General features: G+C 63.4%; 87 protein-coding genes, 3 tRNA genes and 2 pseudogenes. 43 read left to right on the top strand and 49 right to left on the bottom strand.

Translation table 11 applies throughout. The features are described from left to right. Positions 1 to 1,908, top strand: a 1,908-nt coding sequence (locus J4D28_RS19095) for an acetyl/propionyl/methylcrotonyl-CoA carboxylase subunit alpha (RefSeq protein ID WP_207246441.1), incomplete at its 5' end; no start/stop codon positions are given. A 56-nt stretch (positions 1,909 to 1,964) separates the two neighbouring features. Here J4D28_RS19095 and J4D28_RS19090 read toward each other — a convergent pair. Beyond that, complete coding sequence (locus J4D28_RS19090) at positions 1,965 to 2,630, bottom strand: LexA family transcriptional regulator (RefSeq protein WP_009049820.1); 666 nt, start codon at positions 2,628 to 2,630, stop codon at positions 1,965 to 1,967. A gap of 131 nt (positions 2,631 to 2,761) precedes the next feature. Between J4D28_RS19090 and J4D28_RS19085 the strand changes: the two genes are divergently transcribed. Further along, entirely contained in the window at positions 2,762 to 3,103 is a 342-nt protein-coding gene (locus J4D28_RS19085) for a DUF6124 family protein (protein ID WP_009049821.1), read from the top strand. A gap of 511 nt (positions 3,104 to 3,614) precedes the next feature. Next, positions 3,615 to 4,766: a M14-type cytosolic carboxypeptidase gene (locus tag J4D28_RS19080; protein WP_009049822.1), complete on the top strand. Its 1,152-nt coding sequence runs from the start codon at positions 3,615 to 3,617 to the stop codon at positions 4,764 to 4,766. Between the two features lie 39 nt (positions 4,767 to 4,805). Here J4D28_RS19080 and J4D28_RS19075 read toward each other — a convergent pair whose 3' ends face one another. Then, on the bottom strand, positions 4,806 to 5,252 hold the full coding sequence (locus J4D28_RS19075; protein WP_009049823.1) for a helix-turn-helix domain-containing protein: 447 nt from the start codon (positions 5,250 to 5,252) through the stop codon (positions 4,806 to 4,808). Positions 5,253 to 5,349: 97 nt separating this feature from the next. Between J4D28_RS19075 and J4D28_RS19070 the strand changes: the two genes are divergently transcribed. Then, a complete protein-coding gene (locus tag J4D28_RS19070; protein ID WP_009049824.1) occupies positions 5,350 to 6,561 on the top strand; it encodes an MFS transporter in 1,212 nt (403 codons plus the stop codon). Between the two features lie 38 nt (positions 6,562 to 6,599). Here the strand turns inward: J4D28_RS19070 and J4D28_RS19065 are convergent, their stop codons facing one another. Both J4D28_RS19065 and J4D28_RS19060 read right to left on the bottom strand, forming a co-directional pair. Continuing rightward, entirely contained in the window at positions 6,600 to 7,139 is a 540-nt protein-coding gene (locus J4D28_RS19065; RefSeq protein ID WP_041986288.1) for a cytochrome b, read from the bottom strand. Further along, entirely contained in the window at positions 7,136 to 8,221 is a 1,086-nt protein-coding gene (locus J4D28_RS19060) for a catalase family peroxidase (RefSeq protein ID WP_103331418.1), read from the bottom strand. Before J4D28_RS19060 ends, J4D28_RS19065 begins: the two co-directional genes overlap by 4 nt. Positions 8,222 to 8,402: 181 nt before the next feature. On the opposite strand from J4D28_RS19060, the gene J4D28_RS19055 reads away from it, so the two are divergent. Together J4D28_RS19055 and J4D28_RS19050 are read left to right on the top strand one after the other, a co-directional pair. Further along, complete coding sequence (locus J4D28_RS19055) at positions 8,403 to 8,909, top strand: RNA polymerase sigma factor (protein ID WP_009044629.1); 507 nt, start codon at positions 8,403 to 8,405, stop codon at positions 8,907 to 8,909. Next, a complete protein-coding gene (locus J4D28_RS19050) occupies positions 8,906 to 9,661 on the top strand; it encodes an anti-sigma factor (RefSeq protein WP_009049827.1) in 756 nt (251 codons plus the stop codon). Before J4D28_RS19055 ends, J4D28_RS19050 begins: the two co-directional genes overlap by 4 nt. Positions 9,662 to 9,876: 215 nt before the next feature. On the opposite strand, the gene J4D28_RS19045 is transcribed toward J4D28_RS19050, so the two are convergent. From J4D28_RS19045 to J4D28_RS19015, 7 genes are all read right to left on the bottom strand, one after another. Next, a complete protein-coding gene (locus J4D28_RS19045) occupies positions 9,877 to 10,866 on the bottom strand; it encodes a spore coat U domain-containing protein (protein WP_103331417.1) in 990 nt (329 codons plus the stop codon). Positions 10,867 to 10,898: 32 nt separating this feature from the next. Then, complete coding sequence (locus J4D28_RS19040; protein WP_103331416.1) at positions 10,899 to 13,256, bottom strand: fimbria/pilus outer membrane usher protein; 2,358 nt, start codon at positions 13,254 to 13,256, stop codon at positions 10,899 to 10,901. A gap of 115 nt (positions 13,257 to 13,371) precedes the next feature. Continuing rightward, positions 13,372 to 14,163, bottom strand: coding sequence for a molecular chaperone (locus tag J4D28_RS19035; RefSeq protein ID WP_103331415.1), 792 nt, complete (start codon positions 14,161 to 14,163; stop codon positions 13,372 to 13,374). A gap of 27 nt (positions 14,164 to 14,190) precedes the next feature. Next, complete coding sequence (locus J4D28_RS19030; RefSeq protein ID WP_103331414.1) at positions 14,191 to 14,691, bottom strand: spore coat U domain-containing protein; 501 nt, start codon at positions 14,689 to 14,691, stop codon at positions 14,191 to 14,193. Between the two features lie 4 nt (positions 14,692 to 14,695). Continuing rightward, complete coding sequence (locus J4D28_RS19025) at positions 14,696 to 15,229, bottom strand: spore coat U domain-containing protein (RefSeq protein WP_009049832.1); 534 nt, start codon at positions 15,227 to 15,229, stop codon at positions 14,696 to 14,698. A 20-nt stretch (positions 15,230 to 15,249) separates the two neighbouring features. After that, positions 15,250 to 15,789: a spore coat U domain-containing protein gene (locus tag J4D28_RS19020; RefSeq protein ID WP_009049833.1), complete on the bottom strand. Its 540-nt coding sequence runs from the start codon at positions 15,787 to 15,789 to the stop codon at positions 15,250 to 15,252. Positions 15,790 to 15,889: 100 nt separating this feature from the next. Then, positions 15,890 to 16,390, bottom strand: a complete 501-nt coding sequence (locus J4D28_RS19015; RefSeq protein WP_371920944.1) for a spore coat U domain-containing protein — start codon at positions 16,388 to 16,390, stop codon at positions 15,890 to 15,892. A gap of 310 nt (positions 16,391 to 16,700) precedes the next feature. On the opposite strand from J4D28_RS19015, the gene zapE reads away from it, so the two are divergent. Continuing rightward, positions 16,701 to 17,846, top strand: coding sequence for a cell division protein ZapE (gene zapE, locus J4D28_RS19010; protein ID WP_103331413.1), 1,146 nt, complete (start codon positions 16,701 to 16,703; stop codon positions 17,844 to 17,846). Between the two features lie 93 nt (positions 17,847 to 17,939). Next, positions 17,940 to 19,253 (top strand): leucine-rich repeat-containing protein kinase family protein, encoded by a 1,314-nt coding sequence (locus J4D28_RS19005; RefSeq protein ID WP_103331412.1) that lies wholly within the window; start codon positions 17,940 to 17,942, stop codon positions 19,251 to 19,253. A gap of 84 nt (positions 19,254 to 19,337) precedes the next feature. On the opposite strand, the gene J4D28_RS19000 is transcribed toward J4D28_RS19005, so the two are convergent. Further along, positions 19,338 to 20,042, bottom strand: coding sequence for a YebC/PmpR family DNA-binding transcriptional regulator (locus J4D28_RS19000; RefSeq protein ID WP_009049837.1), 705 nt, complete (start codon positions 20,040 to 20,042; stop codon positions 19,338 to 19,340). A 360-nt stretch (positions 20,043 to 20,402) separates the two neighbouring features. Next, positions 20,403 to 21,266, bottom strand: coding sequence for a LysR substrate-binding domain-containing protein (locus J4D28_RS18995; RefSeq protein WP_103331411.1), 864 nt, complete (start codon positions 21,264 to 21,266; stop codon positions 20,403 to 20,405). 128 nt (positions 21,267 to 21,394) lie between these two features. On the opposite strand from J4D28_RS18995, the gene J4D28_RS18990 reads away from it, so the two are divergent. From J4D28_RS18990 to J4D28_RS18980, 3 genes are all read left to right on the top strand, one after another. Then, the gene (locus tag J4D28_RS18990) at positions 21,395 to 22,504 is read left to right on the top strand and encodes a 2-aminoethylphosphonate--pyruvate transaminase (RefSeq protein ID WP_028682795.1); all 1,110 of its coding nucleotides are present in this window, start codon (positions 21,395 to 21,397) and stop codon (positions 22,502 to 22,504) included. 136 nt (positions 22,505 to 22,640) lie between these two features. Next, the gene (gene phnX, locus J4D28_RS18985; RefSeq protein ID WP_103331410.1) at positions 22,641 to 23,468 is read left to right on the top strand and encodes a phosphonoacetaldehyde hydrolase; all 828 of its coding nucleotides are present in this window, start codon (positions 22,641 to 22,643) and stop codon (positions 23,466 to 23,468) included. 171 nt (positions 23,469 to 23,639) lie between these two features. After that, positions 23,640 to 24,188 (top strand): cytochrome b, encoded by a 549-nt coding sequence (locus J4D28_RS18980; RefSeq protein WP_009049841.1) that lies wholly within the window; start codon positions 23,640 to 23,642, stop codon positions 24,186 to 24,188. Here the strand turns inward: J4D28_RS18980 and J4D28_RS18975 are convergent. After that, complete coding sequence (locus J4D28_RS18975) at positions 24,185 to 25,117, bottom strand: 1-aminocyclopropane-1-carboxylate deaminase/D-cysteine desulfhydrase (RefSeq protein WP_041986314.1); 933 nt, start codon at positions 25,115 to 25,117, stop codon at positions 24,185 to 24,187. The two genes, J4D28_RS18980 and J4D28_RS18975, sit on opposite strands and share 4 nt — an antisense overlap. A 230-nt stretch (positions 25,118 to 25,347) precedes the next feature. Then, on the bottom strand, positions 25,348 to 27,387 hold the full coding sequence (locus J4D28_RS18970) for an NADPH-dependent 2,4-dienoyl-CoA reductase (protein WP_103331409.1): 2,040 nt from the start codon (positions 27,385 to 27,387) through the stop codon (positions 25,348 to 25,350). Between the two features lie 211 nt (positions 27,388 to 27,598). Between J4D28_RS18970 and J4D28_RS18965 the strand changes: the two genes are divergently transcribed. Together J4D28_RS18965 and J4D28_RS18960 are read left to right on the top strand one after the other, a co-directional pair. Next, the gene (locus J4D28_RS18965) at positions 27,599 to 28,729 is read left to right on the top strand and encodes a carbon-nitrogen hydrolase family protein (RefSeq protein WP_028682792.1); all 1,131 of its coding nucleotides are present in this window, start codon (positions 27,599 to 27,601) and stop codon (positions 28,727 to 28,729) included. A 4-nt stretch (positions 28,730 to 28,733) separates the two neighbouring features. Further along, entirely contained in the window at positions 28,734 to 29,771 is a 1,038-nt protein-coding gene (locus J4D28_RS18960) for an AraC family transcriptional regulator (RefSeq protein WP_016701938.1), read from the top strand. A 355-nt stretch (positions 29,772 to 30,126) separates the two neighbouring features. Here J4D28_RS18960 and J4D28_RS18955 read toward each other — a convergent pair whose 3' ends face one another. Both J4D28_RS18955 and J4D28_RS18950 read right to left on the bottom strand, forming a co-directional pair. After that, a complete protein-coding gene (locus J4D28_RS18955; protein ID WP_016701940.1) occupies positions 30,127 to 30,996 on the bottom strand; it encodes a DUF2242 domain-containing protein in 870 nt (289 codons plus the stop codon). A 91-nt stretch (positions 30,997 to 31,087) separates the two neighbouring features. Continuing rightward, complete coding sequence (locus tag J4D28_RS18950; protein WP_016701941.1) at positions 31,088 to 31,987, bottom strand: LysR family transcriptional regulator; 900 nt, start codon at positions 31,985 to 31,987, stop codon at positions 31,088 to 31,090. 125 nt (positions 31,988 to 32,112) lie between these two features. On the opposite strand from J4D28_RS18950, the gene J4D28_RS18945 reads away from it, so the two are divergent. After that, positions 32,113 to 33,318 carry an MFS transporter gene (locus tag J4D28_RS18945; RefSeq protein ID WP_028682791.1) on the top strand — a complete coding sequence of 402 codons (1,206 nt, stop codon included), beginning with the start codon at positions 32,113 to 32,115 and terminating at the stop codon, positions 33,316 to 33,318. 55 nt (positions 33,319 to 33,373) lie between these two features. Here J4D28_RS18945 and J4D28_RS18940 read toward each other — a convergent pair whose 3' ends face one another. The 9 genes from J4D28_RS18940 to J4D28_RS18900 form a co-directional block, all read right to left on the bottom strand. Beyond that, positions 33,374 to 35,245, bottom strand: a complete 1,872-nt coding sequence (locus J4D28_RS18940) for a SurA N-terminal domain-containing protein (RefSeq protein ID WP_028682790.1) — start codon at positions 35,243 to 35,245, stop codon at positions 33,374 to 33,376. Positions 35,246 to 35,478: 233 nt separating this feature from the next. Continuing rightward, positions 35,479 to 35,808 carry an HU family DNA-binding protein gene (locus tag J4D28_RS18935; protein ID WP_020296819.1) on the bottom strand — a complete coding sequence of 110 codons (330 nt, stop codon included), beginning with the start codon at positions 35,806 to 35,808 and terminating at the stop codon, positions 35,479 to 35,481. Between the two features lie 93 nt (positions 35,809 to 35,901). Then, on the bottom strand, positions 35,902 to 38,298 hold the full coding sequence (gene lon / locus J4D28_RS18930; protein ID WP_016701944.1) for an endopeptidase La: 2,397 nt from the start codon (positions 38,296 to 38,298) through the stop codon (positions 35,902 to 35,904). 163 nt (positions 38,299 to 38,461) lie between these two features. Then, positions 38,462 to 39,745, bottom strand: coding sequence for an ATP-dependent Clp protease ATP-binding subunit ClpX (gene clpX / locus J4D28_RS18925; protein ID WP_007927204.1), 1,284 nt, complete (start codon positions 39,743 to 39,745; stop codon positions 38,462 to 38,464). Between the two features lie 106 nt (positions 39,746 to 39,851). Next, a complete protein-coding gene (gene clpP, locus J4D28_RS18920; protein WP_007927205.1) occupies positions 39,852 to 40,493 on the bottom strand; it encodes an ATP-dependent Clp endopeptidase proteolytic subunit ClpP in 642 nt (213 codons plus the stop codon). Between the two features lie 93 nt (positions 40,494 to 40,586). Next, positions 40,587 to 41,897: a trigger factor gene (gene tig, locus J4D28_RS18915; RefSeq protein ID WP_009049851.1), complete on the bottom strand. Its 1,311-nt coding sequence runs from the start codon at positions 41,895 to 41,897 to the stop codon at positions 40,587 to 40,589. Between the two features lie 423 nt (positions 41,898 to 42,320). Beyond that, positions 42,321 to 42,405 (bottom strand) — tRNA-Leu (locus J4D28_RS18910). 56 nt (positions 42,406 to 42,461) lie between these two features. Then, positions 42,462 to 42,537: transfer RNA gene (locus tag J4D28_RS18905), tRNA-His, on the bottom strand. 40 nt (positions 42,538 to 42,577) lie between these two features. Further along, a tRNA-Arg gene (locus J4D28_RS18900) sits at positions 42,578 to 42,654 on the bottom strand. Positions 42,655 to 42,934: 280 nt separating this feature from the next. Here J4D28_RS18900 and folD point away from each other — a divergent pair. Together folD and pbpG are read left to right on the top strand one after the other, a co-directional pair. Next, on the top strand, positions 42,935 to 43,789 hold the full coding sequence (folD, locus tag J4D28_RS18895; protein WP_009049852.1) for a bifunctional methylenetetrahydrofolate dehydrogenase/methenyltetrahydrofolate cyclohydrolase FolD: 855 nt from the start codon (positions 42,935 to 42,937) through the stop codon (positions 43,787 to 43,789). A 284-nt stretch (positions 43,790 to 44,073) separates the two neighbouring features. Further along, positions 44,074 to 45,012, top strand: coding sequence for a D-alanyl-D-alanine endopeptidase (pbpG, locus tag J4D28_RS18890; RefSeq protein ID WP_009049853.1), 939 nt, complete (start codon positions 44,074 to 44,076; stop codon positions 45,010 to 45,012). Between the two features lie 91 nt (positions 45,013 to 45,103). On the opposite strand, the gene J4D28_RS18885 is transcribed toward pbpG, so the two are convergent. Next, entirely contained in the window at positions 45,104 to 45,778 is a 675-nt protein-coding gene (locus J4D28_RS18885) for a PA2778 family cysteine peptidase (protein WP_039968091.1), read from the bottom strand. A 222-nt stretch (positions 45,779 to 46,000) separates the two neighbouring features. Between J4D28_RS18885 and J4D28_RS18880 the strand changes: the two genes are divergently transcribed. Next, positions 46,001 to 46,168, top strand: coding sequence for a hypothetical protein (locus J4D28_RS18880; RefSeq protein ID WP_009049855.1), 168 nt, complete (start codon positions 46,001 to 46,003; stop codon positions 46,166 to 46,168). Between the two features lie 79 nt (positions 46,169 to 46,247). Here the strand turns inward: J4D28_RS18880 and J4D28_RS18875 are convergent, their stop codons facing one another. Both J4D28_RS18875 and J4D28_RS18870 read right to left on the bottom strand, forming a co-directional pair. Further along, a complete protein-coding gene (locus J4D28_RS18875) occupies positions 46,248 to 47,009 on the bottom strand; it encodes a TerC family protein (RefSeq protein WP_009049856.1) in 762 nt (253 codons plus the stop codon). Between the two features lie 31 nt (positions 47,010 to 47,040). Then, entirely contained in the window at positions 47,041 to 47,289 is a 249-nt protein-coding gene (locus J4D28_RS18870) for a hypothetical protein (protein WP_103331408.1), read from the bottom strand. Between the two features lie 135 nt (positions 47,290 to 47,424). On the opposite strand from J4D28_RS18870, the gene nhaR reads away from it, so the two are divergent. After that, positions 47,425 to 48,330 (top strand): transcriptional activator NhaR, encoded by a 906-nt coding sequence (gene nhaR, locus J4D28_RS18865; RefSeq protein WP_009049858.1) that lies wholly within the window; start codon positions 47,425 to 47,427, stop codon positions 48,328 to 48,330. Between the two features lie 6 nt (positions 48,331 to 48,336). Here nhaR and J4D28_RS18860 read toward each other — a convergent pair whose 3' ends face one another. Further along, positions 48,337 to 49,491 carry an MFS transporter gene (locus J4D28_RS18860; protein ID WP_009049859.1) on the bottom strand — a complete coding sequence of 385 codons (1,155 nt, stop codon included), beginning with the start codon at positions 49,489 to 49,491 and terminating at the stop codon, positions 48,337 to 48,339. Between the two features lie 284 nt (positions 49,492 to 49,775). Here J4D28_RS18860 and sstT point away from each other — a divergent pair, with 284 nt between their 5' ends. After that, a complete protein-coding gene (gene sstT / locus J4D28_RS18855; protein WP_009049860.1) occupies positions 49,776 to 51,008 on the top strand; it encodes a serine/threonine transporter SstT in 1,233 nt (410 codons plus the stop codon). A gap of 98 nt (positions 51,009 to 51,106) precedes the next feature. Here the strand turns inward: sstT and J4D28_RS18850 are convergent, their stop codons facing one another. Next, the gene (locus J4D28_RS18850; RefSeq protein ID WP_009049861.1) at positions 51,107 to 51,616 is read right to left on the bottom strand and encodes a DUF1993 family protein; all 510 of its coding nucleotides are present in this window, start codon (positions 51,614 to 51,616) and stop codon (positions 51,107 to 51,109) included. Between the two features lie 137 nt (positions 51,617 to 51,753). Here J4D28_RS18850 and J4D28_RS18845 point away from each other — a divergent pair, with 137 nt between their 5' ends. Then, positions 51,754 to 52,404, top strand: a complete 651-nt coding sequence (locus tag J4D28_RS18845; RefSeq protein WP_009049862.1) for a YceH family protein — start codon at positions 51,754 to 51,756, stop codon at positions 52,402 to 52,404. Positions 52,405 to 52,480: 76 nt separating this feature from the next. On the opposite strand, the gene J4D28_RS18840 is transcribed toward J4D28_RS18845, so the two are convergent. After that, on the bottom strand, positions 52,481 to 52,999 hold the full coding sequence (locus tag J4D28_RS18840) for a cupin domain-containing protein (protein ID WP_009049863.1): 519 nt from the start codon (positions 52,997 to 52,999) through the stop codon (positions 52,481 to 52,483). 108 nt (positions 53,000 to 53,107) lie between these two features. Beyond that, a complete protein-coding gene (locus J4D28_RS18835) occupies positions 53,108 to 53,926 on the bottom strand; it encodes a shikimate 5-dehydrogenase (protein WP_009049864.1) in 819 nt (272 codons plus the stop codon). A gap of 253 nt (positions 53,927 to 54,179) precedes the next feature. Between J4D28_RS18835 and J4D28_RS18830 the strand changes: the two genes are divergently transcribed. The 3 genes from J4D28_RS18830 (at position 54,180) to J4D28_RS18820 (ending at position 55,271) form a co-directional block, all read left to right on the top strand. Then, positions 54,180 to 54,536 carry a hypothetical protein gene (locus tag J4D28_RS18830; protein ID WP_007927233.1) on the top strand — a complete coding sequence of 119 codons (357 nt, stop codon included), beginning with the start codon at positions 54,180 to 54,182 and terminating at the stop codon, positions 54,534 to 54,536. Between the two features lie 249 nt (positions 54,537 to 54,785). Beyond that, positions 54,786 to 54,980 carry a hypothetical protein gene (locus J4D28_RS18825; protein WP_007927235.1) on the top strand — a complete coding sequence of 65 codons (195 nt, stop codon included), beginning with the start codon at positions 54,786 to 54,788 and terminating at the stop codon, positions 54,978 to 54,980. 108 nt (positions 54,981 to 55,088) lie between these two features. After that, positions 55,089 to 55,271, top strand: coding sequence for a hypothetical protein (locus J4D28_RS18820; RefSeq protein ID WP_007927236.1), 183 nt, complete (start codon positions 55,089 to 55,091; stop codon positions 55,269 to 55,271). Here J4D28_RS18820 and J4D28_RS18815 read toward each other — a convergent pair. Then, positions 55,268 to 56,335, bottom strand: a complete 1,068-nt coding sequence (locus tag J4D28_RS18815) for an AI-2E family transporter (protein WP_009049865.1) — start codon at positions 56,333 to 56,335, stop codon at positions 55,268 to 55,270. The two genes, J4D28_RS18820 and J4D28_RS18815, sit on opposite strands and share 4 nt — an antisense overlap. 168 nt (positions 56,336 to 56,503) lie before the next feature. Here J4D28_RS18815 and yegQ point away from each other — a divergent pair, with 168 nt between their 5' ends. Further along, the gene (gene yegQ / locus J4D28_RS18810; protein ID WP_009049866.1) at positions 56,504 to 57,841 is read left to right on the top strand and encodes a tRNA 5-hydroxyuridine modification protein YegQ; all 1,338 of its coding nucleotides are present in this window, start codon (positions 56,504 to 56,506) and stop codon (positions 57,839 to 57,841) included. Between the two features lie 105 nt (positions 57,842 to 57,946). Here yegQ and J4D28_RS18805 read toward each other — a convergent pair whose 3' ends face one another. Together J4D28_RS18805 and J4D28_RS18800 are read right to left on the bottom strand one after the other, a co-directional pair. Continuing rightward, positions 57,947 to 59,626: a methyl-accepting chemotaxis protein gene (locus J4D28_RS18805; protein WP_009049867.1), complete on the bottom strand. Its 1,680-nt coding sequence runs from the start codon at positions 59,624 to 59,626 to the stop codon at positions 57,947 to 57,949. 213 nt (positions 59,627 to 59,839) lie between these two features. Beyond that, a complete protein-coding gene (locus J4D28_RS18800) occupies positions 59,840 to 61,156 on the bottom strand; it encodes a Na+/H+ antiporter family protein (protein ID WP_162473262.1) in 1,317 nt (438 codons plus the stop codon). A 424-nt stretch (positions 61,157 to 61,580) separates the two neighbouring features. Between J4D28_RS18800 and J4D28_RS30740 the strand changes: the two are divergent. Both J4D28_RS30740 and J4D28_RS30735 read left to right on the top strand, forming a co-directional pair. Continuing rightward, positions 61,581 to 62,870: pseudogene (locus J4D28_RS30740) on the top strand (HAMP domain-containing protein); the annotation flags it as partial. A 102-nt stretch (positions 62,871 to 62,972) separates the two neighbouring features. Further along, positions 62,973 to 63,728 (top strand): methyl-accepting chemotaxis protein, encoded by a 756-nt coding sequence (locus J4D28_RS30735; RefSeq protein ID WP_371920945.1) that lies wholly within the window; start codon positions 62,973 to 62,975, stop codon positions 63,726 to 63,728. A gap of 110 nt (positions 63,729 to 63,838) precedes the next feature. On the opposite strand, the gene J4D28_RS18790 is transcribed toward J4D28_RS30735, so the two are convergent. The 4 genes from J4D28_RS18790 to J4D28_RS18775 are packed head-to-tail and all read right to left on the bottom strand — an operon-like array spanning position 63,839 to position 66,442. Continuing rightward, a complete protein-coding gene (locus tag J4D28_RS18790; RefSeq protein ID WP_009049870.1) occupies positions 63,839 to 65,155 on the bottom strand; it encodes a sensor histidine kinase in 1,317 nt (438 codons plus the stop codon). Then, positions 65,152 to 65,820 (bottom strand): response regulator transcription factor, encoded by a 669-nt coding sequence (locus J4D28_RS18785; RefSeq protein ID WP_009049871.1) that lies wholly within the window; start codon positions 65,818 to 65,820, stop codon positions 65,152 to 65,154. Before J4D28_RS18785 ends, J4D28_RS18790 begins: the two co-directional genes overlap by 4 nt. After that, the gene (locus tag J4D28_RS18780) at positions 65,820 to 66,134 is read right to left on the bottom strand and encodes a PepSY domain-containing protein (protein ID WP_007930564.1); all 315 of its coding nucleotides are present in this window, start codon (positions 66,132 to 66,134) and stop codon (positions 65,820 to 65,822) included. The genes J4D28_RS18785 and J4D28_RS18780 overlap by 1 nt, the downstream gene beginning before the upstream one ends. Then, positions 66,134 to 66,442, bottom strand: a complete 309-nt coding sequence (locus J4D28_RS18775; protein WP_007930566.1) for a PepSY domain-containing protein — start codon at positions 66,440 to 66,442, stop codon at positions 66,134 to 66,136. Before J4D28_RS18775 ends, J4D28_RS18780 begins: the two co-directional genes overlap by 1 nt. A 160-nt stretch (positions 66,443 to 66,602) precedes the next feature. On the opposite strand from J4D28_RS18775, the gene J4D28_RS18770 reads away from it, so the two are divergent. The 11 genes from J4D28_RS18770 (at position 66,603) to codA (ending at position 74,051) form a co-directional block, all read left to right on the top strand. Continuing rightward, positions 66,603 to 67,682: a hypothetical protein gene (locus tag J4D28_RS18770; RefSeq protein ID WP_009049872.1), complete on the top strand. Its 1,080-nt coding sequence runs from the start codon at positions 66,603 to 66,605 to the stop codon at positions 67,680 to 67,682. A 97-nt stretch (positions 67,683 to 67,779) separates the two neighbouring features. After that, positions 67,780 to 68,136 carry a 6-carboxytetrahydropterin synthase QueD gene (queD, locus tag J4D28_RS18765; RefSeq protein WP_007930577.1) on the top strand — a complete coding sequence of 119 codons (357 nt, stop codon included), beginning with the start codon at positions 67,780 to 67,782 and terminating at the stop codon, positions 68,134 to 68,136. 98 nt (positions 68,137 to 68,234) lie between these two features. Then, positions 68,235 to 68,369: a hypothetical protein gene (locus J4D28_RS30455; RefSeq protein ID WP_256587654.1), complete on the top strand. Its 135-nt coding sequence runs from the start codon at positions 68,235 to 68,237 to the stop codon at positions 68,367 to 68,369. Continuing rightward, complete coding sequence (locus tag J4D28_RS30450) at positions 68,366 to 68,470, top strand: hypothetical protein (protein ID WP_039968093.1); 105 nt, start codon at positions 68,366 to 68,368, stop codon at positions 68,468 to 68,470. Before J4D28_RS30455 ends, J4D28_RS30450 begins: the two co-directional genes overlap by 4 nt. A 21-nt stretch (positions 68,471 to 68,491) precedes the next feature. Beyond that, entirely contained in the window at positions 68,492 to 69,328 is an 837-nt protein-coding gene (locus J4D28_RS18755) for an alpha/beta fold hydrolase (protein ID WP_009049874.1), read from the top strand. Next, positions 69,325 to 69,837, top strand: coding sequence for a nucleoside 2-deoxyribosyltransferase (locus J4D28_RS18750; RefSeq protein ID WP_009049875.1), 513 nt, complete (start codon positions 69,325 to 69,327; stop codon positions 69,835 to 69,837). The genes J4D28_RS18755 and J4D28_RS18750 overlap by 4 nt, the downstream gene beginning before the upstream one ends. Positions 69,838 to 69,956: 119 nt before the next feature. Next, positions 69,957 to 70,580, top strand: a complete 624-nt coding sequence (locus J4D28_RS18745; RefSeq protein WP_009049876.1) for an NUDIX hydrolase — start codon at positions 69,957 to 69,959, stop codon at positions 70,578 to 70,580. Positions 70,581 to 70,654: 74 nt separating this feature from the next. After that, positions 70,655 to 71,029: a hypothetical protein gene (locus J4D28_RS18740; protein ID WP_009049877.1), complete on the top strand. Its 375-nt coding sequence runs from the start codon at positions 70,655 to 70,657 to the stop codon at positions 71,027 to 71,029. Beyond that, positions 71,026 to 71,223 carry a helix-turn-helix transcriptional regulator gene (locus J4D28_RS18735; protein ID WP_009044678.1) on the top strand — a complete coding sequence of 66 codons (198 nt, stop codon included), beginning with the start codon at positions 71,026 to 71,028 and terminating at the stop codon, positions 71,221 to 71,223. The genes J4D28_RS18740 and J4D28_RS18735 overlap by 4 nt, the downstream gene beginning before the upstream one ends. 224 nt (positions 71,224 to 71,447) lie before the next feature. Then, a complete protein-coding gene (gene codB / locus J4D28_RS18730; RefSeq protein ID WP_009049878.1) occupies positions 71,448 to 72,719 on the top strand; it encodes a cytosine permease in 1,272 nt (423 codons plus the stop codon). 78 nt (positions 72,720 to 72,797) lie between these two features. After that, positions 72,798 to 74,051, top strand: coding sequence for a cytosine deaminase (codA, locus tag J4D28_RS18725; RefSeq protein WP_009049879.1), 1,254 nt, complete (start codon positions 72,798 to 72,800; stop codon positions 74,049 to 74,051). Between the two features lie 181 nt (positions 74,052 to 74,232). On the opposite strand, the gene J4D28_RS18720 is transcribed toward codA, so the two are convergent. The 3 genes from J4D28_RS18720 to J4D28_RS18710 form a co-directional block, all read right to left on the bottom strand. After that, positions 74,233 to 75,228 carry a diaminopimelate epimerase gene (locus J4D28_RS18720; protein WP_009049880.1) on the bottom strand — a complete coding sequence of 332 codons (996 nt, stop codon included), beginning with the start codon at positions 75,226 to 75,228 and terminating at the stop codon, positions 74,233 to 74,235. 98 nt (positions 75,229 to 75,326) lie between these two features. Beyond that, on the bottom strand, positions 75,327 to 76,682 hold the full coding sequence (gene gudD / locus J4D28_RS18715; protein WP_009049881.1) for a glucarate dehydratase: 1,356 nt from the start codon (positions 76,680 to 76,682) through the stop codon (positions 75,327 to 75,329). Positions 76,683 to 76,705: 23 nt separating this feature from the next. After that, positions 76,706 to 78,058 (bottom strand): MFS transporter, encoded by a 1,353-nt coding sequence (locus tag J4D28_RS18710; protein WP_009049882.1) that lies wholly within the window; start codon positions 78,056 to 78,058, stop codon positions 76,706 to 76,708. Positions 78,059 to 78,410: 352 nt separating this feature from the next. On the opposite strand from J4D28_RS18710, the gene J4D28_RS18705 reads away from it, so the two are divergent. Beyond that, positions 78,411 to 79,127, top strand: a complete 717-nt coding sequence (locus tag J4D28_RS18705) for a FadR/GntR family transcriptional regulator (RefSeq protein ID WP_009049883.1) — start codon at positions 78,411 to 78,413, stop codon at positions 79,125 to 79,127. A 46-nt stretch (positions 79,128 to 79,173) separates the two neighbouring features. Here J4D28_RS18705 and J4D28_RS18700 read toward each other — a convergent pair whose 3' ends face one another. Beyond that, complete coding sequence (locus tag J4D28_RS18700) at positions 79,174 to 79,959, bottom strand: helix-turn-helix domain-containing protein (RefSeq protein WP_103331407.1); 786 nt, start codon at positions 79,957 to 79,959, stop codon at positions 79,174 to 79,176. A gap of 92 nt (positions 79,960 to 80,051) precedes the next feature. On the opposite strand from J4D28_RS18700, the gene J4D28_RS18695 reads away from it, so the two are divergent. After that, on the top strand, positions 80,052 to 80,303 hold the full coding sequence (locus J4D28_RS18695) for a hypothetical protein (protein ID WP_009049885.1): 252 nt from the start codon (positions 80,052 to 80,054) through the stop codon (positions 80,301 to 80,303). 333 nt (positions 80,304 to 80,636) lie between these two features. Here the strand turns inward: J4D28_RS18695 and J4D28_RS18690 are convergent, their stop codons facing one another. Next, positions 80,637 to 81,641 carry a cyclase family protein gene (locus J4D28_RS18690; RefSeq protein ID WP_009049886.1) on the bottom strand — a complete coding sequence of 335 codons (1,005 nt, stop codon included), beginning with the start codon at positions 81,639 to 81,641 and terminating at the stop codon, positions 80,637 to 80,639. A gap of 98 nt (positions 81,642 to 81,739) precedes the next feature. On the opposite strand from J4D28_RS18690, the gene J4D28_RS18685 reads away from it, so the two are divergent. Continuing rightward, on the top strand, positions 81,740 to 82,666 hold the full coding sequence (locus tag J4D28_RS18685; RefSeq protein WP_009049887.1) for a LysR family transcriptional regulator: 927 nt from the start codon (positions 81,740 to 81,742) through the stop codon (positions 82,664 to 82,666). Here the strand turns inward: J4D28_RS18685 and J4D28_RS18680 are convergent. Then, positions 82,639 to 83,559, bottom strand: a complete 921-nt coding sequence (locus J4D28_RS18680) for a LysR family transcriptional regulator (RefSeq protein WP_009049888.1) — start codon at positions 83,557 to 83,559, stop codon at positions 82,639 to 82,641. The genes J4D28_RS18685 and J4D28_RS18680 overlap by 28 nt on opposite strands. 147 nt (positions 83,560 to 83,706) lie before the next feature. Between J4D28_RS18680 and J4D28_RS18675 the strand changes: the two genes are divergently transcribed. Then, positions 83,707 to 84,129: a DoxX family protein gene (locus tag J4D28_RS18675; RefSeq protein ID WP_009049889.1), complete on the top strand. Its 423-nt coding sequence runs from the start codon at positions 83,707 to 83,709 to the stop codon at positions 84,127 to 84,129. Between the two features lie 186 nt (positions 84,130 to 84,315). Here the strand turns inward: J4D28_RS18675 and J4D28_RS18670 are convergent. Continuing rightward, a pseudogene (locus tag J4D28_RS18670) lies at positions 84,316 to 84,786 on the bottom strand (Lrp/AsnC family transcriptional regulator). Positions 84,787 to 84,967: 181 nt separating this feature from the next. On the opposite strand from J4D28_RS18670, the gene J4D28_RS18665 reads away from it, so the two are divergent. Further along, positions 84,968 to 85,309 (top strand): hypothetical protein, encoded by a 342-nt coding sequence (locus J4D28_RS18665; RefSeq protein WP_101282865.1) that lies wholly within the window; start codon positions 84,968 to 84,970, stop codon positions 85,307 to 85,309. A gap of 31 nt (positions 85,310 to 85,340) precedes the next feature. Further along, complete coding sequence (locus tag J4D28_RS18660; protein ID WP_009049892.1) at positions 85,341 to 86,501, top strand: MFS transporter; 1,161 nt, start codon at positions 85,341 to 85,343, stop codon at positions 86,499 to 86,501. A gap of 674 nt (positions 86,502 to 87,175) precedes the next feature. Here the strand turns inward: J4D28_RS18660 and J4D28_RS18655 are convergent. After that, on the bottom strand, positions 87,176 to 87,505 hold the full coding sequence (locus J4D28_RS18655) for a hypothetical protein (protein WP_016701976.1): 330 nt from the start codon (positions 87,503 to 87,505) through the stop codon (positions 87,176 to 87,178). Further along, on the bottom strand, positions 87,502 to 100,977 hold a 13,476-nt coding region (locus tag J4D28_RS18650), incomplete at its 5' end, for a filamentous hemagglutinin N-terminal domain-containing protein (RefSeq protein WP_207246440.1). The genes J4D28_RS18650 and J4D28_RS18655, both read right to left, overlap by 4 nt.

Genomic DNA, 100,977 nt, shown 5'->3' with positions numbered 1-100,977 from the left:
AACCGCGGCGAGATCGCCTGCCGCGTGATGCGCACCGCCAAGGCCCTGGGCCTGACCACCGTGGCCGTGCACAGCGCCACCGACCGTGACGCCCGCCACAGCCGCGAAGCCGACCTGCGCATAGACCTGGGCGGTAGCAAGGCCGCCGACAGCTACCTGCAGATCGACAAACTGATCGCCGCCGCCAAGGCCAGCGGCGCCCAGGCGATTCACCCCGGCTACGGCTTTCTCTCGGAAAACGCCGGCTTCGCCCGCGCCATCGAAGCCGCCGGCCTGATCTTCCTCGGCCCGCCGGCGTCGGCCATCGACGCCATGGGCAGCAAGTCGGCGGCCAAGGCGCTGATGGAAACCGCCGGCGTGCCCCTGGTCCCCGGTTATCACGGCGAAGCCCAGGACCTGGAAACCTTCCGCGTCGCCGCCGAACGCATCGGCTACCCGGTGCTGCTCAAGGCCACCGCCGGCGGTGGCGGCAAGGGCATGAAAGTGGTGGAGGACGTCAGCCAACTGGCCGAAGCCCTGGCCTCGGCCCAGCGGGAAGCGCAGTCGTCCTTCGGCGACTCGCGGATGCTGGTGGAAAAGTACGTGCTCAAGCCGCGCCACGTGGAGATCCAGGTGTTCGCCGACCAGCACGGCAACTGCCTGTACCTCAACGAGCGCGATTGCTCGATCCAGCGGCGCCACCAGAAAGTCGTCGAAGAAGCCCCGGCCCCCGGCCTGAGCGCCGAACAGCGCAAGGCCATGGGCGAAGCCGCGGTGCGTGCGGCCCTGGCCATCGGTTACGTCGGCGCCGGCACCGTGGAGTTCCTGCTGGACGCCCGCGGCGAATTCTTCTTCATGGAAATGAACACCCGCCTGCAAGTGGAGCACCCGGTCACTGAAGCCATCACCGGGCTGGACCTGGTGGCCTGGCAAATCCGCGTGGCCCAGGGCGAAGCGCTGCCGATCACCCAGGACCAAGTGCCGCTGATCGGGCATGCGATCGAAGTGCGGCTGTACGCCGAGGACCCGGGCAACGACTTCCTCCCGGCCACCGGGCGCCTGGCGTTGTACCGCGAATCGGCGGCGGGCCCTGGACGGCGGGTGGACAGCGGCGTCGAGGAAGGCGACAGCGTGTCGCCGTTCTACGACCCGATGCTCGGCAAGCTGATCGCCTGGGGCGAGAACCGCGAGCAGGCGCGTTTGCGTCTGCTGGGGATGCTCGACGAGTTCGCCATCGGCGGGCTGAAGACCAACCTGGCGTTCCTGCGGCGCATCATCGCCCATCCGGCCTTCGCCGCCGCCGAGCTGGATACCGGCTTTATCCCGCGTTATCAGGATCAGTTGCTGCCACCGGCCACCGCCTTGAGCGACGAGTTCTGGCAAGCCGCCGCCCAGGCGTTCGCCCAGAGCCAGCCGGACCAGCTGCGCGCCGACGACCGTCATTCCCCCTGGGCCAAGGCCAATGGCCTGCGCATCGGCCTGCCGCGGGAAACCGTGCTGCACCTCGACTGCGAGGGCCAGGACCGGGCGATCAAGCTGGACACCAACGCGGCCATTGCCTTGCACGGCGAACAGCTGTCGATCGAACACAAGGGACTGCGCCAGCAGCACCGGGCGATTCGCCAGGGCGACAGCCTGTACCTGCAGTGGCAGGGCGAGATGCACCGGGTCACGGCCTATGACCCGATTGCCGCGGTGGAGGCCAGCCACAGTCATCATGGCGGCCTGACCGCGCCCATGAACGGCAGCATCGTGCGGGTCCTGGTGCAGGCCGGGCAGAGTGTCGAAGCCGGCGCGCAACTGGTGGTTCTGGAGGCGATGAAGATGGAACACAGCATCCGCGCACCGCAAGCCGGGGTGGTCAAGGCGCTGTATTGCCAAGAAGGCGAGATGGTCAGTGAGGGAAGTGCCCTGGTGGAGCTGGAATAAGCTCCTGAGGCAGAAGATCGTTCCCGCAGCTTTGCGGGAACGATCGTATTTTTACGTCAGAATTTAGCGGTAGCCTGCACTACCACACCAATAATCCGACACTCATCGCTGTAAAGCGTCTTCGGATAAGTCGGATTCAACGGCACCAGATAACGTTGCCCACCCTCTTCCACCAGCTTGCGGAAAATCGCTTCGGTACTGCCCGGGCATTGCACGATCACCAGCTTGCCGGGAACCGCTTCCACCGCCGGATCCACCAGGATCAACATGTCCTGGGCGATGCTCAGGCCACTGGGGGCAATCATCGCGTCGCCCACCACGACCAGCCAGAACGCCGAGCCTTCGGCCTGGTAGTCGGAGAGCTCGTAACGCTCGGCGGCGTAGCCCGCACCACCGGCCTCGCGCACCTCGCCAACGCCCCGCCAGTCGCTGACCGGGTAGCGAAAGTACGGGTTGTACTTCTGCACCAGTGACGGCCCTTCCAGCAGCAACTGGCCCTCGTCATCCACCTGTGGTTTTTCGCGGATCACCAGCGCGACTTCGAGAAAACCCAGGCCGATTTCTTCCAGCACCCGGTTCATGTCTTCGATCTTCGGCTGGCGCCGTTTGCTCAGCCAATGGCCGATGCCGCCCTGGGACATGCCCAGGCGCTCCGCGAGCTTTTCTTGTGTGACCTTGCGGTCCTTCATGTTGGATTTAACCAACTCGATCCATTTGTCCATGGACCGGAACAATACGTTGTGTATTTCCGCCCTCAACACACAAGTTGTAGTATTTGAAACCTAGTCACAAATACATTAAGTATTACCATTCCTCAGACCCTCTTATTCCACGTCAAAGGATGGAACCGCTCATGAGCACAACCAGCAAAGATGCACCGGAACTGGAAACCGATGTCGGCTTCAACGCCCTCAAGGACAGCGAGGCCGCCCGCCGGGCCATGGACTACTACTTGAAGCCGGCTATTGCAGAAGCGTCGATCGACGAGAAGTTCTTCGAAGTCAAAGACAGCATCAGCAGCGAGGAAGCGATGATCCACGCTTCCGACCTGCTGCGTTGTGCCGCGGCCAGCGCCTACGAGGCCGCCGACCACCTGCGGGGAACCCGGCGGGACCTGGCGTTTTCCGTGGTGCACATGATCGACATGGCCAAGGCGCTGGTGGATCGCTCGCTGGACAGCCAGCGCCAGGAATGAGATGCGCGGCAGAATTCGCCCACGGCCGATCCGGCCGATGAACAAGGCTGACAACAGGGACAGGAAATTATTTTCTAAACGGCGGGGAAAAACATTTGACTTGCAAATGATAATGATTATTATTGCAAGCAACTGGTCGCGAGATCAGTCGATAACCCAAGAGACCTTAGGTCGGACTCCTGGATTATCTCCTCATCAGGCTAATCACGGTTTTTGACCCGGCTTTTTGCCGGGTCTTTTTTTTCTGCCAGTTTTTCTGGCTTGGCTTCAGGCTAATGAAGACTGGGTCCCGCTAAATTGGCGGCGATGATAGCAAAAGAATGCCTCATTGCAAGCCGACGCCCGCCGCAACGGCTCGCAAATGCAAAAACAGCGCTTGAGAATCAATCGCATAGCTTCTAAGCTGCTTTCGCGTCAAGGACGACGCCCCCCTCTCCCGTGGAAATTACCCCGGTATTTTCCCTGCCTTGCTAAAGTAACGGCCATAAAAAATCCTGTTCAGGAATCGACCATGACCGTGGCTCAAAGCTCGTTTCAAATCTCTGCCAATTTCGACAGCGGCAATATCGAAGTACTGGATGCCAGCAACCCCTCGCAAGTCCTGCTGGCCATCAAGCCCGATACTCGCAGCGCGCATTTCCAGTGGTTCCACTTCAAGGCCAGCGGCCTGCGTGTCGGCCAGGAACACTGGTTCCGCCTGAGTAATGCCAGCAAGTCCTCGTACAACAAGGCCTGGAGCGGTTATCAGGCGGTGGCGTCCTACGACCACGTCAACTGGTTCCGCGTGCCGACGATTTTTGAAGGCGACACCCTGCGCTTCTGCCTTGAAGCCACCCAGACCCACGCCTGGTTCGCCTATTTCGAACCCTACAGCCGCGGCCGGCATGACTGGCTGATCGAGCAGGCGCTGACCAAGGCCGGCGCCGAACTGCTGGCCACCGGCAAAAGCGTCGAGGGTCGCGATATCCAGCTGCTGCGCAAAGGCAGCGGCGGCGAAGGCCGACGCAAGGTCTGGATCATCGCCCAGCAGCACCCTGGCGAGCACATGGCCGAATGGTTCATGGAGGGCGTGATCGAACGCCTGCAGCACCGTGACGATGCCGAGCTGAACAGGCTGCTGGCCAGCGCCGATCTGTACCTGGTGCCGAACATGAACCCCGACGGCGCCTTCCACGGCCACTTGCGCACCAACGCCATGGGCCAGGACCTGAACCGCGCCTGGCAGAGCGCCAGCCAGGAGCTCAGCCCGGAAGTGCTGTTCGTCCAGCAGCAGATGGAGCAGTACGGCGTCGACCTGTTCCTCGACGTGCACGGCGACGAAGAAATCCCCCATGTGTTCACCGCCGGCTGCGAAGGCAACCCGGGCTACACGCCGCGCCTGGCCAAGCTCGAGGAGCACTTCCGCAGCCACCTGAAACACAAGACCCGGGACTTCCAGACCACCCACGGCTACACCAGGGACAAGCCCGGCGAAGCCAATATGACCCTGGCCTGCAACAGCGTCGGCGAGAAGTTCGACTGCCTGTCGCTGACCCTGGAAATGCCGTTCAAGGACCACGACGATAACCCCAACCCGCTCACCGGCTGGTCGGGCAAACGCTCGATGCAACTGGGCAAGGACGTCCTCAGCACCGTGGCCGACATGGTCGGCATCCTGCGCTGATCCTGCTGCGCTGGCCGCGGCGCGAACCGCGGCCGGCGCCTATTGCACCGGCACCCGCCGGCAATCCTCGGGCCCGAGCAAGCGCCCATCCGCCGAGCGCAGCTCCAGCGGTCGCAGCGGCAGTCCCTGCTCGCGGTCGACCATCAGCGAATGCGCTTCCCCCTCCTCGTAGAAATACGCCTCGCCCCACTGCCGCAGACCGATGATCAGGTTGAACAGGCCGTTGCCCTTCTGCGTCAGCACGTACTCCTGATAGGCACTGCCGTCGGACGCCGGCAGCACCTCGAAGATGCCGTGGGCCACCAGGGTCCGCAGGCGGGCGGCGAGGATGTTCTTGGCCATCCCCAGATTGCGCTGGAACTCGCTGAAGCGGCGGATGCCGTCAAAGGCATCGCGAATGATCAGCAGCGACCACCAGTCACCGATAGCGTCCAGCGAACGGGCCACCGGGCACTCGGCGCCCTCCAGGCTTGTGCGTTTGACCATGATGCAGACTCGCGACAGGAAAGTGGTTGCAATATAAAACCAGCCTCTCTACCGTACAACTGGTTTCATAAAGCAACCAGAACTCACGGAGCCGAGCATGACAGCCGCAATCGCCCCTTTGCCATCCGCCACCATTCCGGCGTCGGTGGTGCTGCTCTTTGCCATTGCCTGCGGGCTGGCGGTGGGCAATGTCTATTACGCCCAACCCCTGCTCGATGCCATGGCCCACAGCCTGGACATGCCGCGAGCGACCATCGGCCTGGTCATCACCCTGACCCAGGTCGGCTACGGTCTCGGCCTGCTGTTCCTGGTGCCGCTGGGCGACCTGCTGAACCGCCGGCGCCTGATCGTCGGCCAGACGAGCTTGTCGGTCGTGGCCCTGTTGATGGTGGCGCTGGCGGCGGACAGCACTTGGCTGTTGCTGGGCATGGCCCTGACCGGGCTGCTCGCGGTGGTGACCCAGGTGCTGGTGGCCTATGCCGCCAACCTGGCCGCGCCAGGCGAACGTGGCCAGGTGGTGGGTAGCGTGACCAGCGGCATCGTGCTCGGGATCCTGTTGGCGCGCACGGTCTCGGGAACCATGGCCGACCTGGCCGGCTGGCGTTCGGTGTACCTGCTGTCGGCCGGGCTGACCCTGCTGATGGCGCTGCTGTTGTGGCGGGTGCTGCCCAAGGTCGAGCAACCGGCGGCAATGCACAGCTACGGCCAACTGATCCGTTCGCTGTTCGGTCTGTTCCGCGAAGAAAAGGTCCTGCGCGACCGAGCGGTGCTGGCGATGCTGATCTTCGGTGCCGGCACCGTGTTATGGACCCCGCTGGTGCTGCCCCTGAGCGCCCCGCCGCTGTCGCTGTCGCACACCGAGATCGGCCTGTTCGGCCTCGCCGGGGCGGCCGGAGCCCTGGGCGCCTCGCGTGCCGGACGCTTGGCCGACCGTGGCCTGGGACAATGGACCAGCGGCCTGGCGCTGAGCCTGATGCTGGCCTCCTGGTGGCCGATCGCCTACACCCAATCGTCGCTCTGGGCCCTGCTGCTGGGGGTGATCGTCTTCGACCTGGGTTTGCAGGCGGTGCATGTCACCAGCCAGAGCCTGATCTACAGCACCCGCCCCGAGGCCCAGAGCCGCCTGGCCGCGGGCTACATGCTGTTCTATTCGATCGGCAGCGCCAGCGGCTCGATCGGCGCCACCGCCCTGTACGCCTGGGCGGGCTGGACCGGGGTATGCCTGCTGGGCGCCGCGATCAATGGCGTGGCGCTGCTGTACTGGCGGTGGAGCCTGAACCCGCGCAAAGCCCCGGTGTGTGCCGGTTGAAACACATTGCCAGGGCTCTTGAGCGCACTGCCCTGCTCTCAGCCCTTGCCGCGCAGCATGCTTTCCAGCACCCCGTCGCGGCGCACCCAGCCATGGAACAGCGCCGCCGCCAGATGCAGCAGCACCGTCAGGAACAGCAGGTAGGCGAGAAAGCCGTGGGCCTTGCGCAACCAGGCGAACAGCGGGGCATTGGCAGGCAGGAGCGACGGCAGCTGCAGCGAACTGCCAAGCATCACCGGATCACCCGCCGCTGAAATCATCGCCCAGCCCAGCAGCGGCAGGATCAGCATCAGCGCGTACAGCAGCACATGGGAGGCCTTGGCCGCCAACGCCTGCCAGCCCGGCAGGTCCGCCGGCAGTGGCGGTTGCCGGGTGGAAAAGCGCACGACCAGGCGCACGATCACCAACAGCAGAATGGCAATGCCCAGCGGCTTGTGCAGGTGGATCAGCCACTCATGGCGCTCGGACACCGAGGTCACCATGCCGGCGCCGATAAACAGCATGCCGATGATCATCAGCGCCATCAGCCAGTGCAGCAGGCGCGCCAGTGGCGCGAAGTGGTTTGGTTGGGCGCTCATGGGCGGGACTCCTGGGCAGCGTGGGGCAATTGATCGACTTCACTGGTGCGGCGCAGATAGGAACTGGCGTAAGCCGCCGAACGGGCCGCCAGCAGCGGGTCGTCGGAGGCGGCAATGCCGCTCGGCAGCACCAGCGGGTCGTAGTTGATGTCGCGGCATTCGCCCTCGTTCTGCGGCTGGCTGCGCTCCAGCACCAGGGTCCCGGCATTCAGCACCTTGCGCTCGCTGGGCCAGGCCTTGCTGGCGTCGTCGGTCGGGTCGCCCGGGTTGGCCAGGGTGATGCTCAAGCGCCAGCGCAACGGCCCCGCAGCCAGGCGCTGCACCAGGTCTTTTTCCAGGAAGTCGTTACCCTCAGGCACCACCGCGTCGGGCGCGTCCTGGGTCAGCGGCACCACGCCCCAGCGCACCGCCTGGCGTTGCCCGGTGGCGCTCACCAGGTAAAACGCGTTGATGCCGTTGTAGGTTTCGGTGGCGTAGCTGGCCGAGGGCTTGGCGCTTTTGATCCATTGCAGGAACGGCATGGCTTCCGGGTGGGCGGCGAAAAACGCCGGCACGCTGGCCGGGTTCGGCTTGCCGGTCGCCGGGTCTGGCGCACTGGCCTGCTGCAACTGGTAAAACGCTTCGGGGGTGCCCACCGGGAACACCGGCATGCTGTTCATCCCGGTGCGCCATTGCTGGCCGTTGGCCTGAGTGAAACGCAGCGCCAGGCTGCGGATCGGCACACTGCCGTCAGGTGCATAGGGGTTGCCGGGGGGCAAGGCGAAACGCCCGACCACCGGGGTCCGCGCTTCGTTGAACACCTGGGCGCTGGAATAGCTGCGGGCTTCGCCGCTGCTCTCGAAATAACCGACCACGCACACACCCTTGGCGTGGTTGCGACGGAAGCCCGGATGTACGCCGTTGTTTTTCTCCAGCACATCCACCAGGGCCTTGGGGGTCAGGCGCTGCGGATCGAAAGTGCCGTTTACATAAGCCATGGCGCCGGCCAGGGCCGCGACCACCAGGGCGATCCCGCCCAGACGCAGGCTCAGGCTGGCCGCGCTCAAGGGCGGACGATCAGGGGGTGATGGACGATCTACCATGAATATCTCCAGGGCCGCGGGCCACAGGTGGAAAGGACAGGTCAGACGTACCCCGGCAAGCTTTATTCCCGTCGCCGATATTTATTTTCCGAGCACTGGAATAACCTGCACGACCAGGCGTCTGGCTGTTGCAAGCACGCTGTTGCAAGCGTAGCGACTGGCCAACGATCCGCAGGAACCCATGAACGATATCGACGAACAGCTGCGTGAAATCATCCCCCGGTTGCGGCGTTTCGCCCTGTCCCTGAGCCGTCAGCCCAGCAGCGCCGACGACCTGGTGCAAGCGAGCCTGGAACGGGCGCTGTCGAGCTGGGGCGAAAAACGCCCCGAGGGCGATCTGCGGGCCTGGCTGTTCGCCATTCTCTACCGCCAGTTTCTCGACGCGCACCGCCGCTCACGGCGTTATGCGCGCATGCTGGAATTCTTCACCGGGCGCGACGACGCCCAGCCTTCGGTGGAACGCAGCGTGGTCGCGCAATCGACCCTGGAAGCCTTCGACCGCCTGCCCGCCGAACAGCGCGCGCTGTTGCTCTGGGTCTCGGTGGAGGGCCTGAGCTACAAGGAAGTCGCCACTATCCTCGACGTGCCCACCGGCACCGTGATGTCCCGCCTGTCCCGGGCGCGCCAGGCCCTGCGCCAGCTCAGCGACGGCGAAATCAGCAGCCCTTCTTTGCGGATACTCAAATGATCAGCCTGCCCCCCAGCGAACGCGATCTGCACGCCTACGTCGACCATCAGCTCAGCGAGAGCGACCGGCGCCTGCTGGAGACCTACCTGAGCAGCCACCCGCAGCTCGCCGCCCAGGTCCAGGCCTGGCAGCAGGACGCCCAGCAGCTGCGCGCGGCCCTCGGCGGTGCCTTGCAGCAACCGGTCAACCCCAACCTCGACCCGGCGCTGATTCGCCAGCGCCTCAAGCGCCAGTCGCGCCGCCACCTGGCCAGCGCCGCGCTGCTGTTGATCGCCCTCGGCGTCGGCGGCCTGAGTGGCTGGCAGGCGCGGGAAATGACCCTGGCCAGTGCTCTGCCGCTGCCAATGACCGACGCCCTGCAGGCCTATCGCCTGTTCGCCCAGCAAGGCGTCCTCCCGGCCGACCTCGAAGTCCGGGGCAACGGCGCCATGCAGGCCTGGCTCGATCGCTATTTCACCCAGGCCGAGCGCCTGCCGGACCTGCGCGAGGCCGGGTTCCAGGCGGTCAGCGGGCGTTTGCTGAGCACCGATCAAGGACCGGCGGCGATGGTGCTGTACGAGGACCAGGGTGGGCACAGGATCAGTTTCTATATCCGCCCGCCGGGACCGAAGAACTACCTGCTGCCCCGGGGCAGCCGCAGCGATGGCGAACTGCAGGCCGACTACTGGTCCGACAGCGGCTACAACTACGCCATGGTCAGCCCCAGCGGTTCGGCGGTGGCGCAGCGGCTGCAGGATACCCAGAAGTTCTGACCCATGGCAGCCGCATCCCCGTGGGCCGGCCTTGAGACCGCCAGAGGTCCTTCGGACCTATCGCAGCCTGCGGCAGCGGCTACCTCGACCCCGTCATCTGGGCCATCACCTTCTCCTGTAGCCGCTGCCGCAGGCTGCGATCGGCAGCGAAGCAGCCGCAGGATCTGCGCCACACCACAAACACCTGCGACTAGCACAATAGGGGCACTCCCCCCTTAAAACCCCACATCCAGCACCACGTTGTCGATATAGGTCCCCGCCGGCGGCGTGGCCTGGTCGGTGTAGATCCGGGCGTTGTAGTTGAACACCTGGCTGCCGGTGCCCAGGCCGTTGCCGGGGTTCACCTCGGCGCCGGAACTGGCCCGCCGCGCCGCGCCCACGCTGCCCCAGCGGGTGGTGCCGGCGCTTTTGAAGATGTCGTAGGCCAGGTAGTTGCCCCCCGAGATCATCCGCCGCCGCCCGCCGACGCTGACGGGCTGCTGGCCATCGTCCAGGCCCACGGTGTAGGCACTGCCCTTGGTACAGGCGAGGTTGATGGTCTGCCCGCTGACAGTGGCGAAGGCGCTGATCACCGGCGCGCTGCCGAAGCTGATGTTGGGCGCGGTGATCACGCAGTCGTTGGCCACCGTCAGGTTGACCGTCAGGCTGGCGACGCCGCTGCCGATATCGCGCCCCAGGCATGCGCCCAGCGCACCGATCCCCGCGCAGTAGTTCCAGCTCCAGGCAATGCTCAGGGTCTCGGTGTAGATGCCGGCGGCGACGTTGCTGCCGGTGATGCTGCCCAGGTAGATCGGTATGGCCTTGGCCACGGTCGGGCTGCCCAGCAGCCCCAGGGCGTCGACGATGGAGTTGCGCGCGAAGTCGAACTGCACGCCGCGGGTGATGGGGTAATTGGTGCTGTTGTCGCCGTAGATCGTGTAGCCGATGACATCGCCGGTGGGGCCCAGCAGCCCGCTCTGCGAGGAGGTGATGGTGGCGTAGAAATGGTCGTTGCTGGCCATCAGGGTCGCCAACGAGCCGGTGCAGGCCAGGCCGGCGTTGGTGCTGGAAGCAGGTTGCGAGGTGGTGCGCACCAGGATCGAACTGAGGGTGCCGAAACTCGCCGGCGAGGTACTGACCACCGAGCACAGGGCCTGGGCCGCCCCTGGCAACAGCAGCGCCAGCAGCAACAACCCCCGCCCCCAAAAACGACGCAACCTGTCCATGTTCACTGACTCCCGATTCCGTTCATGCATCCTCACTGACACACCAGCGGCCCGATCAACGGCACCTGTTCCTGCTCCGGCTCCAGGGCAAAGCTCACCTGGCAGCTGCTGCCGTCGGCGAGGCTGACCCGCAGGTTGTTGTTCGGCGCCAGGTTTTCCAGGTACACCAGGCCGTCCCAGCCCACCACCGTCTGGGCGCCGCTCTGTTCGTGGGTCACCAGGCTGCCCAGGGGCAACTCATGGTGCCGAGCGTCCACCAGGACCAGGCTGGCGGCGAGGATGCGGGTCAAGGGGAACTCCACCAGATAGCCGCTGCCACGACGCACCGCGACCCGCTGTTCGACCAGCGGGCTCTGCACGTTGGCCGGCAGGTTCAGCGGGTCGATCTCGTATTTGCCGCGGTAATAGGCGCTGCTCCAGGGCACCAGCAGATGGCCGTTCTTATCGGTGCTTCCTACCAGCTGGTTTTCATAGCGCACCGGAATATCCCGGTAACCGTCGGTGCTGACCACCACGAAGGCGTCATCGATGCGATTGGCGGCGAACACCTGGTGGTCCATCCACACCAGCGAACCGCTGGCATCGGCCCAGCGGGTTTGCGCCTCGCTGGAACCATAGACCCCGGCCTGCAATTGCACCGACTGCAAACGCCAGGTCAGGTCGGCCTGGCGGTAGGCCGGCGCATCGCCCTGGGCATATCCGAGATTGAAGCCGAAGCCGCCCTCGCTGGGCACCGCCCGGCTGTAGTTGACCCGCTGCCGGTTCTGCCCGTCCTTGCTGCGTTCGCTGCTCAGGCTGAGGCTGCCGTGGAGGTCGAACGGAATCACCAGTTGGGCCTGGACCGCCCAGTTGCTGTCGCCGATCTCACGGTTGGCCGACAGGTAGAAACTGCTGCTGCGCCACAGCGGCTTGCTCCAGGTCAGGTTGAGCAGGCGAGTGCGCGAGTCGTCCGCGGCGCGCACATCGAAATAGCCGGCGCCGAGGCTGCCGTAGCGCTCGAGGTTGAGGCTCAGGGTCAGCTGTTCGCTGCGCTGGCTGAGGCTGGCGTAGGGGCTGTCCACCAGCGTCAGGTCGGCATAGCCGTCGCGGCGCTGCATGCGCTGGTAGGAGAGGCTGTAGCGTTGGCTGCTGTACTGGTAACCGAGGCTGATCTGCTGCCCGCCCTGGCCGTCGAAGCGGCTCTGGCTGATGGCGCTGTTGAGCACACCGAAGTTGCCCAGGCGCAGGTTGCCGCCGAAGCCGCCGAGGGTCAGGGACTCTGCAGCTTCGGCATGGCCTTCCAGGGTCAGGTTATTGCTCAGACCGTAGCGCAGGCTGCCGGAGGTGACGCCTGGGCCATAGCTGAAATCCTTTAGCGTGTAGTCGCGGCGCAGGGTCCCGGCGGCTACCGAGAAATCGCTCAGGCCTTGTTGCAGCAGGCTGCTGGTGACATAGAACGGCACGGTGGTGGACACCTGTCGCCCCAGGGCATCGGTGGTCACCACCACCGCTTCGCCGGCACCGTTGATGAACGGGATATTGGTCAGGGTGTAGGGCCCCGGCTGCAGGTCGGCGCTGCTGGACTTGTAGCCGTTGATAAACAGGTCCACCGAGGACGGCACCGCCGCCTCCCCGGCGAACTGCGGCAAGGGGTAGGTCACCAGATCCGGGCGCACGGCAAAGTCGCGGGACAGTTGCACGCCGCCCAGGCGCACCGCGTTGCTCCAGGGCAAGGCGCTGCTGACCAGGTCGCCGGCCTCGTAGGTCAGCAGGCGTTCGTCATCGGAGTAACGCCAGGTCGTGTCGTAGCGGCGGTAGCCGTTGTTCAGCGTGCCCTCGCCGAGGCCGGAAAAGGTCCGCCGGTACTGGCCGGTGTTGGACAGGGTGCCCCAGCTGTCGAACAGCCGCACCTCGTTCCAGGCGGCCAGGTAGGTGCCGGCATCGTCGGTGTCGTTGAGGTACAGATCGTAATTGAGCAAGGCGCCGAAACTGCTCAGCGCCGGGGTTCGTGGATAGGCCTGGCGGCTGCCGATCCGTTGCTCCGGCAGCCAGTCCGGCGGCACCTCCAGCAACAGGCGCTGGCCCTGGCTGTCGTAGTCGCTGTGCAGCCCTCGCAGGCTGTCGAGGGCGACCTGCGCATCGAGCCCCTCGGGCAATTTCATCCCGCTTTCCCGCAGGGCCTGGGCCGGCACGAACAGGCGTCCGGCACGTTGCTCGACAGCGATCACTCGCCCGGTATTCATCTGATTGACCACCAGTTCCAGGAACAGCTGGGCATCGCTGATCGCTTCCATGCCGCTGGGCGGCGGCGGCAGTTCGCCCCCCAGGCTGGCGGAGGCGAACACCCAGCAACACAGCCCGCTCGCCGCCCACCCCGGGCGCCAGAAACGACGAGCCGCGCCGAGGCTCATTGTGGCTTTTCGTCCATCGATGGAGACCTTTCTTCCATGGTCAGCCGTGGTTCCCGTTACCGGTCAGCCCGAGCGGCAGCTCTGCAACCCCGCCTGTCCGCGGCGGCAAGCGGCTTTAGCGGGCCGGCGCAACGCTCTGCACCTGCGGCGCGCCATTGACCCGCACCTGCAGCACCGCGTCCGTGGTCGGCGTAGCGGGCAACGGCCAGCGCATGATCGCCCCCGGCAGCACGTAGCCCAGCAGCCCTTCCACCAGCGGCCGGGTCTGCCCCGCCTGCTTGAACGCCACGTCGGTCAGGCGCGCATGCACCGCGCCCTGGTTGCGCACCTCCACGTAATTGCGCCCATCCACCGCCACCTTGCGCCAGCTCAGCTCGGGCACGCCGGCGCTTTTCGGGTCGCGCTGGCGGGTGCTGTCTTCCTTGCTCCAGAGCCCGGCCCCGTAGGCGAACAGCGGCACCGAATAGCGCATCTGGAACCGGATGGCCGCCGCCGTCTTGCCCTCGCCTTCGGCAATCGGCGGCTGCGCCGAGGGGATTTCATCGATGATGATGCGGTAGGCCAGTTCCTGGCCGGGCGGGACTTCGCGGGTCCGGGTCAGGCGCACCAGTTGCTTCTGCCCGGGTGCGATCTTCGCCACCGGCGGGCTGCCGATCACCTCCCGCTGGTTCTGGTACTGGTCCTCGAAGCCGCTCTGGCTCCAGGCAAAGACCCGGATCTGCAGGTTGGCGGTTTCCGTGCCGCGGTTTTCCAGCCACAAGGCGCTGGCTTGCTGGTCGGCCTCCAGCACCGGGTCGATCGGCCAGATCAGCACCGAGCTGGCGGCGCTTGCCTGGGCCGCCCCCAGCAACGCCATGGCCAGCACGGCACAACGAATGGCCTGCAAGCGCCGGGAAGTCGAATACATGCTGCTACTCCTTATGGTCTTGCTCCATCACCACGACAGCTGCACCTGCAGCACATCGCTGTACGTCCCCCCAGGCTGGTTACCCGGTAATTGCACCTGGCCGTAGATCGGCAGGCTGATGTCGTTCGCGTCGCTGTAGGCCACCGCCACGCTCTGGCCAATGCCCAGGCTCTGGCTGAACGCGGCGTCGCGAAACAGCTGATAAGCCACCCGCGCACTGCCGCCATCGAGCTGCATGTGCCGTCCGCTGCTGTTGTACTGGCCGCCGTCGACACTCATGTTCAGGGTCACCCCCGGTGTGCATTGCAGCTGCACGCTGCTCGCCAGGGCGACCTGCAACGTGCTGGTGGACAACGCCGACTGGCTGCCGAAGTTCAGGCTGCCGTAATTGCTCACCCCGCCCACCACCAGACACCCGGCGACCACCGTGGCGCTGACCTGGAAGCTCTGGCTGGTCACCGCTGCCAGGGGCAGCGGCAGGCTGCTGGCACCGAACAGCACCAGCGCCGCGCAGGCGTGACGGGCCATGGCGTCAGAAGGTCAGTTCGACGGCGACGGTATCGGTGTAGGTCCCCGCCGGCAGGCCGGCCTTGCCAAGCGCCTTGCCGTAGATATTGACGGTCTGCGCCACACCGGTGCTGGTGGCCAGGTTGATGACATCGTCGATGGCCAGGAGCTGCGAGTGGCCGGAGTCGGTGTACAAGTCGTAAGGCACGAAGTTGCCGCTGCCATCGGCCAGGGCCCGGGTACCACCGGCGGACTCACCGTCATGGGCGCCCGCGCGGACCTTCACCACCGGGCTGGTGCCGCTGGAGCAGAGGATCGACAAGGCCCCGCCGCCGCCACCGAGCACCTGGGCCGTGGCCTGGGTGAACAGGCTGTCGGTGGTGCCGAAGTTCAGGGCGCCGAAGTTCAGGCCGCTGCTGCCGCCTGCGCCGTTGACCTGGCAACTGCTGGTGAGAATCAGGCTGGACGTGATCTGGCCGGTGACCGTCGCGGCCTGGGCACTGGAGAAGATCGCGAGGCCAAGCAGGGCCAGGGCCATCCGGGATACAAACATATGCATGACATTCGTCCTCTTGGGGTTTACCAATCCAGCGTGACCGTCAGGGTGTCGGTGTAGACCCCTGCCGGCAGCGCGCGGGTATTCGCGACCACCGAGCCAAACACCGGGATCGGTACCTGGGCTCCACTGGTAACGGCGAAATTGTGTTGTTGACCGATGCTGTAGCTGTCGCTGCCGGACGCATCGAGGAACAGCCGATAGGCAATGGTCTGGCGGCCATTGCTCAGGCGCCGGGTGCTGCCGTCGCCGTTCAGGCCGCCGTCGATGGTCACGGTGAACCCGGTCACCGAAGGGTTGCAGGCGACTTCCAGGTGGCCATTGCCAGCGCCGCTGAGGCTGGCATTCAGGGGATTGGCCCAGGTCGGGCCGTGCTGGCCGAAATCCAGCAGGCCGAAGTCGCTGAGCGGGCTTTCGGGGGTGCTGGTGGCGCCATTGGTCACTTCACAGCCGGCGATGATGGTCAGCCGCGCATGGATCTGCCCGCTGATCGCCGCTTGCGCGTGCTCAGCCAGCAGTAGCAGGGAACCCAGGGCCGCCAGCGCCCAGCGTCTACTTGTCATACCGCATCCATCCCAGATCCATCAGGACTCTCCCTTGACCGCTCATGGCGAGCGACTTCCCTGTACCGCCCGGACCCACCGGACGGCTCCTTCACAGTCACTACCAGGTAACCGTCACTTTCAGCAGGTCGGAATAACGACTGACCCGCGGGATCTCGGCCAACGGTTCGATCCGCCCGTACAACGGCAGGTCCACCGACCCCGAGTCCGGCACCCGGCCGCTCACCGGCACGTTCACCGGCAGCGGAATGCGCCGGGCCGGGTCCTGGTACAGGCGATACGGAATGGGTTTGCTGTGTTCGGCACTGCCGGCCAGGTAGCGCACTTCGCCGACGCCTCCGTGTTGTCCGCCGTCGACGCGCAATTGATAAGGGGTGTCCGGGTTGCATTCGAGCCTGGGCAGGCGGGCGTCGAGCAACGCCGCGCTGAGGGGACCGGCGGGGTTGTCGAGGCGCGGGCTGCTGCCAAAATCCAGCACGCCCAGTTGCTCGATGCCGGCATCGCGCTGCTGCCCCACCAGCTGGCAGCCACGCTGCACGTTGACCCGGACCTCCACCTGGAGCTCCGCGGCCCATGCCGTCGCGCCAAGCAGCATGCTCATGACTGCGAAAACCAGCTTGCCATTCAACGCCTCAATCCTTTTGAGGAACGATAGGTACAGCTCAGGTTAGTCAGCGCTGGGGAAATCGCCAGCGTCGGGGGGGCAAGCCGCGTGCCAATAAAACAGCCCCCTGAGCGCCCGGTGCACCGTGGTCGAACACAGTGACACGGGCAAAAAGCTGTACCGACCCGAGCTTTTCGTAGAACCAATCGGTGCCTTCAGACAGCGCTGGATGCCGGGCCGGGGATTGGTTAAATTACCGCGCCGGTTCCAGGGGGGGAGCGGGCCTGGAACAATCGGGGTGACACCATTGGCCGCTTTACCGCCAAACCGCTCGCTACGCCCATCGCGCTGGCCCAGGCTGCGCGCGTTCTTCGGCAAGGCCTTCGCCCGGCCCGCCGCCAGTACCAGCCATGGCCGGGTGATTCACGAGTATTTCCGGCACAAGGCCCACGACCAGGGCTACACCCTGAGCCACAGCCAGCAGCGGGTGATCGACTACATGGCCCAGCAGGCCAACGCCCTGCTCCAGCCAGACGCCAGGCCACACGCCAGCCGCAGCCTGTATCTTTATGGCGCGGTGGGACGGGGCAAAAGCTGGCTGCTGGACGGCTTCTTCCGCGCCATCCCGCTGGCGGAAAAACAGCGCCTGCACTTCCACGATTTCTTCGCCCAGCTGCATCAGGGCATGTTCCGTCACCGTGAGCAGCCCGACGCCCTGGAGGCCACCCTCGACGAACTGCTCAGCCATTGCCGGGTGCTGTGCTTCGACGAGTTCCACGTCCACGACATCGGCGACGCGATGCTGATCACGCGGCTGTTCAAGGCCCTGTTCCAGCGCGGCATCCTGCTGCTGGTGACCTCCAACTACGCCCCCCAGGGCTTGCTGCCCAACCCGCTCTACCATGCGCGCTTCAAGCCGGTGATCGACCTGATCGCCAGCCGCATGCAGGTGATGGAGGTCGGCGGCCCACACGACTACCGCAGCCAGCCCCGCAGCCATTCGCAGCAGGTATTCACCCAGGGCCGTTACCTGTGGCCCGGCAGCGAGCAGCAGCGCCAGAGCCTGGGCCTGCCACCACGCAACAGCCCGACCTCGGCGCTGATGGTCGGCGCGCGCCAGCTCCAGGTGCGGTTGTGCGAACAACACCGCGTGGGTTTTGCCTTCAGTGACCTGTGCGAACAGCCGACCGCGGTCATGGACTACCTGGAGCTGAGCCGGCGTTTCGACCATTGGATCATCGACGAGCTGCCCGAGCTGGGCGAATGCCCGATTGCCGTGCAGCAGCGCTTTATCAACCTGATCGACGTGCTGTACGACCAGGACAAACACCTGACCCTGATCGGCGAACGCTCCCTGCGCGAGAGCTTGGGCGGCAACGCCATCGACCTGGCGCGCACCCGCAGCCGCCTGGGCCAGTTGCAGGAAATCGCCGCGGATACGCCACTACCCTGAACCGGCGGTCGCCACCCGCCGCCCCGCGCCGCTATCATGGCGGCCATTTCCAGGGCCACGCGCCCTCCTCCTGCCTGAGTGTCGAATCTGTTCATGGATACCCTTGCCCAACTGCGAGCCGGTCAATTGGCCGGGCTCAAGCGTCTGGACCTGTCTTGCGGGCTGACCGAATTCCCCCGGGAGATCTTCGACCTGGCGGACTCGCTGGAAGTGCTCAACCTCAGCGGCAACGCCCTGAGCAGCCTGCCGGACGACCTGCACCGCCTGACCCGCCTGCAGGTGCTGTTCTGCTCCGATAACCACTTCACGCAAATGCCGGCCTGCGTCGGCCAGTGCGCGCAACTGAGCATGGTCGGTTTCAAGGCCAACCGGATCGAACGGGTGCCCGCCGCCGCCCTGCCGCCCCTGTTGCGCTGGCTGATCCTCACCGACAACCGCATCGAGGAGCTGCCGGACGAGCTGGGCCAGCGCCCGCACCTGCAAAAGCTGATGCTCTCCGGCAACCGCCTGACCCGACTGCCCCAGAGCCTCGGCCAATGCCACCAGCTGGAGCTGATCCGCATCGCCGCCAACCGCCTCAGCGCATTGCCGGCCTTCCTGCTGGGCCTGCCATGCCTGACCTGGCTGGCCTATGCCGGCAACCCGCTGGAATCCGAGGCCGACGCGGCGGCGCTGGAGTCAGTGGCGCAGATTCCCTGGGCCGAGCTGGAGTTGCAGCAGCGCCTGGGCGAAGGCGCCTCCGGGGTGATTCACCAGGCCCGCTGGCAGCGCCCCGGACAAGCGTCAGTCGAGGTGGCGGTCAAGCTGTACAAGGGCAGCATGACCAGCGACGGCTCGCCGCTGCATGAAATGAACACCTGCATCAGCGCCGGCCGGCACCCGAACCTGATCCGGGTCGAAGGCCGGATCAGCGATCACCCCCAGGGGCAGAACGGCCTGGTGATGCAGTTGATCGAGCCGAGCTACCGCAACCTGGCGGCCTTGCCGAGCCTGGCCTCCTGCACTCGCGACATCTACGACGAGAGCAGCCGTTTCAGCGCCGACGCGGCCTTGCGCATGGCCCGCGGCATCGCTTCGGTCGGCGCGCACCTGCACCGCCAGGGCATCACCCACGGCGACCTGTACGGCCATAACATTCTGTGGAACCCGGAGGGCGAGTGCCTGCTGGGGGATTTTGGCGCGGCGTCCTTCCATGCGCTGGCCGACACCGAGGAAACCCGGGCGCTGCAACGCATCGAAGTACGGGCCTACGGCATTCTGCTGGAGGAGTTGCTGGCAAGGATCGAGTCGGGCCTGAGCCCGCGGCAGCACGAACGCCTGCAAGCGCTGGTCAGCGACTGCTGTCAGCCGCAGGTGCTGGCGCGGCCGGGGTTTGCTGAAGTCGGGGACGTGTTGCGGGGGATTTGAAGAGCATCGCCAGCCAGCTCGCTCCTGCTGGAGCTTGCCGGCTGGCGCAAGAATCGCTCAGGTAGCGCGATTCACCGGGCTGGATTAACCCGCCAGGCCGACGAACATGTCTTGCACGTCGTCATGGTTGTCCAGGCCTTCGAGGAAGGCTTCGACTTCCGCCATCTGCTCGTCGGACAGGCCGCTGACCGGGTTCTTCGGCTGGTAGCCTAGCTTGGCCGACAGCACGGTGAAGCCTTGCTCGGGCAGGGCTTTCTGCACTGCGTCGAGGTCCGCAGGCTCGGTCAGGAACAGGGTCGCGCCCTCTTCGCCCGGCTCGAAATCCTGGGCCCCGGCTTCGATGGCTGCCAGTTCCGGATCGGCGTCCGGGCTGTCCGGCATGGCTTCGATCATGCCGACATGGTTGAAGTCCCAGGACACCGAACCCGAAGCGCCCAGCTGGCCCTTGCGGAAAGCCACGCGGATTTCCGCGACGGTGCGGTTGATGTTGTCAGTCACGCACTCGACGATCAGCGGCACCTGGTGCGGCGCGAAACCTTCGTAGGTCACGCGGTGGTACTGCACGGTCTCGCCGAGCTGGCCCGAACCTTTCTTGATCGCACGCTCCAGGGTCTCGCGGGGCATCGAGGCCTTTTTCGCCTGCTCCACCACCAGACGCAGGTGTGCGTTGGTGGCGACGTCAGCGCCGTTGCGGGCAGCAATGGTGATCTCTTTGACCAGCTTGCCGAAGATCTTGCCCTTGGCGTTGGCTGCTGCTTCTTTGTGTTTAACCTTCCACTGTGCGCCCATTACTCACTCTCTTTGATCTGTGGCGTCGAGTTGGATTTGGCCGACGCGATGGGCAAGTTTATACGGCCTGAAGGCACCAATCGACCAAAAAGTCAGATCCGCGACCACCTGTCCCGCCCCTCAGCCCTTGTCGGCCTTGCCCGTCACGGCGGCGAGCCGGGCCAGGCGCACGTTGCATCGACTGCGCACAGGAGCCGTGTTGGCACGAGGTGACGACCTTTCTCGATAGGCTGCGCGACCGCCCGGCTCGCTCCCTGTAGCCGCTGCCGCAGGCTGCGTTCGGCCCGGAACGGCACGCGCCCTTGAGGCCCCAGGAAGGCCCTGCGGGCCTTATCGCAGCCTGCGGCAGCGGCTACAGGTTCAATGCGTGGGCGCCAGCGCCAGGAAGGCCTGGATCAGGCGCAACTCCCGACGCCGCTCCAGGCAGCCGAGCATGTGCCGGTTCAACAGCCCCTCGCCGATGATCGGCAGCGCCCGCACCCGCGGGTCGGGGCTGAGTTCCAGCGACGACACCACGCCCACGCCCAACTGCGCCGCCACCGCCTCGGTCACTGCCTCGCGGCTGTCGAGCTCCAGCAGCACCTTGGGGTTGATTCCGGCCTGGGTGCAGGCCGCGTCAAAGGTGCGGCGGGTAATCGAGCTGGGTTCGCGCAGGACCATGATCACCTGGTCCAGCCGCTCCAGCCGCACGCCCTCGGGCTCGGCCAGCCATGGATGGCCCTGCGGCACCAGCGCGCAGATCCGCGACTCGCCGAGGCTCTGCAGGTGCAGGCCCTTGCGCGGTTCGACCTCGGTCAGCACCGCCACATCGGCATGCTCCGAAAGCAGCGCCGCCAGGGTTTCCTGGGCATTGCCCAGGCGCAGGTTGACGGTAATCCCCGGATAGCGCTCGCGCAGGCTGGCGAGCATCGGCATCACCATATGTGGGCCGTCCGCCGCCACTTCCAGGCGCCCGGTGAGCAGTTGCCGGTTGGCTTCGAGCATGGCCTGGGCCTCTTCGGCCAGGCCGAACAGGGCGCGGGTGATCGCCGCCAGCTTGATGCCCTCTTCCGTCAGTTCGACCCGGCGCGCGGTACGCCGCAGCAGGGTGATCTGGTAGTGCTCCTCCAGCGCCTTGATATGCCCGGTGACCGCCGGCTGGCTGATGAACAGCCGCGCGGCGGCCCGGGTGAAGCTGCCTTCACGGGCCACGGCATCGAATGCGCGCAGTTGGAACAGGTTCATATCTATCGGCCTCACTTATGGCTGATATAACAACAAACAATTTGATTGATAGCGAGGCAAACTGCAATTTAAGCCCCGTAGTTTTTATCCCAAGCGCATCCCATAACGCTTTTGCGAGGACACCCGAATTGAGTACTGCCGCGCCCATCCTGCTCACTCCCGGCCCCCTGACCACTTCGGCCCGTACCCGCCAGGCGATGCTGCTGGACTGGGGTTCATGGGATGACCGTTTCAACCAGCTGACCGCCAGCGTCTGCGAACAATTGCTGGCCATCGTCAACGGCGCCGCCAGCCACCACTGCGTGCCCCTGCAAGGCAGCGGCACCTTCGCCGTGGAAGCCGCCATCGGCACCCTGGTGCCACGCGACGGCAAGGTGCTGGTGCTGATCAACGGCGCCTACGGCAAGCGCCTGGCGAGGATCTGCGAAGTGCTGGGTCGCGATTTCAGCACCTTCGAAACCGCCGAGGACCAGCCCTCCACCGCCGCCGACGTCGATCGCCTGCTGCATGCCGATGCCACCATCAGCCATGTGGCGCTGATCCACTGCGAAACCAGCACCGGGATCCTCAACCCGCTGCCGGACATCGCCCAGGTGGTCGCCGGTCATGGCAAACGCCTGATCATCGACGCCATGAGTTCCTTCGGCGCGCTGCCGATCGATGCCCGGCAGGTGCCGTTCGACGCGCTGATCGCCGCGTCCGGCAAGTGCCTGGAAGGCGTCCCCGGCATGGGCTTCGTCTTCGCCCGCAAGGAAGCCCTGGCCGCGGCCGCCGGCAATTCGCACTCGCTGGCCATGGACCTGCACGACCAGCACAGCTACATGACCAAGACCGGGCAATGGCGCTTCACGCCGCCGACCCACGTGGTCGCGGCGCTGCACGAAGCCCTGCTGCAATACCACGAAGAAGGCGGCCTGCCGGCGCGCCACCAGCGTTATGCCGCCAACTGCCAGGCGCTGCTCGACGGCATGGTGCAACTGGGCCTGCGCAGCTTCCTGCCGGCGGCGATCCAGGCGCCGATCATCGTCACCTTCCACGCGCCGAACGATCCGCGCTACCAGTTCAAGGAGTTCTACGAACGGGTCAAGGCCAAGGGTTTCATCCTCTACCCCGGCAAGCTGACCCAGGTCGAAACCTTCCGCGTCGGCTGCATCGGCCACGTCGACCCGGCCGGGATGCGCGCCGCGGTCCAGGCCATCGCCGATGTGCTGCGGGAAATGCAAGTGCTGGATATCTGACCCCGACACACAACCTGTAGGAGCAGGGGGGACGCCTAGTCCTTGCCCGCGATTGTGGGCACCGCGTTTCGTCAGCCCAACCTCGTCATCGTTCATCGCGGGCAAGCCTCGCTCCTACATACATAGGCATCAACAAATGAACTACAACACCCCCAAGCAGCTGCAAGCCGCGATCCTCGACTGGGCCGGCACCGTGGTCGACTTCGGCTCCTTTGCGCCGACCCAGATCTTCGTCGAGGCCTTCGCCGAGTTCGACGTGCAGGTCTCCATCGAAGAAGCCCGTGGCCCGATGGGCATGGGTAAGTGGGACCACATCCGCACCCTGTGCGACCTGCCGCAGGTTGCCGAGCGTTATCGCCAGGTGTTCGGCCGCACCCCGACCGACGACGATGTCACCGCCATCTACCAGCACTTCATGCCGCTGCAGATCGAAAAGATCGCCGAACATTCGGCGCTGATCCCCGGCGCCCTGGAAACCATCGCCAACCTGCGCCGGCAAGGCATCCGGATCGGCTCCTGCTCCGGCTACCCGAAGCAGGTCATGGACAAGGTGGTGGAACTGGCCGCGGCCAATGGCTACGTCGCCGACCACGTAGTGGCCACCGACGAGGTGCTAAACGGCCGCCCATGGCCGGCCCAGGCCCTGGCCAACGTGATCGCCCTGGGGATCGACGATGTCGCCGCCTGCGTGAAGATCGACGACACCGTGCCGGGCATTCTCGAAGGCCGTCGCGCCGGCATGTGGACTGTGGCCCTGATCTGCTCCGGCAACGCCCTGGGCCTGACCTACGAGGGTTATCGCGCCCTGGGCAGCGACACCCTGGCCAGCGAGCGCCAGCGCATCCACGGGCTGTTCGAGGGTTCGCGGCCGCACTACATGATCGACACCATCAGCGATTTGCCGCAGGTGATCGCCGACATCAACCAGCGCCTGGCCAACGGCGAGATGCCCCAAAGCAGCTGATCGGCCATTGGCCTCCCCCGAGCGGCAGCCCGGCATGGAGCTGCCGTTTTTTTACCGGCACTCGCGCAAACCGCGCATTTGCCCCGGGCAGAGCCTCGGAAACAGGATTACAGTTACAGCACTCCGTCGTTAAGAACGGAGGCTACTGACCTGATGAACGAGGAAGGCTCTATGCCCTGGAAGAACTCCGACAACCGTTACAGCACGGTGTCGATTGCATTGCATTGGCTGATGCTGGTGTTGTTGATCGCGGTCTACGCCTGCATCGAATTACGCGGCATTTTTCCCAAGGGCAGCGGTGGCCGGACGCTGATCAAGGAAGCGCACTTCATGCTCGGCCTGACCGTGTTCGTGCTGGTCTGGCTGCGCCTGCTGGCCCGCAGCCTGGGGGTGGCGCCGAAGATCCTGCCCACACCGCCAAGCTGGCAGATGCTGCTGTCCAAGCTGATGCACTGGGCCCTGTACCTGTTCATGATCGCCATGCCGATCCTCGGCTGGCTGATCACCAGCGCCGAAGGCCATCAGGTGATGTTCTACGGCATCGACCTGCCGCTGCTGGTGGCTGAAGACAAACAGTTCGCCAAGCAGGTCGAAGGCTGGCACGTGCTGCTGGGTACCGTCGGCTACTGGCTGATCGGGCTGCATGCGGTGGCCGGGCTTTACCACCACTACTTTATGCGCGACAACACCCTGCAACGCATGCTGCCCAAGCGCGGCTAAGGCTGCGCCGGCTCGGCGAAACCCCGACGGCCCTGCAAGCCGCCGGTATGGACGAAGACCAGGCGGCTGCCGGCGGCAAAGCGCCCGGCCTCCACCTGTTGCTTGAGGGCCAGCAAGGCCTTGCCGGTGTACAGCGGCTCCAGGGGGATGCCGCTGTGGCGTTCAGTCTCTTCGATAAACGCCAGCAGCAGCGGATCGACCTTGGCGAAACCGCCGCGACTGCTGTCGAACAGCTCATAACCCCCGTCCTGCAAGCCCGCCTCCCGCACAATAGCCGCCACCTGTTGCGCGACACCGTGATCGTCCGGCACTGCCAGGGCGCCATACACCGGGTGGGCACCGGCCTCCCCCAACACCAGCCCGGCCAGGGTGGTGCCGGTGCCGGCGGCCAGCCACCAGCCGTGATAGTCGTCCCAGCCCAAGGCATTCAGTTGACTGCGCATCTGGTTCACCAGCGGCATGCAGCCGCTGGCCCCGAGCAAGCCGCCACCGCCCTCCGCCACCGGGAACAATTCAGGGTACTGGGCCTGCCAGGGCTGCCAGAAGCCTGGCTCATGCCGCGCTCGGTAGCCGCCGTAGCCGAGCCAGTGCAGCTGCATGCCGAAGCCTTGCAGGTCGAGCACGGTGGGCGTGTCCTGCGGATGGCCGCGCAGCAGCCCCACAGTGGCGAAACCGAAACGTTTGCCGGCGGCCGCCAACGCATGCAGGTGATTGGAGTGAGCGCCGCCCAGGCTGATGATGCCCCGGGCACCGGCCTCGCAAGCCGCCGCCAGATGCGGGGCGAGCTTGAACCACTTGTTGCCGGAGATCAGCGGGTCGATCCGGTCCAGGCGCAGGACCGCCACTTCCACCCCGGCGCGGGACAGCCAGTCGAGGGCCAGGGTTTGCAGGGGCGCGCTCGGCAGCCAGTGGAAAGGTCCGAGGCTCATGAAGCAAGACGGTGATGCATGACTGGCAACTTCTGGATAGCGGGGGCAGGAAGTCTACCAGCCTGAAGGGCCCTATCGCAGGCAAGTCGGATCGCCGCCCGCTCGCTCCTACAGACGAAGACCGTGGGGCTTTTTGTAGGAGCGAGGCTTGCCCGCGATGGCGTCGGAACAGACATAAAAAAGCCACCGGGGCTCTTCGCAGAACCCCGGTGGCCATGATTACCGCTGGATCAGAGTTCCGCGGCCAGGCGCGAGCCCTGATTGATCGCACGCTTGGCGTCCAGCTCGGCGGCCACGTCGGCGCCACCGATCAGGTGCACGTTCTGCCCGGCGGCCACCAGGCCTTCGTGCAGTTCGCGCAGCGGATCCTGGCCGGCGCAGATCACGATATTGTCCACCGGCAACACCTGCGGCTCGCCACTCTCGCCGATGCGGATATGCAGGCCGGCGTCGTCGATCTTCAGATACTCGACGCTGTTGAGCATCTGCACCTGCTTGTTCTTCAGGCCGGTGCGGTGAATCCAGCCGGTGGTCTTGCCCAGGCCGTCGCCGACCTTGGAGGTCTTGCGCTGCAGCAGGAACACCTGGCGCGCCGGAGCATGACGCTCGGGCTTGATACCGGCGACGCCGCCACGGGCCTCCAGGTGCGTGTCGATGCCCCACTCCTTCCAGAACGCTTCACGGTCCTGGCTGGTGGCCACGCCCTGATGCACGAGGAACTCGGAGACGTCGAAGCCGATGCCGCCAGCCCCGATCACCGCCACTTTCTGGCCCACTGGCTTGCGCTGCAGCAGCACGTCCAGGTAGCTCAGGACCTTGGCGTGGTCGACGCCCGGGATCGCCGGCGTGCGCGGGGCGATACCGGTGGCCAGGATGATTTCGTCATAACCGCCGGCCACCAGTTGCTCGACATCGACCCGACGGTTCAGGCACAGCTCGACGTTGGTGGTCTGCAGCTTGCGCTTGAAGTAGCGCAGGGTTTCGAAGAACTCCTCCTTGCCCGGCACGCGCTTGGCGACATTGAACTGGCCGCCGATTTCGCTGGCCGAATCGAACAGCGTCACCTGATGGCCGCGCTCGGCCGCCACGGTCGCGGCGGACAGCCCGGCGGGGCCGGCGCCGACCACGGCGATCTTCTTGATCTGCTGCACCGGCAGGTAGTTGAGTTCGGTCTCGTAGCAGGCCCGCGGGTTCACTAGGCAACTGGTGAGCTTGCCGCCGAAGGTGTGGTCCAGGCAGGCCTGGTTGCAGCCGATGCAGGTGTTGATTTCATCGCCACGCCCCGCGGCCGCCTTGTTGACGAACTCCGGGTCGGCAAGGAACGGCCGCGCCATGGAGACCATGTCGGCGTCGCCTTCGGCGAGGATCTGCTCGGCCACTTCCGGAGTATTGATGCGGTTGGTGGTGATCAGCGGGATGGACACCGAACCGCGCAGCTTGGCCGTGACCTTGCTGAAGGCGGCACGTGGCACCTTGGTGGCGATGGTCGGGATCCGCGCTTCGTGCCAGCCGATACCGGTGTTGATGATGGTCGCGCCGGCCTGCTCGATGGCCTTGGCCAGCTGCACGATTTCTTCCCAGGTGCTGCCGCCTTCCACCAGGTCGAGCATCGACAGGCGGAAGATGATGATGAAGTTCGGGCCTACCGCTTCGCGCACGCGGCGGACGATTTCCACCGGCAGGCGCATGCGGTTTTCGTAGCTGCCGCCCCAGCGGTCGGTACGGTGGTTGGTGTGCGCGGCGAGGAACTGGTTAATGAAGTAGCCTTCGGAGCCCATGATCTCGACGCCGTCGTACTCGGCCAGCTGCGCCAGGGTCGAGCAGGTGACGAAGTCGCGGATCTGCTTCTCGATGCCCTCTTCGTCCAGCTCCTTGGGCTTGAACGGGTTGATCGGCGCCTGGATCGCGCTCGGCGCCACCTGTTTCGGGCTGTAGGCATAACGCCCGGCATGGAGGATCTGCATGCAGATCTTGCCGCCCGCCTCGTGGACCGCGCGGGTGACGATACGGTGCTTGAGCGCCTCTTCCTCGGTGGTCAGCTTGGCCGCGCCGGAGTACACGCCGCCTTCGTCGTTGGGGCCGATGCCGCCGGTCACCATCAGGCCGACGCCACCGCGGGCACGCTCGGCGAAGTAGGCGGCCATGCGTTCGAAACCGCCGGGCTTTTCTTCCAGGCCGGTGTGCATCGAGCCCATCAGGGTACGGTTGCGCAGGGTGGTAAAGCCCAGGTCCAGCGGGGCCAGCAAATGCGGGTAGTGAGCGGCGGCCATCGGTAACTCCACATCGAACGATCACGGAAAAAATGCGGAAGCTCTGCGGCTCCCGTCGGTCATGTTCGACAGACTAAGAGCAGCCCCCAAGGCGCTCAATGACCGTAACTGACAACTTATTGATCCAAATGCGCAGCCCGCCCTTGGCAATCGCGGACATGGGCCCTACCCTAGTCAGCGAATCCCGCACACGGCTGCCGACTGTCTTCCCATGCGCAAACTTCTTTACTTCACCTTCACCCTGGCCCTGATTGCCGCCCTGACCAGCTACACCCTGTGGACCCGCGAGCGGCCGATCGGTCATTACCTGTCCGACCTGCGCATCCAGCTCGCGGTGGACCAGGGCACCCCTGCCGACCATGGCAACCTGCTGGGTATCCAGCCCGAGCTGTTCCCCACCGATTACCAGAGCCCCGAGCGTCTGCACCGCAAGCTCGCGGCCTATCTGCAACAGGCCCGGGACCAGGGGCTGCTGAACGAAAAGACCGTGGTGGTGCTGCCGGAGCACATCGGCACCTGGCTGATGGTCAGCGGCGAGAAAAACGAGCTGTATCAGGCCGCCAGCCTGAAAGAGGCGATGAACTGGCTGGCGGTAAGCAACCCCCTGCCCTTCCTGCGCGCCCTGATCACCGCCAAGGGTGACAATCGCCTGAGCGACGCGCACCTGCGGATGAAGGCCAGGAGCATGGCCGAGCAGTACCAGCGGCTGTTCGGCGGCCTGGCCAAGGAATTTGGCATCACTCTGGTGGCGGGCTCCATTGTCCTGCCGGAACCGGTGATCGAAGGCAGTAACCTGCGCATCGGCAGCGGCGCGCTGTACAACACCACCCTGGTCTTCGGCAGCGATGGCCTGCCGATCGGCCAGCCGCAACGCCAGCTGTACCCGACCTTCGACGAGCGCGGTTTTATCCAGGCCAGCGCCGACCAGGCTGTCCAGGTGGTCGACACCCCGGCCGGCCGCCTGGGCGTGCTGATCGGCAGCGACAGCTGGTACCCGGACAACTACCGCAAGCTCAACGCCCAGGGCGCGCAACTGGTGGCGGTCCCGGCCTTCGTCATGGGCCGTGGCGCCTGGGACAGGCCGTGGCGCGGCTACAAGAACCTCTCGACCCCAAGCGAGGTCAGCCTCAAGCCTGAAGAGGTCAGCGAAGGCGAAGCCTGGCGCCGCCTGACCCTGACCAGCCGCGCGCCCAGCAGCCTGGCCAGCGCCGGCGTCAGCGTGTTCCTGCGCGGCCAGTTCTGGGATCAGGGCAGCGCCGGGCAAAGCTTCATCAACAGCAACGGCGAGCACTTCGCCGATGGCGATGCCCGTGGCGCACGTTTGCTGAATATCTGGTTGTAAGTCCATGAAGCCCCAGCCGATGCGCCTCGGAGACCTGTCGGTGGGCTTCGTCCATAGCCTGGCCGACGCCGTGCGCAGCCATGGCCTCGACCCGCAGCCGCTGCTGGAACAATACGGACTGGATGCTGCGCGCCTGGCCGAGGCCGGGGCGCGGTTGTCGATTCCCCGTTACATGCGCCTGGGCCACGCGGCGATTCAACTGACCGGCGATCCGGCGCTGGGGCTGCGCATGGGCCAGCTCAGCCGCCTGAGCCAGGCCGGGCTGGCGGGCGTCACCGCCGCCCAGGCGCCGACCGTACGCGAAGCCGCGCGTTGCCTGACCCGTTTCGAAGCTTTGTATGGCTCGAACTATCGCGGCCAGTCGAGCTTCCATGAAGACGCCGACGGCGCCTGGCTGCGCTTCTACTCCATCAGCCCCTACAACGCCTACAACCGCTTTGTGGTGGATTCGATCCTGGCCGGCTGGCTGCAGCAACTGGGCAGCCTCGGCTCGCCGGTCAAGGCTGAACGCATCGAGATCGAGTTTGCCCAGACCGATTACCGCGAACGCTACAACAGCCTGGGGGATTGCCCGATCCTGTTCGGCGCCGAGCACAATCAGTTGCGCCTGAGCCAGACCACCCTGGCCCAGCGCAATGTCGAGCACTGCCCCAGTACCTGGCGCCATTTGCTGCAACTCTGTGAACGGGAACTGGAGCAACTGACCCGCACCCGCAGCCTGCGTGAACGCATCACTCAGTTGCTGGGGCCTTTGCTCAATGGTGGCCGGGAGCCCGACCTGGAGGAAGTGGCGGCACGCCTGAAGCTGCCAACCTGGACCCTGCGCCGCAAACTCGCCGAGGAAGGGACGCAGTTTCGCGCCATTCTCAACGACACCCGCCGCGATCTGGCCATGACCTACATTCGCGATACCGAACTGGCCTTCGGGGAAATTGCCTATCTGTTGGGGTTTGCCTCAGCCGAGGCCTTTCAACGCGCCTTCAAGCGCTGGAGCGGCCAGACACCGGGTGAATTTCGTCGCAGCCACCGGCAGTCCGCCTGAAAAAAAACGCCACCGGCGTTACAGCTCGGTGGCGTCTTCTGCGGGTTCCAGCGGGTCCAGTTCAAAGGCCTGGAATTCCAGCAGTTCTTCTTGGTAATCGTCCATCGCGGACTCCTTGTGTGTGGCCTGTGGGTGGGGCTTAGGTAACCTGCGTGCTGAGTCGTCTTCTTACTGACTGAGCCGTCAGCATAAAGTGCCGATGTGACAGAAAAAAAACCGTGCGCAATCTCCGTCCCTCAGATGGAACGTAGCAGCTGGCAACGGATTTACCCGCGAGCTGGCAAAGAAATCTTCAGAGAGGACTGGCAACCGCGGGATCGACACCAGGGTCGATCTCGCAGCTATCCGCAGATGCTTACTGTGGCATTGCCGGAATCGGCTCTGTCGGCGCCGGCAAGGTGCTGGCGGGAGGCGGGGTCACGATCTCGGTGGACGGTGTCGGCTCGGCAGGTGCGCCCGGCGCAATGGGCGCCGCTTCCGCGGGTGGCGCTAGCGGTTCCGAGAAGTTCGATGCGGGTGGCGCAACGGGTGCAGTGGCCGGAGTCGGCTCGGCAGCCGGTACAGCAGGCGGTACGACAGGTGCCGGTTGCGGCGTCACAGGCGCCGGGGCTGGCGCTGCGGCGGGCTCGGCGGGCTTGGGTTCGGGCATGCCCAGATCGGTCTTCGGCTTCTCGATGATGTGCGCGGCCTTTTTCGCTTCCTGCGGCAGGAACAGTTCCACCAGGGCGAAGTAACGCTCATAGAACTTCGCCGAGGAAACCGTCTCGCTGGCGACCTTGACCATCGAGTCGTCGGTCGAGCCGATCGGCATCGACACCGAACCCAGCACGCCCACCCCCAGGCTCGCCGAGTTGTTGACCTTCTTCAGCGCATAACGGTCCTGCAGGGCGTTGGCGAACACCGTGGAGCGGTGATCGGTACTGCCGTCCTGGGCGCACACCACGCTGAAGCTGATCTCCATGTGGGTTTCGCCCGTCTGCTGGAAGCTCTTGTGACCACTGACCAGTTTCGGATCGCTGCTGGTGATGATGTAGCCCTGGCTGAGCAGGGCGCGACGGGCGGCCTCGCAGGACGCCGTGTCACTCACCGGGTAATTGCGCGAAAAGGTGCCGGAGTCATCGAAGTTTTCATGCTCGTAAATGGCGGTCTTCTGCGACGAACAACCGGCGACGGCCGCCAGCAGCAGCGTCAACCCGGCGGCACGCAGGTGAAATGATCTATGCATCGAAAATCCTGAGGAAAACGGTCCGGGGCGTATTGTGCAACAGTTCGAGGCCACAGGGCGCGCGGATTAGTGTCTTAAGGTGAATACAAGGTTACTGACCACGGTTTGCCGGAAAAAGTCGCGCGCACAGATGATCGATGAACACCCGCAGCTTGGCGGCGGTGTGCCGGCTCGCAGGCCAGAGCAGCCAGAAGGTGCCGTTGTGTTCGAGATGCTCGTCCAGCACCCGCTGCAACTCGCCCCGCTCGACCGCTTCGTGAACCATGAAATCGGGCAGGCAGGCGATCCCCAGGCCGCGCCGTACCGCGTGGTCCAGCGCTTCGATCGAGGTACTGACAAAACGTGTCGGCAGCAGCGGTTCCGGGGCGTCGACCGCTCGTCGCAATGGCCAGTGCTCGATTTTGCCCGTGTTGTGGAAGGTATGCCGCAAGCACCCGTGGTTAGCCAGGTCGGCGGGCGTCTGCGGAACGCCATGCTCGCGAAAGTACTCAGGCGTCCCCACCAGCACCAGGCGGTACTGCCCCAAGGACCGGGCCACCAGCCGTGAGTCACCGGGGCTGCCGGTACGTATCACGGCATCGAACCCCTCTTCCACGACATCCACTATGCGGTCCGTCAGCACGATATCCAGCTCGATCTCCGGATAACGCTGCATGAACTCCACCAACACCGGCATCACCAGGCCATGCACCTGCGGCAGGCTGACCCGCAGCTTGCCCCTCGGAGCATTGGAAGACTTGCACAGATCGAATTCGGCCGCCTCGACCTCGGCGACAATCCGGCGGCAGCGCTCGAGAAAACCTGCACCTTCGGCGGTCAGGGTGATGCTGCGGGTACTGCGATGAAACAGTTGGGTCTCCAGGCGCTCCTCGAGCCGCGCGATGCTCTTGCCGACAGCCGAAGACGATACCCCCAACAACCGCCCCGCCTCGGTAAAACTGCGGGTTTTCGCCACTTGCAGGAAGACTGAGATATTGCTCAACCAGTCCATCGCCAACCTCGCTATTGCGGACATGGATGTCCGATAAGTTCGGAACCTTAGCCTATTTTTCTCTTTATCACAGCGCCCTACCCTCAGCCTCCCTACTTCCTGAAACCTGTAGCGAGCCTGAGACCATGACCGAACCTCTTGCCACCGTCGACCTGCTGGACATTGAATCCAGACGTCACGACCGACTTCCGCTGAGCGGCCTGCTGGCGCTGGCGACCGCCGGGTTCATCACCATCCTTACCGAAGCCATGCCAGCCGGCCTGTTGCCACAGATGAGCCAGGACCTGGCGGTGTCCCCGGCGCTGGTGGGCCAACTGGTTACGCTGTACGCCATTGGTTCGCTCCTGGCGGCGATCCCGCTGGTGATCCTCACCCAGGGCTGGCGCCGCCGGCCCTTGCTGATGATCGCGATAGGCGGCTTTGCGCTGGTCAACAGTGTCACCGCGTTCTCCACCCAATACAGCCTGATCCTGGTCGCGCGCTTTTTTGCCGGGATATTCGCCGGGCTGCTCTGGGCCCTGCTGGCCGGATATGCCAGCCGCATGGTCGCACCGCACCTGCAAGGCCGGGCCATCGCCGTCGCCATGCTTGGCGCACCGTTGGCGCTGTCCCTGGGAGTGCCGGCGGGCACACTGCTCGGTGCATTGGTCGGCTGGCGGGCCAGCTTTGCCTTGATGACGGTGCTGACTCTGGTTCTACTCGGCTGGGTGCGCTGGCAGGTGCCGGACTTTCCCGGCCTGCGCAGCGACAAGCGCCTGTCGCTGAAGAGCGTGTTTGCCTTGCCCGGGGTCAAGCCGGTGCTGTTCGTGACCTTCGCTTATGTCCTGGGCCACAACATCCTCTACACCTATATCGCGCCGCTCCTGGAGCCGGCCGGTATCACCGGGCAGATCGACCGGGTGTTGCTGGTATTCGGGTTGACCGCGGTGCTGAGCATCTGGGTCGTCGGCCTGCTGATCGATCGCTGGTCGCGGCGGCTGGTGCTGGTCAGTTGCATCCTGTTCGGCCTCTGTGCACTGCTGCTGGCGCTGCGCCCCGACGCGCCAGCCGCGGTCTACGCCTCGATGGTCCTCTGGGGCTTGTCGTACGGTGGCCTCGGCACCCTGCTGCAGACAGCCCTGGCGAAGACTTCCGGTTCCTCTGCCGACGCCGCGCAGTCGATGCTGGTGACCGCCTGGAACCTGGCCATCGCCGGTGGCGGGCTGGTGGGGGGCATACTGCTGGAAGGTCCCGGGGTACTGTCGTTTCCCTGGGTGATCATCGGCCTGCTGCTGGTTTGCCTGGTAGTGGTCGTGAACGCCCGCCGCCATGGGTTTCCCGCCATAGGCTGAAAACAAAAACCCCGGCGCGTTGGCCGGGGTCTCTGTTTGTGACTTCAGTCAGGCATCAGAAGCGCTTGATGTCAGCCTGGTTTTCCAACTGCTTGCGGTACGCCGCGAAGTCTTGCTGCCCCATACGCGAGGCGAGGAAGCGGCGGTACTGAGCCTTTTCTTCGTCGCTCGGTGCAGCGGCTTCGTTCACACCATTGAGCTGCAGGACCACCAGGCTGCCGTTCGGCAGGGTCACGCTGCTGAAGGTCGGCTTGTCCTTGGCCGCTGGCTTGGCCATGCGGAACAGGGCCTGCAACACGATCGGCTCGACGCCTTCCTGGCCGCGGGTCACTGCTTCGGAAACCTTCCAGTTCTGGCCATCGACAGGCGCCTTCAGCGCAGTCTTGCCTTCACGCAGGCTGGCGATCAAGGCATCGGCCTTGGCCTTGGCGGCAGCACTGGCGTGCTCCTTGGCCAATTGCGTGCGGATGCTGCTGGCGACGCTCTCCAGCGGCAGTTGCTCTGGCTTGCGATGTTCTTTGGCGCGCAGGACCACTACGGTTTCCGGATCCAGTTCGATGGCGGTGCTGTTGGCACCTTCATCCAGCACTTCAGGGCTGAAAGCAGCCTGAATCACGGCGCGGTTGGCAGCAATGCCGTCGCCCCCTTCACGCCCGAATGGAGCGGAAGTGTGCACGGTCAGTTTCAGCTCTTGAGCCGGCTGGGCCAGATCCGAGGCTTCGAACGACGAGTCTTCCAGTTGCTTGGTCGCCTCGACAAAACGCTGCTCGACCTGCTGGGTTTTCAGCTCGCGGGTCAGCTTGTCTTTCAGGCTGGCGAAGCTCGGCACTTCAGGGGCCTCGACACCCAGCAGCTTGATCAGGTGGAAGCCGAAACCGGTGCGTACCGGAGCCGAAACCTGATCCTTGTTCAAGGCGTACAGCGCTTCCTCGAAAGCCGGGTCATAGACGCCAGGGCCGGCATAACCGAGGTCACCACCGTTGTTCGCCGAACCCGGGTCCTGGGAGAACTCCTTGGCCAGTGCCTCGAAGCTTTCGCCCTTGGCCAGGCGCGCCTGGATCTCTTCGATCTTGGCCTTGGCCTGTGCTTCGTTCACCTTGTCGTTCACTTCGATCAGGATGTGCGCGGCACGACGCTGTTCGGACAGGTTGGCGGTTTCTTTCTGATACAGCGCCTGCAGCTCTTCGTCCTTGACGTTGACCTGATCGAAGAAGGAAGCCTTCTTCAATTCCAGGTAGTCGATGACCACCTGGTCCGGCGACATGAATTCCTTGGCGTGTTCGTCGTAGTAAGCCTTGACCTCATCGTCGGTCAGCTTGACTGCCGCCGGGTCGGCCTTGATGGTCAGGGAAGCGTAGTCGCGGGTCTGTTTTTCCAGACGAGCGAATGCCAGCACCTGGGCATCGGTCACGAAACCGCTGCCAGCCAGACCGGCGCGCACCTGGCCAATCAGCATTTCCTGAGCCAGCATCTGACGGAACTGCATCCGGCTATAACCCAGCTGACGGATCACCTGGTCGAAACGTTCAGGGCTGAACTTGCCGTCCACCAGGAATTCCGGCGTTTGCAGGATCACTTGATCCAGAGCGGCTTCAGAGAAGGCGAACTTGGAGTTTTCCGCGCCTTGCAGCAGCAGCTTGCGGTCGATCAGACCTTTGAGAGCCGCTTCACGCAGCAGCTTCTCGTCGAGCAAGGAAGCATCGAAATCCTTGCCCAGTTGTTGCATGAGCTGACGGCGTTGCATATCAACCGCCTGGCTCAGCTCATTCTGGGTGATTTCTTCGCCATTGACCTTGGCCGCGTCCTGACTGGTGGAAGTGGCTTGAAAAATGGCATCGAAACCGGTCAGCGCCATCAGTGCGACGATGACCCCGATAATGGTCTTGGCAATCCAGCCTTGTGAATTGTCCCTGATATTCTGCAGCATGCGTCCCCCAGAAACGGTTGTACTTCAAATTAAGCAACCGTGGAGCGTGGGTAGAGTCCGGATAGAAGAAAGGCGCATCCGAGGATGCGCCTTTCTCGTAACTGGCGGAGCGGACAGGGGATCGAACCCTCGATCCCCGATGTGACAAACCGGATTTCTAACCGGCTGCCCTACCGCTCCGCTGCCAGGTCGGGAAAGACCCCGACCCGGGTAGGCAAAGGCTTGAAGGAAGCTTAGTTAACGGCTTCTTTCAGTGCTTTACCAGCTTTGAAACCTGGTTTTTTGGCTGCAGCGATTTCCAGCGTCTTACCGGTCTGTGGGTTACGACCAATGCGAGCAGGACGATCGGTAACAGAGAAAGTACCGAAACCAACCAGTACAACGGAGTCGCCAGCCTTAAGAGCGCCAGTGACGGATTCGATTACTGCATCCAGCGCACGGCCAGCAGCAGCTTTCGGGATATCAGCAGATGCAGCGATAGCATCAATCAGTTCCGACTTGTTCACTCTAAGTCCCCTTATATATCTATTTGAGTATGATTCTAAGTTTTTTGGTGAAAGCAAAAACCAGTGCTGAATGGCCTACAGACACTTAAGAGCCGCTTTATAACAAGGGCTCTAAAAAGCTGTCAAGGAAGCCCCCCAGGCTAATGCGTACTAATGCGTGCTAATTCTTTCCTTAGAGTCAGACTCGCGTTTTTCATCCTTTGCAACTATCTCGGGAGCCACATCCGGCAAGGGCTCCGGCGCGTATTGCAGCGCAATTTGGAGGACTTCGTCAATCCATTTAACTGGCTTAATTTGAAGATCCTGCTTGATATTGTCAGGAATTTCCTTCAAATCGCGCACATTTTCTTCTGGAATGATGACAGTCTTGATTCCACCGCGATGTGCTGCAAGAAGTTTCTCTTTCAAACCACCGATCGCCAACACTTGGCCACGCAGGGTAATTTCCCCGGTCATGGCCACATCAGCCCGTACCGGAATGCCGGTCAATGCCGAAACCAGGGCCGTGCACATGCCTACGCCAGCACTAGGGCCGTCTTTCGGGGTCGCCCCTTCCGGCATATGGATATGGGTGTCGCGCTTCTCGTGGAAGTCCAGGGGGATCCCCAGGCTCTTCGCACGGCTACGCACCACCGTCAGCGCCGCAGTGATCGATTCGACCATCACGTCACCCAGCGAACCGGTCTTGATCAACTGACCTTTGCCAGGCACCACGGCCGCTTCGATGGTCAGTAGCTCACCACCGACCTGGGTCCAGGCCAGGCCTGTTACCTGACCGATCTGATCCTGCTGCTCGGCCAGGCCATAGCGGAATTTGCGCACGCCGAGGAAATGCTCCAGCAGGTCGGAAGTGACCTTCACCGAGAAGCGTTTTTCAAGCGCATGCTCCTTGACCGCCTTGCGGCAAACCTTGGCGATCTGGCGCTCCAGCCCACGCACACCGGCTTCGCGGGTGTAGTAACGGATGATGTCGCGAATGGCTTCTTCGTCGAATTCCAGCTCGCCCTTCTTCAGGCCGTTGGCCTGAATCTGCTTGGGCGACAGGTATTTGACCGCGATGTTGATCTTCTCGTCCTCGGTGTAACCCGGCAGACGAATCACCTCCATCCGGTCCAGCAACGCTGGCGGAATATTCATCGAGTTGGAGGTGCAGAGGAACATCACATCGGAGAGGTCGTAATCGACTTCCAGATAGTGGTCGTTGAAGTTGTGGTTCTGCTCGGGGTCGAGCACTTCGAGCAATGCCGAAGCCGGATCGCCACGCATGTCGCTGCCCATCTTGTCGATTTCATCGAGCAGGAACAGCGGGTTGCGAACGCCCACTTTCGTCATCTTTTGAATCAATCTTCCTGGCATCGAACCGATGTAGGTACGACGATGGCCACGAATTTCCGCCTCATCACGCACGCCACCGAGGGCCATACGCACGAATTTACGGTTGGTGGCGTGGGCAATCGACTCCGCCAGGGAGGTTTTACCGACCCCAGGAGGCCCGACCAGGCACAGTACCGGGCCACGAATCTTCTTCACGCGCTTTTGCACGGCGAGGTATTCGAGAATCCGCTCTTTGACTTCTTCCAGGCCATAGTGATCGGCATCGAGGATATCTTCGGCGCGCGCCAGGTCCAGACGAACCTTGCTCTGCGCCTTCCACGGCACCTGAACCAGCCAGTCGATGTAGGAACGCACGACTGTGGCCTCGGCCGACATCGGCGACATTTGCTTGAGCTTGTTCAGCTCGGCCTGGGCCTTAGCCAGGGCGTCCTTTGGCAAGCCGGCGGCGTCGATGCGCTTTTTCAGCTCTTCGACTTCGTTATGACCTTCGTCACCGTCGCCCAGCTCTTTCTGAATGGCCTTCATCTGCTCATTCAGGTAGTACTCGCGCTGGCTGCGCTCCATTTGTTTCTTCACGCGACCGCGAATGCGCTTCTCGACCTGCAACAGATCGATTTCCGCATCCAGCAACGCCAGCACGTGCTCGACACGCGCCGACAGGTCGATGATTTCGAGAATTTCCTGCTTCTGCTCGATTTTCAGCGCCATGTGCGCAGCCATGGTATCTACCAGGCGGCTCGGCTCATCGATGCTGTTGAGGGACGACAGCACTTCGGCAGGGACTTTCTTGCCCAGCTGCACGTACTGCTCGAACTGGGACAACAGACTGCGGACGAAGACTTCCGACTCACGCTCAGGAGCGTCCACCTCGTCAATCAGGGCGACTTCGGCACGGCAGTGGCCATCCACTTCGCTGAAACGCTCCACAGCACCCCGCTGCTCGCCCTCGACCAGTACTTTGACGGTGCCGTCAGGCAACTTGAGCAATTGCAGAACAGTGGCAATGGTACCTACGCGATAGAGTGCATCTTCACCGGGATCATCATCAGCAGGATTTTTCTGAGCCAACAGAAGAATCTGCTTGTCGCCCGTCATCGCGGCCTCGAGGGCTTCGATAGACTTCTCGCGCCCCACGAACAGCGGGATAACCATGTGCGGATAAACCACGACATCACGCAATGGCAAGAGAGGCAATTCGATGGTTGTCTTCATGATTTCGCCTCTACGGCGGCCATAAGGCCGTAAACAGATGGAAGTAAGCTTGAAACCAAGATGGGGGCTGCCTCGAAAAAAAACAAGCTCAAAGACAGTACTTTAAAGGCAGTAAAAGCAAAGGGGCCCGAAGGCCCCTTCTGTCAAACCAGCAGTCCGGCGCTTAGGCGTCCGGGGCCGCCTTGGCAGTCGGCTCACTGTTTTCATAGATATACAGTGGCTTGGACTTACCTTCTATAACGCTTTCGTCGATCACTACTTTACTTACCTCGGACTGCGAGGGGATTTCGTACATAGTGTCGAGCAACACGCCTTCGAGAATCGAACGCAATCCGCGAGCACCAGTCTTACGCTCAAGCGCACGCTTGGCGACCGACTTGAGGGCATCGGTACGGAACTCCAGATCGACGCCTTCCATCTCGAACAACTTGGCATACTGCTTGGTCAAGGCGTTTTTCGGCTCGGTAAGGATCTGGATCAACGCTGCCTCATCCAGCTCGTCCAGGGTCGCAAGAACCGGCAGACGACCCACGAACTCCGGAATCAGGCCGAACTTGACCAGATCGTCCGGTTCGACTTCACGCAGGGATTCGCCGACCTTCTTGCCCTCTTCCTTGCTGCGTACTTCAGCATTGAAGCCGATGCCGCCGCGAGTCGAACGGTTCTGGATAACTTTTTCCAGACCCGAGAACGCACCACCGCAGATGAACAGGATGTTGCGCGTATCGACCTGCAGGAACTCTTGCTGCGGATGCTTGCGACCACCTTGAGGCGGAACGGAAGCCACAGTGCCTTCGATCAGTTTCAACAGGGCCTGCTGCACGCCTTCGCCCGAAACGTCACGGGTAATCGAAGGGTTGTCAGACTTGCGGGAAATCTTGTCGATTTCATCGATATAGACGATGCCCATTTGAGCTTTCTCTACATCGTAATCGCACTTCTGCAGCAGTTTCTGAATGATGTTCTCGACGTCCTCACCCACATAACCGGCTTCGGTCAGGGTGGTGGCGTCGGCAATGGTGAACGGTACATTCAACAGGCGCGCCAGGGTCTCTGCCAACAGAGTCTTGCCCGAACCTGTAGGGCCGATCAGCAAGATGTTGCTCTTGCCCAGTTCGACCTCGTCATTCTTTTTGTCACGTTGGTTGAGGCGCTTGTAGTGGTTGTATACCGCTACCGCCAGAACCTTTTTCGCACGTTCCTGACCAATCACATACTGATCAAGGATGCCGCTGATTTCTTTAGGCGAAGGCAATTTATGCGCGCTGCTTTCGGCCTGTGCTTCCTGCACCTCCTCACGGATGATGTCATTGCACAGGTCGACGCACTCGTCGCAGATAAAGACCGAGGGGCCGGCAATCAATTTGCGTACTTCATGCTGGCTTTTGCCACAGAAGGAGCAATAAAGCAGTTTGCCGTTGTCCTCGCCGTTGCGGGTGTCAGTCATTCGATCGATCCAAATCCGATAGGCTTGCAACACAAGATGAAGGCAATTGCGGGCTTTTTCAAGTCCGCAGGTGGCCGGTTAAACCAACCACCTACATTTGAGTTGCTTAGGCAGGCATTTGACGCTTGGTGATCACAGAGTCGATCAGGCCGTATTCAGCTGCACGCTCTGCGCTCATGAAGTTGTCGCGCTCGGTGTCGCGCTCGATGGTCTCGAGGCTCTGACCGGTGTGATGAGCCAGCAGCGAGTTCAGCCGCGAACGGATGTGCAGGATTTCCTTGGCATGGATGTCGATATCCGAAGCCTGGCCCTGGAAACCGCCCAAAGGCTGGTGAATCATCATCCGCGAGTTAGGCAGGCAGTGACGTTTGCCCGCTGCGCCACCGGCAAGCAGGAAAGCCCCCATGCTGCAGGCCTGGCCGATGCAGATGGTGGAAACGTCCGGCTTGATGAATTGCATGGTGTCGTAGATCGACATACCCGCAGTCACCGAACCACCTGGCGAGTTGATGTAGAGATGGATGTCCTTGTCCGGGTTTTCCGCTTCAAGGAAGAGCAATTGTGCCGCGACCAGGTTGGCCATGTAGTCTTCTACCGGGCCAATCAGGAAGATCACCCGCTCCTTGAGGAGGCGCGAGTAGATGTCATAGGCGCGTTCGCCACGGGCGGACTGCTCGATAACCATCGGGACCAGGCCGCCTGCGGCCTGGATGTCAGAGCTCTGCTGATAATAAGAATTGCGGGACATGTCCTGCAGTCACTCCCAAATAGTCATGTCTTGAATACGCATAAGCCAGCACGAAGGCTGGCTTATGGTGTGTATTTTCGAACGAGTAAAAAATCAGTCGGCTTGTGGTGCTTCTACCGGCTTGACCGCTTCTTCGTAAGAGACCGATTTGTCGGTCACGCTAGCTTTCTGCAGAACAGTATCCACAACTTGTTCTTCCAGCACAACCGAACGGACTTCGTTCAGTTGCTGCTCGTTCTTGTAGTACCAGGACACGACCTGCTCCGGCTCTTGGTAAGCAGAAGCCATTTCCTGGATCAGCTCACGCACGCGGGCTTCGTCAGGCTTGAGGTCGAATTGCTTGACCACTTCAGCCACGATCAGACCCAGTACGACGCGACGCTTGGCTTGTTCTTCGAACAGCTCGGCCGGCAGTTGATCAGGCTTGATGTTGCCACCGAACTGTTGAACGGCCTGAACGCGCAGACGGTTCACTTCGTTGTCCAGCAGAGCCTTAGGCACTTCGATCGGGTTGGCAGCCAGCAGGCCGTCCATTACCTGGTTCTTGACCTTGGACTTGATGGCCTGACGCAGTTCACGCTCCATGTTCTTGCGAACTTCGGCACGGAAACCTTCCAGACCGGCTTCCTTGATGCCGAATTGAGCGAAGAACTCTTCGGTCAGTTCTGGCAGCTTAGGCTCGGAAACAGTGTTGACGGTCACGGTGAACTCGGCAGCTTTGCTAGCCAGGTCCAGGTTCTGGTAGTTCTCAGGGAAAGTCAGGTTCAGAACGCGTTCTTCACCAGCTTTGGCGCCGACCAGGCCTTCTTCGAAGCCCGGGATCATGCGGCCGGAACCCAGCACCAGTTGAGTACCCTTGGCGGAACCGCCAGCGAACACTTCACCGTCGACCTTGCCGACGAAATCGATATTCAGTTGGTCTTCGTTTTGAGCGGCACGGTCGGCCACTTCAAAGCGAATGTTCTGCTTGCGCAGGATTTCCAGCATGTTGTCCAGGTCGGCATCAGCCACGTCAGCGCTCAGACGCTCAACGGCGATGGACTCGAAACCGGCAACGGTGAACTCAGGGAACACTTCGAACGTTGCAACGTATTCCAGATCCTTGCCCTTCTCCAGAACCTTTGGCTCAACCGAAGGAGCGCCAGCCGGGTTCAGCTTCTGCTCGACAACAGCTTCGTAGAAGGAAGCCTGGATCACGTCGCCCACAGCTTCTTGACGCGCATCAGCTTCATAACGCTGACGGATCACGCTCATTGGGACTTTGCCAGGACGGAAGCCTGGAATCTTGGCCTTTTGGGCAGTCTGCTGCAGACGCTTGTTGACCTGTGTCTCGATGCGCTCAGCCGGCACGGTGATGCTCATGCGGCGCTCAAGAGCAGAAGTATTTTCAACAGAAACTTGCATGGATATTCCTCGTTGCACAGACGTTAGCCGGCCGTTTCCGACCCCAGAATCAAGGGCATGCATTCTAGTGGGTCAAACTCAAGAAGTCACCCTACTGAAAACGGGTAAAAAAACAGCTGGCGATTTAAAGGCGGGGACCAACGGTTGAGCCTCGCCCTGAGAGCAAATACAGCGAATCAAACCAGGGCCTCTGCACCAACGCTTCTATATATAGAAGGAATGGCGCATCACCTCCCCGATAGCCGGACCAAACCACAGCCCGACCGGTAAACCTTCAGCATTCCAGCGACAAAAGGACGAGTGTTTCGTCGCATCCTTGGTCCACCACCTGCGACCCGCTGGAAATACAGACTTCTGAAACGAAAACGGCGCAGCCCTTTTCAGGTGCTGCGCCGTTATCTGCTATATAAATAGCTACTTAATTGGTGCGGACGAAGAGACTCGAACTCTTACACCTTGCGGCGCTGGAACCTAAATCCAGTGTGTCTACCAATTCCACCACGTCCGCGTATCAAGCTTTTAAAGCAAAGGCGCCAGACTATTAATCTGGCGCCTTTCGGAATATGGGGTGGACGATGGGGATCGAACCCACGACAACAGGAGTCACAATCCTGTGCTCTACCAACTGAGCTACGCCCACCATATTGCGTTGTTGCGTTACTTGTGCCAAAGCTGCCTAATGGCGCACCCGGCAGGACTCGAACCTGCGACCATCCGCTTAGAAGGCGGATGCTCTATCCAGCTGAGCTACGGGCGCCTTATTAATCTGTATTCTTTAATGATTACAAACTAAGTGCTTTCAGTCGTTACGAGCTAAACATCAACTCTGCCCGACCTTCTTAACCAGTGCTAGGCTGTGCCCGACAAGTGCGACGAATGTTATAGACGAGCCGTTGGGTCGTCAACTCTTTTTTGAAAAAAATTCATTTAATTAAAGGAGTTAGGGGAATTTGCAGACCAAGCGCCTTTGCCCTCACGTCCTGGCATGCGAGAATGCGTTCTCTTTTTCTCTCCCTCTCGATGGTTAATCACGCGTCATGACTGCACAACTAATCGACGGCAAAGCGATCGCCGCTAGCCTGCGCCAGCAGATCGCCAAACGTGTCGCCGAGCGTCGCCAGCAAGGCCTGCGTACTCCAGGCCTCGCGGTGATCCTGGTCGGCAGCGACCCGGCCTCTCAGGTTTATGTCTCGCACAAGCGTAAAGACTGCGAAGAGGTCGGCTTTCTTTCAAAAGCCTATGACTTGCCTACAGGCACCACTCAAGAAGAACTGGCCGGCCTGATCGACCGCCTCAACGATGACCCGAACATCGATGGCGTCCTGCTACAGCTGCCACTGCCCGAACACCTCGATGCCTCCAAACTGCTGGAACGCATCCGCCCGGATAAAGACGTGGATGGTTTCCATCCTTATAACGTCGGCCGCCTGGCCCAACGCATCCCCCTGCTGCGTCCATGCACCCCGAAAGGCATCATGACCCTGCTGGAAAGCACCGGTGCCGATCTGTACGGCATGGATGCAGTCGTGGTCGGCGCTTCCAACATCGTCGGTCGCCCGATGGCGATGGAGCTGCTGCTGGCCGGCTGCACCGTTACCGTCACCCACCGCTTCACCAAGGATCTGGCCGGCCACGTCGGGCGTGCCGATCTGGTGGTCGTGGCCGCCGGCAAGCCGGGCCTGGTCAAGGGTGAATGGATCAAGGAAGGCGCCATCGTCATCGACGTCGGCATCAACCGCCAGGAAGACGGCAAGCTGGTGGGCGATGTGGTCTACGAGACCGCCCTGCCCCGCGCTGGCTGGATCACCCCGGTACCGGGGGGCGTCGGCCCGATGACTCGTGCCTGCCTGCTGGAAAACACCTTGTACGCGGCAGAAACGCTGCACGACTGACCCTGGGAAACATCCCGGATAAAAAGAACCCCGCCATTGGCGGGGTTCTTTGTTTCTGCTCGCCGAAAACCTGGACCGAATACCCCCGCTTGCAGCGGACGATCTACTCATCAGAAAGAAGAGGATCGAACTGGTACAAATCTGGTACAGGATGAAATTTAATTTACCTGGAGCCCTTTACCTACGGGCGTGTAGCTCTTTCCTGGCACATACTCATAAAATGTAACGTTTTTCTGAAAGCAGCCCGTTGCAGAACGGCATATCCACTCCATGAGTCCGCCCGCGTGAAAATCCGTCTTTCTATCCTGAGCCTATTTTTTGCACTTACAGGCACCTTTATCACGCAGAGCGCCGTCGCTCGCGAAACCACCGAAGCGCCGCGCGATCCCTCCCAACTGCATATTGCCTCCGGCAGCGCCCTGCTGCTGGACCTGCAGACCAACAAGGTCATTTATTCCAGCAATCCCGACGTGGTCGTGCCCATCGCGTCGGTGACCAAGCTGATGACCGGTCTGATCGTACTCGACGCCAAACAACCGCTGGATGAATACATCTCCGTGGACATCAGCAACACCCCGGAAATGAAAGGTGTGTTTTCCCGGGTCAAGCTCAAGAGCGAGCTGCCGCGCAAGGAGATGCTGCTGATCGCCCTGATGTCGTCGGAAAACCGTGCCGCCGCCAGCCTCGCCCACCACTACCCGGGCGGGTATGCAGCCTTTATTGCCGCCATGAACGCCAAGGCCAAGGCACTGGGTATGACCAGCACGCACTATGTCGAGCCGACCGGCCTGTCGGTCCATAACGTGTCCACCGCACGGGACCTGAGCAAACTGTTGCTGGCGGCGCGCAAATACCCGCTGCTGAGCGAGCTGAGCACCACCAAGGAAAAGACCGTGGCGTTCCGCAAACCCAACTACACCCTGGGCTTTCGCAACACCGATCACCTGGTCAACAGGGCCAACTGGGACATCAAGCTGACCAAGACCGGCTTTACCGATGAAGCAGGCCACTGCCTGGTACTGGTGACCAGCATGAGCAACCGCCCGGTCGCCCTGGTGATTCTCGACGCCTTTGGCAAATACACGCACTTCGCCGATGCCAGCCGCATCCGCCAGTGGCTGGAAACCGGTAAAAGCGGCTCGGTACCGAATGCCGCCTTGAGCTACAAGGCCGGCAAAAACCTGAAAAGCCGTCAGAGCGGCGTCGCCCAGACTGCCGAATAGAAGCTGGCAGACCCAAAAAAAGGCCGCGGATCTGTCGATCGCGGCCCTTTCAAAGACGGCGCCCCTGGGCGCCGTCAGCGTTTCTGCAACCTCAGTTGGCGCTCAACGCCTTGGTCGCTCGTGCTGCCGCGTTCTCCTGCCCGGCCTGGGCCAACTCATCGGCCGCCCTCAGCCAACGCTGGCGATCGACCTGGGCGGGTACCTGGGTCGGCCCCTGAATCAGCACCGCCCAGTGCCCCGCACTGCTCCAGGCCGATTCGAATTTGGCAAAGTCCATCAACAGACGACGATTCATTCCCGCTCGCAGCAACACCGTCTGCTTGTGCCGGTTATAGCCCGCCAGCACGGCATAGCGAGGTTCGGCCCAGAACGCCGAGCCTTCGGTGTAACGCACCATCACCGGGTATCCCGCGGCAACCTGGGTCAGCAGCGCCGCTAAATTGTCGTCCAGCGGATAGACCACCATCCCGTACTCACGCGCCAGGGTCAGCATGTTCTGCTGCAACTTCGCCTCGGCGCCTGGCAGGTGCAACGGCTTGTCCAGTAGGCCCGGGGTGATCACGATACCTTGCTGGGACAGCATGCTGGCCAGGGTGCCCGGGCCGCTCTGATAGGTTTCGTCGCGGAAAAACGGTACGCCGTTGAGTTCCACCCGCTCGGGCAGGCGCTGAATCTCCGGCTGCACGCTGCTGGCGCAACCGGCCAGCGTCAGGGCGCAGGCGCCCGCCAACAACAGTGTTCGAAATCGCAGAAACATCCGTTCCATCATGACTCTCTTGTGCAGACGCCAAGCCAGGAGCCCCGGCCGAAACGCTGATCATAGGGCGCCACGAGGCAAGGGTATAGCGTCAAGCCGCAGTAATTTGCGCCTCATAGAGCAAACCGTTTGATGACACTCGACTATTGGTCAATGGCTTGAAACACAACCGCGACTAGACTGTCCATTGCAACGAGTGTGTGCCCCGGACAGGGCAAAAAGGAGGCATGTATGAGCCTGACAACGACAATCCTTATGCTGATCGGCGGCTGGCTGGCCGTCGCCGCTGCCATGCTCTGGGGCGTCCTGCGGATCGCTCGCCGGCACCATCATCCGCGCTTGCCGACTCCCGCCGCGAAAACCGCAAAACCGGCCCGGCATCACGCCACCGCGCACTGACTGGCGCTTTTTCTCCCACCCAATAAAAAACGGCGGCCAGTGTCCTTGAACACAGGCCGCCGTCGGTTGTTGCCGCGAATCAGGCTTCGACTTCCGCCTCCGCCGTCACGCGCTTCTGCCGGGCACGACGGGCCAGCATGTTCAGCCCCTCGATGGCCGCCGAGAAAGCCATGGCCGCGTACACATAACCTTTTGGTACATGGGCACCGAAACCTTCGGCGATCAGCGTCATGCCGATCATGATCAGGAAGCCCAGGGCCAGCATGACCACCGTCGGGTTGTCATTGATGAACTTGGCCAGAGGCTCGGCCGCCAGCAACATCACCAGTACCGACACCACCACCGCGATGATCATGATCGGCAAGTGCTCGGTCATGCCGACGGCGGTGATGATGCTGTCGATGGAGAACACCATGTCCAGCATCAGGATCTGGCCGATCGCCGCGGCGAACCCCAGGGACACGCCAGCGGTCTCGCTTTTGCTGTCCTGCGGCTCCGGGTCCATGCTGTGATGGATCTCCGTGGTGGCCTTCCACAGCAGGAACAGGCCGCCGGCAATCAGGATCATGTCCTTCCAGGAGAAGACCTGGCCGAAGATATCGATCACCGGCTCGGTCAGCTGCACGATAAAGGCGATGGTGCTGAGCAACGCCAGACGCAGGATCAGGGCCATGCCGATACCGATCCGCCGGGCCTTGGCCCGGTGTTGCTCGGGCAGCTTGTTGGTCAAGATCGAAATGAAGATCAGGTTATCGATGCCGAGCACGATTTCCATGACCACCAGGGTTGCCAGGGCGACCCAGGCGGTGGGGCTGGCGGCGAGTTGTAAAAGGTATTCCATGGCTCAGTCCTGAGTCGGGGGTATGGGGGAATCAGATTTCCTGGGACGACGAGGTGGCTTCTTTGGCCTCGTCAGCCGGCTTTTCCTGCTTGCTGATCAAACCCTGGGTCGCCTCGCTGATCGCCTGTTCGGCGGCCTTGTGCGTGTCGTCGATCGCCTGCTTGACGTTTTCCGCGGCCTTGCCCAACAGCTGCTGCGCGCTTTTTTCCGCCTGCTCGCAACCGGCAAGGGTGATCAACGACAACGCCAGCAACGATGCGGCGATGGATTTATAGGTCATTGCGCTTTCCTCGTTAGAACGGACCGGGCCGAGACGATGGCCCGTCAATAGCGAGGCATTCTATGGAAACGAACACTTCAGGAAAATTCGTATTTTTAACGGCTATACTTCGATTTTTACGAATCAAAGCCAGCCATGCTCAATTACCGTCAACTGCATTACTTCTGGGTCGTCGCCAAGACCGGCAGCATCGTCCGGGCCTGCGAGCAACTGAACCTGACCCCGCAAACCATCAGCGGGCAGATCACCCTGCTCGAACAAACCTATGGCATCGAGTTGTTTCGCCGGGTCGGCCGGCAACTGGAGTTGACCGAAGCCGGGCGCCAGACCCTGCCCTACGCCGAGCAGATGTTCCAGCTGGGCGGCGAACTGGAAGCCATGCTCCAGGCCCAGCCCAACGAGCAGCAGATCCTGTTCCGGGTCGGCGTGGCCGATGTGGTGCCCAAATCGATCGTCTATCGCCTGATCGCCCCGACCATGGAGCTGAGCGAACCGATCCGCATCACCTGCCGCGAGGACAAGCTCGAACGCCTGCTGGCCGACCTGGCCATCCAGCGCCTGGACCTGGTGATCTCCGACAGCCCCATGCCCTCACATCTTGATATCAAGGGCTACAGCCAGAAACTCGGCGAGTGCGGCATCAGCTTTTTCGCCACCGAAGAACTGGCCGAGCGCTATGGAACGAACTTCCCCCATAGCCTGCATGGCGCTCCGTTGCTGATTCCCGGGCAGGAAACTGTGGTGCGCAGCCGCCTGCTGCGCTGGCTGGCCGAGCAGCAGATACAACCCAGGATCATCGGTGAGTTCGACGACAGCGCCTTGATGCAGGCATTCGGTCAGTCGGGCAGCGGGATCTTCATCAGTCCCAGCGTGATCGCCGACGAAGTGCGACGCCAATACGGCGTGCAACTGATCGGCCAGACCGACGCGGTCAGCGAGTCGTTCTACGCCATTTCGGTCGAACGCAAGGTCAAGCACCCCGGCATCGTGGCGATCACCGAAGGCGCTCGCCGCGAGCTGTTCACCGCCATGGGCGCCTGAGGAGGATCAGGCGCAGCTGGCCTGTGGCTTGAGGGTCATCAACAGCAGGGCCAGCAGGATCGACACCAGGATAAAACCAGCGGCGGCAAACCCCAGGCTACCCAGCCCCAGGGTATCGATTACCCGGCCGCCGACCATGGCGCCCAGGCCGATCCCCAGGTTGGCCCCGGCGATATTCAACGACGCAGCAAACGCCGGCGCCTGAGGCGCGGCCTTGATCAGACGGACATGGCTGACCAGGAACAGCGCCGCCTGGGTCACGCCCCAGACACCCATGGCCGCCGCCAGGCCCAGCGGCGAGTGGATGCTCGGCACCAACGCCACCATGCCGCCGATCATCAAGGCGCAGAAACCCATGGATGCCAGCAGCGGATGACGGTCCACCGCGCGGCCGCCCAGCGAGTTGCCGATCAGCCCTACCGCGCCGAAGCCCATCAGGCACCAGCCGACCAGCGTGCCGTTGAAACCGGCCAGGCGCTCGAGGATGTCCGCCAGGTAGGTGTAGGCGGTGAACATGCCACTGAACACCAGGATCGACAGCAGCACATGCCCCTGCATCAAGGGGCTGCGCAGGATGCCGAACTGCGAGCGCAGGCTGGCCTGCTCGTTGTGCACGCGGGTCTGCGGCAGGTAGACATACAGCAGCAGCGCCTTGGCAAACGCCACCAGCGCCAGGATGCCGAACGCACTGCGCCAGCCGAAGGCATCGGAAATCAGCGTGCCCACCGGAATACCGAACACCGTGGCGCAGACAATACCGAAGCCGATCTTGGCGATGGCCCGTCCGGCGTAGTCGGGGCCGACGATATCCACCGCGGTTTCGCTGGCCAGGGCCCAGAACACCGGCAAGCCCAGCGCCGGGATCAGCCGCGCCACCGCCATCACCCAGATATTCGGCGCCAGCGCCGCCAGGGTATTGGCCAGGCCGAACATCACCAGTACCGAGATGAACAGGCGCTTGCGCTGGAAACGGGCGAAATAGGCCGTCAGGAACGGCCCGAACGCCGCCACGGTGAAGGCGAACAAGGTCACCAGCAGGCCGGCCTGCGGCACGCTGACCGCAAGATCCCGGGCAATCGAAGGCAGCAGGCCGACAATGATGAACTCCGTCGTCAGCACGGTAAAACCGGCGGCTGACAACAGCAGAATGGGCAACAGCATGGAAAACTCCGGAAACGACGACATCAGCGATGGCCTGGGGGCCCGCTGACTGGAGATGAGAAGAGGATGGCGAATCCTAACAGAATGTGTCCGCGCATGTCTGGGGTAGCGGCGAAAAAACCGCAGGCTACTCTAGAAGGCTCGGGTGGCAGATCGTCACATCCGTGGGCGACCCCCGTGTGATAAAGTCCGCCCCCTGCCGCAACACCCCATACCTCCAGCAACTCACCAGCACGGCGTCCCCCGTCGACGCACCGCATATTAAAAAAATCAGAGATACCGCTATGACTGCTTCACCCCCGTCGCTCCTGGAAAAACTCAAACGCACCAGTCTGGTCACGCAGATCGTCATTGGCCTGGTCGCCGGTATCGCCCTGGCGCTGCTGGCCCCCGAACTGGCGAAATCCACCGCCTTTATCGGCAAGGTCTTTGTCTCGGCACTGAAAGCCGTCGCGCCGATCCTGGTGTTCGTGCTGGTGATGGCCTCCATCGCCAACCACAAGCACGGCCAGGAAACCCATATCCGCCCGATCCTCTGGCTCTACCTGCTGGGCACTTTCGCCGCGGCGGTGGTGGCGGTGATCGCCAGCAGCCTGTTCCCCTCCTCCCTGGTGCTGAGCACCCATGACGTCGCCATCTCCGCCCCCGGCGGCATCAGCGAAGTCCTGCAAAGCCTGCTGCTGAGCGTGGTGGACAACCCAGTCAGCGCGCTGATGAACGCCAACTTCATCGGCATCCTGGCCTGGGCCATCGGCATGGGCGTGGCCATCCGCCATGCCGGCAACACCACCCGCACCGTGCTGGACGACCTGTCCAATGGCGTGACCCTGATCGTGCGAGTGGTGATCCGCTTCGCCCCGCTGGGCATCTTCGGCCTGGTGGCCTCGACCCTGGCGACCTCGGGCTTCGGCGCCCTGCTCGGTTATATGCATCTGCTGGCGGTACTGATCGGCTGCATGCTGTTCGTCGCGCTGGTGATGAACCCGCTGATCGTGTTCTGGAAGATCCGCCGCAACCCGTTCCCGCTGGTGCTCATGTGCCTGCGCGAAAGCGGCATCACCGCGTTCTTCACCCGCAGTTCGGCGGCCAACATTCCGGTCAACCTGGAACTGAGCAAGCGCCTGGGCCTGCATGAAGACACCTATTCGGTGTCGATCCCGCTGGGGGCCACCATCAACATGGCCGGCGCCGCCATCACCATCACCGTGCTGACCCTGGCCGCCGTGCATACCCTGGGCATTGCCGTCGACCTGCCCACCGCCGTGCTGCTCAGCGTGGTCGCCGCCATCTGTGCCTGTGGCGCTTCCGGCGTGGCTGGCGGTTCGCTGCTGTTGATTCCGCTGGCCTGCAGCCTGTTCGGCATCCCCAGCGAAATCGCCATGCAGGTGGTCGCCGTCGGCTTCATCATCGGCGTGCTGCAGGACTCGGCGGAAACCGCGCTGAACTCCTCCACCGACGTGCTCTTCACCGCCGCCGCGTGCATGGCCCAGGAAGAGAGGGTCCGCCAGACCGCCTGAGCCTGCATGCACAGCGCGCACTAAAAAGCCCGGCAAGGCTCGCACCTTGCCGGGCTTTTTTATCGGCTTAGCAGCCGGCTACATCAGAAGGCGCTATTTCAGAAAGCACCCATGTAGTCGCGCTTGCCGATTTCCACGCCGTTGTGGCGCAGGATCGCGTAGGTGGTGGTGACGTGGAAGAAGAACTGCGGCAGACCGTAGGTCAGCAGGTAGGACTGGCCGCTGAAGCGCTTCTCTTTCGGGGTGCCCGGACGGGTGACGATCTCGATGCCTTCCTTGCCATCGATCTGCGCCGGCTGGATGCCGTCGATAAAGGCCAGAACCTTGGCCAGCAGCGCCTGCAGCTCGGCAAAGGTGGTTTCAGTGTCGTCGTACTTCGGCACTTCGACTTCGGCCAGGCGGGCCGAAACGCCCTTGGCGAAATCGACGGCGATCTGCACCTGACGGATCAGCGGGAACATGTCCGGGTACAGGCGGGCCTGCAGGAAGGCATTCGGGTCGATGTTCTTCGCCGTGGCGTGGGCTTCGGCCTTGTTCAGGACATCGCTCAGGGCGTTGAGCATTTGCTTGAAGACAGGAACGGAGGCGGCGTACAGGGAAATGGTCATGGTGATCTCGACAGGCTGACGGAAAAAAGCGGAAACAAAGGTGGCGCGATTATAGACCTGCCTGAGCCTCGCCGGCGGCTTGTCTTTTATCCAGCAAGGATTAGGCTAGTCGCCTTCGACAGCATAGGGAAAGCGCGATGAGCATCGAGCAAGAGACCTCCAGCGAGCAATTGCAACTGACCAGCACCGAACTGCGCATTCTCGGGTCGCTGATCGAGAAGCAGGCAACCAGCCCGGAAACCTATCCGCTGACCCTCAATGCCCTGGTCATCGCCTGCAACCAGAAAACCAGCCGCGAACCGGTGATGAACCTCACCCAGGGCCAGGTCGGCCAGAGCCTGCGCGCCCTGGAAAACCGCGGCTTCGCCCGCCTGGTAATGGGCAGCCGCGCCGACCGCTGGGAGCATCGCCTGGACAAGGCGCTGGAACTGGTGCCGGCGCAAGTGGCACTCGCCGGCCTGCTGTTCTTGCGCGGCCCGCAGACCGTCAACGAACTGCTGACCCGCAGCGGGCGCATGCATGATTTCGAAGACAGCGAACAGGTGGTACATCAACTGGAGCGCCTGATCGCACGCGGCCTGGCGCTGCTGATTCCGCGCCAGGCCGGCCAGCGCGAAGATCGCTACATGCACGCCCTGGGAGACCCGGCGGATATCGAGGCGATCCTCGCCGCCCGGCAGAACCCGGTGGAGCGCAGTTCGGGCAGCGGCGTATCGGCGGAACGCATCGAAGAGCTGGAAGCGCGCATCGCCGCCCTCGAAGAGCGCCTGGCGAAACTCGAAGGCTGATCGCCCCCGCCCCCTGCGGCAGCGCCTGGTAGCCGCTGCCGCAGTCGGCGCAACGTCTCAAAGACTACAAAAGCCCCTACTCCCCGTCCCAGTAATCCACCCCGTCCGCATGCCGCGCCACCGCGACGAATCCCGAGGCGTTGCCCTCATCGTCGATCTTGAAGTCCTTCATCACCACATACTTGCCGGAATCCGGGTATTCGCAGATATCCGGCGCCTCCTGGGTGCTGACCGCCAGATAGCGCAGCTCGCCCTGGCTGGTGTTGATGATCTGGTGCGCGGTGTCCATGTCGCCCGGCGGGCAGGCGATCACATCGCCGGCGCGGATGGCAAAACGCTCGGCGCCGAGACGGATCTCGCCCTCGCCGGCGACTATGTAGAACATCTCTTCGTTGACGCGATGGTTATGGAAGGGGCTGGCGCGCATCCCCGGGCCCAGGGCAATCAGCCGGTAGCCGAGCTTCCGGGCACCCAGTTGCTGGCCGACACGGGCGATGCGCTGGACATAACGGCCGGCGGTGTCGCCGGTGGGGCTCAGGGCTTCAGGCAGCGGCTGAAGGTCCGCCTGATCCAGATTGAGAATGGCAGGTGGCATAACGGTCCTCGATCACGGTGGCGTGGAACAGGGGCAAGTCTTGGCTTGCTGGCGACCAGTATAGGCAGGGCTTCGCGCGCCACCGACCTGCCCTGCTCCACCCACCGATCAGGCCCGGGCGAAGGCCACCGCCTGCTGGAACTGCTCGGCGCTGGGGCGCACGCCGGTGTACAGCACGAACTGCTCCAGCGCCTGGATGGCGATCACTTCCAGGCCGGTGATCACCTGTTTGCCTTCGGCCCGGGCGCGCAGGATCAGCGGGGTTTCCGCCGGCACCGCCACCACGTCGAACACGGTGCGCGCGGCCTGGATCGCCTCGACCGGGAACGCCAGCTGGTCGGCCTCGGGACCGCCACTCATACCGATCGGGGTGACGTTGATCAGCATCTGCGGGCGCAACTCGCCCAGCTCAGCCTGCCAGACATAGCCCAGGGAGTCGGCGAGGGCCTGCCCGGCTTGGGCATTGCGGGCAACTATCACGCCATCGTGGTAGCCACCATCGCGCAAGGCGCTGGCCACCGCCTTGGCCATGCCGCCGCTGCCGCGCAGGGCAAAGCGGGTGTTCTTGGGGATCCGGTGGCTGTCGAGCAACTGGGCGACGGCGATGTAATCGGTGTTGTAGGCCTTGAGGTGGCCGTTGGTGTTGACGATGGTGTTGATCGACTGGATAGCGCTGGCCGAGGCGTCCAGTTCGTCCACCAGGGCAATGCAGGCCTCCTTGAACGGCATGGACACGCCACAGCCGCGAATGCCCAGGGCGCGGATCCCACCGACGGCGCCTGGCAGGTCCTGGCTGCTGAACGCCTTGTAGTAGAAGTTCAGGCCCAGCTGTTCATACAAATGATTGTGAAAGCGCAGGCCGAAATTCCCCGGACGCCCTGACAGCGACATACACAACTGGGTGTCTTTGTTGGGGTTCATCTGCATGTTGATCTCCTTGGAACGCACTTTCGGATAGACGGGATTAGCCAGTCATCGGGTTCTGCCCGATCATATCGACAGCGCCTGAAAGACGGGCCTGTCGCCTACGGACGAGGGTAAAGAAGCCGGTACAGACCTTACACAAAATTTACCCGGCGGCTGTGCAGTTTTTCAGAAAAAAGCTGTCTTAGAAGTATCCCCGCGACAGTCCTCGCGTCTATTGCAGACCGAGCGCTGGGGTCGGAACCGAGGAATAGCCATGATGCGTAAAATCCCCAAGATAGCCTTGCTCATTGGTGCACTTGCTGTCGCCGGTCAAGCGTCCGCCCACGGTGGCGGTGGTTGGGGTGGCCCGGCGGTAGTCGGTGCCGTGGTCGGCGCAGCGGTGGTGGGTTCGGTGATCGCCAGCCACAGTCGCCCGGTCTACGTGCAACAACCGGTCTATGTTCAGCCGCAACCGGTGTATGCCGCGCCGCCACCGGTCTACTACCAGCCACAGCCGGTGTACGTGGAAGGCCCACCGGTCTATTACCGTCCGGCCCCGGTGTATTACGGCCCGCCTCGCGGCTACTACGGCCCGCCACGCCATTACTACTATGGCCCTGGCCGCTGGTAACTCCGGCGACCGCACACCCACAGGCCCCGCCTTCACCAGCGGGGCCTGTTGCGTTTGAAACAACCCTGAAATGTCTGAATAAATCTTGCAGAGGTCGCTGCCGGGACAGCTTTTGCGATTCAATCCGGCAATAGTGTTGCCAAAGGCAGCCCCTACGCTGAAGCCTACAATTGTCATATTTATGTCATGTCAGGTCCGCAAGATCGGATCTGTCCACAAAACGGCCCCATAACAACAAGGACGACGCCCATGCCGACACAAAACCCCCATCACTCCCCCACCCTGGGTACCGCGAGCAAGGTGTACAGCGCCCTGACCGAACTCAAGCACCTGGAAGGCCACCGCAGCGCCAAGTTCCTGGCCTTGCTGGCCGAGCACCTGGTGCGCAAGGGCCTGCTGCACGACCCGGAAGTGGTCTACATGCTCGATCAGGTCGTCGACTGATCGGGCTGGCGCCTTTTTCGCCGGTATCGATGTCCACTATCGAGCGCGGTGATTTTTCGTCGAACCTCTCGGTCCGTAAGGTAGCCCCATTGATTGATGGAGGTACTTATGCCCAAGGTTCAGATCATGTCCGTTATCGGTAGCGCCGTTCCCACCTCGCTCAGGGAGCTGGGGTTGCTGGCGTGTTGGTACCTGGTGCGCGACGGCGAGCCGGTCAGCGGCCCGCTCACTTCGCTGACCGCCGCCCAGGCCCTGTCGCAAAAGATCGAGCAGCGCGTCCTGCATGCCTAAGGCAGCGGCAGCTGTGTCCGCGGCCGGGTATCGACGAACAGGTCCCAGCTCGAGATGAACAGCGCGGCGATCAACGGCCCGATGACAAAGCCGTTCAGGCCGAAGATCGCCAGGCCCCCCAGGGTCGAAATCAGAATCAGGTAGTCCGGCATCCTGGTGTCCTTGCCCACCAGGATCGGGCGCAGCACGTTGTCCACCAGGCCGATCACGAACACCCCGTACAAGCCCAGCAACACGCCTTGCCAGATCGCCCCGCTGAGCAGGAAGTACAGGGCCACCGGACCCCAGACGATCGCCGCGCCCACCGCCGGCAACAACGACAGCAAGGCCATCAGCACCGCCCACAGCAGCGGGCTGGGAATCTCCAGAAACCAGAAAATCAGCCCGCCCAGCACCCCCTGGCTGACCGCTACCAGCACGTTGCCCTTCACCGTGGCCCGCACCACCCGACTGAACTTGAGCTGCAACCGGCGCTTCTGATGCTCGGCCAACGGCACCGCGATGCGCACCTTGCGTACCAGTTCGGCGCCATCGCGCAAAAAGAAGAACAACAGGTACAGCATCACGAAAAAGCTCACCACGAACTTGAAGGTGCCCTGGCCGACGCTGAAAGCCTGGGTGGCGAAGAACTGGCTGCCTTGCAGCGCGCTCTTGACGATCTTCTCGCGCACGCTCTCCAGCTCACCCAGGCCGAAGCGGTCCAGCAGCTGCTGGAAGTACAGCGGCAGGCTGTGCTTGAACCGGTCCAGCTGACCGGCGATGTCCAGTTCGCCGCTTTCGATGCTCTGGTAAAGGTTGGCGCCCTCCTGCACCAGCAGGGTGCTGATGATGACCACCGGCAGAATCGCGCTCACCAGGCAGATGCTCAGGGTGCAAAAGGCCGTCAGGTTGCGTGGCCAACCGAACTTGATTTGCAGGCGCCGATGCAGCGGGTCGAACAGGATGCCGAGAATCACCGCCCAGAACACCGCGCCGTAAAAGGGCAGCAGGATCCAGATGAAGGCGACGGTCACCAGGGTCAGCAGAAGCAACAGGCTTTTGTGTTGCATGAGGTGCTGGTTCATGTCCGCTCCCCGTCAATAAGGTCCAGGACACCGCAAAGCGCCCCTAAAGCGTTAGTCCGCCGGTGTTCGGCCAAGTGCCCTGTTTTATTCGTCGAGCATAGATCCAGATCAATGAAGTCTGTTGGCCCAGGCCTTACCCTCGCGACCTTTTGCCATCGACAAACCGCCATGACGCCCCTGACCCGCCCCGAACTGCTCGCCCCCGCCGGCACTCTGAAAAACATGCGCTACGCCTTCGCCTATGGCGCCGATGCGGTATACGCCGGCCAGCCGCGCTACAGCCTGCGGGTGCGCAACAACGAATTCGACCACGCCAACCTGGCCCTCGGCATTCGCGAGGCCCAGGCCCAGGGCAAGCGCTTCTACGTGGTGGTCAACATCGCCCCGCACAACGCCAAGCTCAAGACCTTCCTCAAGGACCTGGAGCCGGTGATCGCAATGGCTCCGGACGCGCTGATCATGTCCGACCCGGGGCTGATCATGCTGGTGCGCCGGCACTTCCCGCAGATGCCGATCCACCTGTCGGTGCAGGCCAATACGGTGAACTGGGCCAGCGTCGAGTTCTGGCAGCAACAGGGCCTGAGCCGGATCATCCTGTCCCGCGAACTGTCCCTGGAAGAGATCGAGGAAATCCGCCAGCAGGTGCCGGCCATGGAGCTCGAGGTATTCGTCCATGGCGCCCTGTGCATGGCCTACTCCGGGCGCTGCCTGCTGTCGGGCTACATGAACAAGCGCGACGCCAACCAGGGCACCTGCACCAATGCCTGCCGCTGGAAATACCAGGCAGAAGAAGCGACGGAGAACACCCTCGGCGAGATCGTCCAGCAGTTCCAGCCGGAGCCGACCCTGGGCCTGGGGGCGCCGACCGAGCAGGTGTTCCTGCTGCGCGAGGCCAATCGCCCGGACGAAGCGATGCCGGCCTTCGAGGACGAGCACGGCACCTACATCATGAACGCCAAGGACCTGCGTGCGGTGCAGCACGTCGAGCGCCTGACGCGCATGGGCGTGCACTCGTTGAAGATCGAGGGCCGCACCAAGTCGCACTTCTATTGCGCCCGTACCACCCAGGTCTATCGCCGGGCCATCGACGACGCGGTAGCCGGCCGCGAGTTCGACCGCAGCCTGATGAACGACCTGGAGTCCCTGGCCCAGCGTGGTTACACCGAAGGTTTCCTGCGCCGCCATGTGCACGACGAATACCAGAACTACCTGAACGGCAGCTCGGTATCGGAACGCCAGCAGTTCGTCGGCGAACTCACCGGCGAGCGCCGTGACCGGCTGGCGGAAGTGAAAGTGAAGAACCGCTTTGCCCTGGGCGACCATATGGAGCTGATGACCCCCAAGGGCAACTTCCACTTCGACCTGCATCAGTTGCAGAACATCCATGGCGAGCCGATCGAGGTCGCGCCGGGGGACGGGCATACGGTGTACCTGCCGATCCCGGACGCGGTGGATCTGCGCTTTGCCCTGTTGATGCGCGACGTGACGCCGAACAGCGCGGTGTAATCCTGATTGCGGTGGCGTCTCTGATGACGCCATCGCGGGCAAGTCGGATCGCTGCCCGCTCGCTCCTACAGAGGATAACGAGCTACCCGCGATACGCTTGAACGCTTAGATACGGAACTGCCCCACCAGCTTGCCCAGGCGCTGGCCGAGGTCGGCCAGGCTGCGTGAGGTCTGGGCGCCGAGCTGGGTTTCGTCGGCGACGCTGTCCACCGCCACTGCGATCTGGTGCACGCTGCGGTTGATCTCTTCGGCCACCGCGGTCTGTTCTTCCGCGGCGCTGGCGATCTGCGCGTTCATCGAGTTGATGGTGCCGATCAGTTGCGCCATGGCATCCAGCGAAGCCCCGGCTTCGTTGGCCTGGTGCGAGGTGCCGTCGCCGGCATCGCTGGAGCGGCGCATGGCCTCCACGGCGGTGCGCGTGCCCTGTTGCAGGCGGTCGATCATGCCCTGGATTTCCTGGGTGCTCTGCTGGGTGCGGCTGGCCAGTGCCCTGACCTCGTCGGCCACCACCGCGAAGCCACGCCCGGCCTCACCGGCCCGCGCTGCTTCGATGGCCGCGTTGAGAGCCAGCAAGTTGGTCTGTTCGGCGATGGAACGGATCACGTCGAGCACACTGACAATCGACGCCACGTCTTTCTGCAGGCTGTCCAGGGAGGTGCCGCTGCTGCGGATATCGCTGACCAGCGCATGAATCTGCTGGATGCTGCCATCCACCACGCGCTTGGCCGCCTGGCCTTCCTCGTCGGTCTGCTGCGCCGCCACCGCCGCGCCCTGGGCGCTGCGTGCCACTTCCTGGGCCGCCGACGACATTTCATTGATCGCCGTGGCCACCTGATCGGTCTCGTGGCGCTGGCGCTCCATGGCCTGCTCGGAACGCTGGGCCTGTTCGGACACCTGGGTCACCAGGCCGGTGAGCTGGCCGGTCATCTCGGTGATCTGCCGCACCAGGCCGTGGATCTTGTCGACGAAACGGTTGAAGGAGCCGGCCAGGTCGCCCAGCTCGTCCTGGCTGGTGATGGCCAGGCGGCGGGTCAGGTCGCCTTCGCCGGCGGCGATATCGTCGAGGTTGAGTTTCATCAGGTTCAGCGGCCGCAGGATGGTATTGGCCACCAGCATGCCGATGGCGGCGATCACCAGCAGCACCACCACGGCGATACCGATGATACTCAGGACCATGCCCCGCATGCGCTGGTTGACGCTGGCCTCGACCTCGGCCACCTGGGCGTCGATGCCGTCCAGGTTCACCGAGGAGCCGACGATCAGGTCCCACTTGGGCAGGTATTCGGTGTAACCCAGTTTCGGCACCAGCACGTCGCTGCCCGGCTGGGTCGAGCTGTACTGCACATAGTGCGTGCCGTCCTTGCCGACCTTGACCAGCTCGCGGTTGACGTACACGCCGTTGGGGTCGCGGTTGTCCTTGAAGCTCTTGCCGACGCCGTCCGGGCTGTTGCCCTTGAACAGGCGCACGGTCTCGGAGTCGTAGCCGAAGAAGTAACCGTCCTTGCCGTAGGTGATGTTCGACAGCAGCTTCACCACCTGCGCGCGGGCCGCGGTATCGCCGGGCGCCGCCGCGTCGTAGAGCGGCTTGACCGTGCTCAGGGCCACCTCCACATAGCTTTGCAGCGTGGTCTTGGCCTCGCCGAGCAGGCGCTGTCTTGTCTCGTCCACTTCGTTCTGCGCCTGCTGCTTGAGCATGACGACCGTGGTCAGGCTGATCACCAGCGCAAACAACAGCACCGGGAGGACCGCGAGGGACAGGACTTTGCCCTTCAGACTTAAGCGCATAGGAGGTTCACTCTTGATTTTATTGGCGTGATACAGCCTTAACGGCACGCCACCACAAAAGTTGAGCCCGCGGGAAGATGAAGGGAATCTGGGGCCACGCAGCGCCCTTGAGATTTATCGCGAGCAAGCTTCGCTCCTACAGATACGACGCTTCTGTAGGAGCGAAGCTTGCTCGCGATAAGGACAACACAGTACAGCTGAAACCCCGCGGCCTCAGAGCACCATCGCCGCGACCCAGCCGAACGCCAGCAGCGGCAGGTTGTAGTGCAGGAAGGTCGGGACCACGGTGTCCCAGATGTGGTGGTGCTGGCCGTCGATGTTCAGGCCGGAGGTCGGGCCCAGGGTCGAGTCCGAGGCTGGCGAACCGGCGTCGCCCAGGGCACCGGCGGTACCGACGATGCAGACGATCGCCAGCGGGCTGAAGCCCAGTTGCACGCACAGCGGCACGAAGATGGTCGCCAGGATCGGCACGGTGGAGAACGACGAGCCGATGCCCATGGTCACCAACAGTCCCACCAGCAACATCAACAAGGCGCCGACGCCCTTGCTGTGGCCAATCCAGCTGGCCGAAGACTCCACCAGGCTCTTCACCTCGCCGGTGGCCTTCATCACCTCGGCGAAACCGGCGGCGGCGATCATGATGAAACCGATCATCGCCATCATCTTCATGCCTTCGGTGAACAGGTCGTCGGTCTCGCGCCAGCGCACGATGCCCGACACCGAGAAGATCAGGAAGCCGGACAGCGCGCCGATAATCATCGAATCCAGCAACAGCTGGATGACAAAGGCCGCGACAATCGCCAGGCCCGCCACCAGCAGCGTGCGCGGGTTGTATTGCACCGTCACCTGCTCGACTTTCTCGATCAGCTGCAGGTCATACACACGCTTCTTGCGGTAGCTGACAAAGGCCAGCAGCAGGCCGAAGACCATGCCCAGCGCCGGAATGCCCATGGCGTGGGTGACATTGATATTGCTGATGTCCACGCCACTGCGGGCGACGTTGGCCAGCAGGATCTCGTTGAGGAAGATATTGCCGAACCCCACCGGCAGGAACATGTACGGGGTGATCAGGCCGAAGGTGATGACGCAGGCGATCAGCCGTCGGTCCAGTTGCAGTTTGCTCAGCACATACAACAGTGGCGGCACCAGCAGCGGGATGAAGGCGATATGGATCGGCAGGATGTTCTGCGAGGCGATCGCCACCACCCACAACAGGCCGATCAGCAGCCATTTGACGTTGCCGCCGCCATTGGCGTCCTGGCGGTCCACCAACAGCAGGATCTTGTCCGCCAGGGCGTGGGCCAGGCCGGACTTGGCGATCGCCACCGCAAAGGCGCCGAGCAAGGCGTAGGACAGGGCCACAGTCGCTCCGCCGCCGAGGCCGTTGTTGAAAGCCTTGAGGGTCGCCTCGATGCCCAGGCCACCGGTCAACCCTCCCACCAGCGCGCCTACGATCAGCGCGATCACCACATGCACGCGGGACAGGCTGAGGACCAGCATGACGCCAACCGCGGCAATTACTGCATTAATCATCGTTACCTCATGGCACTGCGACGGGAAAACGCCGCAAAAGGAATGAGTCCGGCCAGAGGGCATGGCTGCCGACGCCGGATTGGAAAAGGAGGGTCTTATTAGAGGGCGCGCACTTTGCAGCAGCGGGCAACGCTTGTCAAAACCGGCGGTCCGCTGCCAACGCCTTTCCTGTAGCCGCTGGCGCAGCCTGCGATCCAGCGCAACGCGCTGGCCAGGGCGGACGCCGCAGTATGCCTGGTACTCCCGAGGCGCCTGGAGTGGCGGCCGCTCCGCGCCCGAGCGCAGGCTACGCCAGCGGCTACAAGGGGCGAGTCCGCAACGAGCCAGTCCCCGGGGGAAATTCGAACGAGCGTTTAAAGAAGGCCGTTCTGCGGCCGATACGTTGCAAAGTCTCAAATAAATATCGAATAAGGACGTCTCCATGTCGCTCAGACAACTTTCCATCCAGTGGAAAATCACCTTGCTCGCCGGACTCTGCCTGGCCGGCATCGTGACCCTGCTGGTAGGGCTTTCGCTGTACCGCATGGAGCACAGCTCCGCACTGGTGAAGGCTTCGAGCATGGAGATGCTCAACGAAGCCGCCCAGGCCCGCATCGAGGCCCAGGGCGAAGTCCAGGCGCTGGGCATCCGCCAGCAATTCATGGACGCCTATCAATACGGCCACGGCTTCTCGCGCCAGGTGCTGTTCCTGCGCGAACAGGCCGAGAAGCGCTTCCTCGATGCCTTCGACCTGCGCGAGGACCTGACCCGCCAGGTGAAGTCGGCGCTGCAAGCCAACCCCGACCTGCTCGGCCTGTCGCTGGTGTTCGAGGCCAATGCCCTGGACGGCAAGGACGAACTCTTCAGCGGCCAGGGCGAACTGGGCAGCAACGACAAGGGCCGTTTCGCCCTCTACTGGTCGCAGCCGACCCCGGGCAAGCTGACCTCCATGGCGCTGCCGGAAAGCGACATGAGCGACACCACCACCGGCCCCAGCGGCCAGCCGGCCAACGCCTGGTTCACCTGCCCGCGCAGCACCCTCAAGCCCTGCGTGATCGAGCCCTACTTCTATGCGATCGACGGCCAGAACGTGCTGATGACCAGCATCGTGTTCCCGCTGCTGGTGAACGGCAAAGTCATCGCCTCGCTGTCGGTGGACATCAACCTCAACAGCCTGCAATCGGTCAGCCAGCAAGCGAGCAAGGAACTCTACGACGGCCAGACCACGGTCAGCATCATCAGCCCGGTCGGCCTACTCGCCGGCTACAGCGCCGACGCCAGCAAGCTCAGCCAGCGCCTGGACCAGCTGGACCAGGCCAACGGCGGCGAACTGATCCGCCTGCTGTCGGCCAGCCCCCAGACCCAGAGCCTGCACGACAACAGCGAACTGAAAGTGCTCGCGCCCTTCACCCCGATTCCCGGCGGCAAGCCCTGGGGCGTGCTGCTGCAAGTGCCGGAGCGGGTCCTGGTGGGCCCGGCCGAAGCGCTGAAGAACCAGCTGGACCAGAGCAATAAGGCCGGCACCCTGGTCGAGCTGGGCCTGGGCCTGCTGGCCGCGGTGCTCGGCCTGCTGCTGGTGTGGCTGATGGCGCGCAGCGTGACCCGGCCGATCCTCGGCGTGGCACACATGCTGGAAGACATCGCCAGCGGCGAAGGCGACCTGACCCGGCGCCTGGCCTACGACAAACAGGACGAACTGGGCCAGCTGGCCGGCTGGTTCAACCGCTTCCTCGACAAGCTGCAACCGATCATCGCCGAGGTGAAACGCTCGGTGCAGGACGCCCGCGGCACCGCCGACCAGTCCTCGGCCATCGCCACCCAGACCAGCGCCGGCATGGAGCAGCAGTACCGCCAGGTCGATCAGGTGGCCACCGCCTCCCATGAAATGAGCGCCACCGCCCAGGACGTCGCCCGCAGCGCGGCCCAGGCCGCGCAAGCCGCCCGCGATGCCGACCAGGCCACGCGCCAGGGCCTGAGCGTGATCGACCGCACCACCGCCAGCATCGATCACCTGGCGGCCGACATGAGCACCGCCATGACCCAAGTCGAAGGCCTGGCCGCCAACAGCGAGAAGATCGGTACGGTGCTGGAAGTGATCCGCGCCATCGCCGAGCAGACCAACCTGCTGGCCCTCAACGCCGCCATCGAGGCCGCCCGCGCCGGCGAGGCCGGGCGCGGTTTCGCGGTGGTCGCCGACGAAGTGCGCAACCTCGCCCGCCGTACCCAGGAGTCGGTGGAGGAAACCCGCCAGGTCATCGAGGAGCTGCAAAGCGGCACCCAGGAAGTGGTCGGCTCGATGGGCAACAGCCATCGCCAGGCCCAGGGCAGCGTCGAGCAGGTCGGCCAGGCGGTCACCGCCCTGCGGCAGATCGGCGACGCGGTGACGGTGATCAGCGACATGAACCTGCAGATCGCCAGCGCCGCCGAAGAGCAAAGCGCGGTGGCCGAGGAGATCAACAACAACGTGGCGACCATCCGCGACGTCACCGAGTCGCTGTCGGAGCAGGCCAACGAATCGGCGCGGGTCAGCCAGTCGCTGAACAGCCTGGCCAACCAACAGCAGAGCCTGATGGATCAGTTCCGGGTCTGAAGAGTCTCATCGCGAGCAAGCTCGCTCCTACACTGACGGCGCCGTCTCTGTAGGAGCGAGCTTGCTCGCGATAGCGATCTGCCTGTCACCGCAAGGCTCGGTCCCAACCACTACTGGCGCCCAGGCAACTCGATCAACACCCGCAGGCCGCCCTGCGGGCTTTCCAGCAAGCGCAGCACCCCGCCCCAGCTCTCGACGATATCGCGCACGATGCCCAGACCCAGGCCGTGGCCGTCGGTCTGTTCGTCCAGGCGCGTGCCACGGCTGAATACCTGGCTGCGCAGTTCCTCGGGAATCCCCGGCCCATCGTCGTCCACCGCCAGGCCGTACCCCTGGGCGGTCTGCCAGACACTCAGCGCCACTTCGGCATCGGCCCACTTGCAGGCGTTGTCCAGCAGGTTGCCCAGCAACTCCAGCAGGTCTTCCCGATCCCAGGGCAATTGCAGGCCGGGGGCCGCCTGGTAGCTCAGGTCCAGGTGTTCGCCATGGATCATGTTCAGGGTCGCCAGCAGTCCCGGTAGCTCGGCGTCGCAATCGAACAGCGCGCCGGGCAAGGCATCGCCGGCCAGACGCGCGCGGTTCAGCTCGCGATTGAGCCGCTGCTGCACCTGCTCCAGCTGCTCCTCGAGCAACTGGCGCAACTCCGGGTGCGCTTGCAGCTTGGGGTTGGAAGCCAGGCTCAGCAGCACCGCCAGCGGGGTCTTCAGCGCATGCCCGAGGTTGCCCAGGGCATTGCGCGAACGCTTGAGGCTGTCTTCGGTATGGGCCAGCAGATGGTTGATCTGCGCCACCAGCGGCTCCAGCTCCAGCGGCACCTGTTCGTCCAGTTGCGAACGCTGGCCGCGTTGCAATTGGGCGATCTGTTCGCGGGCCTGTTCCAGCGGGCGCAAGGCGCGGCGCACGGTAAGCCGCTGCAGGATCAGGATCAGCAGCAGGCCGGCCAAGCCCAGGCCCAGGCCAACCTGCTGCATGCGCAGGAAGCTCTCGCGCACCGGGGTGTAATCCTGGGCGACGCTGATGGAAATCGACTGCCCGAGGCGCCGGTAGTCGGTGCGCAGCACCAGCAGGCGCTGGCCTTCCGGTCCCAGTTGCAGGTTGCTGTGCAGGCCGGTCTGCGCAAGTGCAGGCAGGTCCTGGTCCCACAACGAGCGGGAGCGCCAGTGCACGTCATCGAAATCGATGCGGAAGTAATGCCCGGAAAACGGCCGCTGATAAGCCGGCGACAGACGCCGCTCGTCCAGCTGCAAACCCTGGGGGCCACGCACCAGCGCCACCAGCAGGCTTTCGCTGTCGTTGCGCAGGCCGGCTTCCAGGTAGCGTTGCAAGCCCATCTCGAACAGCCACAGGCTGGTCTGCGCCAGCACCAGGCCGACAATCACCATCACGCTGATCAGGCCCAGGCTCAGGCGGCGCTGGATCGACCTCACTGGGCGCTCCCGCCGAACAGGTAGCCCTGGCCGCGACGGGTTTCGATCACGCTGCGCCCGAGCTTGCGCCGCAGGTGGTTGACGTGGACTTCCAGCACGTTGGAATCGCGCTCGGTCTCACCGTCGTAGAGGTGCTCAGCCAGGTGGCTTTTCGAGAGGATCTGCTCCGGGTGCAGCATGAAGTAGCGCAGCAGGCGGAACTCGGCGGCGGTCAGCTGGATATCCACGCCGTCGCGCACCACGCACTGGCGGCCTTCGTCGAGGTGCAGCCCGGCGGCCTGCAGCGTCGGCTGGTTGGCCTGGCCATGGGAACGGCGTAACAACGCCTGGATGCGCAGGTGCAATTCTTCCGGGTGGAAGGGTTTGGTCAGGTAGTCGTCGGCACCGGCCTTGAGGCCTTCGATGCGCTCGGCCCAGGAGCCGCGGGCGGTGAGGATCAGCACCGGGGTCGCCAGGCCGCCGGCACGCCATTTCTCCAGCACCTCCAGGCCCGGAACCCCCGGCAGGCCGAGGTCGAGCACGATCAGGTCGTAAGGCTCGCTGGCGCCCTGGTACAGCGCGTCACGGCCATCGGCCAGCCAGTCCACGGCGTAGCCCTGGCGGTTGAGCCCGGCCAGCAGTTCGTCGGCCAGGGAGACGTGGTCTTCCACCAGGAGCAGGCGCATCAGTCATCTTCCTTGTCTTTCAGTAAGCGGCCGGTGGTGGCCTCGAGGTCCAGCTCGCGGACCACGCCCTCGGCGGTCAGCAGCTCGACTTCATAGATGTAGACGTCGTGTTTTTCTTCCAGCTCGGCTTCCAGCAGCTTGGCCCCTGGGTAACGGTCCAGGGCCTGTTGCAGCAACTGTTCCAGCGGCAGGATCACCCCTTGCTGGCGCAGGCGCAGGGCTTCGTCCTGGTCCAGGTCGCGGGCCAGCGCCACCGAGCAAAAAGCCAGAAGCGCCAGGGCCACCCTGCTGCCGGCGCGTAGATTCACCTTCATTACGTATCCTGATGATCCTTGAGCACCTGGCCGCTCACCGCGTCCAATTCCAGGTCCCACTCAACCCCTTGAGGGTCGCGCATCTCGATCTGGTAGATGTACTTGCCGTACTCCTCTTCCAGCTCGGTTTCGGTGATGGTCGCGCCCGGGTGCTTGGCCAATGCCGTGGCATTGAGTTTTTCAAAGGACACAATGGTACCAGCGTCGCGCAGTCTCAGGGCTTCGTCGGGCCCCAGGTCGCGAGCATGGGCCAGGCTGGCGGTCATGCCGATGAGAGTCGCGGTGAACAGGGCAGTCAGGGTTTTCATGGGGTGTCTCCGGCTTTCTCGTTATGTGTTGCTACGCGGCTCACAATAGCGGGTCGAACTTAATTGAAACTGAATGGCCATCATCGCCAGCGCGCAGGTTTCATTCGGCGCCGCCGGCCCGAGCTTTTATACTCACCCGTCGCTCGAGATTGAGGCCGGTATGACCGCCATCCACATCAAGTTTCCCGCCCTGACCCTCAAGGCCGGCCCACGCGCCCTGGCCCGTATCCGCGCCAACGGCCTGAGCGCGGCCGAAGTCGGCACCCTGCCCGGCGCCGCCGGCGGGCCAAAAGCCCTGGGCATCCAGGGGCTGGACCTGGCGCTGTTCGGCGAATGGCTGCCGGCGGCGCCACGGGAGCGTTCGCTGATCGGTGCCTCGGTGGGTTCCTGGCGCTTCGCCAGTGCCTGCCTGCCGGACGCCGCCGCAGGCATCCGCCGCCTGGGCCAGTTGTACAACGCCCAGAGTTTCGCCAAGGGCGTGACCATGGCGCAGATCAGCCAGAGTTCGCAGCGCATGCTGCACGAACTGCTCGACGGCCGCGACTCGAGCATTCTCGACAACCCGCACTACCGGCTGAACATCATGGTGGTGAAAAGCCACGGCCTGCTCGCCGACGACCATCGCGGGCGGCTGGGCCTGGGATTGTCCTCGGTGATCGCCGACAACCTGCGTGGCCGCGCGCGCCTGTCGCGGCACTTCGAACGCCTGGTGCTGCACGACCCGCGCCTGGCGCCGCCACTGCAAGCCCTCGACGACTTCCCCTCGCGCTTCGTGCCGCTGGACATTGGCAACCTGCGCCAGGCCCTGCTGGCCTCGGGTTCGATCCCGATGGTCATGCAAGGCGTGCGCGACCTGCCCGGCGCCGGGGCCGGCACCTTCCGCGACGGCGGCCTGCTGGACTACCACCTCGACCTGCCCTACAGCGGCGACGATATCGTGCTCTACCCGCACTTCACCGACCGGGTGATTCCCGGCTGGTTCGACAAGACCCTGCCCTGGCGCCGCGGCAACCCCGGCCGTCTGCAGGACGTGTTGCTGCTGGCGCCGTCGAAGGAATACCTGGCGCGCCTGCCCTACGGCAAGCTGCCGGACCGCAACGACTTCAAGCGTTTCATGGGCGACGACGCCAGCCGCCAGAAATACTGGCGCAGCGCGATGGACGAAAGCCGGCGGCTGGGCGACGAGTTCCTCGAACTGGCCGCAGGTGGTCGTCTCGGCGAACGGCTATTGACCCTTTAGTCAGTGTTTTCCCGCACCCGCACAACCAAGCTGGTAAACTCGCTGCCTGCCTTACATCGCCCGCGGCGATAGCCACCTGACCGAGCTGACCGACACTGTGGAAATCTTCAAAGAATTTACCTTCGAATCCGCCCACCGCCTGCCCCACGTGCCTGCCGGCCACAAGTGCGGGCGCCTGCACGGCCACTCGTTCAAGGTGGCCATCCACCTGAGCGGCGACCTCGACCCGCACACCGGCTGGATTCGTGACTTCTCCGAAATCAAGGAGATCTTCAAGCCGCTCTACGAGCGCCTGGACCACAACTACCTGAACGACATTCCCGGCCTGGAAAACCCCACCAGCGAAGTGCTGGCCAAGTGGATCTGGAACGAGCTCAAACCCCTGCTGCCCGAGCTGAGTGCGATCCGCATCCACGAGACCTGCACCAGCGGCTGCATCTATCGCGGCGAATAAACCGTCGCCCGCTTGAAAAAAACCACCGCCCGCGGTGGTTTTTTTATGCCTATGCTTGCCCGCTCGGCCCTCGCGCCTTGAGCGGAGAACGCCCCCTCATGCCCTCGACCATTCGCCCGGCCACCGTGGCCGACCTGAGCCTGATCGAGGCCGGCAATGGCCGGACTTCGCTGAACGACAAGTGCTCGCCGCCGGTCATAGCTGCATCCGGCTTTACACCCACGAAGCCATGAGCGAAAACATCGTCCTGTACACGCGCCGCGGTCACACCAAGAGCCACCGCGCCGAGGAGCGCGGGCTGCGCCGGGCCTACATGAGCAAGGCGCTGGACTGATCACCCGCAGAGGACCACAGCATGAGCGATTGGCCGCTGGATCGAACCTACAGCTTCAATGGGTACACCGTTCGCTACGCGATTCACGGTGAGGGCCCGCCCCTGGTATTGGTGCACGGCACGCCCTTCTCTTCCTACGTCTGGCACCGCATCGCCCCGCACTTGCGCGCCAGCCACCGGGTGCATTATTTCGACCTGCTGGGCTACGGCCAGTCGGAACAGGCCGTCGGCCAGGATGTGTCCCTCGGCGTGCAGAACCAGCTGCTGGCCGAACTGCTGGAGCACTGGGGCCTGGAACGCCCGGACGTGGTGGCCCACGACTTCGGCGGCGCCACCGCCCTGCGCGCCCACCTGCTCAATGGCAAGGACTACCGCAGCCTGACCCTGATCGACCCGGTGGCGCTGTCGCCCTGGGGCTCGCCGTTCGTGCAGCACGTGCGCCAGCACGAACAGGCCTTCAGCGGCGTGCCGGACTACATCCAGCGCGCCATTGTGCCGGCCTACATTCGTGGGGCGATCCAGCGCGAGATCCCCGACCAGGAGCTGGCACCCTACGTCCAGCCCTGGCTCGGCGCCAGCGGCCAGGCCGCCTTCTACCGGCAGATCGCGCAGATGGACGAGCGCTACACCACGGAAGTGGCCGGGCTCTATCCGAGCATCCGTTGCCCGACCCAGATCCTCTGGGGCGAGGACGATCAGTGGATCCCCATCGAGCGCGGTCGCCAACTGCACCAGCTGATCCCCGGCTCGCGGTTCCAGGCCGTGCCCAACGCCGGCCACCTGCTGCAGGAAGACGCACCGGAAGCCATCATCGCCGCGCTGCTGCGTTTTCTACCCCAGGCCGGGAGCGAGACATGAGCCCACGCATCTACCTCGCCGGCTTCGATGTATTTCGCCGCGATGCCATCGCCCGCGGCGAATACCTCAAGCGCCTGTGCCAGGCCCAGGGCCTGCAAGGCCTTTACCCTTTCGATCAGCAGGTGCCGGCCCAGCCGACGCCGGAGCAGACCGCCCAACTGATCTGCCAGCAGAACCTGCAGATGATCCGCGACTGCGACGCGGTGCTGGCCAATCTCAACGCCTTTCGCGGCCTGGAACCGGACTCCGGCACCGCCTTCGAGGTGGGCATGGCCATCGCCCTGGGCAAACCGGTGTGGGCCTGGTTCGACGCACCCGCGACCCTGCGCGAACAAGTGCCCCATGACGCCGACGGCCGCGACGCCGAAGGTTTCCTGGTGGAGGATTTCCAGCTGCCGCGCAACCTGATGCTGGCCTGTACCTGGGCCGGCCATAGCCGCAGCGCCGAAGAAGCCCTACCGCGCCTGGCCGCTTACCTCGCACGACAACGGCCGGCCCCCCCACTGTAGGAGCGAGCTTGCTCGCGATAAATCTTCAAGGTCGATGCAATGCTCAGGGGCCTCATCGCGAGCAAGCTCGCTCCTACAGTGACGGATTCAGCCCCAGCGATTACTTGAGGACATCCACCATGGAAAACACCTGGCTCACCCACGCCAAACGCTTGCAGGCCCTCGCCTCCACCGGGCTGCATTTCTGCAAGGACCCCTTCGATCGCGAGCGTTACCAGGAAGTCGCCGATATCGCCCACGACATGCTCGCGCAACTGGCCGACGTGCCCCTGGAACGCATCGCCGGCCTGGTGTCGGACTTCGCCAAACGCTACTCGACACCCCTGGTGGATGTGCGTGGCGCCTTGATCGAAGACGAGCGCATCCTCCTGGTCCGCGAACAGACCGACGGCCGCTGGGCCTTGCCCGGCGGTTATGCCGATATCGGCCTGTCGGCCGCCGAAAACATCGTCAAGGAGATCCACGAAGAAGCCGGGCTCAGCGTCTCGGCTCGCGCCCTCTACAGCGTCCGGCACAAGGCCAAGGGCCCCTTCACCCCCGACACCCGGGATTTCTACAAGCTGTATTTTCTCTGCGAACGCAGTGAGCGCAGCGCCCCGGTGGCCGGCTCGGAAGTCAGCGACGCCGGGTTCTTCGCCCTCGACGCCCTGCCCGAATTGTCCCGCGGCCGCACCGTGGAAGGCGATATCGAAGCGGCCTTTGCCTTCCATCGCGGCGAAACCCGCCTGACCCTGTTCGATTGAGCCAATGTAAAGCGTCCTTGACACCCCTGGAGCGCCTGCCTAATGTAAAGCACCCTTTACTTCAGGAGCCGGCCATGTGCGGCAAACGCTACCTCGTGGAATTCACCCTCGCCCTGCTGGCGTACCTTGTCGCCGTGGTGCTCAGCACTTACCTGATGTCGGGCATGGACAGCAGCGCCGGGCGCATCGCGGTGTCGCTGATTCCCGTGATCCCGATGATCGCCATGGCGCTGGTGGTCATCCGCCAGCTGCGGCGCCTGGATGAACTCAGCCAGCGCATCCAGCTCAACGCCCTGGGCATCGCCTTTGTCTGTACCGCGCTGATCACCTTCAGCTACGGCTTCCTGGAAATAGCGGGCCTGCCGCGACTGTCGATGTTCGCCGTCTGGCCGATCATGGGCTCGGTATGGCTGGTGGCCACGCTTCTCGGCAACAGGCGTTACCAGTGAACAACCGCCTGCGTGAACTGCGCGCCGCGCAAGGCTGGTCCCAGGCGGAACTGGCCGCGCGCCTTGAGGTTTCGCGGCAGACGGTGAACGCCATCGAGACCGGGCGCTACGACCCCAGCCTGCCCCTGGCCTTCAAGATTGCGAAGGCCTTCGGCCTGCCCATCGAGGGTATTTTCGAGGCTCCCGAGGACTGAGCGGCCAGTGATCCAATTTGTCTCACCGGCGCACCGCTTTCGCGCCTGAGCCGGCCAATCGGACACGCCACAAAGCAAAAATCCGCTGCTTGTCTATAAATCTCCTGCAGGTTGCACAACGCCGGCTGGGCGCCCCTGACGCCGAGGGCGTTGGCACGGCGACTGCAATGGGCCTGCGTCGCTTACGCACCAGGCCCGGCCTGGGCCAATCAGGGGGAAGGCAGATGACGCAGAACGATCCAGGCAACGACTACCCGCTCAGCGAAGTCCCGATGCACGCGCGCAAGGGCCTGGCCTCCACGGCCATGGTGCTGCTGGGCTTCACCTTTTTCACCGCCACCATGTTCGCCGGTGGCAAGCTCGGCGTGGCCTTCAGCTTTGGCCAGATGCTCGGGGTGATCGTCCTCGGCAACCTGCTGCTGGGCCTGTACGCGGCGGGCCTGGGCTATATCGCCTTCAAGAGCGGCCTGAACTCGGTGCTGATGGGGCGCTTCTGTTTCGGCGAGGTGGGCAGCAAGCTCAGCGACCTGATCCTCGGTTTCACCCAGATCGGCTGGTACGCCTGGGGCACCGCCACCGCCGCGGTGGTGCTGGGCAAGTATTTCGAGCTGGGCCAGGGCACCGTGCTGGGGCTGATGGTGCTGTTCGGTATGGTGTTCTGCGCCACCGCCTACGTCGGTTACCGCGGGCTGGAAATCCTCTCTTATATCGCGGTGCCGGCCATGGCCCTGCTGTTGTTGCTGTCGATGTGGGTGGCCACGGTCAAGGTCGGCGGCCTCGATGGGTTGCTGGCCGTGGTGCCGAGCGCCAGCCTCGACCTGTCCACGGCCATCACCCTGGTGTTCGGCACCTTCGTCAGCGGCGCCACCCAGGCCACCAACTGGACGCGCTTTTCGCGTTCGGCCAGGGTCGCGGTGCTGGCCAGCCTGATCGGCTTTTTTATCGGCAACGGCCTGATGGTGCTGATCGGGGCCTACGGCGCCATCGTCTACCAGCAGCCGGACGTGGTCGAAGTGCTGCTGTTGCAGGGGTTCGCCATGGCCGCCATGGCCATGCTCCTGCTGAATATCTGGAGCACCCAGGACAACACCATCTACAACTTCGCCGTCGCCGGCTGCAACCTGCTGCGCACTGGCCGACGCAAGACCGTGACCCTGGTCGGCGCGGTGATCGGCACCCTGCTGGCGCTGCTGGGCATGTACGACATGCTGGTGCCCTACCTGATTCTGCTGGGCACGGTGATCCCGCCGATTGGCGGAGTAATCATGGCCGACTTCTTCTATCGCTACCGCGGCCAGTACCCGCGCCTGGCCGACAGCAAGTTGCCGGCGTTCAACTGGGCCGGCCTGGGCGCCTATGCCATCGGCACCGTGGCGGCCTTCGGCTCGCCCTGGGTCGCGCCGCTGGTGGGCATCGCGGCCGCCGCCCTGAGCTACATGCTGCTGAGCAGCCTGTTCGGCGCACGCGCCACCACCGCGGCGGACATCCAGGCATGAACCCGGACCACGCGACGTTGCGGCCGCCGGCCCGAGCGCCGTACCCTGACCGCCTGGATTGAAAAAGGAATCACTCCGATGCTCATCATCAACGCCCGCCTGCGCAACCGCGAAGGCCTGCACGAACTGCACCTGGAGAACGGTCGCATCGCCAGCATCGCCCGGCAGACCGAAGCCCAGACCCTGGGCCCCGACGACCTCGACGCCGGCGGCAACCTGGTGGTGCCGCCCTTCGTCGAGCCGCACATTCACCTGGACGCCACCCTCACCGCCGGCGAGCCGCGCTGGAACATGAGCGGCACCCTGTTCGAAGGCATCGAATGCTGGGGCGAGCGCAAGGTCACCATCACCCAGGAAGACACCAAGGCCCGCGCCCGCAAAACCATCCGCGCCCTCGCCGCCCATGGCATCCAGCATGTGCGCACCCATGTCGACGTCACCGACCCGGAACTGACCGCGCTCAAGGCCATGCTCGAAGTACGCGAGCAAAGCGCGCACCTGGTGGACATGCAGATCGTCGCCTTTCCCCAGGAAGGCATCGAAAGCTACCGCAACGGCCGCGAACTGATGGAGGAGGCAATCCGCCTCGGCGCCGATGTGGTGGGCGGCATTCCGCACTTCGAGTACACCCGCGACCAGGGCGTGAGCTCGGTGAAGTTCCTCATGGACCTGGCCGAACGTACCGGCTGCCTGGTGGACGTGCATTGCGACGAAACCGACGACCCGCATTCGCGCTTTCTCGAAGTGCTGGCCGAAGAAGCCCGCAGCCGCGACATGGGTTCGCGGGTGACCGCCAGCCACACCACCGCCATGGGCTCCTACGACAACGCCTACTGCGCCAAGCTGTTCCGCCTGCTCGGCCACTCGGGCATCAGCTTCGTTTCCTGCCCCACCGAAAGCATCCACCTGCAGGGGCGCTTCGACAGCTTCCCGAAACGCCGCGGCGTGACCCGGGTCAACGAGCTGCTGGAAGCCGGGATGAACGTGTGTTTCGGCCAGGACTCGATCGTCGATCCCTGGTACCCCCTGGGTAACGGCAACATCCTGCGGGTGCTGGAAGCCGGCCTGCACATCTGCCACATGCTCGGCTACCGCAACCTGCAGAGCGCCCTCGACCTGGTCACCGACAACAGCGCCAAGGCCCTGGCCCTGGGCGAGCGTTACGGCCTGGAGGAAGGCCGGCCGGCCAACCTGCTGATCCTGTCGGCCGACAGCGATTATGAAATGATCCGCAGCCAGGGCCTGCCGCTGTACTCGATCCGCGACGGCAAGGTGCTGATGAAACGGCAGATGGCCCAAGTGGAGCTGCCGGGCGATGCGGGGCTTGTGTAACGGCCGCTGACGTCATCGCGGGCAAGCCTCGCTCCTACAGACGCACGTCAGTCGTGCTGTTGCGACCAACCCGATCCCTGTACGGCTAAGTCATCGCAGCAAGCCTCACTCCGAAACCAAGATCGCGGTCTTCTGTAGGAGCGAGGCTTGCCCGCGATGGCGTACTTGAATACACCTCGATCTAAGCAATACCCACCGCCGTACCGAACAGGCTCACCCGCACCAACTCCCCACCCCGCTCCTCCAGGCGCAGTGGCGCGGTGCCGCCAGGCATCAGCACCGCGACTTCGCCGGCCTTGACCCAGCCGACCCGCCACGCCGCGCTGGCCACGGCACTGGCGCTGGTGCCGGAGGATGCGGTGGGGCCTTCGCCGCGCTCGAACACCCGGGCGGCGATGCGCTGCGGCCCTTCCAGCCACGCCCATTGCAGGTTCACCCCCGCCGGGCAGGGCTCGCCGCTGCCGGTGGGCATGGCGTAGGCAATGCGCGTCAGCGCCTCGGCCAGGGGCGCTTCATTCATCTGCCGGTTGCTTGGCAAGGCGTTGGCATCGCCGACCAGGGTCACGCAATGGGGGTTGCCGATGCGCACGAACTGGCTGCGGCTCCATTCCGGGTGCAGCCGCGCCAGCCCGCGCACCCGACTCAGCTCGACGCAGCTCGAACCGTCATTCTCGACCCCGTGTTGCGCGCCCACGGCTTGTGCACCGAACGCCGGTTGCCCGAGGTCCAGCCAGAAGCCGGACACCCCGGCGACCTGTGCCGGCTCGACCACCGTTGCCACCGGCGACACCCCATCCGGTTTGTCGTGATGCACCCGCAACTCCGTAGGCCCCTGGGCCGGCAGCAGCCCTTGCTCGGTCAAGGCCTGGGAAAAGATGGTCAGGCCGTTGCCGCTGCGCTCGGCCAGGGTGCCGTCGGTGTTGACGATCAGCAGGTCGAACGGCGGCGCGTCCTGGAACGGCCCGACCAGCAAGCCGTCGCTGCGATGGGCCTTGGCCCCAGCCGGCCGGGTGCCGGGCGCCCAGCCGCACAGGGCCTCGATAACCTGTTCGCTCCAGCTGGCCCGGGCCAGCGCCGCCTCGGCCGCGCTGGCCGGCAAGGCAATCCCCAGCTCACGTACCGTGGCAGGCGCCACCACACCGTAAAGATTGCCGCGGGCATCGTAGAAAGAGGTCATTGCGAGGTTCCAAAAGCAGACGGGCCGCTGACATTACTGTGAATGCAGCGGCCCGGCCAAGCCCTGTGCCAAGCCTCCTAACAGGGTCGGCGCCTGGCTCAGCGCACCAGGCACGGCCGCTTGTTGTCGAAGCGCCAGCCCGGGATCAGGCACTGCATGGCCACGCTGTCGTCCCGGGCGCCCAGGCCGCGGCTGTTGTACAGCTCGTGGGCGCGGGCCAGCGCGTCCAGGTCCAGCTCGACGCCCAGCCCAGGCGTCTGTGGCACCGCCACACAGCCCTCGACGATCTGCAGCGGATTGCGGGTCAGGTGCTGGCCGTCCTGCCAGATCCAGTGGGTGTCGATGGCGGTGATCTCGCCCGGCGCCGCGGCCGCCACATGGGTGAACATGGCCAGGGAAATATCGAAGTGGTTGTTGGAATGCGAGCCCCAGGTCAGGCCCCATTCATGGCACATCTGCGCTACCCGCACCGAACCCTGCATCGTCCAGAAATGCGGATCGGCCAAGGGAATGTCCACCGCTTGCAGCTGGATCGCGTGGCCCATTTCCCGCCAGTCGGTGGCGATCATGTTGGTCGCCGTAGGCAACCCGGTGGCACGACGGAATTCGGCCATCACCTCGCGCCCGGAGTAACCGTTTTCCGCGCCGCAGGGATCTTCGGCATAGGCCAGCACCTGGTGCTGGTCGCGGCACAGGGCGATCGCCTGCTTCAGCGACCAGGCACCGTTGGGATCGAGGGTGATGCGCGCCTTGGGAAAACATTCGGCCAGGGCGGTGACCGCCTCCATTTCCTCTTCGCCGCGCAGCACGCCGCCCTTGAGCTTGAAGTCGTTGAAGCCATACCGCGCCTTGGCCGCCTCGGCCAGGCGCACGATACTCTCGGCGTTCAGCGCCGGTTCATGGCGCAGGCGCAGCCAGGCATCGTCGGCCTCGGCTTCGTTGCGGTAGGCCAGGTCGGTCTGGCGCCGGTCGCCAATATAGAACAGGTAGCCGAGCATCTTCACCGATTCGCGCTGCTGGCCTTCGCCGAGCAACGCCGCCACCGGCACACCGAGGAACTGGCCGAGCAGATCGAGCAGCGCCGCTTCCAGCGCGGTCACCGCATGGATCGCGATGCGCAGGTCGAAGGTCTGCTGGCCGCGGCCGCCGGCATCGCGCTCGGCAAAGCGCTGGCGCACCTGGTTGAGCAGCTTCTGGTAGTGGCCGATGGGCTGGCCGACCAGCAGTTCGCGGGCCTCCTCGAGGGTGGCGCGAATCCGCTCGCCCCCTGGCACTTCACCGACCCCGGTGTTACCGGCGCTGTCGCTGACGATCACGATATTGCGGGTGAAGAACGGGCCGTGGGCGCCGCTGAGGTTGAGCAGCATGCTGTCATGCCCGGCCACCGGCACCACTTGCAGTCGGGTGATGAGTGGTGTCTGGCCAGGATGATGGTGGGTGGATTCAAGCGTCATGGGTCGGTTCCTGTCGGCAAAAGTCAGTGGGATTTGTCCAGTAGCGGGCGGGCAGCGCCCAAGGGTGTCGGCGTGGTAGGGGCCTTGGGCCGGGTGCGGGCGAAAAACACGATGATCGCGGCGATGATCGAGGTCGCCGCCAGGCCGTACAGGCCGCCCTGGATCGACCCGGTGCGCTGCTCCAGCAGGCCGAAGGTGGCCGGGGCGACGAAGCCGCCGAGGTTGCCGATGGAGTTGATCAGGGCGATCACCGCGGCGGCGATACGCGCATCCAGGTAGGCCTGGGGAATCGGCCAGAACAGCGCGGACGCCGACTTGAAGCCGATGGCGGCGAAACACACGGCGACGAAGGCGAACACCGGCCCGCCGGTGGTGGACAGGAACATCCCGGCCGCCGCCACCAGCAAGGCGCTGGCGACCCAGGCCTGCTGGAACTTCCATTTGCCGGACGCCGCGGCGAAGGCGTACATGGCGATGATCGAGATCAGCCAGGGAATGGAGTTGAAGAAACCCACCTGCAGGTCGCTGAGGTCGCCCATCTTCTTGATGATGCTCGGCAGCCAGAAGGTCGCGGCGTAGATGGTCAGCTGGATGCAGAAGTAGATCAGGCAGAACAGCAGGATCTGCCGGTCCTTGAGCAGGGTCCAGAGCGACGGCTTGACCGGCATCGCCGCTTCGCGCTCGCGCTGTTCGCTGTCGATCGCCTGCACCAGCGCCTCCTGTTCGGCGGGGCTCAGCCACTTGGCGTCACGGGGCGTGGAGTCGAGCCAGAACCAGACAAAACCGCAGAGCAGCACCGAGGCCATGCCCTCGACGATGAACATCCACTGCCAGCCGTGCCAGCCCAGGCCTTCGATCTGCAACAGCGCTCCGGACAGCGGGCCGGAGACCAGCGAGGCCACGGCCGAACCGCTTAGGAAAATGGCGATCGCCTTGCCCCGCTCCACACCGGGCAGCCAACGGGTGAAGTAATAGATCACCCCGGGGAAGAACCCGGCCTCGGCCACCCCCAGCAGGAAGCGCAGCACATAGAACTGGGTTTCGTTCTGCACGAAGGCCATGGCCGTGGCCACCAGCCCCCAGGTGAACATGATGCGGGTCAGCCAGATCCGCGCGCCGACCCGCTGCAACAGCATGTTGGACGGCACCTCGAACAGCGCGTAGCCGATGAAGAACAGCCCGGCGCCAAAACCGTAGGCTGCGGCGCCGATGCCCAGGTCATGTTCCAGGTGGGTGCGGACGAAGCCGATGTTGACCCGGTCGATGTAGTTGACGATGAACATGATGACGAACAGCGGCAGCACATGACGCTTGACCTTCGCCACGGCGATGGCCAGCAGGGAATCGTCCCCGGATGGATCAAGGGTGGTATTCACGATGCCTCTCCCACTTGTTTGTTGTTGTGTGCGGGTGACTGGGCGAGCGCCCTAGTTGACAGTCATCATACAAGTAGAAAAATAGCGTCACAAGCGTAGACTCACTACCGAGGCCGGTCTGCAAGGCAGTCTTGATCGAGAAAGGCGCTGTAAAATAATCACAACTAATTGATTTTAATTGGATAAATAAAAATTCTTTTAGCTGGAATATTTTTCAGGCCGCACTCACACAAAGAACCCGCACTGAATCCGGAAGCGACTTATCCGACAACTTGTCATACATGTCAGACAAGTTGAGCGCTGCCCGACCACTTCGGTGATAAGCTTTTTGCTTTCCCTGCGCGACCTTGCCATGAGCACCGAATCCGATATCGCCCCGGGCCGCCGTCGCCCTTCCACCAACCTGGCCCATGAGCTGGTCAGCGACCTGACCCGGCAGATCATGCGCGGCATTCTCAAGCCCGGTGACAAGCTGCCGTCGGAAAGCACCATCGTCCGCGCCCATGGCGTCAGCCGCACCGTGGTGCGCGAAGCCATCTCCAAGCTGCAGGCCGCCGGCTGGGTGGAAACCCACCACGGCGTCGGCAGCTTCGTGCTGGAACGCCAGGACACCCACGGCCTGCGCTTGAACGTCGACACCGCCCTGAGCGTGCGCGACATCCTCGAACTGCGCCTGGGCCTGGAAACCCAGGCGGTGGCCCTCGCCGCCCGCCGGCGCAGCGCCGAGCAACTGGCGCAGATGCGCCAGGCGCTGGACGACTACCAGCAGTTGCTGGCCAACAACGACAGTTGCGTGGAGGCCGACCAGCGCTTCCACCTGCTGATCGCCGAAGCCACCGGCAACCCTTATTTCGTGCAGATCCTGCAATCCCTGGGCAACGCCCTGATCCCGCGGACCCGGGTGCGCGACGCCGAGCGCGGCGATGTCGACCTGGCGCAACTGGCGACCCTGGCCAACCAGGAACACGAAGCCGTCTACGCCGCCATCCGCCGCCAGGACCCGGATGCGGCGCGTGCGGCGATGTGGACCCACCTGAGCAACAGCCGGGAGCGGTTTTCGACGGGATGACGGGAGGCCATCGCCAGCCGGCTCACGCCTTCCGGGGTCACGGTGCTCAGCCGTTTTCGTGCCGGGCGAAGTAGCGCCCCGGCGTCACCCCGAACTGACGGCGGAACATGGCGATAAAGGCGCTGACATTGTCATAGCCCAGGTCCAGCGCCACCCGGGTTACCGCGTCGCCCGCCGCCAGGCGCTCCAGGGCCCGCAGCAAGCGCGCCCGTTGTCGCCACTGGCTGAAGGCAAAGCCAGTCTCGCCGACAAACCGCCGGGCCAGGGTTCGCGGCGAGATCCCCGCCCACCGGGCCCAGGCTTCCAGGCCGCGGTTGTCCGCCAGGTCATCGGCCAGCGCCTGGCAGATCCGCCGCAATCGCGGGTCCACAGGCAATGGCAAGCCGAAGGGTTCCACCGGCAGGCTGCCCAGCTCATCGAGGATCACCCGGGCGATGCGCGATTGCGGCTCATCCAGCGCGCCTTGTGGCCAGCTCGCCGCGCGCATCACCGCCTCCCGCAACAGCCCGGAGGTGGCAATGATCCGTGGTTGCGCCGGCAGTTCGTGGCAGGCGTCAGGCTCGATATAGACACTCCAGCCGTCGAACGGGCCATGGGAACGCAAGGCGTGTTCGCAGCGGGGCGGCACCCACACCGCATGGGTCGCCGGCACCACCCACTGGCTGTCGGCCGCCGTCACCGACAGCAGGCCGCGGCGGGCGCCGAGCAGTTGGCCGCGGGCATGGCTGTGGGCGGCGGTCTGCCGTTCGATCGGGTTGTGCTGCCACGCCGCGAACAGCAGCGGGCCGCCCTGGGCTTGAGCGAGCAAGGGGGAAACCAAAGGTTGGGACATTGGCTGTTTCACGTCATTCAACGGCAAGAACCAGGCAGTTTAGCCAATCCCCAGGCCGCAGACTGAGCGCTCATTCACACGAGGATTGCTCCATGCGCGCCGAAGACCTGTTACCCGATCAACTCAACCATGGCGATTTCAACGGCACCCGGGTGCGCAAGGGCACGGTGGGGGCCTTCCTGATCAATGCCCGGCTGTGGACCGATCCGGGCACCTTGGCAGAACAGCGGCGCATAGCCGAGGAAGATCTGCTGGCCGCCCTGCCCGCGCTCCGGGCCCTGGGGCTGTTCGAGCTGATGCAATTACGCGACCCGGCCCTGCGAGCGTTATGCGAGCAAGACTAACGCCGACAGCCCCCTGTAGCCGCTGCCGAGCCCGCGAGGCTGCGATAGACCCGCAGGGTCTCGGCGCCCGCAAGATCCCCACGAGCGTGCCGCTCGATCGCAGCCTGCGGCAGCGGCTACACAAACATCGGGCCCGGCCGGAATATCGAGGGGTGTCCCCGTTCCCTGTAGCCGCTGCCGAGCCCCGCGAGGCTGCGATAGACCCGCAGGGTCTCCAGCGCCCGCAAGATCCCTACGAGCGTACCGCTCGATCGAAGCCTGCGGCAGCGGCTACACAAACATCGGGCCCGGCCGGAATCCTGCGGCAGCGGCTACAGGTCACGCGGCAAACGCCTAGCGAATCGGCAAGGCAATCGGCCGAATCGGTGCGGCATCGGCGCCGCGGAACTTCAACGACGCACCGATAAAGGCGAATTGGTACACCCGGTCCCGCGACAGGCCTTCGAGGTTGACCAGCTCCAGGATCGGCGCACCCTGCATCGCCAGCAGGTAGGTGTGCAACGGCAGGTAGTTGCCTTCCACCTCCGACGGGAAGGTCTCGAAACTCAGGTTATCGGCGCCCACCACCATGGCGCCGCCCTCTTCCACCAGGAACTTCGCCGCGTCCAGGCTCATGCCCGGCGGGTTGGCCATATAGGCCTGGGCCTTTTCATAGTCACGCATGCGCCCGGTGCGGATCAGCACCACGTCGCCCTTTTCCAGGCTGACCTTCTGCGCCTTCAGCGCCTGTTGCAGGTCGGCGCGGGTCACCCGGTAATTGTCCGCCAGCATGTCCACGCCCTTGGCCGCGGCGACGTCGATCAGCACCCCACGGGCGACGATCGGCGGCAGTTTTTCCGCACCGGTAACGTTCCAGCCACGGTCGCCCAGGTGCTGGTCGGCGCGAAAGCCGTTCCAGATCTTGCCGTCCAGGCCGAAGTGGTTGAGCGCATCGATATGGGTGCCCATATGGGCGTACATCGACACCGCCGAGCCGGTATAGCTGACATGCCGGTTCATCGGCTCGCCGACCTGCATCGGGTCGGCGATCACGTTGCCGTGGGGGGTGTGGGTCATCCACATCTGGTAAGGCGGATCGCCCGCCGCCTGCCAGCTGGGCATGCCGACGTAATATTCGACCGCCAGGTCGTAGGCCTGGCTGCCGCTGACCCGGGCCATGATCGCCGCCCGCGACTGCTCGGTGATCAGGTTCAGGCGACCGATCTCATCCTTCGGCCCCCAGGGGCTGACGCCGACCTCGGCCTGGGGCGCGGCGCTGCACTGTGCACTGAACAGGGCACTGAACAATGACAAGGCGGCCAGGCCGGGGATGACACGCAACAAACGGGAAACAGTCATGACGACACTCCTGTGAAATGAAGTGTCCATGGTATGGATTAACAATTGGGCGATAATCAGCCGTTTCGTTAAGACATATTCAACCCAGGAGAAACAATATGGATGTGCTGGCAGCCATGCGCACCTTTCGCCGAGTGGTGGAGCGCGCCAGCTTCAGCCTGGCGGCCAACGACCTGGGGCAATCCACCGCCGCCGTCAGCAAGCAGGTGCGCCAGCTGGAAGAACACCTGGGCAGCCTGTTGCTGCTGCGCACCACCCGCCGCATGAGCCTGTCGGACGCCGGCCAGGCCTACTTCAGCGAGTGCTGCCACCTGCTCGACGAACTGGCAGCCCTGGAATGCGCGACCCGCGCCGGCACCCGCGAGCCCGGCGGCCGCCTGCGGGTCAACGCGCCGCTGTCGTTCGGCCTCAAGGTGCTGTCGCCGATCCTCGCCGACTTCATGCGGCGCTATCCGCAATTTCGCATCGACCTGACCCTCGACGACCGCCTGCTGGATGTGGTGAGCGAAGGTTTCGACGTGTCGCTGCGGATTCGCCGGCAGTTGACCGACTCGTCACTGATCGCCCGGCGCCTGGGGGAAATCGAGCAGGTGATCTGCGCCGCCCCGGCCTACCTGCAGGCCAATGGCAGCCCGCAGACCGTCGATGAACTACGCGACCACAGCTGCCTGGCCTATCGCCTGGCCGAGCACCCCGGCCACTGGCAGCTGGAAGGCCCGCAAGGCAGCAGTCGCCTGGAACTGCCGGTGCGTTTTGCCGTGGACAACAGCCTGATGCTCAGCGACATGCTCCAGGCCGGGCTGGGCATTGGCGCCCTGCCCTCGTTCATCGCCCAGCCGCTACTCGACAGCGGCCAGTTGCAGCGAGTCCTGCCCAGTCATTCCATGCCGCGCCGGACCATCTATGCGGTGTATGCCAGCAACCGCCATGTGTCGCAGAAGATCCGCTTCTTCGTCGACTTCCTGGCCCAGGCCCTCGGCCCGCTCCAGGAGGCCGATCAGGCCGCGCCCGAGCCGGCGGACTGAACCTGGGCCGCCAGCCAATCGATCAGCCAGGACGCCGCCGGCCCCGGTGGCGTGTCGAGGCGGTAGATGGCGTCGAAGCCGTAAGGCAGGCCTTGGTTCCCCGGCAGATTGAGTTGCACCAGGCGCCCGCTGGCCAGGTCTTCCTCGACCATTGGCGCCGGCATGTTGCCCCAGCCGATGCCTTCGCGCAGCAGCATGTGCTTGGAGCCCAGGTCCGCCAGGCGCCAGCTGCGGGTGCCGACCACGCCGAAGTCCTGGTTGCGCGTCAGCTCGGAACGGTCCGACAGCACCAGTTGCACATGCTCGCGGCCGGCCCCCGGCAGGTTGACCGATGCTTGCGCCAACGGATGCTCCGGGGCGGCCACCGGAATCAGCTGGACAAACCCCACCTGCACCCGTTCAAGACCGGGAATATCGCGGTGCACCATGCCGCAAACGCCCACCGCGGCGCGCCCCGCCAGCACCATCTCGGCCACCGCGCCCAGGGCCTCCATGTGCAGGTGCAACTGCACCGTGGGGAACTCGCTGCGGAAGTTTTTCAGCGCATCGACGATGCGCGCCGCCGGGAACATCACGTCGATCACCAGGTGAATCTCTGCTTCCAGCCCCTGCAACAGCCCCTTGACCTTGGCCCGCAGGCCGTCGATGCCGTTGTAGATGCTCCGCGCCTCGGCCAGCACCGTGCGCCCGGCCTCGGTGAGCTGGGGTTTGCGGGTGGTCTTGCGGTCGAACAGCGTGACCCCCAGTTGCAGCTCCAGGTTGGCCATGGAATAGCTGATCACCGAAGTGGCGCGATGCAGCTTGCGCGCCGCGCCGGCAAAGCTGCCGACTTCGACGATGGTCAGGAAGATGCGCAATTGATCGAGGGTGGGGGTGCCGGGGTTGCTGGACATGGTGCTGTTCTCGTAAAGGCTGCGTTCTAGAAAATCGAACCTGATACTCGAAATTATTCGGCTATTGCGTTCATAAAGCCAGTGGCAAACTTCTCTCCATCGCGGCACACCAAGGTGGTGAGGCCGAACCCACTGAGAGAATCCAGCATGTCCACACTGACCAACAGCCTGTCCGCCACCTCGAACACTAACGCCAGCATCAGCCTGATCGGGCGCGTCCTGCTCAGCGCCATCTTCATCCTGTCCGGCTTCTCGAAAATCGCCGCGCCGGCCGCCATGGTCGGTTACATCCAATCGGTCGGCCTGCCCTTCCCGCAACTGGCCCTGGGCATCGCCATCGCCGTGGAGCTGGGTGGCGGCCTGTTGCTGATCGCCGGCTACCGCACCCGCCTGGTGGCCCTGGGCCTGGCTGTGTTCAGCGTGGCCACCGCCCTGGCCTTCCACAACAACCTGGGCGACCAGAACCAGTTCATCCACTTCTTCAAGAACATCGCCATGGCCGGCGGCCTGCTGCAAGTGGTGGCCTTCGGCGCCGGTCGCTTCAGCCTGGATGCCCGTCGCCAGGGTTGATCAGCCTCCCCCACGACAACACGGCGCCCCCCCGGGCGCCGCGTTGTCGTTTTGTTTCGTGACAAGAGCCCCCTTGCCCACCTGTAGGAGCGAGCTTGCTCGCGATAAAAAATCGCATACACCGCCAATCTTTCAGCCTCACGGCTGATCGCGAGCAAGCTCGCTCCTACAGGGGATCAAGGTGTTTCAAGGCGCGGTCGGCACATCCAGCCCGACCTTGACCCGGCTCATGGCCACCAGGGTCTTGAAGCGCTTGACGTTGTTGTTCTCGAAGAACAGCTAGCGGGTCAGTTCGTTGTACTGGGCCATGTTGCGCACGGTGAAGATCAGCACGAAATCGCACTCGCCCGCCACGTAGTAGCACTGCTGCACCTGCGGGCAGGCCTGGAAGCTGCGCTTGAGCGCATCGAGCTGATCGATGCGTTCGCTCTCCACCTCCACCTCGACAATGATGCTCAGCTCATAACCCAGGGCCTCGGGGGCGATGACCGCGCTGTAGCGCTCGATCACCCCTTCATCGCTCAGGCGCTTGAGACGCCGGTTGACCGCCGCGGTGGACAGGTTCACCCGCAACCCCAGCTCGCTTTGCGGGGTGCGCGCATCGCGTTGCAGTTCGGCGAGCAGTTTCAGGTCGTAGGCATCCAGGCTGACGGTCATGCGGGCAATCCATGGGCGGGCTATCAGTGGTGGGCAATCGGTGGCGGACAATCGGTGGCGGACAATCATGAAATGAAATTGTGCAAAGGCTGGCGATTATGCGAAACAAATTCGCCAGCCACGCAATATTATTTCCAGGGCTGCGAGCCGGGGCCAGGCCAGTGGCACGCTGGACTCGACGATGGCGGGCCCGGCCTGGCGCTTCCTGCAACCTTCGAACGATTGCCTGGTCACACTCCCCGACGCGCTCGCCGCCGGCGCCATGCGCCAGCTGGCCAGCGGCAGCGCCCGGGGCATTCCCCTGCCGGCCGGCGAATCCGGCGCCGCGGGCCTCGCGGGACCGGGCCTGATGTGCAAGGATGGCGCGCGGCGCAAAGTCGCGCACCTCGACGCCCGTTCGCGCGTCCTGCTTATCCACACCGAAGGCGCCACGTCGCCGGCGGTGTATCAACAACTGGTCGGTGAAACGGCAGACTCGGTCCTCCAGCGACAGCAGCAATGGCGCCAAGCGTCCATTGGCTGACAGGCGCCGGGGGTGACCGCCAAGGATTTTTATGACAGCCCTCAACACCCACACCTCGCAGCAACAGATCAGCCCCGGCCGCCTGGAACAGATGGCCACCCGCATCGCGTTTTTCATCGCCGGTTTCGGCATCGCCGCCTGGGCGCCGCTGGTGCCCTACGCCAAGGCCCGGGCCGGGCTCGATGAAGGCACATTGGGCCTGTTGCTGCTGTGCCTGGGGGTCGGCTCGATCCTGGCGATGCCGATCGCCGGGGTCTTGGCCGGGCGCTTCGGTTGCCGGCGGGTGATGGCCGCCGGCAGCCTGCTGATCTGCCTGGCCCTGCCGCTGCTGGCCACGGTGAGCACGGTGCCGCTGCTGATCGCCGGGCTGTTCATGTTCGGCGCCGGGCTGGGCACAGTGGATTCCACGGTGAACCTGCAGGCGGTGATCGTCGAACGGGCCAGCGGCCGGCCGATGATGTCGGGCTTCCATGGTCTGTTCAGCCTCGGCGGCATCGTCGGCGCGGCCGGGGTCAGCGCCATGCTCGGCCTGGGCTTGTCGCCGCTGGGTGCGACCCTGGTGGTGGTGGCCTTGCTGGTCGTCGCCCTGCTCAAGGCGGCGCCGCACATGTTGCCGTACGGCAGCCAGAGCTCGGGACCGGCCTTTGCCGTGCCCCACGGTGTGGTGCTGTTCATTGGCTGCCTGTGCTTCGTGGTGTTCCTCGCCGAAGGCGCGGTGCTGGACTGGAGCGCGGTGTTCCTCAGCGCCGAGCGCCAGGTGGATGCCGCCTATGCCGGCCTGGGTTACGCGGCCTTCGCCCTGACCATGACCGTCGGCCGCCTGACTGGCGATGCCATCGTGCACAAGCTGGGGGCCAGGCGAGTGATCGTCATGGGCGGTTCGGTGGCCGCCGCGGGCCTGCTGCTGGCGACCCTGGCACCGGCCTGGGAAGCGGCGCTGGTGGGCTATGCGCTGGTGGGGGTCGGCTGCTCGAACATCGTGCCGGTGCTGTACACCGCGGTGGGCAAACAGACCGTGATGCCCGAAGCCATCGCCGTGCCGGCCATCACCACCCTGGGTTACGCCGGCATCCTCGCCGGCCCGGCGCTGATCGGCTTTATCGCCCACGGCAGCAGCCTGAGCATCGCCTTCGGACTGATCGCGGTGATGCTGATCGGTGTGGCGGCCAGCGGGAAAGTGTTGAAGGTTTGAACCCTTTCGCGGGCAAGCCTCGCTCCTACAGACACACGTCCCTTGCAGGAGCGAGGCTTGCCCGCGATACGCTCGTCCAGCCAACGCTGCACGCCCAGGCACCCTGCTGTGTTTTCAAGATCGCCGGAAGGCCCTGCGCGCCTTTTCGCAGCCTGCGGCAGCGGCTACAGGGATTTGCGCCAGGCATAAAAAATCGCGGGCAAACTCGCTACTGCAGGAGCGGCCGGTCGACGCTCGATTGCCCGCGATACGCCCGTCCAGCCAACGCTGCACGCCCAGGCACCCTGTTGTGTTTTCAAGATCGCTGGAAGGCCCTGCGGGCCTTTTCGCAGCCTGCGGCAGCGGCTACAGGGATTTGCGCCGGGCATAAAAAATCGCGGGCAAACCTCGCTTCTGTAGGAGCGAGGCTGACCTGTCCAGGTATTCAACGCAGGATTTTCCTTTGACATCCCATTGGCAATATTCTGCAGACTAGGGAGATGACAGCGAGAGAAGCAAATAGCCCCGGCAGTGCCGGGGCTATTTACTCTTGAACTGCCGTCTTTGAAGACGCTGTTCCTTTTGCACCAACTAACCCAGCAAAATATCCTGCGTATCTACAGCTTCCCAATTAATACCTCTATCTGCTTGATCATCCACAGCAAGAGCCGACCCCTCCACTAAGCCCCAAACACTTACTCATCGATTAAAGCAAACCCAAAAAACAAGCAATATATTTTTTCATCTTCCATTTCACTTAATTCGTACCTCGCCCTATCAAACCCCGAGTTAGTTTTCGAAATTTTCAAATGCATAAACTGCGTTAACCCCCCACCAAACTCTTTAACACTCAATGAGCTAACATCGTAAAAGCAAACCTTAATTTTTTTTGAATCGTAGCTTTCCGACTCAGCCAGAGTTAACAGAAGATTATATTTTACAATACCATCTTCAGACTCAATACACATAGACTCCACACAGTTATGCCCTATAAGCAGCTCGTTAAGCTCATCTTTACCAATCATCTATTCACCCTCGTCCCTCTACCCTTTTCACCAAAACCTGGCCCATATTCATATATATGCGTATGAGGATCAGAATGATACTCATTAGGTTTCGATGGATCTCCGTACCCATGGTTCGAATAGTCTGTTCTTTTAGACATACGACCATACTCATCATATTCAATAATAGAGTTTTCCAGTTTTCCTGTCTTAGGGTTGTACTTCTCTTGAGTGACTGCTTTCGTCCCTGGCGTGGTTTGTCTTGGAACATTTTTATGCCATGCCTCATCCGGAAGCACAGGCCCTTCTTTTCGTCGAGCCCAATAAGCATATGCCTTGTTGACCTGAGCAGACCCAATTACTGGCTCAGCCCCGGCAGGCCGTGGCCCACGCATACCAGCTATGCCACCCGCCATACCTGCAATCGCACCTAATACTGGTTCCCACTGCCCGACCACATCACCAAGTTTGACCATGCTTTTGAGGGCGCGATCAGTCAGCAAGAACTTATAGTTTTCACAGGCTTGGGTCGAACAGCTCAGTTTATCAAGAACTGTCAGACCTGCTGCGATCTGCCCCATCTGGTCTTTGGCATAGACAGCACCACCTGTCTGTAGCGCCTGCTCAAAAAGCTCGTCACTCAGCTCTCCGAAACCTCGGTCTTTCCAAGCTTTTATTTGGCAACTTTCATCGCCTTTACAACTGTTCATGCTCTCAACGAAATCACGTGAATCGCTGTGGTTCAGATTGTTATATTGCGTTGCGTTCGCTGTTACTGCAGCTGCGACGGATGCATCGCCTCCCGTAACAGCCGCCGTCAACACGCCGATCAGTTGAGATGCCGCCAGCATCTTACTGACCCCTTGCTGGTACTCGAGACTGTTTTTGTCGACTCCGACCGGCAACAATTTGTCAGCCAGAAAATCCACTACGGCTTCGTTCGCGCCTGCGGCCAGGGCTCCAGTACGGAAGTCCCCGCCCATCGCTTCGGCCATCAGTCCACCGAGCGCGGCGTGCATGGCCACTTTCGTCAACTTACCGTTGTCAAAGAGCGTGACATCTCCAATCTTGTTGGCCCCTATCGCCCCACCGATGCTGATCCCCGTCCCCACCGCAGACTCGACCAAGTTGTCCTTCAAACTGCCGCCCATGATCGCGGTCTTGGCCACCGAGTCAGCAGCTACCTTGATGGCCACGCTTTGAGCGCTGGCCAGGTCAAGTTTCAACTCGGTGGGGTTAAAGCCAAACTGGGAGGCAATGCCCGCCGTCACACCTGCCAACACATACCCTTTGAGGCTGTCCGACGAGACCGCATCCTTGAAAGTAGCGCCTAGGTTGCCTTTGTTATTGATTGCGCTGGCCGCCGTCTGCGCAACGGCGGCCGAGAAGCTGGCGCTCGCTGCAGCCGAGGCGGCAGCTGCCACAGAAGCAGCGGTCGTAGCTGATGCACCAGCCGCGGCAGCCGCGCCGGAGGCCGTGGCACCTGCGGAAGCTCCGACGGTGGCAGCTGTAGCAGTCCCCGCCGTCAGCACCGTAACAATGATGATCACCGCCAGCATTGCCCCGGCGCCCATACCAGAGTTGCTGTACTTGAACGACTCGTGGGTTTCCTTCACCAGGCGCCAATCCACATCACCACGTTTTTCTGCGTCTTTAAGCCATGCCAGCTGTGGATCTGCCTGCACCATCGCATCGATGGTCTGGCTCACCGTCTTCTGGTCAATGTGTTTGATATCGATCTTGAGGCCATCGACTGCCTTGATCGCCAATTGTCCCTGGGCCACTAGCTCGCTCTGTCGCAGGGTTTCATCGGTGTTGCCTTTCCCCTTGGCACTGTTCCACGACAGGCTGTTGCTGCTCTTCGTATGACTCTCCTGATGCAGGTCCTTCACCCCTTCGAAGGTGATCTCCCCACCGCTGGCCAGCGTCAGGTCGCTGCCACTCTCCAGCTTCGCCGCCTGGTACTTCTGGTCTCCGCCGCTGACCAGCGTCAGATCGCCTCCAGTCGAGATCTCGCTGCCGACGTGGGTGATCTTGGTGACTTCGTCACGTTTGGTCTGCTTGCTGCCCCAACTGCCTTTTTTCTTCTTGTCGTACAGCGAGTAGTCGCTGTCTTGCGCCGCCAGCAGTTCGAGGTTGTCGCCGGCCACCAGATAGGCTTCATCGCCGGCGGTGATACGGCTGGAGATCAGCGCCATGTCCTTGCCGGCACTGAGGTCTACATCGCCACCGGCACTGAGGGTCGTGGCGACCTGGCTGACATGGTCTTCCTGGCGGGTGACTTTCTTGGTTTTTTCGTAGGAGTGCTGCTCGTCCGCCGCCGAGGACAGCGTCAGGTTCTCGGTGGCGGCCATGGCGATGTTGCGCTTGGCTTCGATCTCGCTGGCGATGGCGGTGATATTGCGACCGGCCTTCACCGTCAGGTCGCGGCCGGCGCTGACCTCGGAGCCGATCTGGGTGATATCGCTGCTGTAGTGTTGCTTGCCCAACACCAGGCTGCTGCTGAGCTCGGTGGAGACGATATTGGCGTCGCGCCCCGCACTCAGGCTCATGTCCCGGCCGCTTTGCAGAACGCTGCCGGGATTGGTGATGTCACGACCGGCGGAAATGACCATGTCGTTGGCGGCTTCGATACGCGCGGCGCTGTTTGCATAGTCCTTGTGCGAATAGCCCCGTACCACGCTGTCCACCGAGGTGACACTGCGCTCGTTGAGCACATCACCGCTGATCGCGTTCATCGTCACGTCACGCCCGGCGATGATGCCACCCGCCTTGTTGGTGATGTTGTTGCCCGCCAACAGGTCCAGGCGATTGCCGGCCTGGATCAACCCGCTGTTGACCAGGTCCTTGCCTGCCGTGGCCGACAAGTTGTTGGTGGCCCGCAAGGTACCGACGTTGTCGAGGTTCTGGCCAGCGATCAGGCTCACGTCATTACCGGCAATCAGCGCACCGGTCGGGCCGAGTCGATCGTTGGCCTGGGCCATGTACAGCACCGGCACCAGCACTTTCTCGCCGTTCACTTCGTGCTCTTCGAGCCAGACGATATCGTGGGTCAGTGCCGCGACCTGTTGCGACGTGAGGGTCACGCCTACCGACAGGTTGAGTTGATCCTTGCTGGCGATGGCATTGTTCATCAGGTACTTGAACTGAGCCTCGTTGGAGTTCTGCCCAGCGAGAAATGCCTGGCCGGTACGCGCAGTGATGGCTTGTTGCACCAGACGCTGTTCGTAAAAGCCATCACCCAGGCGCTTGGCGCTGATGTCCGGGTCGTAACCGAGGCCGGCCAGCAGGTAATCCGAACTCATGAACTGCTTGAGGTCGGTGAGTACCGGGTTGGTTTCGATCAGGTACTTCTGCGGATTAGGCTTGAACGAGCTGTCCGGCACGCCTTGGACACGGGCCACGGCCTGGCTGGCCACTGGAGTGGCGACTACTGGATTAGCCACCGCGGGGACAGCGCCGGTCGATACGCTCCCGACACCAGGCGAGGTCACGCTGGTCAACGGATCACGCGGGTTGAGCGGCAGTGTTGGCACGCTCAGGTCCGGCCCTGTGGCGACCGCGCTATGGCTGGCCCCCTCGACATGCACGGCTCCCACCTGGGTGATAGCGCCAGCATTGCCTTCATGACCTGACAACACCAGGGTGCCGCTATTGTCGGCAGGGGCGCTGACATCGATCGCGCTGGCGCTCAGATTACTGTCGGTGGCTTGACGGGTGACCCGGGTCAGTTGCCGATCGCTGGAAGCCACCTGGGCGACATCATCGATCTGGAAGCTACGCGCCTGGATATCCGGCAGGTTCTGTTGACGCTGGGCACCGCTGACCGAGGCGCTGCCCAGGGTCCAGCTTTGCGGCCCGCTGTTGGCCTGGGTCGCCTGTTGAGCCGACCCGCCTTGGCCACTCAAGCGGAACAGGCCGTTCTGCCCTGTCGGCAAGGTGAAGCCGGGCAAGCTCAGCGGGTTGACCTGTTGCTGGGCCAGATCGGGAGGTAGCTGGCTGTTGAGCCTGACAACGGTGGTGCCGGTACCGCTTGCCCTGGTATCGGCGACTTTGTTCGTACCACCGGCGGCGCTGTAGTCCTGGTGGATGACGCTGTTCTGCAGATCCTGGGTGGCGGTGATCGAAACATTGCCACCGGCCTGGATCACCGCATTGCGGCTGCCTGCCGTACTGGCGGCACCACTGCTGTCCTTGGCGACCTCGACGTCGCTGAGCAGCGTGTGCTGCGCCAGCTGACTCGGCAGCTCAAGCAGGTTGTTCGGGTCGTACTGGGATGACGTCGTTTTTTCGAAGCCGTATTTCAGGCCAGGCAGTACGATGTTATAGACGCCGCGTGTATCGACGGTTCTCCCCGTATCGGCGTCTTTGAGAGACACCACCTCGTACGTTTCACCGTCTCGCCCCCCCTCTCTGTAACGAGCCGATTTGGGTATGGCCTTGTGGATGTTGTCTGCCAGGTCAAGGTAATACACATAAGGGAAATCAGGGTTGTTGCGCTGGTTGTAGGGCGTCAACACATCGGAGAAAAACTGCCCGGTACTGCCCGCGCCCATACCGTAGACCTTGTACAGGCGCGTGCGCTCGATGGTCCCGTTCTGCGCGCCGATGTTCTGCAGGCTGTCGGCCGTGATGTTGATATTGCCGCCCGCGCTCACCGTGCTTTTGCTATTGAGAAAGCTACCGCCCTGGAAAACAAGATCCTTGCCCGCTGTCAGTAACGCCGAGGCGCTGGTGTCGTTGTCGACACTTTCGTAGACCTCACGGGCCGCCAGCGTGAAGGTGTAACTACCCCCTTTGCAGTCATTACATATATTGGCGATAAACCCCGATACCAGCTTGCGACTGCCCGACGCCACCGCGCCATCGGTACGGTTCTGGAACACATCGGCGTTAAGCGCGAATGCCCCCCCGCTCTCCATTGAACCGGAGACGTTGTAGATCCCCGCAGCCCGGGCGGCGCCTCCGTAACCACCGATCGCCACGTTACCGAGGCCGTACAGATCGCCGTTCTGATTGGTGAAATTGCCGACGCCCAACGTCATATCCGCGCCGCTGAAAATCAGGCCGTGATCGTTGAGCAGCGACGGGGTTTTCAGATCGAGGTTCTGCGCAGCCCCCAGGGTCCCGGAGTTAACAAGGCTGCCGGCCTCGACGGTCAGACCAGCATTGGAGGTCAGCCGCCCGGCGTTGCTCAGTTGTCCGCCGATTCGGATCGTCGAGTCCCCACCACCGGCCACACTACCCGCACTGCCCAGATTCATCGAAGCCGCCGTCAGCCCCAGGCTGCCCAAGCTGCTGTAGCGCCCATTACCGCTATAACTGCCGCCCAGCGTCAGGCTGGCCGTGCCGTCGCTGGCAATCAGGCCATCATTGATCCAGTTACCGCCGTTGCCCACCAGGCTGGTGGAGGCCAGCAATTGCCCGCTGCCGGTCTGGATCAGGTTGTTGACGTTGATGGTCAGGCGCCCGGCCTGGATCACGCTGCTGTTGGTCCAGCTGTCGGCAGCGAGCGTCAGCCCGCCACGGGTGACGAGGCTGCCACCGGCATTGGTGACGTTGGCCGTGGAGATATCGAAGGTGCCGTTGCCCACATGCAACAAGCTGCCGCCCTGGTTCTGGAAGCCCGCGGCATTCAGGGTCAGGTCACTGTTGGCGCTTTCCAGTTTGCCGTTGCGGTTGTCGAACAAGCCGCCGATCTGGAAGTCGGTCTTGCCTCCGGCCCCCAGGGCCCGAAGCTGGCCGGTCTGGTTATCGAGACTGGCGGCACGCACGCTGAGGGTGCTGTCGCTCTCGATGATGCCCATACGGTTGTTCAAGTGACCATTGAGGCTGAGGTCGATCCGGTTACCGGCGATCTGACCGTCGTTGTCACCGCTGTTATCGAAATTATTGCCGCTGACTTTGACCAGGCCTTTGGCATACAGGCCGCCGTTACGGTTGTCGAAGTTGGCGGTGGTGATCAGTGCATCGCCGTTCTGGGCGGAAATACGTCCGCCGTAGTTATCGATACCGCCCAATACGCTGAGGTTCAGGCGCTGGGCCTGAGCGATGCCGCCCTGGCGGTTATTGTTCAGGTCGTAACCGTTTTTCAACACGCCGACGATACGGGCTTCCAGCGCGCCCTTGAGGCTGGCGAGGGTACCGCCGCGGTTATCGAGGTTGGTGGCGCTGACCTTGAGGTCACCGTTCTGGGCCAGGAGCCGACCGCTCTGGTTGTCGATATCCCCCGTCACGGCCAGGTCCATCGCGCCCTGGCTTTGCAGGGTGCCCTTGGCATTGCCCAGGCTTGCGGCGCTCAGTTGCAAGGTGCCGTTCTGGCTGTATATCAGGCCGTCGCCATTGTTTTGCACGGCGCCCGATACCTGGGTGAGCAGATTGCCGTTGGCCGCCACGGTGCCGCGATTGCGGTTGTCGAGGCCGCCAGTGAGCACGCTCATCAGCCCCTGGCTGACCAGTTGGCCGCCCTGGTTGTTGATCTGGCTGCTGCGGCTGATCACCAGCGGCCCGCCACTGGCGAGCTTGCCGTTGGTGTTACTCAGGCTGCCGAGCAGGTCGAGATTCACCGCGCCGTTGCTGACCAGGCTGCCGCCGGTGTTATCCAGGGTCGTGCCGGTAAAACCCAGGGCCTGTTGTGCGCTGATCGTCCCGGCGTTGTTCAAGGTCATGGCTTGCATCGTCAGGGCGGCGCCGCTGTCGATCGATCCACCCTGGGTGTTGTTCAGCAGGCCGCCAACGGTCAGTTGCTGACCGGCGCCGCTGGACAGGATGCCGGCGCTGTTATCCAGGCTGGCCGCATTGACGTTCAGCGTTTTCTGGCTGACCAGTGCGCCGGCGCTGCTGTTGAGCAACGCACCGCTGATGTTTGCATTCAGGTCGCCACTGCGGCTGGACAGCGTGCCGTTGTTGCGGTTGTCGAGGCTGCCCCCACTCACTGTCAGGCCCTGCCAGCCAGAGATCAGGCCGCCCTGGTTGAGCAAGGTCTCGCCGGTCAGCCCCAGTTGATTGTTGCTGATCAGCTTGCCGCCGTTATTGTTCAGCACGCGACCAATAAGATTGGTGCTCAGGCTGCTGGAAATCTCTCCGTTCTGATTGTTCAGGTCGCGCAGGCGACTGATGCTCAGCGGACCTTTGGCGATCAGCAGGCCATTGCGATTGTCGAGGTCAGCGTTGGCCAGGTCGAGACGCACGCCGCTGTCGCCCAGCAGGCGCCCGCCGTTCTGGGTCAGTGCCCCCAGGTTCAGCGTGATATCGCCTTTAGCCGAGACTTCACCGCCACTGCTGGAGTTCAGGCTGCTGGCGGTCAGGGCCAGACTGCCCTGGCTGTTGATCAGACCGTTGGCGCTGTTGTTCAGCGCCATCGCATTCAGGGTCACGGCACCGCCACCGAGCAGGGTACCGCCCTGGTTATTCAGGTCAGCGCTGCTGAGCGTGAGGTTCTGTGTCGCGTTGATCAGGCCTTTATTCTGGTTGTTCAGCAGCCCCGCGACAGTCAGCGTCAAATCGCTACGGCTGCTAACGCTACCCTCAGCGTTATCCAGGCTGTCAGCCCGCACATCGAGGGCAGCCGCGGCGATCTGGCCCTTGAGGTTGGTCAGGGCCTGGTTGACTCGCAGGGTCAGGGCCTGGTTGCTGAGAAGTTTGCCGTTGCTATTGTCGAGGCTGTCAGCGGTGAGACTGAAAGCCTGGGCACTGGAGATTTCGCCGCCCTGGTTGTCAATGCCCTTGAGGTTACGCAGCACCAGCGACGGGGCATTGATCAGGCCCGTCTGGTTGTTCAGCTGACCTTGGTTCAGGTCCAGGGTGAGGCTCGTGTTGCTGAACAGTTTGCCGCCCATCTGGTCGAGGCCGGTGACGCTGGCTGTCAGTGCCTTGGTGCTGCCGATGACGCCACCGCTGCGGTTGGTGACCTGGCCGGCCGCCAGGGTCAGGCTGTCGCCACTGTTCAGGCGACCGTTCTGGCTGTTGTCAAAAGCACCGGTGGTCACCCCCATCGAGCCTTTGCTGCTGATCACGCCTTGTTGACGGTTGTCGAGACTGGCGCTGCTCAGCTCGATGCTGCTGTCACTGACCAGTTGCCCGCCCTGGTTGCCTAGCGCTGCGCTGGCCTTGACCTTCAACACGCCGGCACTCGACAGGCTGCCAGCGGTGTTGCTCAGGTTGGCGCTGGTGACGTCGAGCTTGCCTTCACTGCTGATCAATCCCTGATTGTTGGTCAGGTCGCCGCCCAGGCCCAAGCGCACATCCTGCCCGCTGCGCAATTGACCCGCCGTGTTGTCCAGGGTCTGGCCATCCAGGGTCAGGCCGCTCTTGCCATTGATCAGGCCCTGATTGCGGTTCAACACTTGATCCAGGGTCATGGTCAAGCCCATGGCCGCAATGATCTGGCCACTGTCGCTGTTGTCCAGGCGCTTGCCGGTCAGGCCAATGTCGGCGCTGCTGGAAAGCTCGCCACCCCGGTTGTCGATACTGCCCACCTCGAGTTTCAGCGCTTTTGTAGCGCCGACCAGGCCGCTCTGGCGGTTGTCGAGTACGGCGCCGGTCAGGCCCAGGGCGCCGCTGGCGATGAATTGCCCGTTCTGGTTGTCGAGGGTGTTGATGGTGGCCGTAACGTCGGCCTTGCCAGCGACCGAACCGTCGCGGTTGTCGAGACTGTTGGCGGCCAGCAGCACGGCCCCGTCGCCGATCAGGGTGCCGCTCTGATTGGTGAAGGCTTGAGTCACGCCCAGGTCGACCTCGCCACGGCTGCTGATCAGGCCATGGCTGTTGTCCAGGCTGGCGCTTCGGCTGTTGAGGGACGTCGCGGAAATCAGCCCGTTCTGGTTGTTCAAGGCCTGAGCGATACGCAAGGTCAGGCCCTGCTTGCTCAGCAGTTTGCCAGCGCTGTTGTCGAGGTCTTGCGCGGCGAGCGTGAAGGCCTGGGCGCTGGAGATTTCGCCGTTCTGGTTGGCGACGTTCTTGAGGTTGTTGAGCACCAGCACCGGACCATTGATCAGACCCTTGCGGTTGTCGAGCCGACCGTGGTTCAGGTCCAGGTTCAGTTGGGTTTTGCTGAAGAGTTCGCCGCCTTGTTGATCGAGGCCGGTGACGTTGGCCGTCAGGGCCTTTTCACTGGCAATGCGGCCGCTGGCGCCGTTGTCGACCTGGGTTGCACTGAGGTCCAGCGTATCGTCGCTGGTGAGGTGGCCACCCTGGCTGTTGTTCAAGAGGCCGGTGGTGACATGGGTCGCGCCCTTGCCGTTGATCAGACCGCTCTGACTGTTATCGAGACTGGAACTGGCCAGGGTCAACCCCTGGTCGGCGAGGACCGAGCCGCCCTGGTTGAGCAACGCACCCAGGCTGGTGACCGACAGGGCGCCGGCACTGCCGACCTTGCCTTTGGTGTTATCCAGAGTGGCGACCTTGAGGGTCAATCCCGCTTCGCTGCTGAGCACCCCGGCGTTATTGAGCAGAGCCCCATCGAGACGAATATCCAGCCCCTTGAGGCCGGAAAAACTGCCACTGCTGTTATCGAGCCGGGTACCCGTCAGGCCTGCGCTGCCCTTGGCGAACAGTCGGCCCTTGCTCTGGTTGATCAACTGCGCCACCGTCAGCTGCAGGTCGGTTGCGGACAGCAGCTTGCCGCCATCGCTGTTGTCCAGGCGCAGACCGGTGTAGCTCAGGCTGTTTTCGGTACTGGAGATTTCCCCGGCGCGGTTGTCGACCTGATCGACATTGAGGGTCAGTGCGTTGGTGCTGCCCACCAGGCCGCCGTTACGGTTATCAAGCGTCTTGCCTGTCAGCAACAAACTGCCTTTTGCGACCAACGAACCACCCTGTTGGTTCAGGGTATCGAGAGTAGCGGTGAGGTCAGCCTGGCTGGCAATCCGACCTTTGGTATTGGTGACTTCCTGGGCCTTGAGCGTTACCGGGCCGACCGCACTGAGCAGGCCACCACTGTTGTCCAGCCGCGAGCCTTCATAGTCAATGGCAGCCTTGCCGCTCAACACGCCCTTATCGCGGTTATCCAGCTGTCCGACCAGTAATTTCAGGTCTTTATCGGCCTGGATCAGCCCTCCCCGGTTATCCGCCAGGTCGCTGCGCAGGGTCAGCCGATCCTTGCCAGACAGGCTACCGCCACGGTTATCCAGGCTACCGGTGGTCAACTCGATGCCACCGGCGGCTCTGACTTTTCCCAGTTCACGGTTATCGAAAGCGCCAACGACCGTGCCCGTCAGGGAACCATCGACCGCCAGCAACACGCCCTCAGCGCGGTTGTCGAGACTGCCAGCATTCAGCGTCAGTGCCTTGCCGGAACCGAGCATCCCGCCCTGGTTATTCAGTGCTCCGCTCAGATCGATGCTCAGCCCGAGATCCCCTGTCAGCTGGCCTTCGGTATTGTTCAGACTGGCCGCTTTAAGGCTCGACAGGCCGGCGCTGGACAAGGTGCCGTTGAGGTTGGTAAGCGCCTCCTCGACGCTCAGGCTCAGGTCCGAATCGCTGCCCATCGTGCCTTCGGTGTTGTCGATGCTGGCGGCATGAACCTTGAGCCCATTGGCCGACACCAGCCCCCTGAGGTTGTTCAGGGTGCGCTCGACACGCAAGACCAGCGCCTGCTCGCTGCCAATCGTGCCATCGGTGTTGTCGAGCGTTTGCGCGGCCAGCGTGAAGCCCTGGTCGCTGGAAATCTCACCGTCCTGGTTGCTGACCCCTTTGAGATTTTTCAGCAGTAACAGGCCAGTGGCATTGATCAGGCCGTCCTGGTTATTGAGCTGACCGTTATTCAGGTCGAGGCTCAGACCGGTGCTGCTAAACAGTTTGCCACCTTGTTGATCAAGGCCGCTGACACTTGCCGTCAGGGCCTTGGCACTGGAGATACTGCCTGCGGCGCCGTTGTTCAGTTGGCCGCTGACCAGGTCCAGGGTGTCGCCGCTGGTCAGGCTGCCACCCAGGTTGCTCAGGGTGCCCAGGCTGGTGAGCTGCAAGCCCTTGACGCTGGAGAGCTGGCCAGCGTCGTTGTTCAGGCTGCCGGCCTTGAGCAGCATGGCGCCATCGCCCTTGAGCGTGCCTTGGGCGTTGAGCAACTGCCCGCTCAGATCAAGCTCCAGCTTGCCTTTGGCGTAGAGATTGCCACCTTGGCCGTTGTTCAGCTGCGCAGCCTTGACCTGTACACCCGCCTGCCCGGACAACTGGCCGTTGAGTTGATTGTCGAGTTGGCCGAGGGTCAGATCGATGTCGCCATTGGCGAGCAGTTTGCCGTCATGGCTGTTATTCAGCGTCGTCCCCGTCAGCTTCAAGTAACCCTGGCTGGAGACGTTGCCGCCCTGGTTGTCGAGGTTGTCGATCCCCAGGCTCACCCCCTGGGCAGCGCTCAGCGAACCACCCTGACGGTTATCCACTCGGTTGGCATTGAGCGCCAGGGCGCCGCCGGCGCTGACACTGCCGCCGCGGTTATCCAGGACACCCAGCGTATTCAGGTTGGCGCCGGCCTTGCTGACGATCCGTCCCTTGAGCTGGTTGTCGAGACTGGCGCTGTCGAGGGTCAGCAAAGCATTCGCTGACAACAGACCGGCCTGGTTCAGCAACTGCCCGGCAATCTTCGCCGTCAGGCCGCCACTGCTCAGCAGCGTCCCCTGGGTGTTGTCGAGGCTGGCGCCTTGCACGTTCAGCAACTGGCTGGAAGTCATCGAGCCGGTGGCATTGTTGATCGCGCCCTGACTGTTCAGCGTCAGGCTCCCATCGCCGATCACCTGCCCCTGGCGGTTGTCCAGGTCCGCCACTTGAAGGCTGATGTCACGAGCGGCCAGTTTGCCGCCCTGGTTGTTCAGGCTGGCGCTGCTGATCAGCGCATTGCCGGTGCTCTGGATACTGCCCGCTTGATGATTGTCCAGTGCCCCCTGGGTTGTCAGGCCCAAGGCGCCCTGACTGATGATCGAGCCTTGTTGGCTGTTGTTCAGGGAGGCAGCTACCAGTTGCAGGTCCTGTTGAGCGCTCAAGCGACCGCCCTGGTTGTTGAAGACACCGCTGGCATTGATATTCAGAGCGCTACCGGCCGCTATCAGGCCGGCCACGTTATCCAGGGAGGCAACATTCAAGGTCACCCCGGCGAGGCTGGAAATCTCAGCGCCCGCGTTACCCAGCCCGGCCAGGTTGGCGACCAGTTCACCATTGCTGCTCACCAGCCCGCCCTGGCTATTGAGCAACTGGTTGGCATTCAGATTCAGGCTACCGCTGCTCAGCACTCGGCCCTTGTTCTGGTTATCCAGGGTACCCGCGCGGATGTTCGCGCTTTGTTTCGCGCTCAGGGTGCCGCCCTGATTGTTCAGGGCTTGCGTCGTGGTCACCGTCAGATTGCGGCTGGCGACCAGGCTGTTGCCATTGTTATTGAGGGTCTGCGCATTGACGGTGAGATCACCGCCGGCATTGCGACTGTTATCGGCATTGACCCCGGCCTCGATGATGCCGCTGTTGCTCAGTTGCCCACCGGCGCTGAGGCTGATGCTGTCGCGGGCCGCCAGGTTTTTCTGGTTGTTCAGGTCGCCGCGGCTTTGCATATCCAGCGTGCTACCGGCGTAGACCGGACCTTGGGCATCGAGGCTGGCAACCTTGACCTTGACCGCGGCCCCCGCCGCAGCCTGGACCATGCTCAGGTGACTGTTGGCGTCGATCTGGATATCGCCGCCGCTGGCAGCGAGGTTACCGGCGAGCCTTACCCCCACACCCGCTTCAGTCCCCACCAGCTTGATCGCCCCGGCATACATCCCGCCCAGGGCCGAAGAGTCGATCGCCAGTTCCGGCTTGATGCTGCCGTCGTCGGCGCGGGCGGTGGCGTTCAGTGTCTGGGCGTTGACGTCGTTGCGCCCGGTGACGATCGTCAGGTTTTTCGCCTGGATCTCGGCGTTGATCTTGGCGCTGCGGGTGATGATTTCGAAGCGGTCGACGTTGTTGGCGTTGAGCGTCGCGCCCTCGATGGTCACCTGCCCCTGATCGACCTGATAACGGCTGAGCTGGCCGTTTTCGATCACCGGCTTGCCGGTGGTCAGGGTGGTTTTCGGGGTGTTGATGAAGCCGCAGCCGTTGCAGCTGATGCCATAGGGGTTGGCGACGATCACATGGGCCGACTGCCCCGCCACTTCGGTGTAGCCGCGCAGTTGGCTGGGGCTGCCACCGTTGACTTCGTTGAGGATGGTTTGCGCCGCGACGCCCTTGAGGTTCGGGTTGCCGACGATGATCCCGCCCAGTTGGGTGCTCTGCGTGCGGTCGGTGGCGTTGTTGAGGATCAGACCCTGCTGGCCGACGTTGTAGTCGTGGAACTGGTTATGCGACAGGCCGCTGCCATTGGGCGTGGCGATATTGACGATGGGTACGCCGTTGCCCGCCTGCCCCAGGCTGGTGCCCGGCGCGCTGACCACGATGCCTTCCGCCTGGGCCCACAGCGGTTGCCAGAACATGGCGTTGGCCAGGATGAACGCCAGGCCGCGCTTGGGCAGGCCGCAGAAGTGCTCGCGGGTTTG

The organism is Pseudomonas sp. GW531-T4 (genome assembly GCF_017349615.1).
Taxonomy (GTDB): Bacteria; Pseudomonadota; Gammaproteobacteria; order Pseudomonadales; family Pseudomonadaceae; genus Aquipseudomonas; species Aquipseudomonas chlororaphis_I.
The sequence above is the reverse complement of the archived record's forward strand: the minus strand, read 5'-3'. Positions and strand labels throughout refer to the sequence as shown.

Bases quoted from the DNA above. Each gene is read 5' to 3' on its own strand.
- J4D28_RS19090 (WP_009049820.1), bottom strand. From the start codon at position 2,630: ATGGACAAATGGATCGAGTTGGTTAAATCCAACATGAAGGACCGCAAG.
- J4D28_RS19085 (WP_009049821.1), top strand. From the start codon at position 2,762: ATGAGCACAACCAGCAAAGATGCACCGGAACTGGAAACCGATGTCGGC.
- J4D28_RS19080 (WP_009049822.1), top strand. From the start codon at position 3,615: ATGACCGTGGCTCAAAGCTCGTTTCAAATCTCTGCCAATTTCGACAGC.
- J4D28_RS19075 (WP_009049823.1), bottom strand. From the start codon at position 5,252: ATGGTCAAACGCACAAGCCTGGAGGGCGCCGAGTGCCCGGTGGCCCGT.
- J4D28_RS19070 (WP_009049824.1), top strand. From the start codon at position 5,350: ATGACAGCCGCAATCGCCCCTTTGCCATCCGCCACCATTCCGGCGTCG.
- J4D28_RS19065 (WP_041986288.1), bottom strand. From the start codon at position 7,139: ATGAGCGCCCAACCAAACCACTTCGCGCCACTGGCGCGCCTGCTGCAC.
- J4D28_RS19060 (WP_103331418.1), bottom strand. From the start codon at position 8,221: ATGGTAGATCGTCCATCACCCCCTGATCGTCCGCCCTTGAGCGCGGCC.
- J4D28_RS19055 (WP_009044629.1), top strand. From the start codon at position 8,403: ATGAACGATATCGACGAACAGCTGCGTGAAATCATCCCCCGGTTGCGG.
- J4D28_RS19050 (WP_009049827.1), top strand. From the start codon at position 8,906: ATGATCAGCCTGCCCCCCAGCGAACGCGATCTGCACGCCTACGTCGAC.
- J4D28_RS19045 (WP_103331417.1), bottom strand. From the start codon at position 10,866: ATGGACAGGTTGCGTCGTTTTTGGGGGCGGGGGTTGTTGCTGCTGGCG.
- J4D28_RS19040 (WP_103331416.1), bottom strand. From the start codon at position 13,256: ATGAGCCTCGGCGCGGCTCGTCGTTTCTGGCGCCCGGGGTGGGCGGCG.
- J4D28_RS19035 (WP_103331415.1), bottom strand. From the start codon at position 14,163: ATGTATTCGACTTCCCGGCGCTTGCAGGCCATTCGTTGTGCCGTGCTG.
- J4D28_RS19030 (WP_103331414.1), bottom strand. From the start codon at position 14,691: ATGGCCCGTCACGCCTGCGCGGCGCTGGTGCTGTTCGGTGCCAGCAGC.
- J4D28_RS19025 (WP_009049832.1), bottom strand. From the start codon at position 15,229: ATGCATATGTTTGTATCCCGGATGGCCCTGGCCCTGCTTGGCCTCGCG.
- J4D28_RS19020 (WP_009049833.1), bottom strand. From the start codon at position 15,789: ATGACAAGTAGACGCTGGGCGCTGGCGGCCCTGGGTTCCCTGCTACTG.
- J4D28_RS19015 (WP_371920944.1), bottom strand. From the start codon at position 16,390: ATGAGCATGCTGCTTGGCGCGACGGCATGGGCCGCGGAGCTCCAGGTG.
- J4D28_RS19005 (WP_103331412.1), top strand. From the start codon at position 17,940: ATGGATACCCTTGCCCAACTGCGAGCCGGTCAATTGGCCGGGCTCAAG.
- J4D28_RS19000 (WP_009049837.1), bottom strand. From the start codon at position 20,042: ATGGGCGCACAGTGGAAGGTTAAACACAAAGAAGCAGCAGCCAACGCC.
- J4D28_RS18995 (WP_103331411.1), bottom strand. From the start codon at position 21,266: ATGAACCTGTTCCAACTGCGCGCATTCGATGCCGTGGCCCGTGAAGGC.
- phnX (WP_103331410.1), top strand. From the start codon at position 22,641: ATGAACTACAACACCCCCAAGCAGCTGCAAGCCGCGATCCTCGACTGG.
- J4D28_RS18980 (WP_009049841.1), top strand. From the start codon at position 23,640: ATGCCCTGGAAGAACTCCGACAACCGTTACAGCACGGTGTCGATTGCA.
- J4D28_RS18975 (WP_041986314.1), bottom strand. From the start codon at position 25,117: ATGAGCCTCGGACCTTTCCACTGGCTGCCGAGCGCGCCCCTGCAAACC.
- J4D28_RS18970 (WP_103331409.1), bottom strand. From the start codon at position 27,387: ATGGCCGCCGCTCACTACCCGCATTTGCTGGCCCCGCTGGACCTGGGC.
- J4D28_RS18965 (WP_028682792.1), top strand. From the start codon at position 27,599: ATGCGCAAACTTCTTTACTTCACCTTCACCCTGGCCCTGATTGCCGCC.
- J4D28_RS18960 (WP_016701938.1), top strand. From the start codon at position 28,734: ATGAAGCCCCAGCCGATGCGCCTCGGAGACCTGTCGGTGGGCTTCGTC.
- J4D28_RS18955 (WP_016701940.1), bottom strand. From the start codon at position 30,996: ATGCATAGATCATTTCACCTGCGTGCCGCCGGGTTGACGCTGCTGCTG.
- J4D28_RS18950 (WP_016701941.1), bottom strand. From the start codon at position 31,987: ATGGACTGGTTGAGCAATATCTCAGTCTTCCTGCAAGTGGCGAAAACC.
- J4D28_RS18945 (WP_028682791.1), top strand. From the start codon at position 32,113: ATGACCGAACCTCTTGCCACCGTCGACCTGCTGGACATTGAATCCAGA.
- J4D28_RS18940 (WP_028682790.1), bottom strand. From the start codon at position 35,245: ATGCTGCAGAATATCAGGGACAATTCACAAGGCTGGATTGCCAAGACC.
- lon (WP_016701944.1), bottom strand. From the start codon at position 38,298: ATGAAGACAACCATCGAATTGCCTCTCTTGCCATTGCGTGATGTCGTG.
- clpX (WP_007927204.1), bottom strand. From the start codon at position 39,745: ATGACTGACACCCGCAACGGCGAGGACAACGGCAAACTGCTTTATTGC.
- clpP (WP_007927205.1), bottom strand. From the start codon at position 40,493: ATGTCCCGCAATTCTTATTATCAGCAGAGCTCTGACATCCAGGCCGCA.
- tig (WP_009049851.1), bottom strand. From the start codon at position 41,897: ATGCAAGTTTCTGTTGAAAATACTTCTGCTCTTGAGCGCCGCATGAGC.
- folD (WP_009049852.1), top strand. From the start codon at position 42,935: ATGACTGCACAACTAATCGACGGCAAAGCGATCGCCGCTAGCCTGCGC.
- J4D28_RS18885 (WP_039968091.1), bottom strand. From the start codon at position 45,778: ATGGAACGGATGTTTCTGCGATTTCGAACACTGTTGTTGGCGGGCGCC.
- J4D28_RS18880 (WP_009049855.1), top strand. From the start codon at position 46,001: ATGAGCCTGACAACGACAATCCTTATGCTGATCGGCGGCTGGCTGGCC.
- J4D28_RS18875 (WP_009049856.1), bottom strand. From the start codon at position 47,009: ATGGAATACCTTTTACAACTCGCCGCCAGCCCCACCGCCTGGGTCGCC.
- J4D28_RS18870 (WP_103331408.1), bottom strand. From the start codon at position 47,289: ATGACCTATAAATCCATCGCCGCATCGTTGCTGGCGTTGTCGTTGATC.
- nhaR (WP_009049858.1), top strand. From the start codon at position 47,425: ATGCTCAATTACCGTCAACTGCATTACTTCTGGGTCGTCGCCAAGACC.
- J4D28_RS18860 (WP_009049859.1), bottom strand. From the start codon at position 49,491: ATGCTGTTGCCCATTCTGCTGTTGTCAGCCGCCGGTTTTACCGTGCTG.
- sstT (WP_009049860.1), top strand. From the start codon at position 49,776: ATGACTGCTTCACCCCCGTCGCTCCTGGAAAAACTCAAACGCACCAGT.
- J4D28_RS18850 (WP_009049861.1), bottom strand. From the start codon at position 51,616: ATGACCATTTCCCTGTACGCCGCCTCCGTTCCTGTCTTCAAGCAAATG.
- J4D28_RS18845 (WP_009049862.1), top strand. From the start codon at position 51,754: ATGAGCATCGAGCAAGAGACCTCCAGCGAGCAATTGCAACTGACCAGC.
- J4D28_RS18840 (WP_009049863.1), bottom strand. From the start codon at position 52,999: ATGCCACCTGCCATTCTCAATCTGGATCAGGCGGACCTTCAGCCGCTG.
- J4D28_RS18835 (WP_009049864.1), bottom strand. From the start codon at position 53,926: ATGCAGATGAACCCCAACAAAGACACCCAGTTGTGTATGTCGCTGTCA.
- J4D28_RS18830 (WP_007927233.1), top strand. From the start codon at position 54,180: ATGATGCGTAAAATCCCCAAGATAGCCTTGCTCATTGGTGCACTTGCT.
- J4D28_RS18825 (WP_007927235.1), top strand. From the start codon at position 54,786: ATGCCGACACAAAACCCCCATCACTCCCCCACCCTGGGTACCGCGAGC.
- J4D28_RS18820 (WP_007927236.1), top strand. From the start codon at position 55,089: ATGCCCAAGGTTCAGATCATGTCCGTTATCGGTAGCGCCGTTCCCACC.
- J4D28_RS18815 (WP_009049865.1), bottom strand. From the start codon at position 56,335: ATGAACCAGCACCTCATGCAACACAAAAGCCTGTTGCTTCTGCTGACC.
- yegQ (WP_009049866.1), top strand. From the start codon at position 56,504: ATGACGCCCCTGACCCGCCCCGAACTGCTCGCCCCCGCCGGCACTCTG.
- J4D28_RS18805 (WP_009049867.1), bottom strand. From the start codon at position 59,626: ATGCGCTTAAGTCTGAAGGGCAAAGTCCTGTCCCTCGCGGTCCTCCCG.
- J4D28_RS30735 (WP_371920945.1), top strand. From the start codon at position 62,973: ATGGAGCAGCAGTACCGCCAGGTCGATCAGGTGGCCACCGCCTCCCAT.
- J4D28_RS18785 (WP_009049871.1), bottom strand. From the start codon at position 65,820: ATGCGCCTGCTCCTGGTGGAAGACCACGTCTCCCTGGCCGACGAACTG.
- J4D28_RS18780 (WP_007930564.1), bottom strand. From the start codon at position 66,134: ATGAAGGTGAATCTACGCGCCGGCAGCAGGGTGGCCCTGGCGCTTCTG.
- J4D28_RS18775 (WP_007930566.1), bottom strand. From the start codon at position 66,442: ATGAAAACCCTGACTGCCCTGTTCACCGCGACTCTCATCGGCATGACC.
- J4D28_RS18770 (WP_009049872.1), top strand. From the start codon at position 66,603: ATGACCGCCATCCACATCAAGTTTCCCGCCCTGACCCTCAAGGCCGGC.
- J4D28_RS30455 (WP_256587654.1), top strand. From the start codon at position 68,235: ATGCCCTCGACCATTCGCCCGGCCACCGTGGCCGACCTGAGCCTGATC.
- J4D28_RS30450 (WP_039968093.1), top strand. From the start codon at position 68,366: ATGAGCGAAAACATCGTCCTGTACACGCGCCGCGGTCACACCAAGAGC.
- J4D28_RS18755 (WP_009049874.1), top strand. From the start codon at position 68,492: ATGAGCGATTGGCCGCTGGATCGAACCTACAGCTTCAATGGGTACACC.
- J4D28_RS18750 (WP_009049875.1), top strand. From the start codon at position 69,325: ATGAGCCCACGCATCTACCTCGCCGGCTTCGATGTATTTCGCCGCGAT.
- J4D28_RS18745 (WP_009049876.1), top strand. From the start codon at position 69,957: ATGGAAAACACCTGGCTCACCCACGCCAAACGCTTGCAGGCCCTCGCC.
- J4D28_RS18740 (WP_009049877.1), top strand. From the start codon at position 70,655: ATGTGCGGCAAACGCTACCTCGTGGAATTCACCCTCGCCCTGCTGGCG.
- codB (WP_009049878.1), top strand. From the start codon at position 71,448: ATGACGCAGAACGATCCAGGCAACGACTACCCGCTCAGCGAAGTCCCG.
- codA (WP_009049879.1), top strand. From the start codon at position 72,798: ATGCTCATCATCAACGCCCGCCTGCGCAACCGCGAAGGCCTGCACGAA.
- J4D28_RS18720 (WP_009049880.1), bottom strand. From the start codon at position 75,228: ATGACCTCTTTCTACGATGCCCGCGGCAATCTTTACGGTGTGGTGGCG.
- gudD (WP_009049881.1), bottom strand. From the start codon at position 76,682: ATGACGCTTGAATCCACCCACCATCATCCTGGCCAGACACCACTCATC.
- J4D28_RS18705 (WP_009049883.1), top strand. From the start codon at position 78,411: ATGAGCACCGAATCCGATATCGCCCCGGGCCGCCGTCGCCCTTCCACC.
- J4D28_RS18700 (WP_103331407.1), bottom strand. From the start codon at position 79,959: ATGTCCCAACCTTTGGTTTCCCCCTTGCTCGCTCAAGCCCAGGGCGGC.
- J4D28_RS18695 (WP_009049885.1), top strand. From the start codon at position 80,052: ATGCGCGCCGAAGACCTGTTACCCGATCAACTCAACCATGGCGATTTC.
- J4D28_RS18690 (WP_009049886.1), bottom strand. From the start codon at position 81,641: ATGACTGTTTCCCGTTTGTTGCGTGTCATCCCCGGCCTGGCCGCCTTG.
- J4D28_RS18685 (WP_009049887.1), top strand. From the start codon at position 81,740: ATGGATGTGCTGGCAGCCATGCGCACCTTTCGCCGAGTGGTGGAGCGC.
- J4D28_RS18680 (WP_009049888.1), bottom strand. From the start codon at position 83,559: ATGTCCAGCAACCCCGGCACCCCCACCCTCGATCAATTGCGCATCTTC.
- J4D28_RS18675 (WP_009049889.1), top strand. From the start codon at position 83,707: ATGTCCACACTGACCAACAGCCTGTCCGCCACCTCGAACACTAACGCC.
- J4D28_RS18665 (WP_101282865.1), top strand. From the start codon at position 84,968: ATGGCGGGCCCGGCCTGGCGCTTCCTGCAACCTTCGAACGATTGCCTG.
- J4D28_RS18660 (WP_009049892.1), top strand. From the start codon at position 85,341: ATGACAGCCCTCAACACCCACACCTCGCAGCAACAGATCAGCCCCGGC.
- J4D28_RS18655 (WP_016701976.1), bottom strand. From the start codon at position 87,505: ATGATTGGTAAAGATGAGCTTAACGAGCTGCTTATAGGGCATAACTGT.